Annotated in this window: 108 protein-coding genes and 4 pseudogenes (2 of these 112 cut by a window edge); 31 read left to right on the top strand and 81 right to left on the bottom strand. The window is 59.1% G+C overall.

Annotation, left to right across the window (positions count from 1 at the left end; all coding sequences use genetic code 11):
* From QP941_RS01125 to QP941_RS01105, 5 genes are all read right to left on the bottom strand, one after another.
* Positions 1-705: the 5' portion of a DUF4921 family protein gene (locus tag QP941_RS01125; RefSeq protein WP_284867699.1), read on the bottom strand. It extends 609 nt beyond the left edge of the window; 705 of the gene's 1,314 nt are visible here — the first part of the coding sequence; the start codon lies at positions 703-705; the stop codon falls past the left edge of the window.
* 27 nt (positions 706-732) lie between these two features.
* On the bottom strand, positions 733-1,485 hold the full coding sequence (locus QP941_RS01120) for an ABC transporter permease (RefSeq protein WP_284867698.1): 753 nt from the start codon (positions 1,483-1,485) through the stop codon (positions 733-735).
* Between the two features lie 32 nt (positions 1,486-1,517).
* The gene (locus QP941_RS01115) at positions 1,518-2,417 is read right to left on the bottom strand and encodes an ABC transporter ATP-binding protein (protein ID WP_284867697.1); all 900 of its coding nucleotides are present in this window, start codon (positions 2,415-2,417) and stop codon (positions 1,518-1,520) included.
* A 66-nt stretch (positions 2,418-2,483) separates the two neighbouring features.
* A complete protein-coding gene (locus QP941_RS01110) occupies positions 2,484-3,227 on the bottom strand; it encodes a response regulator (RefSeq protein ID WP_284867696.1) in 744 nt (247 codons plus the stop codon).
* Positions 3,220-4,404 carry a sensor histidine kinase gene (locus tag QP941_RS01105; RefSeq protein WP_284867695.1) on the bottom strand — a complete coding sequence of 395 codons (1,185 nt, stop codon included), beginning with the start codon at positions 4,402-4,404 and terminating at the stop codon, positions 3,220-3,222. The genes QP941_RS01110 and QP941_RS01105 overlap by 8 nt, the downstream gene beginning before the upstream one ends.
* A gap of 67 nt (positions 4,405-4,471) precedes the next feature.
* Between QP941_RS01105 and QP941_RS01100 the strand changes: the two genes are divergently transcribed.
* Complete coding sequence (locus QP941_RS01100; protein WP_284867694.1) at positions 4,472-5,293, top strand: PhzF family phenazine biosynthesis protein; 822 nt, start codon at positions 4,472-4,474, stop codon at positions 5,291-5,293.
* Positions 5,294-6,649: a protein adenylyltransferase SelO gene (locus tag QP941_RS01095; RefSeq protein WP_284867693.1), complete on the top strand. Its 1,356-nt coding sequence runs from the start codon at positions 5,294-5,296 to the stop codon at positions 6,647-6,649.
* 85 nt (positions 6,650-6,734) lie between these two features.
* Here the strand turns inward: QP941_RS01095 and mqo are convergent, their stop codons facing one another.
* The gene (gene mqo, locus QP941_RS01090) at positions 6,735-8,231 is read right to left on the bottom strand and encodes a malate dehydrogenase (quinone) (RefSeq protein ID WP_005325195.1); all 1,497 of its coding nucleotides are present in this window, start codon (positions 8,229-8,231) and stop codon (positions 6,735-6,737) included.
* A gap of 264 nt (positions 8,232-8,495) precedes the next feature.
* Between mqo and QP941_RS01085 the strand changes: the two genes are divergently transcribed.
* The 4 genes from QP941_RS01085 to QP941_RS01070 all read left to right on the top strand — a co-directional run bounded on the left by QP941_RS01085 (position 8,496) and on the right by QP941_RS01070 (position 12,081).
* Positions 8,496-9,524, top strand: a complete 1,029-nt coding sequence (locus QP941_RS01085; RefSeq protein ID WP_284867692.1) for an alpha/beta hydrolase — start codon at positions 8,496-8,498, stop codon at positions 9,522-9,524.
* A gap of 27 nt (positions 9,525-9,551) precedes the next feature.
* Positions 9,552-10,949: a mycothione reductase gene (mtr, locus tag QP941_RS01080; protein WP_284867691.1), complete on the top strand. Its 1,398-nt coding sequence runs from the start codon at positions 9,552-9,554 to the stop codon at positions 10,947-10,949.
* A 322-nt stretch (positions 10,950-11,271) separates the two neighbouring features.
* Entirely contained in the window at positions 11,272-11,631 is a 360-nt protein-coding gene (locus QP941_RS01075; RefSeq protein ID WP_005325199.1) for a hypothetical protein, read from the top strand.
* A 48-nt stretch (positions 11,632-11,679) separates the two neighbouring features.
* Positions 11,680-12,081 (top strand): hypothetical protein, encoded by a 402-nt coding sequence (locus tag QP941_RS01070; RefSeq protein WP_284867690.1) that lies wholly within the window; start codon positions 11,680-11,682, stop codon positions 12,079-12,081.
* 195 nt (positions 12,082-12,276) lie between these two features.
* Here the strand turns inward: QP941_RS01070 and map are convergent, their stop codons facing one another.
* The 5 genes from map to dxr all read right to left on the bottom strand — a co-directional run bounded on the left by map (position 12,277) and on the right by dxr (position 18,803).
* Positions 12,277-13,146, bottom strand: a complete 870-nt coding sequence (gene map / locus QP941_RS01065) for a type I methionyl aminopeptidase (RefSeq protein WP_005325202.1) — start codon at positions 13,144-13,146, stop codon at positions 12,277-12,279.
* Between the two features lie 66 nt (positions 13,147-13,212).
* Positions 13,213-15,066, bottom strand: coding sequence for a penicillin-binding transpeptidase domain-containing protein (locus QP941_RS01060; RefSeq protein WP_284867689.1), 1,854 nt, complete (start codon positions 15,064-15,066; stop codon positions 13,213-13,215).
* Positions 15,067-15,147: 81 nt separating this feature from the next.
* Positions 15,148-16,311, bottom strand: coding sequence for a flavodoxin-dependent (E)-4-hydroxy-3-methylbut-2-enyl-diphosphate synthase (gene ispG, locus QP941_RS01055; RefSeq protein ID WP_239277458.1), 1,164 nt, complete (start codon positions 16,309-16,311; stop codon positions 15,148-15,150).
* A 108-nt stretch (positions 16,312-16,419) separates the two neighbouring features.
* Positions 16,420-17,628, bottom strand: a complete 1,209-nt coding sequence (locus QP941_RS01050) for a M50 family metallopeptidase (protein WP_284867688.1) — start codon at positions 17,626-17,628, stop codon at positions 16,420-16,422.
* A 14-nt stretch (positions 17,629-17,642) separates the two neighbouring features.
* Positions 17,643-18,803, bottom strand: coding sequence for a 1-deoxy-D-xylulose-5-phosphate reductoisomerase (gene dxr / locus QP941_RS01045; protein WP_005325207.1), 1,161 nt, complete (start codon positions 18,801-18,803; stop codon positions 17,643-17,645).
* Between the two features lie 132 nt (positions 18,804-18,935).
* Here dxr and QP941_RS01040 point away from each other — a divergent pair, with 132 nt between their 5' ends.
* On the top strand, positions 18,936-19,442 hold the full coding sequence (locus QP941_RS01040; RefSeq protein ID WP_005325215.1) for a DUF2631 domain-containing protein: 507 nt from the start codon (positions 18,936-18,938) through the stop codon (positions 19,440-19,442).
* Between the two features lie 187 nt (positions 19,443-19,629).
* On the opposite strand, the gene QP941_RS01035 is transcribed toward QP941_RS01040, so the two are convergent.
* Genes QP941_RS01035 through rlmN form a run of 3 tightly spaced genes read right to left on the bottom strand, consistent with a single transcriptional unit; the run spans position 19,630 to position 23,189 of the window.
* Positions 19,630-21,222: a hypothetical protein gene (locus QP941_RS01035; protein ID WP_200435499.1), complete on the bottom strand. Its 1,593-nt coding sequence runs from the start codon at positions 21,220-21,222 to the stop codon at positions 19,630-19,632.
* Between the two features lie 5 nt (positions 21,223-21,227).
* Positions 21,228-22,058 (bottom strand): ABC transporter ATP-binding protein, encoded by an 831-nt coding sequence (locus QP941_RS01030; protein ID WP_005325217.1) that lies wholly within the window; start codon positions 22,056-22,058, stop codon positions 21,228-21,230.
* Positions 22,059-22,076: 18 nt separating this feature from the next.
* Positions 22,077-23,189, bottom strand: a complete 1,113-nt coding sequence (gene rlmN / locus QP941_RS01025; RefSeq protein WP_034668468.1) for a dual-specificity RNA methyltransferase RlmN — start codon at positions 23,187-23,189, stop codon at positions 22,077-22,079.
* Between the two features lie 94 nt (positions 23,190-23,283).
* Here rlmN and QP941_RS01020 point away from each other — a divergent pair, with 94 nt between their 5' ends.
* Positions 23,284-23,691 (top strand): LapA family protein, encoded by a 408-nt coding sequence (locus tag QP941_RS01020; protein WP_005325219.1) that lies wholly within the window; start codon positions 23,284-23,286, stop codon positions 23,689-23,691.
* 83 nt (positions 23,692-23,774) lie between these two features.
* Here QP941_RS01020 and QP941_RS01015 read toward each other — a convergent pair whose 3' ends face one another.
* From QP941_RS01015 to rpsB, 5 genes are all read right to left on the bottom strand, one after another.
* On the bottom strand, positions 23,775-24,653 hold the full coding sequence (locus tag QP941_RS01015) for a phosphatidate cytidylyltransferase (protein ID WP_005328723.1): 879 nt from the start codon (positions 24,651-24,653) through the stop codon (positions 23,775-23,777).
* A 148-nt stretch (positions 24,654-24,801) separates the two neighbouring features.
* Positions 24,802-25,359, bottom strand: a complete 558-nt coding sequence (gene frr / locus QP941_RS01010; protein ID WP_005325221.1) for a ribosome recycling factor — start codon at positions 25,357-25,359, stop codon at positions 24,802-24,804.
* Between the two features lie 71 nt (positions 25,360-25,430).
* Entirely contained in the window at positions 25,431-26,117 is a 687-nt protein-coding gene (gene pyrH / locus QP941_RS01005; protein WP_023027755.1) for a UMP kinase, read from the bottom strand.
* 263 nt (positions 26,118-26,380) lie between these two features.
* The gene (gene tsf, locus QP941_RS01000; RefSeq protein WP_005325225.1) at positions 26,381-27,193 is read right to left on the bottom strand and encodes a translation elongation factor Ts; all 813 of its coding nucleotides are present in this window, start codon (positions 27,191-27,193) and stop codon (positions 26,381-26,383) included.
* A 299-nt stretch (positions 27,194-27,492) separates the two neighbouring features.
* Complete coding sequence (rpsB, locus tag QP941_RS00995) at positions 27,493-28,326, bottom strand: 30S ribosomal protein S2 (protein ID WP_005325233.1); 834 nt, start codon at positions 28,324-28,326, stop codon at positions 27,493-27,495.
* A gap of 378 nt (positions 28,327-28,704) precedes the next feature.
* Here rpsB and QP941_RS00990 point away from each other — a divergent pair, with 378 nt between their 5' ends.
* On the top strand, positions 28,705-29,226 hold the full coding sequence (locus QP941_RS00990; RefSeq protein ID WP_005328726.1) for a M23 family metallopeptidase: 522 nt from the start codon (positions 28,705-28,707) through the stop codon (positions 29,224-29,226).
* Here the strand turns inward: QP941_RS00990 and QP941_RS00985 are convergent.
* The 14 genes from QP941_RS00985 to rimM all read right to left on the bottom strand — a co-directional run bounded on the left by QP941_RS00985 (position 29,223) and on the right by rimM (position 41,672).
* Entirely contained in the window at positions 29,223-30,140 is a 918-nt protein-coding gene (locus tag QP941_RS00985; protein WP_284867687.1) for a tyrosine recombinase XerC, read from the bottom strand. The genes QP941_RS00990 and QP941_RS00985 overlap by 4 nt on opposite strands.
* Before the next feature lie 35 nt (positions 30,141-30,175).
* Positions 30,176-31,357 (bottom strand): DNA-processing protein DprA, encoded by a 1,182-nt coding sequence (gene dprA, locus QP941_RS00980; protein ID WP_284867686.1) that lies wholly within the window; start codon positions 31,355-31,357, stop codon positions 30,176-30,178.
* On the bottom strand, positions 31,354-32,916 hold the full coding sequence (locus QP941_RS00975; protein ID WP_284867685.1) for a YifB family Mg chelatase-like AAA ATPase: 1,563 nt from the start codon (positions 32,914-32,916) through the stop codon (positions 31,354-31,356). Before QP941_RS00975 ends, dprA begins: the two co-directional genes overlap by 4 nt.
* The gene (locus QP941_RS00970) at positions 32,903-33,301 is read right to left on the bottom strand and encodes a YraN family protein (RefSeq protein WP_284867684.1); all 399 of its coding nucleotides are present in this window, start codon (positions 33,299-33,301) and stop codon (positions 32,903-32,905) included. Before QP941_RS00970 ends, QP941_RS00975 begins: the two co-directional genes overlap by 14 nt.
* 172 nt (positions 33,302-33,473) lie before the next feature.
* Positions 33,474-33,779 (bottom strand): DUF2469 domain-containing protein, encoded by a 306-nt coding sequence (locus QP941_RS00965; protein WP_005325239.1) that lies wholly within the window; start codon positions 33,777-33,779, stop codon positions 33,474-33,476.
* 62 nt (positions 33,780-33,841) lie between these two features.
* The gene (locus tag QP941_RS00960; protein WP_284867683.1) at positions 33,842-34,483 is read right to left on the bottom strand and encodes a ribonuclease HII; all 642 of its coding nucleotides are present in this window, start codon (positions 34,481-34,483) and stop codon (positions 33,842-33,844) included.
* Positions 34,470-35,207, bottom strand: coding sequence for a signal peptidase I (lepB, locus tag QP941_RS00955; protein ID WP_284867682.1), 738 nt, complete (start codon positions 35,205-35,207; stop codon positions 34,470-34,472). Before lepB (QP941_RS00955) ends, QP941_RS00960 begins: the two co-directional genes overlap by 14 nt.
* Complete coding sequence (gene lepB / locus QP941_RS00950; protein WP_005328737.1) at positions 35,185-35,988, bottom strand: signal peptidase I; 804 nt, start codon at positions 35,986-35,988, stop codon at positions 35,185-35,187. The genes lepB (QP941_RS00955) and lepB (QP941_RS00950) overlap by 23 nt, the downstream gene beginning before the upstream one ends.
* A gap of 187 nt (positions 35,989-36,175) precedes the next feature.
* On the bottom strand, positions 36,176-36,520 hold the full coding sequence (gene rplS, locus QP941_RS00945) for a 50S ribosomal protein L19 (protein WP_005325245.1): 345 nt from the start codon (positions 36,518-36,520) through the stop codon (positions 36,176-36,178).
* A 174-nt stretch (positions 36,521-36,694) separates the two neighbouring features.
* The gene (locus QP941_RS00940; protein WP_284867681.1) at positions 36,695-39,031 is read right to left on the bottom strand and encodes a Tex family protein; all 2,337 of its coding nucleotides are present in this window, start codon (positions 39,029-39,031) and stop codon (positions 36,695-36,697) included.
* Positions 39,032-39,177: 146 nt separating this feature from the next.
* Positions 39,178-39,810, bottom strand: coding sequence for a hypothetical protein (locus tag QP941_RS00935; RefSeq protein ID WP_284867680.1), 633 nt, complete (start codon positions 39,808-39,810; stop codon positions 39,178-39,180).
* 121 nt (positions 39,811-39,931) lie between these two features.
* Positions 39,932-40,306: a hypothetical protein gene (locus QP941_RS00930; protein ID WP_284867679.1), complete on the bottom strand. Its 375-nt coding sequence runs from the start codon at positions 40,304-40,306 to the stop codon at positions 39,932-39,934.
* Complete coding sequence (gene trmD / locus QP941_RS00925) at positions 40,306-41,178, bottom strand: tRNA (guanosine(37)-N1)-methyltransferase TrmD (RefSeq protein ID WP_284867678.1); 873 nt, start codon at positions 41,176-41,178, stop codon at positions 40,306-40,308. Before trmD ends, QP941_RS00930 begins: the two co-directional genes overlap by 1 nt.
* Positions 41,175-41,672, bottom strand: coding sequence for a ribosome maturation factor RimM (gene rimM, locus QP941_RS00920; RefSeq protein ID WP_005328749.1), 498 nt, complete (start codon positions 41,670-41,672; stop codon positions 41,175-41,177). Before rimM ends, trmD begins: the two co-directional genes overlap by 4 nt.
* Positions 41,673-41,778: 106 nt before the next feature.
* Here rimM and QP941_RS00915 point away from each other — a divergent pair, with 106 nt between their 5' ends.
* Entirely contained in the window at positions 41,779-42,183 is a 405-nt protein-coding gene (locus QP941_RS00915; protein ID WP_284867677.1) for a cupin domain-containing protein, read from the top strand.
* Positions 42,184-42,221: 38 nt separating this feature from the next.
* Positions 42,222-42,908, top strand: a complete 687-nt coding sequence (locus tag QP941_RS00910; RefSeq protein ID WP_284867676.1) for a TetR/AcrR family transcriptional regulator — start codon at positions 42,222-42,224, stop codon at positions 42,906-42,908.
* Between the two features lie 219 nt (positions 42,909-43,127).
* On the opposite strand, the gene rpsP is transcribed toward QP941_RS00910, so the two are convergent.
* Entirely contained in the window at positions 43,128-43,643 is a 516-nt protein-coding gene (gene rpsP, locus QP941_RS00905) for a 30S ribosomal protein S16 (protein WP_005328760.1), read from the bottom strand.
* Between the two features lie 352 nt (positions 43,644-43,995).
* Here rpsP and QP941_RS00900 point away from each other — a divergent pair, with 352 nt between their 5' ends.
* Positions 43,996-46,263 (top strand): acyltransferase family protein, encoded by a 2,268-nt coding sequence (locus QP941_RS00900; protein ID WP_284867675.1) that lies wholly within the window; start codon positions 43,996-43,998, stop codon positions 46,261-46,263.
* Positions 46,264-46,414: 151 nt separating this feature from the next.
* On the opposite strand, the gene ffh is transcribed toward QP941_RS00900, so the two are convergent.
* The 16 genes from ffh to QP941_RS00820 form a co-directional block, all read right to left on the bottom strand.
* Complete coding sequence (ffh, locus tag QP941_RS00895; RefSeq protein WP_198491641.1) at positions 46,415-48,067, bottom strand: signal recognition particle protein; 1,653 nt, start codon at positions 48,065-48,067, stop codon at positions 46,415-46,417.
* A gap of 51 nt (positions 48,068-48,118) precedes the next feature.
* On the bottom strand, positions 48,119-50,242 hold the full coding sequence (locus tag QP941_RS00890) for a [protein-PII] uridylyltransferase (RefSeq protein ID WP_284867674.1): 2,124 nt from the start codon (positions 50,240-50,242) through the stop codon (positions 48,119-48,121).
* A 6-nt stretch (positions 50,243-50,248) separates the two neighbouring features.
* Complete coding sequence (locus QP941_RS00885; RefSeq protein WP_284867673.1) at positions 50,249-50,587, bottom strand: P-II family nitrogen regulator; 339 nt, start codon at positions 50,585-50,587, stop codon at positions 50,249-50,251.
* Positions 50,588-50,815: 228 nt separating this feature from the next.
* A complete protein-coding gene (locus QP941_RS00880; protein WP_284867672.1) occupies positions 50,816-51,184 on the bottom strand; it encodes a Na+/H+ antiporter subunit G in 369 nt (122 codons plus the stop codon).
* 3 nt (positions 51,185-51,187) lie between these two features.
* Positions 51,188-51,478 carry a cation:proton antiporter gene (locus QP941_RS00875; protein WP_005328765.1) on the bottom strand — a complete coding sequence of 97 codons (291 nt, stop codon included), beginning with the start codon at positions 51,476-51,478 and terminating at the stop codon, positions 51,188-51,190.
* A complete protein-coding gene (locus QP941_RS00870; RefSeq protein WP_239277418.1) occupies positions 51,475-52,008 on the bottom strand; it encodes a monovalent cation/H+ antiporter subunit E in 534 nt (177 codons plus the stop codon). The genes QP941_RS00875 and QP941_RS00870 overlap by 4 nt, the downstream gene beginning before the upstream one ends.
* Positions 52,009-53,550: a monovalent cation/H+ antiporter subunit D family protein gene (locus QP941_RS00865; RefSeq protein ID WP_284867671.1), complete on the bottom strand. Its 1,542-nt coding sequence runs from the start codon at positions 53,548-53,550 to the stop codon at positions 52,009-52,011. It abuts the gene before it with no gap.
* On the bottom strand, positions 53,550-54,026 hold the full coding sequence (locus QP941_RS00860; protein ID WP_005325274.1) for a sodium:proton antiporter: 477 nt from the start codon (positions 54,024-54,026) through the stop codon (positions 53,550-53,552). Before QP941_RS00860 ends, QP941_RS00865 begins: the two co-directional genes overlap by 1 nt.
* The gene (locus tag QP941_RS00855) at positions 54,026-57,004 is read right to left on the bottom strand and encodes a DUF4040 family protein (protein WP_284867670.1); all 2,979 of its coding nucleotides are present in this window, start codon (positions 57,002-57,004) and stop codon (positions 54,026-54,028) included. The genes QP941_RS00860 and QP941_RS00855 overlap by 1 nt, the downstream gene beginning before the upstream one ends.
* A gap of 371 nt (positions 57,005-57,375) precedes the next feature.
* Positions 57,376-59,319 (bottom strand): signal recognition particle-docking protein FtsY, encoded by a 1,944-nt coding sequence (ftsY, locus tag QP941_RS00850; RefSeq protein WP_284867669.1) that lies wholly within the window; start codon positions 59,317-59,319, stop codon positions 57,376-57,378.
* Positions 59,320-59,408: 89 nt separating this feature from the next.
* Positions 59,409-62,930, bottom strand: coding sequence for a chromosome segregation protein SMC (gene smc, locus QP941_RS00845; RefSeq protein WP_284867668.1), 3,522 nt, complete (start codon positions 62,928-62,930; stop codon positions 59,409-59,411).
* Between the two features lie 78 nt (positions 62,931-63,008).
* Positions 63,009-63,293: an acylphosphatase gene (locus tag QP941_RS00840; protein ID WP_284597138.1), complete on the bottom strand. Its 285-nt coding sequence runs from the start codon at positions 63,291-63,293 to the stop codon at positions 63,009-63,011.
* 16 nt (positions 63,294-63,309) lie between these two features.
* Positions 63,310-64,809, bottom strand: a complete 1,500-nt coding sequence (locus QP941_RS00835; RefSeq protein WP_239234713.1) for an alanine/glycine:cation symporter family protein — start codon at positions 64,807-64,809, stop codon at positions 63,310-63,312.
* Positions 64,810-64,862: 53 nt separating this feature from the next.
* Entirely contained in the window at positions 64,863-65,678 is an 816-nt protein-coding gene (mutM, locus tag QP941_RS00830) for a bifunctional DNA-formamidopyrimidine glycosylase/DNA-(apurinic or apyrimidinic site) lyase (RefSeq protein ID WP_284867667.1), read from the bottom strand.
* A gap of 2 nt (positions 65,679-65,680) precedes the next feature.
* Complete coding sequence (gene rnc / locus QP941_RS00825; RefSeq protein WP_239228125.1) at positions 65,681-66,451, bottom strand: ribonuclease III; 771 nt, start codon at positions 66,449-66,451, stop codon at positions 65,681-65,683.
* Positions 66,448-66,993 (bottom strand): YceD family protein, encoded by a 546-nt coding sequence (locus QP941_RS00820; protein ID WP_284867666.1) that lies wholly within the window; start codon positions 66,991-66,993, stop codon positions 66,448-66,450. The genes rnc and QP941_RS00820 overlap by 4 nt, the downstream gene beginning before the upstream one ends.
* A gap of 150 nt (positions 66,994-67,143) precedes the next feature.
* On the opposite strand from QP941_RS00820, the gene QP941_RS00815 reads away from it, so the two are divergent.
* On the top strand, positions 67,144-67,791 hold the full coding sequence (locus tag QP941_RS00815) for a hypothetical protein (RefSeq protein ID WP_239277405.1): 648 nt from the start codon (positions 67,144-67,146) through the stop codon (positions 67,789-67,791).
* A 191-nt stretch (positions 67,792-67,982) separates the two neighbouring features.
* Here the strand turns inward: QP941_RS00815 and QP941_RS00810 are convergent, their stop codons facing one another.
* Both QP941_RS00810 and gdhA read right to left on the bottom strand, forming a co-directional pair.
* Positions 67,983-68,741 carry a DivIVA domain-containing protein gene (locus QP941_RS00810; RefSeq protein WP_284867665.1) on the bottom strand — a complete coding sequence of 253 codons (759 nt, stop codon included), beginning with the start codon at positions 68,739-68,741 and terminating at the stop codon, positions 67,983-67,985.
* A 200-nt stretch (positions 68,742-68,941) separates the two neighbouring features.
* On the bottom strand, positions 68,942-70,288 hold the full coding sequence (gene gdhA, locus QP941_RS00805; protein WP_284867664.1) for an NADP-specific glutamate dehydrogenase: 1,347 nt from the start codon (positions 70,286-70,288) through the stop codon (positions 68,942-68,944).
* Positions 70,289-70,486: 198 nt separating this feature from the next.
* On the opposite strand from gdhA, the gene QP941_RS00800 reads away from it, so the two are divergent.
* The gene (locus tag QP941_RS00800; protein WP_284867663.1) at positions 70,487-71,569 is read left to right on the top strand and encodes a glycerate kinase; all 1,083 of its coding nucleotides are present in this window, start codon (positions 70,487-70,489) and stop codon (positions 71,567-71,569) included.
* Here the strand turns inward: QP941_RS00800 and QP941_RS00795 are convergent.
* A complete protein-coding gene (locus QP941_RS00795; protein WP_239277400.1) occupies positions 71,566-71,964 on the bottom strand; it encodes a hypothetical protein in 399 nt (132 codons plus the stop codon). The two genes, QP941_RS00800 and QP941_RS00795, sit on opposite strands and share 4 nt — an antisense overlap.
* A gap of 36 nt (positions 71,965-72,000) precedes the next feature.
* Between QP941_RS00795 and QP941_RS00790 the strand changes: the two genes are divergently transcribed.
* From QP941_RS00790 to QP941_RS00780, 3 genes and pseudogenes are all read left to right on the top strand, one after another.
* Entirely contained in the window at positions 72,001-73,206 is a 1,206-nt protein-coding gene (locus QP941_RS00790; RefSeq protein WP_284867662.1) for an amidohydrolase, read from the top strand.
* Between the two features lie 237 nt (positions 73,207-73,443).
* A pseudogene (locus QP941_RS00785) lies at positions 73,444-74,052 on the top strand (transposase family protein); the annotation flags it as partial.
* Between the two features lie 7 nt (positions 74,053-74,059).
* Entirely contained in the window at positions 74,060-74,500 is a 441-nt protein-coding gene (locus QP941_RS00780) for a DUF1990 family protein (protein WP_250410009.1), read from the top strand.
* Positions 74,501-74,564: 64 nt separating this feature from the next.
* Here the strand turns inward: QP941_RS00780 and QP941_RS00775 are convergent, their stop codons facing one another.
* Positions 74,565-74,858 carry a hypothetical protein gene (locus QP941_RS00775; RefSeq protein ID WP_250408709.1) on the bottom strand — a complete coding sequence of 98 codons (294 nt, stop codon included), beginning with the start codon at positions 74,856-74,858 and terminating at the stop codon, positions 74,565-74,567.
* Positions 74,770-75,189 carry a hypothetical protein gene (locus tag QP941_RS00770; RefSeq protein ID WP_284867661.1) on the bottom strand — a complete coding sequence of 140 codons (420 nt, stop codon included), beginning with the start codon at positions 75,187-75,189 and terminating at the stop codon, positions 74,770-74,772. The genes QP941_RS00775 and QP941_RS00770 overlap by 89 nt, the downstream gene beginning before the upstream one ends.
* Positions 75,190-75,504: 315 nt before the next feature.
* Between QP941_RS00770 and QP941_RS00765 the strand changes: the two genes are divergently transcribed.
* Positions 75,505-75,948, top strand: coding sequence for a MarR family winged helix-turn-helix transcriptional regulator (locus tag QP941_RS00765; protein WP_158522254.1), 444 nt, complete (start codon positions 75,505-75,507; stop codon positions 75,946-75,948).
* Positions 75,949-76,028: 80 nt separating this feature from the next.
* Positions 76,029-77,390 (top strand): DHA2 family efflux MFS transporter permease subunit, encoded by a 1,362-nt coding sequence (locus QP941_RS00760; protein ID WP_284867660.1) that lies wholly within the window; start codon positions 76,029-76,031, stop codon positions 77,388-77,390.
* Positions 77,391-77,430: 40 nt separating this feature from the next.
* Here the strand turns inward: QP941_RS00760 and QP941_RS00755 are convergent, their stop codons facing one another.
* Both QP941_RS00755 and QP941_RS00750 read right to left on the bottom strand, forming a co-directional pair.
* Positions 77,431-79,230 (bottom strand): siderophore-interacting protein, encoded by a 1,800-nt coding sequence (locus QP941_RS00755; RefSeq protein ID WP_284867659.1) that lies wholly within the window; start codon positions 79,228-79,230, stop codon positions 77,431-77,433.
* A 372-nt stretch (positions 79,231-79,602) separates the two neighbouring features.
* Positions 79,603-80,094 carry a substrate-binding domain-containing protein gene (locus QP941_RS00750; RefSeq protein ID WP_250408703.1) on the bottom strand — a complete coding sequence of 164 codons (492 nt, stop codon included), beginning with the start codon at positions 80,092-80,094 and terminating at the stop codon, positions 79,603-79,605.
* Between the two features lie 6 nt (positions 80,095-80,100).
* Here QP941_RS00750 and QP941_RS00745 point away from each other — a divergent pair.
* Together QP941_RS00745 and QP941_RS00740 are read left to right on the top strand one after the other, a co-directional pair.
* Positions 80,101-81,308, top strand: a pseudogene (locus tag QP941_RS00745) (IS110 family RNA-guided transposase).
* Positions 81,309-81,529: 221 nt separating this feature from the next.
* A complete protein-coding gene (locus tag QP941_RS00740) occupies positions 81,530-83,920 on the top strand; it encodes a glycogen/starch/alpha-glucan phosphorylase (protein WP_284867658.1) in 2,391 nt (796 codons plus the stop codon).
* Between the two features lie 72 nt (positions 83,921-83,992).
* On the opposite strand, the gene QP941_RS00735 is transcribed toward QP941_RS00740, so the two are convergent.
* Both QP941_RS00735 and QP941_RS00730 read right to left on the bottom strand, forming a co-directional pair.
* Complete coding sequence (locus QP941_RS00735) at positions 83,993-84,784, bottom strand: alkaline phosphatase (RefSeq protein ID WP_284867657.1); 792 nt, start codon at positions 84,782-84,784, stop codon at positions 83,993-83,995.
* A 36-nt stretch (positions 84,785-84,820) separates the two neighbouring features.
* Positions 84,821-85,021, bottom strand: coding sequence for a hypothetical protein (locus QP941_RS00730; RefSeq protein ID WP_239234729.1), 201 nt, complete (start codon positions 85,019-85,021; stop codon positions 84,821-84,823).
* A gap of 132 nt (positions 85,022-85,153) precedes the next feature.
* Between QP941_RS00730 and QP941_RS00725 the strand changes: the two are divergent.
* Both QP941_RS00725 and QP941_RS00720 read left to right on the top strand, forming a co-directional pair.
* A pseudogene (locus QP941_RS00725) lies at positions 85,154-86,499 on the top strand (IS256 family transposase).
* Positions 86,500-86,535: 36 nt separating this feature from the next.
* A pseudogene (locus QP941_RS00720) lies at positions 86,536-87,263 on the top strand (IS1634 family transposase); the annotation flags it as partial.
* Between the two features lie 30 nt (positions 87,264-87,293).
* On the opposite strand, the gene QP941_RS00715 reads toward QP941_RS00720, so the two are convergent.
* The 15 genes from QP941_RS00715 to hisD form a co-directional block, all read right to left on the bottom strand.
* Positions 87,294-88,184, bottom strand: a complete 891-nt coding sequence (locus tag QP941_RS00715; RefSeq protein WP_225746763.1) for a cation diffusion facilitator family transporter — start codon at positions 88,182-88,184, stop codon at positions 87,294-87,296.
* A gap of 295 nt (positions 88,185-88,479) precedes the next feature.
* Positions 88,480-89,895: a pyruvate kinase gene (gene pyk / locus QP941_RS00710; protein ID WP_269953210.1), complete on the bottom strand. Its 1,416-nt coding sequence runs from the start codon at positions 89,893-89,895 to the stop codon at positions 88,480-88,482.
* 158 nt (positions 89,896-90,053) lie between these two features.
* Positions 90,054-91,007, bottom strand: coding sequence for a prolipoprotein diacylglyceryl transferase (gene lgt, locus QP941_RS00705; RefSeq protein ID WP_284765802.1), 954 nt, complete (start codon positions 91,005-91,007; stop codon positions 90,054-90,056).
* Between the two features lie 33 nt (positions 91,008-91,040).
* Positions 91,041-91,883 carry an indole-3-glycerol phosphate synthase TrpC gene (locus QP941_RS00700; protein WP_284765801.1) on the bottom strand — a complete coding sequence of 281 codons (843 nt, stop codon included), beginning with the start codon at positions 91,881-91,883 and terminating at the stop codon, positions 91,041-91,043.
* 84 nt (positions 91,884-91,967) lie between these two features.
* Entirely contained in the window at positions 91,968-92,606 is a 639-nt protein-coding gene (locus QP941_RS00695) for a TIGR02234 family membrane protein (protein WP_284765800.1), read from the bottom strand.
* On the bottom strand, positions 92,603-92,965 hold the full coding sequence (gene hisI / locus QP941_RS00690; RefSeq protein WP_150851219.1) for a phosphoribosyl-AMP cyclohydrolase: 363 nt from the start codon (positions 92,963-92,965) through the stop codon (positions 92,603-92,605). The genes QP941_RS00695 and hisI overlap by 4 nt, the downstream gene beginning before the upstream one ends.
* The gene (gene hisF, locus QP941_RS00685; protein ID WP_284867655.1) at positions 92,962-93,732 is read right to left on the bottom strand and encodes an imidazole glycerol phosphate synthase subunit HisF; all 771 of its coding nucleotides are present in this window, start codon (positions 93,730-93,732) and stop codon (positions 92,962-92,964) included. Before hisF ends, hisI begins: the two co-directional genes overlap by 4 nt.
* 30 nt (positions 93,733-93,762) lie before the next feature.
* Positions 93,763-94,545, bottom strand: a complete 783-nt coding sequence (locus QP941_RS00680) for an inositol monophosphatase family protein (RefSeq protein WP_284867654.1) — start codon at positions 94,543-94,545, stop codon at positions 93,763-93,765.
* A gap of 3 nt (positions 94,546-94,548) precedes the next feature.
* On the bottom strand, positions 94,549-95,337 hold the full coding sequence (gene priA, locus QP941_RS00675) for a bifunctional 1-(5-phosphoribosyl)-5-((5-phosphoribosylamino)methylideneamino)imidazole-4-carboxamide isomerase/phosphoribosylanthranilate isomerase PriA (RefSeq protein WP_284867653.1): 789 nt from the start codon (positions 95,335-95,337) through the stop codon (positions 94,549-94,551).
* A 14-nt stretch (positions 95,338-95,351) separates the two neighbouring features.
* Complete coding sequence (gene hisH, locus QP941_RS00670) at positions 95,352-95,984, bottom strand: imidazole glycerol phosphate synthase subunit HisH (protein ID WP_284867652.1); 633 nt, start codon at positions 95,982-95,984, stop codon at positions 95,352-95,354.
* Positions 95,985-95,987: 3 nt separating this feature from the next.
* Entirely contained in the window at positions 95,988-97,238 is a 1,251-nt protein-coding gene (locus QP941_RS00665; protein ID WP_284867651.1) for an MFS transporter, read from the bottom strand.
* Positions 97,235-97,402 carry a CG2302 family histidine operon protein gene (locus tag QP941_RS00660; RefSeq protein ID WP_005324605.1) on the bottom strand — a complete coding sequence of 56 codons (168 nt, stop codon included), beginning with the start codon at positions 97,400-97,402 and terminating at the stop codon, positions 97,235-97,237. Before QP941_RS00660 ends, QP941_RS00665 begins: the two co-directional genes overlap by 4 nt.
* A 5-nt stretch (positions 97,403-97,407) precedes the next feature.
* Positions 97,408-98,010, bottom strand: a complete 603-nt coding sequence (gene hisB / locus QP941_RS00655) for an imidazoleglycerol-phosphate dehydratase HisB (protein ID WP_284843791.1) — start codon at positions 98,008-98,010, stop codon at positions 97,408-97,410.
* Positions 98,007-99,137 carry a histidinol-phosphate transaminase gene (locus QP941_RS00650; protein ID WP_284867650.1) on the bottom strand — a complete coding sequence of 377 codons (1,131 nt, stop codon included), beginning with the start codon at positions 99,135-99,137 and terminating at the stop codon, positions 98,007-98,009. Before QP941_RS00650 ends, hisB begins: the two co-directional genes overlap by 4 nt.
* Positions 99,138-100,448: a histidinol dehydrogenase gene (gene hisD / locus QP941_RS00645; protein ID WP_284867649.1), complete on the bottom strand. Its 1,311-nt coding sequence runs from the start codon at positions 100,446-100,448 to the stop codon at positions 99,138-99,140.
* 126 nt (positions 100,449-100,574) lie between these two features.
* On the opposite strand from hisD, the gene QP941_RS00640 reads away from it, so the two are divergent.
* Positions 100,575-101,471 carry a type III secretion system chaperone family protein gene (locus tag QP941_RS00640; RefSeq protein WP_284867648.1) on the top strand — a complete coding sequence of 299 codons (897 nt, stop codon included), beginning with the start codon at positions 100,575-100,577 and terminating at the stop codon, positions 101,469-101,471.
* Positions 101,472-101,480: 9 nt separating this feature from the next.
* Here QP941_RS00640 and QP941_RS00635 read toward each other — a convergent pair whose 3' ends face one another.
* The gene (locus QP941_RS00635) at positions 101,481-101,873 is read right to left on the bottom strand and encodes a hypothetical protein (RefSeq protein ID WP_284867647.1); all 393 of its coding nucleotides are present in this window, start codon (positions 101,871-101,873) and stop codon (positions 101,481-101,483) included.
* 94 nt (positions 101,874-101,967) lie between these two features.
* Positions 101,968-102,756, bottom strand: a complete 789-nt coding sequence (locus tag QP941_RS00630; protein ID WP_239277379.1) for a hypothetical protein — start codon at positions 102,754-102,756, stop codon at positions 101,968-101,970.
* A 164-nt stretch (positions 102,757-102,920) separates the two neighbouring features.
* Here QP941_RS00630 and QP941_RS00625 point away from each other — a divergent pair, with 164 nt between their 5' ends.
* The 5 genes from QP941_RS00625 (at position 102,921) to QP941_RS00605 (ending at position 108,732) form a co-directional block, all read left to right on the top strand.
* Positions 102,921-103,460 (top strand): TetR family transcriptional regulator, encoded by a 540-nt coding sequence (locus QP941_RS00625; RefSeq protein WP_284867646.1) that lies wholly within the window; start codon positions 102,921-102,923, stop codon positions 103,458-103,460.
* 21 nt (positions 103,461-103,481) lie between these two features.
* Positions 103,482-105,680: a glycogen debranching protein GlgX gene (glgX, locus tag QP941_RS00620; protein ID WP_284867645.1), complete on the top strand. Its 2,199-nt coding sequence runs from the start codon at positions 103,482-103,484 to the stop codon at positions 105,678-105,680.
* A 13-nt stretch (positions 105,681-105,693) separates the two neighbouring features.
* Positions 105,694-107,025 (top strand): exonuclease domain-containing protein, encoded by a 1,332-nt coding sequence (locus tag QP941_RS00615; protein WP_284867644.1) that lies wholly within the window; start codon positions 105,694-105,696, stop codon positions 107,023-107,025.
* Positions 107,026-107,105: 80 nt separating this feature from the next.
* Positions 107,106-107,723, top strand: coding sequence for a hypothetical protein (locus QP941_RS00610; RefSeq protein WP_005328828.1), 618 nt, complete (start codon positions 107,106-107,108; stop codon positions 107,721-107,723).
* A gap of 10 nt (positions 107,724-107,733) precedes the next feature.
* Positions 107,734-108,732 carry a GTP pyrophosphokinase gene (locus QP941_RS00605; protein WP_250409992.1) on the top strand — a complete coding sequence of 333 codons (999 nt, stop codon included), beginning with the start codon at positions 107,734-107,736 and terminating at the stop codon, positions 108,730-108,732.
* A gap of 22 nt (positions 108,733-108,754) precedes the next feature.
* On the opposite strand, the gene QP941_RS00600 is transcribed toward QP941_RS00605, so the two are convergent.
* The 4 genes from QP941_RS00600 to ilvA are packed head-to-tail and all read right to left on the bottom strand — an operon-like array spanning position 108,755 to position 111,293.
* Positions 108,755-109,144 carry an RNA-binding S4 domain-containing protein gene (locus QP941_RS00600; RefSeq protein WP_023021235.1) on the bottom strand — a complete coding sequence of 130 codons (390 nt, stop codon included), beginning with the start codon at positions 109,142-109,144 and terminating at the stop codon, positions 108,755-108,757.
* Positions 109,145-109,384 carry a hypothetical protein gene (locus QP941_RS00595; protein ID WP_049377606.1) on the bottom strand — a complete coding sequence of 80 codons (240 nt, stop codon included), beginning with the start codon at positions 109,382-109,384 and terminating at the stop codon, positions 109,145-109,147. It lies immediately after the preceding gene.
* A gap of 2 nt (positions 109,385-109,386) precedes the next feature.
* Positions 109,387-110,025, bottom strand: a complete 639-nt coding sequence (locus tag QP941_RS00590) for a YigZ family protein (RefSeq protein ID WP_284867643.1) — start codon at positions 110,023-110,025, stop codon at positions 109,387-109,389.
* Complete coding sequence (gene ilvA, locus QP941_RS00585) at positions 110,025-111,293, bottom strand: threonine ammonia-lyase IlvA (RefSeq protein ID WP_284867642.1); 1,269 nt, start codon at positions 111,291-111,293, stop codon at positions 110,025-110,027. Before ilvA ends, QP941_RS00590 begins: the two co-directional genes overlap by 1 nt.
* 99 nt (positions 111,294-111,392) lie before the next feature.
* On the opposite strand from ilvA, the gene QP941_RS00580 reads away from it, so the two are divergent.
* Positions 111,393-113,258, top strand: coding sequence for a choice-of-anchor I family protein (locus QP941_RS00580; protein ID WP_284867641.1), 1,866 nt, complete (start codon positions 111,393-111,395; stop codon positions 113,256-113,258).
* A gap of 62 nt (positions 113,259-113,320) precedes the next feature.
* The gene (locus QP941_RS00575; protein WP_284867640.1) at positions 113,321-113,806 is read left to right on the top strand and encodes a hypothetical protein; all 486 of its coding nucleotides are present in this window, start codon (positions 113,321-113,323) and stop codon (positions 113,804-113,806) included.
* A gap of 49 nt (positions 113,807-113,855) precedes the next feature.
* Here QP941_RS00575 and QP941_RS00570 read toward each other — a convergent pair whose 3' ends face one another.
* Positions 113,856-114,803, bottom strand: the 3' portion of a protein-coding gene (locus QP941_RS00570) for a cobalamin-independent methionine synthase II family protein (protein ID WP_284867639.1). 243 nt of this gene lie beyond the right edge of the window; only the last 948 of its 1,191 coding nucleotides appear in the window; the start codon falls outside the window, past its right edge; the stop codon is at positions 113,856-113,858.

Genomic DNA, 114,803 nt, shown 5'->3' with positions numbered 1-114,803 from the left:
TTGGAAGGCCACCACATAGGGGGCGTAACGGTTGCGCTCGTAGAGGTCCCGCATGGCATCGATAGTCAGCTGCATAAAAAGCAGGTGCTCTTCAGCGCTGAGGCTGCCGGAAGATACCACATGCGAATCATCTTGCGCACCGCGTTCAAAATGGCGTCCGGCCACGATGACGTCGTGGCCTCCTGCGAAAAAGCCCGCCGCCTGTTCTAAAAGTTCCTCTTCGCTTGCCTCGGGCAGATGCGCTGCCTTCCGCTTCGTGCGCACGATACTGAGCACATGTTCCCGGCCGGCAGGATCGGCAAGGTAGTTGTCCATGCGCTGGCGGGTCTCAGCATCCATGTCGAAACCGTAGTTGGCGTGCCAATAGTCAAAGGAGACGATTTCAAACAGATTGGGGATGCGGCGAAAGGCCGGCACGGTGTGGCCGTATTCGCTCAAGGGCAATCCACGCACAATCCCGCCGGATGGCAGGATGCGGGCCTTTTCCGGCGGGGTATCAGTCATGCGCCCTGAGCAAAAGGCGCAGCGGTGGGTGAAGTCTTCTTCGTGCAGTGGCTGTGGGTTAGCCACTGGCGTGGACAGCGGGCGGTTGCCGCGGCCCGGCACGGTCCATACCTCGGTCCCGGAGAACGGGTTGACCTGCTTGACTGTGCCATCCCGCATGGTCTGGATGGGTTCTATGCGGGCAAAAAGTGCATCACTCATGCCCACCAGCGTAGCTAGTTCTGGGAGTTATTTGGCGACGGACCGACGGCGGGACACTGCGCACGCACCACCGACGCAGACTGCCAGCGTTACGCCCAGAATCAATGCAGACACACCACGGGAATGGTCCAAGGGACCTAAATCGCTACCCAAGACCAAGGTCTGCATATTGGCGAAGGGCAGGCAGCTCAACAACGCTTCTGCCCAGGAGGTATCAAATGCCATAAGCGCAGTTTCTAGGACAAAGAATTCCACCACGAGGATCATCGCGGCAAATGTGCCGCTACGCAAGAGATAAGCCAACCCCATAGCCAGCAGGCTAAAGCCGGCCCATTCCAGGTAAGCAAACACCACTCGGTTGCAGTCCGGCCACTGATAAAAGCTCGCGAAGTTAATATCACCGCCAAGTGCCGCAATCAGCAAGGTTCCCACAGCTATGCCCAGCGTGGCCGCGAACAAGAGTGATACCAGGATGACTACAAATTGGCTGAGCACTATGCCAACGCGGCGGTTGGAGGAAAGATAAGACCATGCAACGGTTCCCTTTCCTAGGTCATTGCCGACCATCATCGCGGATGCAAAGATCATCACCACCATGGCGAGTTCACTAGCTGATAAGACATCACTGGATTGAAACTTGCCGTCCGCGGTGCCGTTGAAGTCATAGCCCCAGGCCGTAAGCACACCGCCAGCGGCCATTCCGAGTGCCACGATGGCGAGGTAGACCCAGGTAGAGCGCAGGGAAAAGAGTTTGCGGGATTCTGAAACCACAGTATTCATAGAAATCTGTCCTTAAAGGTTGGGTTGTGCGTTTAGGCGGAGCGGTAGGCCACGTGGTCGGCGGTCGCGCCGAGGTAGGCCTCTTCCAGGGAGGGCTGTTTGCGTTCCAAGCTGGAGATAAGAATGCGGTTATCCAGGCAGATGCGGCCGATGTCGGAGCCTTCGAGGCCGCGCACGCGCAGGACCTCACCGTCAAAGGAGGTTTCCGCATCGGTGCCGTGCAATAGGCGCAGGAGTTCATCGGGCTGGTCAACGATGACTTCGAGGCTTGCGCCACCAGTTCCGTTGACGAATTCATCCATGGTGCCCTCGCCCAGCAGCTTGCCTTTGCCGATGACTACGAGGCGGTCGGCGGTGAGCTGCATTTCCGAAAGTAGGTGGGAGGAAACCAGCACGGAGCAACCGGCCTCAGCGAATTCACGGATACGGGCACGCATCCAGTGCACGCCTTCGGGGTCGAGGCCGTTGACGGGTTCGTCAAGAAGCAAGTGCTTCGGCTCGCCGATGAGCGCACAAGCAAGGCCCAGGCGCTGCTTCATGCCTAGCGAATAGCCGCCCACGCGCTTAGTGGCTACCTGGGTAAGGCCGACGCGGTCCAGGGTGTCATCCACGTGGTTCATGGACACGCCCTGCAACGCGGCCATGTAGCCCAGGTGAGCACGGGCGCTGCGGCCCGGGTGGAACCAATTGGCGTCCAACAAGGTGCCCACCGTGGTAGCGGGATTGGACAACCCGCGGAAGGGCGTGCCATCAAAGGTTACGGTGCCGGAAGTCGGATTCTCCAACCCCACGCACATGCGCATGGTGGTGGATTTGCCAGAACCATTCGGTCCGAGGAAGCCGGTGACTTGACCGTCTGGAACCTCAAAGGAGAGGTCATCTACTGCTTTAAAGGAACGGAAATTCTTGGAAAGGTGTGAAACTTTGAGCATGGTTTCCATCGTGCCGCCTGACCGGCACGAAGTAACCATCCTTGGGAGTGATTTGGCAGGTCATACCTAGGGATGAGACAGCAGCTCCTCCACCGAGACCACGCCATGAGTAAGGGCGTAGAGCACAGCATGCACGCGGTCGCGCGAGCCGGTTTTCGTCAAGATATGGCGTACGTGGGTCTTGACCGTGGCCATGGAGACAAACTCGCATTCCGCGATTTCGGTATTCGAATACCCCAGTGCCATCAGCTTGAGGACGTCCAGCTCGCGTGGCGTGAGATCTTCTGTCGGAGGGGCGGTAGCTGCTGCCGCAACGGGGGTGGCATGTGAATCAGGCTGTGACGCGGACTGCTCGCTGCGCAATTGCTGCAGCACCTGTGCGGTAATGCGCGGTGAAAGGACGGCCTCGCCGGAATGTACGGTGCGAATGGCGGCGAGGAGTTCCTCCGGTTCGACGTCTTTGAGCAGGAATCCGGAAGCCCCGGCGGAAATCGCGCCATGGACAAAGTTCTGGTCATCGAAGGTGGTAAGCATAATGACCTGGGTCTCCGGAAACTCTGGCAGCAGCCTTTCGGTGGCGGCGATGCCATTGACGCGGGCCATCTGGACATCCATGAGCACAATATCGGCAGGCTGCGCGCGGGCGAGGTCGAGGACTTCATCGCCATCGGATGCCTGCCAAGCAACCTCCAAATCCTCTTGGGAGCCAAGGAGCATGGCGAACCCGGCGCGCACGAGGGGCTGGTCATCAACCAGGCCTATACGGATGGGGCCGGCAGGCGCACCTGTTGGCTGCTCAGGGTTAGTCATTGGGTACCTCCACGGTAATAAAGAAGTGTCCATCCTCAGTACGGGTAGCAACGCTGCCGCCATAGGCCCTAACGCGCTCGCTCATCCCGATGAGCCCGTAACCGGGCTCGTGATTGTCCGGCGTGCGTGCGGCCGGGTTATCGGCGCTCAATACTAGGCCGCTTCCAGTAGAGCGAAAGCGCAGCACTCCCCTTTTATCGCGGGAATGCTTGAGCATATTGGTCAAAATTTCTTGCACCACGCGGTAGACGGTGAACTGATAGAGCTCGTCGCTTTCGGTCGGTAGGTCCTCCAGCCCGTGCACGGTGATATCGAAGCCGCTGCGGCGGGCTTCCGAGATAAGGCCGGCAATATCGCTCGCGCCAGGCGCCTTGGTATCGGCGCGGGAATCGCCATCTCGCAGCACAGAGAGCAATCCGCGCATCTGCTTGAGGGAATCGCGGGAGGTAGAAGCGATGGTTTCTAAGGCTTCTGTGGCCGCTGCGGGATTTTTGGCAGCGGCGAACCGGGCGCCGTCAGCAAGAGCGATAACGCCCGCCAAGTTATGCGCCACGATGTCATGCATCTCGCGGGCAATGCGGTTGCGCTCTACCGCGCCGGCCATTTCCGCGCGCTCTTTCAGCAGTTGCTGGTCTTCGCGCTTTTTGCGGTCATTGGTGCCTAGCAAGAAGAAAAAGCCCATAACGGGCCACGCGATGATGACGACGGAGGCGAAGGCAGGAAGCGGGCCAACAGTGGTGTCTTCGAGGCCAAAATCGATGCCGCTGATGATCCTCCGGCCGTATAGGTCCGCTGCGGTGGCCGCCAAGGAGCCTAAGGCAATCCACCCTATCCAGATTCGCTGTAGTCGTTTGGGTGAATGTGCGCCTATCAGAAATACGCAGTAAGCCAAAGGGAAAAAGTGAGCGTTGCCCATTGCAGCAAGCGGGGTAAAGATGCACACCGTTAGCGTGATAGCAGTGAACCCGATTGCGTATTCCCTGAGCTTGGGGTGTAGCCAGAGTGCTAGTGGAATACCGACTGCATAAACTACGAGAACCAGCTCCTGGAAAAGCGAGGTTCTATCAATAACACCTTCTGCCGCCGGCACCGAAGAACCCCAGAAAAACAGCGGAATGATAATTCTCCACGGTGGGCCTACCCACGAGCGAAGTGCATCGGGCCATAGCTTCTTCATGGCCTTCTAGGCTAGCGCAGGCTCTAGGCCATAGTCCTCATCCCTGGGGCTGACTAGACTGGCGAGCATGCAGCACGAGTTCTTTGAGGTTGATGTTTTTGCCACGGGTGCCTTTAACGGTAATGCCTTGGCGGTGGTTGCGGGCGCCGATGGCCTAAGTACCGAGCAGATGCAGGCGATCGCGAACTGGACCAACTTTTCTGAAACCACCTTCTTGCTCGAGCCTAGCGACGCCCGCGCGGACTACCGCGTGCGCATTTTCACCCCGTACGAAGAGTTTGATTTTGCCGGCCACCCCACCTTGGGCAGCGCTGCCGCGTGGCGGGCACTAGGCAATCAGCCACGGGAAGAGGGACGCATCGTCCAAGAATGCGGCGTGGGCTTGGTAACCGTCCGCCAAGAGGGCGAAGTCTTTTCCTTTGCTACCCCGCCGCTGCGCCGCGAAGAACCGCTGAGCCCGGCGGAGCTGAAGGAGACCTGCGCTGGGCTGGGGCTAGATAGCGCGGATATTGTGGACCATGGCTGGGTGGACAATGGCCCGGGCTGGCGCCTGCTGCAATTGCGCGATGCCGCGGCGGTGCGCGCGGTGAAGCCTCAGGCCGAGCGCCCCAAGGTCGGCGTTGTGGGTCTTAATCCCAACGCCGCAGAGAGCGAGCCGGCCTATGAGGTGCGGGCCTTTACCACCCAATTCGAAGACCCAGTCACCGGTTCTTTCAACGGCGGCGCCGCGCAGTTTATGCGCTCGCGCAACCTCGTGCCGGCGCGTTATACCGCAGCACAAGGCAGCCAAATTGGCCGGGCGGGCAAAGTATTTATCAACGATGACGGCACGGATATTTGGGTGGGCGGTCGCGCCCAGATTCGCGTGCGCGGAACACTGGAGGTTTAGATGCAGCTACACCACGATTTTGCCCAGAAGCTTCCCCACCTAGTCCGCCCTACCGAGGGCGAGGAGCAGCCGAACCCAGAGATGGTCATCCTGAACGAGGATCTCGCCACAGAGTTGGGCCTCGACCCGGACTGGCTGCGCTCCTCCGAAGGCATAGATTTCCTTACCGGCCGAGCAGGCGGCCACGCTATGGCCTATTCCGGCTTCCAGTTCGGTGCGTTTAACCCGCAGATGGGAGACGGCCGGGCCATGCTCTTGGGCGAGGTGGAAAAAGACGGGCGGCTATGGGATCTCCATGCCAAGGGAACTGGGCTTACTCCCTTTTCCCGCCTCGGGTCCGATGGCCGCGGAACGCTATCTTCCATGCTGCGCGAGTACCTAGTCTCTGAAGCTATGCATGCCTTGGGTGTTCCCACCACCCGGGCGCTGGCGGTTATCTCCACCGGCCGGCCCATTCAGCGCGGGCACGTGCAACCGGCCGGCATTGTGGTACGCGTGGCTGCCAGCCATATCCGCGTCGGCACTTTCCATCTTGCCGCGCAGACGGATTACACCCGACAGTTGGCCGACTATGCCATTGCGCGCCACTACCCTGGAGCGGACTACCAGGAGTTTTTCACCCAGGTGATGGATGCGCAGATCCGCACCGTGTCCCACTGGATGCGCTTGGGCTTTATTCACGGCGTGATGAATACGGATAACACCACCATCTCTGGCGAGACCATTGACTATGGCCCCTGCGCCTTTATGGAGGCCTATTCGCCATCAACGGTCTTTTCCAGCATCGATAGGCAGGGCCGCTATGCCTTTGGCAATCAGCCCTCCATTCTGGGATGGAACCTGGCCCGCTTGGCGGAATCCCTCCTGCCGCTTTTTGATATGGACATGAATAAGGCCATGGACTTTGCCCAAGAATCCATCAAAGGCTTTACCGACCGCTTTGAGCACCAGCACAGGGCAGATTTAGCACAGGCTTTGGATACCTCTCGAGAGGTCGCTTCTTCTTATGCGGCTGCCATGCAGCTCAATGGCCCAGATATCACGCTAGCTCACCGCGCTCTTGCCGACGCCGCCGCGGGCCACCCCACCCACGCCCGCGAGCTCTTTGCCAAGGGAGACTTCTTGGAAGGCTACCTTGCCTCTTCGCCCGATCCTTCCCGCGTCGATAACGCCATGCCGCGGGTGATCCCGCGCAACCTCGCCGTAGAATCCGCACTGGATGCTGCCGAACGCGGGGAGCTGGGCCCGTATCAGGAGCTCCTCCACGCGGTCACCCACCCGTGGGAGCCCAACCCAGCGTTCGAATCGCCGGATCCTAATGGTCTCGAGGGCTACCTCACCTACTGCGGCACCTAGGGCTGCCATTACCTGCCTAGGACGCACGAAACCCTCGCACCGTCACAAAGGCGGTGCGAGGGTTTATGAGGCCGAAAGCTAGCTCTTAGCGGTCCAGCTTCAGGGTCTTCTGGGTGTACTCCCACATCTCGTCGTACAGCTTCTCATCGTTGCGCAGCTTGATGCCATAAGACGGAACCATCTCGCGGATCTTGTCTGCCCAATCAATCATGTGCTCGCCAAAGCAACGCTCCAGCAGCTCCAGCATGACGGCCGGGGCAATGGATGCACCCGGGGAAGCGCCGAGCAGGCCGGCGATATTGCCCTCCTGGTTGTTCACCAAGGTGGTGCCGAACTCGAGGGAGCCGAACTGCGGCGCACCAGCAGGCTTAATCACCTGGACGCGCTGGCCAGCGATAACGGTCTCCCAGTCGCTTTCCTTTGCTTCCGGTACGTACTCGCGCAGGGCTTCCACGCGGTCCGAGAAGCTCTTGCGCACCTCATCCACCAGGTACTTGGTTAGGCCGAACTCCTGCACGGCAACGCCGAGGTAAGAGGTGATGTTGTCTGGGCGGATGGACTTAAACAGGTCCAGGTAGGTGCCCTTCTTCAGGAACTTCGGGCTCCAGCCACCGTAAGGACCGAAAAGCAGGCCCTTCTCGCCGTCGATAACGCGGGTATCCAGGTGCGGCACGGACATTGGCGGCGCGCCCACAGCAGCCTTGCCGTAGACCTTTGCCTGGTGCTGCTCGATAAGCTCCGGGTTCTTGGAGCGCAGCCACAGACCAGATACCGGGAAGCCTGCGTAACCGGCAACTTCCTTCACCTTTGCCTTGCGCAGCAGGTCCAGGGCGTAACCGCCGGCACCCACGAAGACGAACTTTGCCTTAACTACGGTGATGTCGCCGGTGTGCTTGTTCTTGGAGTACACCTTCCACGCGGAGCCATCACGCTTGATGTCGATGACCTCATGGCCGTAGCGGATCTCGGTGCCGGAGGCCTTAGCCGCGGTCAGGAACTGCTTGGTCAGCGCGCCAAAGTTGACGTCGGTACCAGCGTCGGTCCAAGAAATGGCCACCTTATTGGAGAAGTCACGGCCCTTCGCCATCAGCGGTAACTTCTCAGCAAAGTCGGAATCGTCTGCGGAGAACTGCATACCCGGGAACATGTGCTTCTCGCTCAGCACATCATAGCGGCGCTTGAGGTAATCCACCTGGATTTCGCCCTGTGCGAAGGACACGTGCGGAACCGGGTTAATGAATTCACTCGGGTCGGTGAGAATACCGTTGTTGAGCTGATGGGACCAGAACTGGCGAGACTTCTGGAATTTCTCGTTGATGCCCAGAGCCTTGGAGATATCAATGCGGCCATTCTTCTCCGGGGTGTAGTTCAGCTCGCACAGTGCGGAGTGGCCGGTACCGGCGTTATTCCACGGGGAGGAGGACTCCAATGCGGGGCCATCGAGGCGCTCAAAGACCATTTGGGTCCAGCTGGGCTCCAACTCGCGGAGCATAGCACCCAGGGTGGCGCTCATGATGCCAGCACCGATAAGTGCTACATCGACCTCGTCTACAACCTGTGCTGTCTTCTTAGCGGAGGACACTGTGTTATTACCTCTTCGAATTGAAAATAGATATCCATCGGCGCGGTCTACGCCTTGATTTTTAGCGCATAGCGCCCCGCGCCACCATCGCTGCACTATGACAACCTGGCAGTGCGTCACGCATTAAGGCCTTACTCTACGCTTTTCTCATCCAATTTGGGATTTCTCCCCCAGACCAGTGGCGAAAATGTGGGAATTTCCGCCCCCACTATTTACACCCCACCGGCAGCACCATAAATTCTTCGTTGCACCTAGAATCGAGGCATGGTTACACACTCCCCGGTATGGGGCCCAGACAAACTTGGCCCCGACTATGAAGCTGCCACCATTGACTTGGGTACAGACCCCGATGGCGAGGGCGACGTGGTCACCACCCTGGTGCACTACGCGCCGGAGCACGCGGGCGATACTGCACGTGAGTCAGCCACCCCGTCACGCCCGGCACTGGTGTGGCTACACGGCATGACCGATTATTTCTTCCACACCCACGTAGCCGAGCACTTTGCCGCCAAAGGTTATGACTTTTATGCCATCGATCTGCGCAAGTGCGGCCGCTCGCGCCGCTCGGGCCAGTCGTGGCACTATGCTTCGGACCTGGCGCTGTACTTTACAGACCTCACCGCCGCTCTTGATGCGATCCCCAATGATGAAGTCATCTTCATCGCCCACTCCACCGGTGGCTTGATCGCCCCGCTGTGGATGGATCATCTGCGCCGAACCGACCAAGAACGCCACCAACGCTTGGCGGGCCTCATCCTTAATAGTCCATGGCTGGACATGATGGGCGTGCCCGGCCAGGTCCTCACTCCCCTCAAGCCGCTGCTCTACACATTGGGCCGCATCGCCCCCATGACTCCCCTGCCTGGTGGCAACCTCACTGCTTACGGCGAGTCCGTGCATAAGGATTTCTACGGCGAATGGAATTTTGACCTCCGCTTTAAGCCACTGGCGGGCCATAAGAAATATGTCGGCTGGATAGCCGCGGTATTCCACGGCTTTGATGCTATTCACAGCGGCCGCGTTGATGCCGGCGTACCCATCTTGACGCTGCAGTCCACCCGCACCCAATTGGGTCAGCCTTACTCCGACAGCGTGAACCACGCAGATGTCATCATCGACGTTGCGCAAACGCGGCGCTGGGCAAAGGAACTTAGTGCCCACTACACCTTGCATCCCATCAAGGGGGCTAGGCACGATGTGTTCCTATCGCTTCCGGACCCGCTCCAAGAAGCTTTTGACGCCTGTGACAAGTGGCTTCCCACCGTCCTAGAAACCCCACAATCTACTCAGTAATTAAGCCCCTATATATAAGGAATAAACTTGACTACTTCACACCAGTCCCACACGCCCGCTGCCGAGGAACATTTCGACCTCATCATCATCGGCACTGGCTCCGGAAACTCCATCCCTAGCCCGGATTTTGATGACCAGAAAATCGCCATCATTGAAAAGGGCACCTTTGGCGGGACCTGCCTCAACGTAGGCTGCATTCCCACCAAGATGTATGTCTACGCCGCCGATATTGCCCTAGCGGCGCGCGAGGCCGGCCGGCTCGGCCTGGATGCTCAAGTCACTAGCGTGGATTGGGATTCCATCGTGGACCGGGTCTTTACCAACCGCATCGACCAGATTGCCCAGGGCGGCGAACAGTACCGTCGCGGCGAAGAAACCCCGAACATTACCGTGTTTGATGAGCACGCCCGTTTCGTCGGCCCGAAGACCATTCAGACCGGCGAGCATGTCATCAGCGGCGACCAGATCGTCATTGCCGCCGGCTCCCGTCCGGTCATTCCGGAGGTCTATGCCAACTCGGGCGTGAAGTACTACACCAATGAAGACATCATGCGCATGGACCACCAGCCAGAAAGCCTCATCGTGGTAGGCGGTGGCTATATCGCCATGGAGTTTGCTCATGTCTTTGACGGCCTCGGCACCAAGGTCACCGTGGTCAATCGCTCCGAGACCTTGCTACGCCACCTGGATGATGACCTATCTAGCCGCTTCAACCAGATTGCTCGCGATCGCTTCGACGTGCGCATAGCCAATGGCACCAAGCTCGAGGAAACTGACACGGGCGTGCGGTTGGAGCTCGACAATGGTGAGTCCGTGGAAGCAGAAGCGATTCTGGTTGCTACTGGGCGCACCCCAAACGGCGATCAGATGGATCTGGACAAGGCGGGCATTGAACTGCTTGCCGACGCCCGCGTGAGCACCGACGAGTTCGGCCGCACCACCGCCGAGGGTGTTTGGGCGCTCGGCGATGTCTCTTCTCCATATATGCTCAAGCACGTAGCCAATGCGGAGACACGCGCAGTGCAGCATAACCTGCTCCACCCAGAAGATCTCCGCCCACTGCCCCACGACAATGTCCCCGCCGCCATCTTTACCCACCCACAAATCGCCACAGTGGGCCTAACTGAGAAGCAGGCGCAACAGAAGGGCTTCGACGTCACCGTCAAGGTACAGAACTTTGGCGACGTTGCCTACGGCTGGGCTATGGAAGATCACACCGGAATCTGCAAGCTGGTAGCAGACCGCTCCACTGGGCAGCTTCTCGGCGCGCACCTGATGGGCCCGCAGGCCTCTACCTTGATCCAGCAATTGATTACCGCGATGGCCTACAAGTTGGACATGCGGGAGTTCACTCGCAACCAATATTGGATCCACCCTGCACTGCCAGAAGTGGTAGAAAATGCCCTTTTGGGACTGGAGTGGTAAAAGTAAATTGTTACGTGAGCTTTCTCACATTCTTCCAGTTTCTTTCCAGGTTTTAGGACGTTTTCCCACTTCACGCCAAGGAAGCCCCATTCACAATTTCAGGAAATTCACCACCATAAAGGGGCCCAAATTAAGTTAATCGCTGAAATTCCAGTCTTTGACGTGCAAAAGGACGGGAGTTTTACTAAATTCACTTGGGACACCGGCTCGAGCCGATACGAACACGGCTACCGCGTGTTTATGAATACCACCTGTGTATTCAATAACACTTTGGTTTCCCAGTGCGGAAGCCTTGCAAGTACGACTTTTAAGGAATTTTGATATGCGTATCCGCAATGCAGCAATCGCTGGCGCAACCGCTCTCGCCGTTGCCTTCGGCGGCACCACCGTTGCCGTAGCAGCTGAGGGCTCTTCCGACGCCGCTCAGACCGCTCCTGCCACCAACGAGGGCTCCCCCTCCAAGGGCCAGAGCTTCCCTAGCAAGGTAGACCAGAATCTGAAGCTCGAGGGCGAGAAGGAAGCTGACGGCACCAAGATCTTCGGTTCTTCCAAGGACTTCTCCGAGCAGCCGGTATGGGCTAAGGTTCTGTACTCCCTTACCATCCTGGGCGGCATCGGTGCTGTTCTGGGCGGCGTCATCGGCCCAGTCTACAACTTCATCAACCACGGCCCTTCCTTCTAAGCAACAGCCATACGGCTTCATCAAAACTTCCGAAAGGTAATTTTCACAATGCGTAACTTCCGCACTGCAGCCGTTGCTGCTGCTACCGCCGCTACCGTCGCTTTCAGCGGCGTCGCTGTCGCTTCCGCTGAGGACACCACCAACGAGCGTGCTTCCCTGGCCGAGAACCTCTCCTCCGTCATCAAGGACACCAAGGCTGACGACGGCGAGTACCCGACCCTGTCCTCCAAGATCGGTGCTAACGCTGACAAGGATCGGAAGGTAACCGGCCACGATCTCTTGGGCAAGGAGAAGGGCGAGAACAACCCTCGCTGGGGCGAGATCTGGCGCGACGGCACCGTTGCTCTGGGCATCACCTCCGCAATCGGCGCCCTGATCGGTGCTTACAACTACGCTGTTTACAACGGCATCCTCCCGCAGCACATCCTGGACCCAATCTTCCGCCGCTAATCATTAGCCGCAGATTGGCTCTAGATAGCTAGGGCTTGCTCGGGGCCTCGTTCTACTAAGAACGAGGCCCCTTTTGCTATGCGAAGTCACTCCAATATTGCCAACGGCTCCGTGGGACGTCGGCAAAACAAAGGCCGCCCCCACTCCCCTTCTCTGGAAATGGAGGCGACCTTCAGTTTGTTCTGAGACTAAGTACTAGTCCTCATCTGGAATGGTAAGGATTTCATTGCCGTCTTCGGTGATGACGAGGGTGTGCTCAAACTGGGCAGTGAACTTGCCGTCGGTGTTTTGGACGGTCCAGTCATCATCCCAGATCTCGTAATCCAAGGAGCCGAGGTTAATCATCGGCTCAACAGTTAGGGTCATGCCAGGCTCAAGGATGTCGCGGTACACGGTCGAGTCATGGTGTAGGACCACAAGACCGTTGTGGAAGGTTGGGCCGACGCCGTGGCCGGTGAAATCGCGCACGACGTTGTAGCCGAAGCGCTTGGCATAAGACTCAATAACGCGGCCAATGACGTTAATCTCACGGCCGGGCTTTGCGGCCTTGATACCGCGCATGGTGGCCTCCTTGGTGCGCTCTACCAGCAGGCGGTGTTCCTCGGAAACATTACCGGCAAGGAAGGTGGCGTTATTATCGCCGTGGACGCCATTCTTATAAGCGGTGATATCGATATTGACGATGTCGCCATCCTCAATCACGGTGGTATCCGGGATGCCGTGGCAGACAATCTCATTGAGGGAGACGCAGCTGGACTTGGGGAAGCCGCGGTAGCCCAGCGTGGACGGGTAAGCGCCGTGGTCGCACATGTACTCATGTGCCACGCGGTCCACATAATCAGTGGTTACGCCCGGCTGCACGGCCTTGCCGGCCTCCTTGAGGGCGTTGGCTGCGATCTTGCAGGCCTCACGCATCTTCTCAATGACCTCTGGGGACTGGACGTAGGGCTCGCCTACGGCCTCCTGCACCTCGTCTTTCCACACGTACTCGGGGCGCTCGATGCTCTCCGGCACGGTGAGGATCGGAGTGGGCTTGCCTGGCTTTAGCTTTCCTCGATTACTCATGGTTTCCCATGGTAGTCCTCTGCGCCCATAATGCAGCAGCCGGGGTCACGAGGGCAGGCGGGGTTTCTACCCTTCGGCCGGCGGAGCCGCACCCTCGTGCGGTCCGGACCGGTAGTCATCGACCTTCTGCAAGAAGTTGCTAGTGATATTGACCGAGACATCGGAGCCGCCGCCCAAAACCACGAGGGTGGCAAAGGCGATATCGTCTTCTTCCCGGTAACCGGTAAACCAGGCGTGCGAGCCCTCGTTAATCTCGGCCTCACCGGTCTTGCCGTAAATCGTGCCGCCCGCCGCCATGCTGCGTGCGGTACCGCTAGTAACCACTTGGCGCATCATGGCGCGGACGTTATCTAGCACAGGCTTCGAAATCTGCTGCGGCTTATCGGAGGCTTTGGTTTCGTGGCCTTCGATAAGCGTGGGCGTAGGCGTCTTGCCATTGGCAACCGTTGCGGAGACAAGCGCCATGCCGAAAGGGCTAGCCAAGTCGTAACCCTGTCCATAGCCAGCTTCAGTGCGCTCGAGTGGTTCTTTGCCCTCCGGAATGGAACCGGTAATGGTAGTAAGGCCTGGGATTTCGTATTCCACGCCGAAGCCAAACTTTTTGCCCATATCCTTCAACTCACCAGGCTTAAGCTTGGTGGAGATATCCGCGAAGGTAGTGTTGCACGATTGTGCAAAGGCTTGGCTGAGCGGAACGCTACCTAGGGCGAAGGCATTGTAGTTGGTCACCACGCGGCCAAAGATATCCATGGTGCCCGGGCACGGAACGATGGTATCGGTATTAAGCCCCTGCTTTTCTACGCCGGCCGCCGCGGTGAGAATCTTGAACACCGAGCCCGGCGGGTACTGGCCTTGGAGGGCTACGTCGCCGTCTTCATCGGCCTTCTCGGTTTGGGCGACGGCCAAGATATCGCCGTTGGAGGGACGGATGGCTACGAGCATGGCTTGGGAATCAGCACGCTCATTGACCGCCTCCTGCGCGGCCCGCTGCACGTCGTAGTCCAGACCTACCTTGATCGACGGCGCCGCATCAGGGTCGTGCTTTTCCACATCAGAGAGTGCTGCGCCATTCTCATTGACCACAGAAATGGACCAGCCGGTTTGGCCATCAACCTCATCCTGAACCGCGGAACGCACGCGCGACATCAGATCGGGTGCCAGGCCACGGTCGCGGGTGACCAGAGCCGGTTCTTCATTGAGGCGCACGCCGTCCATGCCTTCCACCTTGGGGCGCACAGCCTTGGCTTGATCCTCCGTAAACATGGTGACGGAAAAGGAGCCGTCTGCATCCTCCAACTCTTTGGCCAGATCCTTGGCATCCATCTCCGCAATGGAGTCATCCTGGCGGTGAGCGGCAGCTAGTGCGCCGCTGATCTTGGAAGCGGTGGGATGCACATCATCCAGCGAGCTGGTATCTACCACCAGCCGGTAGTTCAGCCCCGGGCTCATCAATTCCACCCCATTGGAAGAAACCACGCTGGCGCGCTCTGCTTCCAGTGCGCGCAGTTCCAGGTGCTGATTTGCTCCCAGGTCGGGGTGGATTAAGCTCGGCTTCCACCGCACCGTCCACTCATCCTCAGTCTTGGTCAGCGTCATCTGCGTGTCATAGCTCAAGGTACGTTCCTTGGGCAGGTCCCAGGTGACCTTGTAGTTGGCCGTGGCGAGGTTCTCATCTTGGTCCACGCCTTCAAGCTCAATGTCGAGCCCCTCGGCCTGCAGGCCGGAGTAGGTGGCATCGAGGGCGGAGGTGGCGTCGGAGGGGGCGTCGGTAAGCGCGGCTAAACCGTCATTATTGCGGGACTCCATCCCCTGGAGGAATTCTTCTGCGACCGGTTCCGCAGAGACCGGCTTCGGTGTACAGGCAACCACGCTGGTGGAGGCGAGCGCGATAGTTGCAACCAGCGCGACCAACTTCTTCATGTCTTGGCACTCTAGCAGCGCAAGCGTCAAAAAAGACTGCCCCACACCGAAGTGCGGGGCAGTCTGCTCAAAGTGGGCAAATTACTGGGTTACGCGAACCTCAGCCTTGGCGCCTTCTACGGCTTCCATACCCTGCTCATCGGCAATGCGCATGGCCTCTTCAATGAGGGTCTCCACGATCTTGTCTTCCGGCACGGTGCGAACGACCTCGCCCTTAACAAAGATCTGACCCTTGCCATTGCCGGAAGCAACGCCGAGGTCGGCATCGCGGGCCTCACCCGGACCGTTGACAACGCAACCCATCACGGCAACGCGCAGCGGGAACTCCATGCCGTCCAAGCCGGCGGTAACTTCCTCCGCCAGCTTATAAACGTCCACCTGGGCACGGCCGCAGGACGGGCAGGAGACGATCTCCAGTTTGCGGGGGCGCAGGTTGAGCGACTGCAGAATCTGGTCGCCCACCTTGATTTCCTCTACCGGCGGAGCGGACAGGGACACGCGAATGGTATCGCCAATGCCCTCTGCCAGCAGTGCGCCGAAAGCCACCGAAGACTTGATGGTGCCCATGAACTTCGGACCAGCCTCGGTCACGCCGAGGTGCAGCGGGTAATCAGTCTTTTCCGCCAGCTGGCGGTAGGCCTCCACCATCAAAACCGGATCGGAGTGCTTAACGGAAATAGCGATATCGCCATAACCGTGCTCCTCAAAGAGGCCAGCCTCCCAGATAGCGGACTCGACGAGTGCTTCCGGGGTGGCCTTGCCGTATTTTTCCAGCAGGCGCTTGTCCAAGGAGCCACCATTCACGCCGATGCGAATGGGAATGCCGGCATCGCCGGCTGCCTTAGCAACTTCCTTTACGCGACCGTCAAACTCGCGGATATTGCCCGGGTTCACGCGGATGGCGGCGCAGCCCGCGTCGATGGCCTGGAAGATGTACTTTGGCTGGAAGTGGATATCCGCAATCACCGGGATCGGGGACTTCTTGGCAATGGCCGGAAGTGCCTCCGCATCAACAGGCTTAGGGCAAGCCACGCGCACGATATCGCAGCCGGAAGCGGTCAGCTGCGCGATCTGCTGCAGCGTGCCGTTAATGTCGTGCGTCTTGGTATTGGTCATTGACTGCACCGAGATGGGTGAGTCAGAGCCGACGCCGACCGGGCCCACCTGCAGCTGACGAGTCTTGCGGCGCGGGTGCAGGACTGGTGGTGGGCCGTCTGGGATTCCTAGACCGATGGGGGTCGACATGAATTCTCCTTGTTGAAGCACAGTAAATACATACGGTGGGTGATTAACGCCCCCACTCTAGCACTGCTTGCTTTATGCCTGAAGCGCGCGCAGCGGGGGCTGCGGCGGCTAGCCAAATAGCCGTATGGGGTTGACCACATCGGCGACGATGACGATGGCGCCGACGCCCATCAGCAGCGCGGCCATGACATAGGTCACCGGCATCAACTTGGTGTAATCGGCCGGCCCCAGAGCTGGCTTGCCCGCCAGTTTGCGGATGCCATCGCGCAGCTTTTCATAGATGATGACGGCGATATGTCCGCCGTCGAAAGGCGGCAGCGGAATCAGGTTAAAGAGTGCGAGGAAGAAGTTCAGCGTGGCCAGCATCATAAAGAACATCGACCACAGGGAACGCTCCGCCAATTCGCCGCCCACGCGAGAAGCGCCGACGACGGACATCGGGCCATCGGCCTCGCGTTCGTGGCCGAAGATGGAGGCCACCACACCCGGAATTTTGCCCGGGAATTGCTTCAGCCCCTCGACCGTTGCGTCCAGCGAGTAGGTGCTAAAGCGCCAGGTTGCCGGTAGGGCGTCGACGGCGCCGTGCTTTTCGACGACATCGATAAGCTGATTGCTCAGCCCGATTGAGCCAGCATCCACCAGCTCGCCGTCTTGGTTCAACCGCTTGACCGTATCGAGGTGAACCGGGAAGTCCTTCTCTTCCCCACCGCGCTCCACCGTCAGCGTGATGGTCTCACCGGGGCGCTGCATTACCTCATCGCGCAGCTGGGTAAATGAATCCAGCTTCTGACCATCGAGGGCCACGATGATATCGCCCTCCTGCACGCCGGCCTTTCCAGCGGGGCCTTTACCCGTGCACGCCTCTAGCTCTTGGTTCGGCTTCTGACTGGCCGAGCAAGTCACCTCGCCCACACGGGGGCGCACGTCAGCATCCGGGTTGGGCAGGCCGGCCGTCATCGCCACAAAGTAGAGGATGACAAAGCCCAAAATCAGGTTGACACCGATGCCACCGGCCATCACGATTATGCGCTGCCACCACGGCTTTTTGTACATCGCATGGGGTTCTTCTTCCTCGGTGAGGAATTCATCCTGAGCCGTCATGCCAGCGATATCGCAAAACCCGCCCACAGGGAAGGCCGCAAGCCCATATTCGGTATGGCCCTTCCGGAAGGAAAATAGGCGCGGCCCAAAGCCAATAAAATAACGGCGCACGCGCATGCCAAAGGCGCGCGCGGTGAGCATATGGCCTGCTTCGTGCAGCGCTACGGTAAGCCCGATGCCAAGGGCGAAAAACACAATGCCCAGCAAGTTTGCCATGGTGTGAAAGCTTTCTAGTCAGCCAGCGAATCAATCAGCGCATTCGCGCGCCTGCGCGCCTCGCTTTCTACCGCGAGGATTTCATCGAGGCTAGAGACTACACCAGCAAACTCGGATGCGGAATCAAGGATCGTGCCCACGACGTCCACGATCTCCGGGAAATGGATGCGCCCGGACAAGAACGCGGCCGCTGCCTCCTCATTGGCGGCATTATAAATGACCCCTGTTCCCTCGGCCGCGGCCCGGCGGGCGAGGTTGACAGCGGGAAAGGCGGCATCGTCAAGCGGCTCAAAACGCCAGTCATGCGCCTGCGCAAAGTCCAAGGCCGGCTGGGCGCCTGGTACGCGGTGCGGCCAATTCATCGCCAGCGAAATGGGCAGCTTCATTGACGGCGGCGAGACCTGAGCGATAGTGCAGCCGTCTTTGAAGGTGGCCATGGAGTGAATGATGGACTGCGGGTGCACGGTGACGTCGATGCGCTCCGGGGCGATGTCAAAGAGCAGGGTGGCTTCAATCAGCTCCAGGCCCTTATTAATGAGGGTGGCAGAGTTGAGGGTATTCATCTGCCCCATGGACCAGGTAGGGTGCTGCGCTGCCTGCTCAGGGGTCACGTCCCACATCTCTTCGCGCGACCAACCGCGGAAGGGGCCACCAGAGGCGGTAAGGACAAGCTTATCCAGCTCCCCCTCCTCGCCGGCACGCAGACACTGCGCCATGGCGGAATGTTCCGAGTCAACAGGGATAATCTGGCCAGGGCGCGCCTTCTGCGTAACCAGCGTGCCACCCGCCACGAGGGATTCCTTATTGGCCAAGGCTAAATACTCGCCCATCTCCAGAGTGGCCAAGGTGGCCTTGAGCCCCAAAGACCCCACCAAGGCATTGAGTACCGTATCGGCCGGGGCCGAGCGCACTAGGTGCTCTGCAGCGTCGGCGCCACTCAAGACCGAACCGCCTAAAGCGGCCGACACCTCGGCGGCGGCGGCCTCGTTGGCCACGGCAACGTGGTCAAACGAAAGGTTGAGGCTACGGGCTTGTTCGATGATGAGCTGCGGGTTGGAGCCACCCGCAGCGATTCCCACGACGTCGAATTTATCGGGATTATCCGCAATGACTTCCAGAGCCTGCGTGCCGATTGAACCGGTGGAACCAAGAATGAGTATTCGCTGAGTAGTCACGCCTCCACCCTAGCGCCCACCACCATTGGGCGTGCGCGCCAGGTACGCCGCACTGCGACGGGGGTGTTTAATCGCCATCTCAGGTGCGATGTTTTAGAATGTGTAGCAGACAAATGGCATTGGTGTGCCCGCATGCCCATCGCACAGACGGACACACGCAGAAGCGAAGGAGAGCAAGTGTCTTCCCACAAGCCGGTACCGCAGGTATTTGACGGTGTTTCTACTGAGGACGTCCCATCCGCAGGATTCGGTTGGTCCCGCATCAGCCGCTCTGGCGTACAGATCGCCGGTTGGATCTCTGTCCTGTTCCTGCTTGCCTACAACTTTGGTAACCACAAGGGCCACGTTGAGACCATCTGGCTCATTGCCTTGGCTATCTTGATCGCCGTTGGCCTGCTCATCCACGCTTTCCAGCCTAAGTTGCACCAGGTCCGCACCGTGACCGCCCGCAACCAGCCGGTGGGCCACCAGGAGCCGGACTGGGTCTACGACCAGAAGACCAACACCGGCGTATACGCCGAGCTGACCGATTCCCAGCTGCGCGCGCTCAACATTGAGCCTTCCCGCGTTTCTCACCTGCGCGTTGAGCCAGGCACCAACAACGCCACCCCGGTTTCCTCCGGCAAGCACACGCTCTAAGCTTTTAGTACGCTTTAGCTACCGCCGCCCTTCCCCGCGAAGGTCGGTGGTTTCTTTATGCCTCCGCTTGGCGACGCCCCTCCTCCTCACCAACACATTCTGTCGTTTAGGACCCACTCCCAGCCCCACGGACCCAACCGCGCCCTGGGAGGGCAGCGATGCGGCCACTGTCGCGGGGGCCGGAGGATTAAGACACCCAGTGCCCCACCTTGGCGTAAATCTCAGGCAGGGAGTTGTCCACGCGTTTTCCGCTTACCCGGAGGGCAACGATATAACACGCAACTGGAACCACGATGACGAGGATAAACCCCAGCGCAACCAGTACCATATTCGAGCCGTAGCCGATGGCCATTGGAATGACGCCAGGGATAATCGGCGTCCAACCAATAAACAAATTCAAAATGGCGCTTAAGAAGGCACTGGCCGAGTAGCCGGATTTATCTGCCCACATACTGCCACCGGGCCGCGCGGTGGCAAAGGGATTAAAGGTGGATAGCAGCAATGACAATCCTGCAGAAGAAATGAAAATTCCCAGTGCGACCACCATCAAGCACCCGGTGAGCGCTTTGTCGGCGCTCACCGCGAAAAGCACCGCCGCCGAGAGGACGAAAGTTATGGCTGTGGGCGCCAAGTGCGCCCAGTGCCGCGCGTAGAGAAACGTGCGCGGACGAACTGGTGCGGCCATCTTTACCCACAGGCTTGGACCGTCATAGCCAAAATCATTTGTGGCTACAATTCCGCCGAAGAGTCCCAGAAATAGCACTCCTATAGACGGCATGACGGAATCAGTAGTAAAGCCTTGAATGATAAAGACGATTGCCAGAATCGGCTGCATGATGATGGTTCCGATAAGGCGGGAGTCACGGAAGATGTAGCGCAACGAGCGCGTAAATTCCATCGCAGCTGGTCCGCGATAGGAAAAGGAGCCCAAGGAAAAGCGGTTAATCCCTTTCGCCTTTTCGCGGCGTTGGTGCTTCGGAGACAAGAGTGCGCGGCGCTCGAATTGCAGGCGCAGCAACCGGTGCCACGCCCAGATGGCTGCGCCCAGCGACGCCGCGGCGATGAGAAACTGCAAGAAGGCTACTACTGGTTCGCCTTGGGCGAGCGCGAGCGCCCAGCCCACAGGTGCACCTACAGGCGTCCAAGCCAGACCCTCGCCCACAGTTCCCAATGGGAAGTCCGAGCCCGCGAGGGACGCAAGCCGATTCGAACCAAAGATGAGCAAGAACACCGCCAGCGCACCCAAAACTTTGAGGGTGGTCGAGCTTAGCTCCGCGACAGTAACCCCGACATAGACCGCGAGGTCCACTAAAACCAGCGTCAGTACTAGGGCAAAGAGCATGCCCAGGCAGAAGGGCACGATGAACAATGCCTTGCCATTGGCCGCCAAGATCACACTTCCCGCCACCGCATAAGCGATGGAGAGCAAGACTGATACTGGAGCGCGCAGATTGAGCACTGAGGCAATAGCAAGCGCCGGTGTGATGTCTTTTAACCGCACCGGCAACGCGGAAAGCTCACGGGCAGAAAGCTGATTCTCCCCGCTGGGCATGATGAGGGTAATAACGATAAAGGCCAGCGTGCCTACAGCAGGTGCCACGGCCAGCGCTTGCATTTTTCCAGTTCCGATGGAGATATCTGCCGCAGCAAGAGCTCCTAGCGACGCAAGGCCGATGAGACCATAGAGCAAGAGGCAGATAGGGATCATGACCGCCGCGGCATTCGCCTTGAGATTGCGCGCCCACAGTGTGCGGTGCAGCTTGAGGAGCGTCGAAGTCATTGCGCCTACGCCTCCCCTTCCCCGCGCTGCGGCTCGCCGCCTTCACGACGCAGCCAGTCGAAAGAGCCCGCATCAAAATCACTCCCACCGGCAAAGTGGATGAAGGCATCCGTCAGGCTACCGCCTTGGCGCACCTCTTCGACGTGGCCAGCAGATAGCACCTGTCCTCCCGCGATAATGGCTACATGATCACACAAGCCCTCCACCAGTTGCATAACGTGTGAAGACAGGATTACGGTGCCACCGCGGGCGGCATAGGCGCGCAAGAGCTCCTGAATGAGCTGGCCGGAGACTGGGTCCACCGCTTCCAAAGGCTCGTCGAGGATCACTACCTCTGGGTTATGCAGGAGCGCACCTGCCAAAAGGATCTTCTTAGTCATGCCGGCGGAATAGTCCGCGATGGGTTTATCGGCGGCGTCGGCAAGCTGCAGGGCATCCAGCAGCTGTGCGCTGCGGCGCTCCACCTCGGCTTGGTTCATGCTGCGCAAAGCGCCGAGATAAAACAGGTACTCCGGGCCAGACAAGCGGTCAAAGACGGGAGCACCATCAATGAGCAGGCCCATCGCCGCCTTAGCCGCAATCGGTTCCTGCCACGTATTGTGCCCAGCGATGAACGCCTCACCGCTATCGGGGCGCATCAGACCACACGCCATGGTCAGCATGGTGGTCTTGCCAGCGCCATTAGGGCCGACGATGCCATAAATAGAGCCCCGCGGAATGTCAAGACTCAAATTCGACACCGCGGGGCGTCCAGCGAAAGATTTATTCAGACCGCGCACGGCAAAGGCCTGCGCGGTGGGGTCATCTGCAAGCGGTGGATAATTCGGAATAATCATATCCGCCAATGTTATCAGTTAGGCGGACTTATCTTCCCGTTCATCCGCTGCGAGCTGACCACACGCTGCCGCAATCTCATCGCCCTTGGTATCGCGCACCGTGCAAGGAACGCCTTGGGCCTGTACGCGGCGCACGAACTCGTCCTGGCGGTCCTGCGGGGCCGCATCCCACTCCGAGCCCGGCGTGGGGTTCAGCGGAATGACATTGACGTGAACCTTGGAGCCCAGCTTCTGATGCAGCTTGCGGCCCAGCATATCCGCGCGGAAATCCTGGTCATTCTTATCGCGAATCAGGGCATACTCGATGGACACGCGGCGAGCAGACTTATCCGCGTAATAGCGCGCAGCATCGAGCACCTCATCGACGGACCAACGGTTATTGACCGGCACGAGGCCATCGCGCAGCTCATCATCCGGAGTGTGCAAGGAAACGGCGAGCGTGCAGGCCAAATCCTCGTCCGCCAGCTTACGAATTGCCGGAGCCAAGCCCACGGTAGACACGGTCACGTTGCGCTGAGAAAGACCAAAGCCGGCACCATCCTGGCCGGTAATCTGACGTACGGCCTGCACCACGCGCTTGTAGTTGGCCAGTGGCTCACCCATGCCCATGAAGACCACGTTGGACAGGCGACCGCCTTCTGCCGCCATTGCGGCCGCAGCATGGCGGAACTGCTCAACGATCTCGCCCGTAGACAAGTTACGGTCCAGACCGCCCTGGCCGGTAGCACAAAACGGGCAGGCCATACCGCAGCCGGCCTGGGAAGAAATACACAACGTAGCGCGTCCGGGGTAGCGCATCAGAACCGACTCTAGCAGCGTGCCGTCATGCAAACGCCACAGAGACTTGGTGGTCTCGCCATCATCCGTGGAAGTAGTCCGGATAGGCTGCATGAGCTCAGGGAAGAAGGCTTCCTTGACTGCTTCGCGCTTGCCGGCGGGGATATCGGTCATATCCTCCACATTGTCGGTATAGTGCTCGTAATAGTGCTTAGCCAGCTGCTTTGCGCGGAATTTAGGCAGGCCAATTTCTGCGAGCTTGTCAATTCGCTCGGTTTCGGTCAGGTCCGCGAAGTGCTTAGGGGGAAGTCCGCGGCGCGGGGCGGAGAAGTTAAGTTTCACTGGTTGAGCCATAGTGTTGCCCATCTTTCCACGGTCTGCGTGGGTTTTTCCAATTGAAAGCCATGCCAAGTGGCATAATCGACAGGTTTAAAGAAATAATGGATGCATGACAAATCCGAATTACCCCGCAGATGACTTTTCTTCTTCCGACGCAGACCTCTCCTCGACGGAGCTGAACACTTCTGCACCGGAGACCGATTCTAGCCTAGAGCCGACGGTCTCTGACTCTACTTCTCACTCCACCCAGCCTTCCGGCAAGGCGAAGGGATCTTTCGCAGCCAGCACTTGGATCGCGCTCATCGTAGATTTCCTGCTGCTGATTGTCCTCATTGTTTTCATCATGCAAAACCAGCACGAGGTTCCCATGAACTTCCTAGGCTGGTCCGGTGAGTTCCCTGCCGGAATTGCTTTCCTCATCTTCGCCATTGGCGGAGCACTCATCATGGCTCTGGTGGGTGGCTGGCGCATGTTTGAGTTGCGCCGCCAACTGCGCAAACAGGCTCAGCAGGTATAAGTCTCAACAAGCCGCCTCTCCCCCTTTCCTGCCTTCTTAAGAAGGACTCTTGGGAAGAGGCGACTTTTGCGTACCCGCTGCTTCTATGGCGTAAACGTTGCCAGGAAGCTAATGGCCACCCAGGTGACCATGGCGGAAGGCAGCATGCCATCCAGGCGGTCCATCAGTCCACCGTGGCCTGGCAGCAAGGCCGACATATCCTTGATTCCCAGCTCACGCTTAAACTGTGATTCCACTAAGTCGCCCAAGGTGGCACAAATGACAAGGCCAAGCCCCATTAGGCCGCCCACCCAGGCATCGTGATGGAGCAGGAACTTCACGGTAAGCGCGCCGGTGACCACGCCAAAAAGGATGGACCCGGCAAAGCCCTCCCACGATTTCTTGGGGCTCACCGCAGGGGCCATGGGATGCGAGCCAAACATCACGCCAGCGATATAGCCACCAGTATCGGAGGCCACCACGCACAACATGAAGACGACGATGGAAGCGGCACCACTGGCAAACGGGGTCGATACCAGCGACAGCATTGCTGCGAAGGTGGCAAAAAGCGGAATCCATGTCAGCACAAAAATGCCGACGGACATATCCCGCAGGTAGTTAATTGGCGGGCGATGGCGACCATTATGGAAGAGGCGACCAAACATGAGCGCCAGCACAGCGGTGACATAGACCGCAACAAGGCCGGGCGCGCCCAGTGGCCACGAGACCCACACCATGGCTTGGCCCAAAATAATGAGCAGCGTGCGCGGAATATAGTAGGAATGCTCCCGCAGGCGGCTGAGCACCTCCCACATGGCAACGCCAACTGCAAGGGCCACGACCGCGTACCACGCGAGTGGTCCAGCCCATACGGCGAGCACGACAAGTGCGCCAAGGCCTACGCCAACGCCGATAGCGGCCGGCAAATCGCGGCCTGCACCATTCTTCGGCTGAGGCAATCGGCGGTTAATGGCGTCACTCACCGTGACCGGCTCCTTTCACTACTTCTTTCGCGCCCCTCGCTGACTTCTACTGCTCGACCTCCCCTACTCCTAACTTCGGAGATGTAGGCCGCGGAACAGAAAAAGCGCCGCCGGCCGGGGACGGGCACGGCGGCAATGACGGGAGGTCTTAGACCTCCATCAGCTCGTTTTCCTTATTTTCTACCAGCTTGTCCACCTGCTCGATGTAGCCGGAAGTAATCTTTTCCATTTCCTTTTCCGCAGCGATGACCTCATCCTCGCCGGCGTCGCCGTCCTTCTGCAGCTTCTTCAACTGCTCCATGGCCTTGCGGCGAATATTACGGATAGCAATCTTGCCGTCCTCGCCCTTGCTCTTGGCCAGCTTCACCATTTCCTTACGACGCTCCTCCGTGAGCTGCGGAACGGTCACGCGCAGAACCTGACCATCGTTGGTGGGATTCACGCCCAAATCCGAGTTGCGGATGGAGTTTTCAATCTCATGAATCATGGACTGCTCATAAGGCTTGATGAGCAGCATGCGCGGCTCCGGTACGGAAATGGTAGCCATCTGGGTAATCGGAGTAGGTACACCGTAGTATTCGGCTACCAAGCCGTTGAACATGGTGGGGTTCGCGCGGCCGGTACGAATGGTCACCAGCTGCTCGCGGGTGTGCTCGACGGAAGCGGTCATGTGCTCTTCTGCTTCGAGCTGAATCTCATCGATCATGAGGTTAAATCATCCTTAAACGAATAGGGGTGGCTGTATAAAAAGGTAGCAGGTTCGCGGCCCTTACAGTATTAGGACTGCACCAGCGTGCCGATAACTTCGCCGCCTGCGGCGCGGGCGATATTGCCCTCCTCCAGCAGGTTAAAGACCAAAATTGGCATATCATTGTCCATGCACAGGCTAAAGGCCGTGGCATCTGCAACCTTGAGGCCCTTTTCAATGACCTCACGCGGAGTGATTTCAGAGTACAGTTCCGCATCCGGGTTGGTGCGTGGGTCATCGGAGTAGACGCCATCGACCGCCTTGGCCAAGAAAAGAACCTCAGCGCCAATTTCCAGGGCTCGCTGCGCGGCAGTGGTATCCGTGGAGAAGTACGGCATGCCCATGCCGGCGCCAAAGATAACCACGCGACCCTTTTCCAGGTGGCGGTCAGCGCGCAGCGGCAGGTAAGGCTCGGCAATCTGCGCCATGTTAATGGAGGTCTGCACGCGGCAGTCCACGCCTTGCTGCTTGAGGAAGTCCTGCAATGCGAGGGAATTCATTACCGTGCCCAGCATGCCCATGTAGTCCGAGCGAGCACGATCCATGCCGCGCTGGGAAAGCTCGGCGCCGCGGAAGAAGTTTCCGCCACCGATAACCACTGCAATCTCGATTCCCTGGCGGGAAACCTCGGCGATTTGGCGGGCTACGTTTTCAACCACATCTGGGTCGATGCCGACCTTGCCGCCGCCGAACATCTCACCGCCCAGCTTCAGCATTACTCGCTTGTATCCGGTTCGCTTAATATCTGCAGCAGTCACGCCTACTTCGTCTCCTTAACGCGGGGCAGTTTCAATCTCCGCCCTATCTTACCCATATATCTTTCGCTTCCTCACACCGCCCGCCGGTGCAGGCCACTAGGCAATTGCTACGTGCCGGGCCCACCTAGGGACAGTCAAGCCGCACTAATCGTCACGGTGAGCGCACAACAAAACCCACGAAGGGTCATCCTTCGTGGGCTAAGTGTTAAAGCGGGGTAGGCTTAAGCGCCAACCTCGTAGCGAACGAAGCCGGTGATGGTGGTGCCAGCTTCTTCAGCAACCTGCTTTACGGTCTTCTTGTTATCAGACAGGGAAGCCTGCTCCAGCAGAACGATGGACTTGAAGAAGCCGTTCAGGCGGCCTTCCACGATCTTCGGCAGGGCTGCCTCTGGCTTGCCCTCCTCACGAGTGGTGGCCTCAGCGATCTCGCGTTCCTTCTCGACGATCTCTGCAGGAACGTCCTCGCGGGTGAGGTACTCAGCGTTCATTGCAGCAATCTGCAGGGCTGCAGCGTGAGCGCCTTCCTCGCTGCCCTCGTAGGAAACCAGAACGCCCACTGCCGGCGGCAGGTCAGCGGAACGCTGGTGCAGGTAAACGGCAACGTTGTCGCCCTCTACGGTAACTGCACGGCGTGCCTGCAGCTTCTCACCGGTCTTTGCAGACTCCTCGTCCACGACCTCGGAGACCTTCTTGCCGTCGATTTCAATGTTGTTGAGCTCGTCAGCGGAGTTTGCCTTGGCCTCAGCAGCAGCGTCAGCAATCTTGGCTGCGAAGGTCTTGAAAGCCTCGTTCTTAGCAACGAAGTCGGTCTCACAGTTGATCTCGACCATGGTGTTGCCGGAAACTGCGATGAGGCCCTCGGTAGCCTCACGGTCAGCGCGCTTGGAGACGTTCTTAGCGCCCTTAATGCGCAGGTACTCAACAGCCTTGTCGTAGTCGCCGTTGGACTCTTCCAGAGCCTTCTTGCAATCGAGCATGCCGGAGCCGGTAGCTTCGCGCAGTGCCTTGACGTCTGCAGCAGTGTAGTTCGCCATAGTTGGGGCGATCCTCCTTGAAAATCAAACAGTGTTCGTTCAAACAGCGTAGTCGACGCGGTGAAATCGCGCCGCTTTAGGGTGGCAGAAACCACCCCTTTCCCACCTATGCATGAAAGTGGAGCTGGTTTCAGCAGCCCCCAGCATAGATAAAACCAACCCCCGCCGCCGTTAAAGCACGGTGGCGGGGGTTGGTAAACAGCCTTGGGCAGGAATTACTCCCTTGCTGCCCCACACCAAAAGTGCGTGGGGTATTCAGTTAAACGCAGGTAAGGAAGATTCCTAGCGAGAAGTTAAGACTACTTCTCGGCCTTGTCTGCGGATGCTTCCTCAGACTTTTCCGCGGAGGCCGGGTCGGAAGCTGCGGCAGCTGCCTCAGCGTCACGCTTTTCCTTCTCAGCGGAGTCGCCGGCAGCTTCCTTAGCTGCAGCCAGCTGACGCTCCTCACGAGCCTTCTTGCCTTCCTCAACAGCGGAGGCAACGATGCCGGAGAGCAGCTTGGTGGAGCGGATGGCGTCGTCGTTGCCCGGGATCGGGAAATCAACGTCGTCCGGGTCGCAGTTGGTGTCCAGGATGGCAACAACCGGGATGTTCAGCTTGTGAGCTTCCTTGACCGCGATGTGCTCCTTGTTGGTGTCAACAATCCACAGTGCGGACGGGGTCTTGGCCATATCGGAGATGCCACCCAGAACGCGCTCAAGCTTGGCGCGCTCACGGTTGAGCATGAGAACTTCCTTCTTGGTGCGGCCCTTGTAGCCGTCCTCACGCTCATCCATTGCCTGAAGCTCCTTCATGCGCTTCAGACGCTTGGAAACGGTCTGGAAGTTGGTGAGCATGCCGCCCAACCAGCGGTGGTTGACGTAAGGCATACCGACGCGGGTTGCTTCCTCAGCAACTGCTTCCTGAGCCTGCTTCTTGGTACCAACGAACAGGATGGTGCCGCCGTGTGCAACGGTTTCCTTGACGAACTCGTAAGCCTCGTCAATGTAGGTCAGCGTCTGCTGCAGGTCGATGATGTAGATGCCGTTACGGTCAGTGAAGATGAAACGACGCATCTTCGGATTCCAGCGACGGGTCTGGTGGCCAAAGTGCACACCAGCGTCGAGGAGCTCGCGCATGGTTACAACTGCCATGATTCGCTCGCTTTCTTTTATCTTGTCTTTCGGTTTTCCAATTGTGCGGTGTTTTATTCCGCACCCTAGCAACGAAGGCCCCGCTGACACCTTGTTTCCAAGGACCACGTCAACCGTCAGGCTGTCTCTTCCTTCCAGCAGGAAGCGACAACTTCGCCGCGCGTAGTCAATGCCTCCACGAGGTGGACACACTGCTGCCACAAAGAATAATCCCCTTACGCTGGTTTTTCCAAACCGAAGTCAGCTTATCCACAACTTCGCCGCAGCCACTTTGCCTCAATCGTCACAATCGACTCAATCACATCATGCAACCCAAGTTGTCCACAACTAAAGGAGAACGCACTTCCCAACCGCTTGCCTCCGGCGGACACTGTGCCCATGAATCAGTTTCTTTCCTCCTCCACATTTCCCGCTTGCCGACGCCCCACCTTCCTCCCCGCCGCTTTCCTCACCCTTCTTTCGCTTCTTATTCTGTGTTGCCCACCGGCCACAGCCTATGTCGACCCCGCCTCCGGCAAACCTAGCCCAGCGCGGGTACTGCGTGGATTCGATGCCCCCGAACAAAAGTGGAGCCCTGGCCACCGCGGCGTCGACATGGCCCTATCGGTGGGCTCGCCGGTGGTAGCCGCCGAAGACGGCAAGGTCGCCTTTGTGGGCACGGTTGCTGGCAAACCAGTTGTCTCCATAGCCCACGCGGATGGAGTGAGAACGACGTATCAGCCCGTACACGGCTCCGTAAAGCAGGGCCAAGAAGTCCGCGAGGGCCAAGTTATTGGCCGTTTAGGCAATCCCGTCGATGGCTATCCCGGACTGCACTGGGGCGCACTTATCGCAAAAGATTCCTACATCGATCCTTTAACCCTGCTGGACATGCCGGTGATTCGACTCAAACCGCTTTAGGCTCGGGGATGGGCTTGATCGTATACGCGCTGCAAGCGCTGCGCGGACACGTGGGTATAAATCTGCGTGGTATTAAGCGAGGAGTGCCCCAGCAGTTCTTGCACTACGCGCAAATCCGCCCCGCCTTCCAATAGGTGGGTCGCGGCAGAGTGGCGCACCCCGTGCGGGGTAAGCCCCTGTGTACCAGTGACTTTGGCGGCCTTTTCTACAATGCGGCGCACCTGGCGTTGATCGATGCGCCCTCCCCTGCTGCCAACAAAAACCGCTTCATTATCGGCCGCAGCGATTTCTCCACGGCCTTTGTCAATCCACTGCTTTAAGGCGTCTTCCGCTGCGTGCCCGAAAGGCACTACGCGCTGCTTATTGCCCTTACCGGTGACGTGCAAGGTACCACGTTGAAAATCAATATCGCCTAGGTCCAGCCGGACCAACTCCGCCACGCGCATACCGGAGGCATAGAGCAACTCCAAGATGGCGCTATCGCGAAGGAAGTGGACTTCATCTGCAGAGACCGCATTGCCCATAAGCTCGCCGGCCTGCTCCGGAGCGAGAACCGTGGGAAGATGACGACCCACTTTAGGAGTTACCAGGCGGGCAGCAACATCTCGCTTCAGGTGCCCTTCGCGCACTGCCCAAGTAGAAAAACCCTTCGCTGCCGCGGTGCGCCGTGCCAGGGTGGAACGCGACTTTCCTTCCGCAACAGCTTCTGCCAACCATTGGCGCAAGCTGTTGAGGTCAAACTCCGCGAAGGTAGGCACGCTGCGTGCAAGGTCGCGCAAGTCGGAGCGATACCCGCGCACCGTCGCTTCTGCGCGGCCTTTGACATGTAGTTGGAAATCCGCGAAGTCCTCAATGGCCTCAGCCATCTGCCCCTCAACTTTCGGAGACTTCGCGGACTTTCCATCTTCACTCATGCCACAGCAGTGTACTCGCCCTACGCAGGTGCCATTTATTCTGTTTCCCGGCGCGCCCAGGTATTGCCATGCCGGACGACAACGCACATCTTCTCCAGCGCCAGTAGTAAGTGAACTGTCAGCGGTAAACGGAATCCCGCTTCGCGCGCAATGTCTTCTGCCGTTGCTTTCTCCTGTCCTAGCGGTGGCGTCGCGTCAAACACGCGCAACTCATTGCGGGAGAGGCGTTGGGTCATGGTTGCCGCAAAATTGATTTCGTACTGTGCGCCTGGGTCCACTTCCCCGGCGCGACTTACTAGAGCGCGAATTTCATCAGCACTGGTAACCAACTGTGCGCGGCCTTCTTGAATGCGCTGGTGGCAGCCCAACGAACCGCTAGTAGTTATCGGCCCGGGCACCGCCATCGCAACGCGCCCAAGCGCTTCTGCCCAATTGAGGGTGTTCAATGCGCCCGATCGAAATGCCGCCTCCATGACGACGGTGCCGTGGCTCAATGCTGCCACTAAGCGATTGCGTGTTAAGAACCTGTGGCGCTTCGGCGCGGTTTCCGGCGCGAATTCAGAGATGATGCAACCATTGTCCGCAATCTTGGCAAATAAGTTGGCATTGCGGGCTGGGTAATCCCTATCGATGCCACACGCTGCTATAGCTACCGTGCGCCCGTTGTTGTGCAACGCTGTTTCGTGCGCGACGGTATCCACGCCCAGAGCTCCGCCAGATATTGGAGTCCATTCATGCTGAACCAATCCGGACACGACGTTTTGGGTGGCCTGCCAGCCATAGCGAGAAATAGCACGAGTTCCGACGATGGCTACAGCTTGAGCAACCTCTGCCTGCAATGGCGCACCGCGCACCCACAGGCTATGCGGTGGCAATGCTTGGTCATCAAAAGTAGCTGGAGCCTCCCCGCTGTGCTGATAGAAGCCGAATGCAGAGTCAAACTCCTCTGTGGGCCACTCTGGGCTTTCTGCCGTAATGAGCCGAGCCCCGACCCTTTCGGCTGCCGCCATGTCTTCGGCTTGCCGCAACCAGTCATAGCGAGAGGCCGTGCGCGCCAAAAGCGGACCAATCCAGTCAGCACGGTGATAGATTCCGTGGGCGATTTCCTCAGCTGGATACTGCGTAAGCAGGGCCTGCAACGCCGCAGAGGGACCTTCCACCACTCGGTTGAGGTATACCCAGGTGGCATAAGGAGTAGAGAGATCAAGTTCGCTCATGCTGCGAGCCTCCCGACGTTAATTGAGCCGCGCAGATCGAGCGCGCGTCCCACTTCGTCCAGGTCCGGCTGCGCCTTTCCTGCTAGATCCGCCAGGGTCCAGGAGAGCTTCAATACGCGGTCCACTCCGCGCTGGGATATTTCGCCATCTGCCAAATAAGCGGACAGCATGACCATCGCGGCTTCGGCGGCTGGCCTCTTTCGGCGCAGATAGGACGAGGGAACTTCCCCATTGGTGCGCGCGGTGATGCCATCCGCCCACCAGCGCGCGGCGGCACGTTCACGGGCAGCGGCGACGCGCTCGGCGATGACTGCGGATTCCTCTTCGCCCTCCGCGTTAATAGTTGCCGCCTGCCCCGTTAGCGTGACCACCATATCCAGGCGGTCTCGCAGCGGACCGGAGAGGTTGGATAGATAGTTCATGCGCTCGTGCGGATTGCACCTGCACTTGGACGGGTCTTCGGCCGCACACCTGCACGGGTTTGCCGCCATGACCAATTGGAAGCGAGCAGGATAGGTAACCTCGCGGCGCGAGCGCGCCAATCGCACGTGTCCTTCCTCCAGCGGTGCACGCAATCCATCGAGTACCGGCGCGGCTACTTCACTGGCCTCGTCGAGAAAGAGCACACCATTGTGAGCCAAGCTCACCGCACCAGGGCGGGGATGACCGGAACCGCCACCAAGGAGTGCAGCCCGAGTTACCGATGCATGCGGGGCGATGAACGGGGCGCGCTCGATGACCTCACCTGGGGTTCCAGTTAGCGAATGAATCGCAGTGGTTTCTACCTGCTGATCTGGGGTAAGCGTAGGAAGGATAGTGGGCAGGCGCGAGGCGATCATGGACTTTCCAGACCCAGGCGGCCCGATCATCATCAGGTGGTGGCCGCCGGCGGCCGCAACCTCGGCAGCCCATTTCGCATTGGATTGACCAGCGATATCGCTAAAGTCGAGTCGCGACGCCGCCGCAGGCGCGGGGCTGAGCGACCCCGAAAAGCTTCCAGCTTGCGGCAGCCCACGATTACCGCAAGCCCAGCTGAAGGCCTCCTTCAAAGACGACGCAACGAGTACGTCCATGTCCGGCACCAATGTGGCCTCTGCGGCATTGCCAGGCGGAACAATAAGAGTTGTTATTCCTTGTTCCCGTGCGGCGAGAAGAGCGGGGATGATGCCTGCTACAGACCGAACGGAGCCGTCGAGACCAAGCTCGCCCAATACCAAGGTGCGCTGGAGACGTTGGGCGGGCGAGGGAGTGCTGCCATAAGACGGAAAGTCGGCCTCCGACTGTGCCGCGAGGATCGCAAGCGCTATGGGTAGGTCAAAGTGGGACCCGGATTTGGGAAGCGAAGCCGGGGACATGGAGACCACCACTTTGGTCTTCGGCCAGGGCAGATGGGAATTAAAGGCTGCGGTCTTGATTCGGTCCCGGGATTCGGAGATTGCGGTATCCGTCTGGCCTACAACGTGAATTCCCGGCAGTCCGTGACCGACGTTCGCTTCCACGTCAACCAACTGGGCTAGAACTCCGTTGAGGGACATGGTCAAACAATTACCTAGAGCCATCTTCGACCCCCTTGAAGTGCTCCAGCGCAAACCCCTGCCCCCGCGCGACCAAGGCAATAACGTCGAATCGCACCTCAGACAGTGGCCTTCCGTCGAGCCACTGCGCCGCGGCTTTGCGCAGGCGCGCGAGCTTCTGCGGGGTTACGGCCTCAGCTACCCCGTAGTTGGAATTGGCGCGAGTCTTAACTTCAACGAAGACGATGGTTCCGTCCGACTCTCGGGCGATGAGGTCGATTTCTCCCACTCGATAGGAGACGTTGGCAGCGATGATTTCCGCCCCACGTTCGCGCAGATAGCGCGCTGCGAAGGCTTCTCCCCTTTTTCCTAAGACTTGTTTATGACGAGGCTTCTTCGTGGCCAAGCGGTGTTCTGAATTAAAGTGCATTGCGGTTTATCCTTGTGCTTCGGGAAATTCATTGGCCAGCACAGAACACCGCAGCTGGTAAGGCTTACACAAGGGACGCAGTAACAAAAAGGCCCTAGCTGTGGATAACTAGGCTCTGCAACTCTGTTATCCACAGCTAGGGCGCGGCGCCGTGTGCGCCGGCTTGACAAAACTATTCCGGCATCATGAATTCCGGCTTATCCAGCTCCTCGATATTGACGTCCTTGTAGGTGATAACGCGGACGTAGCGCACAAAGCGCGCGGAGCGGTACATATCCCATACCCAAGCATCAGACATGCGCACCTCGTAGTAGACATCGGGCCCAGAGGTATGGGGAATAAGCTCTACCGCATTAGCCAGATAAAAGCGCCGCTCAGTTTCAACGACATAGGAAAACTGGCTGACAACGTCCCGGTACTCGCGGTAGAGGGACAGCTCTACCTCAGCCTCGTAGTTATCGAGTTCCTCTGCACTCACGGTGGACCTCCAGGTTGTGGGTTAGCTCGCTATAGCTTAGCGCGAGAAAGGCTAGATTTTAGCTAGGCACGCGCGGCAAACTCCGCATGAGCGCGACGGACATTCTCGTAGCTCATCCGGTGCTCCGGGCACGCTCCTAGCGCCGCAATTGCGGCCTCATGCGCCTTGGTCCCATACCCCTTATGGCTGGCCAACCCGTAGCCGGGGTACCGCGCATCCAGCTCGTGCATCAGGTGGTCCCGGCTGACTTTTGCCAATACACTCGCCGCGGCAATGCACCGCGCGGCCGCATCGCCGCCGATAATGGGCAGGTGGGGTTGGGTAAGACCGGGGATAAAGAGGGCGTCGGTAAGCACATAGCCCGGACGTGTTTCCAGGCGCGCAACCGCCCTGCGCATGCCGGAAATATTGGCGTGTTGGATGCCGCGCTTATCGATGTCCCCCGCACCAATATGCACTACAGACCAGTCCACAGCCTTGTCCTTAATGAGTGGAAAGAGCCTCTCGCGCTGTTTGGGGGTGAGCTTCTTGGAGTCAGTAAGCTCTGCCAACTCCTTGATTGGCCGATCAGGCATCACACAAGCCGCGATGGTAATTGGTCCACAGCAGGCGCCGCGCCCAGCCTCATCCACGCCGGCCACCGGGCCTAAACCGGCCTTGCTCAATGCGACCTCGTAGGTGCGTCGCTGTTTAAGCCGCCGCATGCGAAATTTCCGGGTGCTCCACCCCGCCCCAACGCGAAAGCGGCAAAATGACGGCCTCAACGCGCCCGCGGACGTTGTCTACCGGCACGGTGCCCTGCAGGTGGTCGCCCAAGTGTGCACGGGAATCGAGGGAGTTGGTGCGATTATCACCCATCACCCAAAGGTTTCCCTCGGGGACGGTGACTGGGCCAAAATACTCGCCGCCGCACTCTTGCGAGCCCACGCTGGGGTCAACGGGAATCTCCGGCGGATCGAGGACGAAGGATTGGTCAATGGGCGTTCCGTTCACCATGACCGCAGGGTCGCCAGCCTGACAACTCACCGTCTGTCCTCCGGTAGCAATGACGCGCTTTACCAGGATATTTTCCCCATTAGGAAGCAGCCCTACGGCCGCCAAAGCGTTCTGCGCGCCGCGCACAAAAATATTGGACGAGCGATTGACCTCAAACTCGTTATTCCACGACTCGGGCCCTTCAAAAACCACCACCTCCCCGGGCTTAGGATCCGTGAAGTAGTAGCTGACCTTTTGCACGGCAATGCGATCATTTTTGCAGCCGGCACACCCGTGCAGGGTCGGTTCCATCGAAGCAGAAGGAATGACATACATCCGCCCCACCAGCGCCTGCAGGAGCACCAGCAGGACAAAGCCTGCCACCACGGGGATGAGAAAATCCCGGGTGCGCAGGCGTTGGGAGGAAGGCTTATTCCTGAATGTCCGGGTCATCGACCCCACCAATGCGGGTAAACGGCCAGAATACGAATTTCACCTTGCCGCGGACGTTTTCTACTGGAACCGTGCCATGGAACTTGTCGGTCATGTGGTAACGAGAATCGGCCGAAGCAGTACGGTTATCGCCCATCACCCAGATATTGCCCTCCGGTACCTCGACGGGACCAAAGTACGGACCACCGCAGGCCTCCGAGCCGGTCGACTCATCTACCGGGTACGTAGGCGGGTCTTGCACATAGTCTTGCTCGATGGGTTTGCCATCTACCATGACGGCAGAATCGCCCTCCTGGCAGGACACCGTCTGTCCGCCGGTAGCAACCACACGCTTGACCAGGGTGTTTTCGTCTGGCGGTGCCAAGGATACGAAGCTCAACGCATCCTGCACGCCATGAATGATCGGATTAGACGAACGCGGTGAGACGTAGCTAGAATTCCAGTCCTCGGTGCCCTTGAATACCACGACATCGCCCGGCTCTGGCTCGCCGTCACCGTAGTAAGAGATCTTTTCCGTAAAGATACGGTCATTCGTGCAGCCCTCGCAGCCGTGGAGAGTCGGCTCCATCGAACCCGACGGGATCACATACTGCCGGCCGATAAAGTTCTGGAATAGTCCGACGATCACGAGAACCGTCGCCACTACCAGAAGAGTTTCCAGCAGCCACGGCATTTCCTTCTTCTTAGTCGCCTCTTTGCCTTGCTGGGTGGCCTCGCCCTGCACCGGGTGGGCCCCCTCGCCTTCTGACGGCTGTTCCTGCGAGATGCTGTCTTTATTCACGCGCTAGATCCTAGCAACCCCACGCCCGACTTCCGCTCTTATCCCCCTCGCGGCAGGGGGATTCACAGCCAACTTTTCGCTTGCCCCCCTTCCCTCTCGGCATAAGGATGAAGGGAATTGGACATAGAAAAATTCCCCTGCACCCACAGTGGGGTGCAAGGGGAAGCTGGCGCGCAGCGCGCTAGTACTAGCGACGCTCCTTGATGCGAGCCTTCTTGCCGCGCAGATCGCGCAGGTAGTAGAGCTTCGCACGACGGACGCGGCCACGGCGGGAGACCTTGATGGACTCCAGGTTCGGGGAGTGAACCGGGAAGGTACGCTCAACGCCGATACCGAAGGAGACCTTACGGACGGTGAAGGTCTCGCGGATGCCGGAGCCCTGGCGACGGATGCAGATGCCCTTGAAGAGCTGTGCACGCTCGTTGTTGCCCTCGATAACCTTTACGTTAACGTCGAGGGTATCGCCTGGGCGGAAGGACGGGATATCGTCGCGCAGCTGTGCTGCATCGACCTTGTCAATAATGTTGGACATGCCAATATTCCTTTTCAGTTTGGGACAGAGGACCCTAGCGGCGTACTGCCTAACCGGTTCGTGCCCGTTACATAGAACGGTGCACTATTTTTCCACATACGCCAGCCGGAACCAAATCCTCATATTGCAAATTTCCTCGCCCCACCCAAGGTTCCTCACCGCAGCGTAAGGAACCTAGAAACCTGCCTTCTTCAGGGCATCGGCCATGGCTCCACCACCACCGGCGCCATTTTGTCCACCCGTGCGGCCGCGCGAGCCACCCCGAGATCCGCGCCCGGATTTGTGGCCGGAGCGCTTTCCGCCTCCTCCGCCGCCGGACTTAGCGGAACCGCGTGGGGAATCACCGCGGCGTTTGGGAGCCGGCTGACCCGGTTCATCATCCAAACGGAAGGAGAGACCGATGCGCTGGCGCTCCACATCAACCTCCATGACCTTCACCTTGACCACCTGGCCAGAGCGCACGACCTCGTGCGGATCGGAAACAAACTTGTGGCTCATGGCAGAAACGTGGACGAGGCCATCTTGATGGACTCCGACATCCACGAAGGCGCCAAATGCCGCCACGTTGGTCACCGTGCCCTCAAGAATCATGCCCGGGGTGAGATCGGAGACCTTATGTACGCCTTCTTTAAAGGTGGCGGTCTTGAACTCAGGGCGCGGGTCGCGGCCGGGTTTATCCAGCTCGGCGATGATATCGGTCACCGTAGGAATGCCGAAAGTCTCGTCTGCAAAGTCTGCTGGCGCCAGCGTGCTGAGTACGCGGGTATTGCCAATAAGTTCAGAAATACCCAGGCCCGTCTTCTCCGCGATGCGGGAGACGACAGGATAGGCCTCTGGGTGTACGGCAGAGGAATCCAGTGGATCGGTACCGCCGTTGATACGGAGGAAGCCTGCAGACTGCTCAAAGGCCTTAGGTCCAAGACGCGGTACCTTCTTCAGTTCCTTGCGGGAAGCGAAAGAACCGTGTTCATTGCGGTAGGAAACGATATTGGCGGCGATGGTGGAATTGACACCCGCTACGCGTTCAAGCAGCGGGACGGAAGCGGTATTGAGATCAACACCCACGCCGTTTACCGCACTTTCCACCACGCCATCAAGAGTGCGGGCGAGCGCCGTCTGGTTAACGTCGTGCTGGTACTGCCCCACACCAATGGCCTTCGGATCGATCTTGACCAACTCAGCCAAAGGATCCTGCAAGCGGCGAGCGATGGAAACCGCACCGCGCAGCGAGACATCCATGTCAGGGAATTCTTCTGCCGCAAGCGGCGAGGCGGAGTAGACCGAGGCGCCGGACTCGGAAACCACGACGGGCGTGGGTCGCTGGCCGCCGGCCTGTTTAATTAGGTCCGCAATTTCTTGAGCAAGCTTCTCGGTCTCGCGGGAGGCGGTGCCGTTGCCGATGGCCATAAGGTCTACAGAATGCTTGGCGCACAGGGTCGACAGCGTCTGAACTGCTTGACTCCACTGATTTTGCGGCTGATGCGGGTAGACAATGGCGGTGTCGAGCACCTTGCCGGTTTTGTCCACTACCGCGCACTTCACACCATTGCGGTAACCCGGATCCAAGCCGATGGTGGCACGCTGGCCAGCAGGTGCCGCGAGCAGCACGTCGCGCAAATTGGTGGCAAAGATCTTCAGCGCGCCTTCCTCCGCGATCTCTTTTAGCCGCATGCGAACGTCCAGGCTAGAGGAAATATAGAGCTTGGTGCGCCAGCCCCAATGGACGGCGTCGGCAAGCCACTTGGAGGAGCGATCCAGCTCGAAGCGGGAGGCGATTGCGTCCTCGTAGTCGGCGTCATCGCCGGCATCTAGCTGCAGCTGCAGCACGCCCTCATTCTCGCCACGCAGCAGCGCCAAAATGCGGTGCGAAGGCAGCTTGTGGAAAGGCTCGTTGAAATCGAAGTAATCCTTAAACTTCGCGCCCTCAGCTTCCTTGCCCTCAACAACGTGCGCGCCCATGGAGCCCTCAGTGAACATACGCTCGCGTACTTCACCCACCAGATCCGCGTCGAGCGCGAAGCGATCCACCAAGATGGCGCGGGCACCGTCGAGGGCCTTCTTGGTGTCCTCAAAGCCCTCGGTGATAAAGGCCTGTGCCAACTCTTCCGGAGCGGCGTTGGGATCCGCAATGAGCTTATCGGTCAGCTCCTCCAGGCCAGCTTCGCGCGCAATATCGGCCTTGGTTTTGCGGCGCTTCTTATACGGCAGATACAAATCTTCTAGGCGCGCTTTGGTGTCGCAGGCAAAGATTTGCTCCTTGAGGGCGTCGCTAAGCTTGCCCTGCTCTTCAATCGCCGCAAGGATGGTCTCCTTGCGCTCCTGTAGCTCCTTTAAATAATTCGCACGCTCTTCAATGGTGCGCAGCTGGGAATCATCCAGCCCGCCGGTGGCCTCCTTGCGGTAGCGGGCAATAAACGGGACGGTATTACCCTCCGCAAGCAGCTGCAACGCGGTAGAAACCTGCGATTCCTTGACGTTGAGCTCGGCGGCGATAGTGGCCGCAATATTCACGTGGTCTCCTCACTCTTTCTCGAGGTTTGGGATTAGACCCACCCAATTTACCGCACGGCTCCTCTGCTACCTTCGCTTGCCGACGCCCCCTAGACGCACAAAACCTCCTTTCCCAGTAAGGGAAAGGAGGTTGCTGCGGCGCGCTCTTAGTAGATAACCACGCGGGCGTTATCGCCGCCGGAGCAGGAAACGCGCGAAGAGCTACCGGAGCAGTACATGGTGTAGGTACCACCGGTGGCCGGCGAGTAGACGCTCAAGGTAGCGCCGGTGCCGCCGCCGGCGACCCAGTTATTCATAAACGCGGTATAGACGTTGCTGGCAAAACCGCTGGAGGTTTTGCTGGTAGCTGGATAGTAGCTAGTGAAGTCACTCCAAGAGTGCCCATTGCTGCTGCCAGAAGACGCTGCCTGTGCAGGCGCTGGAGCTGGAGCATCCTTGGTCTTAGTCACCGTGACCGGGCTGGAGTCTTCATCCTTATCGTCCGCATCGTCCTTGGACGAGGAACCGGAGTGCTTGCTGGAGCCGGAGCCGCTATTGGCATCAGCTTGTTTGAATTGACTATCGGCAGCAGCGCTGGTCGATGCATCATCCTTGTTATTGGTCACGAACATGATAACCATGGCGGCCACCGCGATGACCGCCACAATTGCTGCGATAATTGCGGCGATGGTGGCGCCGCCTACGCCACCGCTTTGCTGCGGCTGGGAATAATACTGCTGATTGTACTGAGGCGGCTGCTGGTTATATCCACCGTAGTTATTGCCATTGGGAGCCGTCATAATTCAGGGACCACCTTGGGAATAGGAATCTAGAGGGAATGTCCCCTTCACTATAACCTTAGAAGGCATATGCGCTGCAGTTTAGGCATGAAAAAGCGCTAAATAATTGTCCAGATTCCGCTTATAACCCAGAATCCGCCCGCCACACCGCCGGGGCACCAAGCCCCATCTCCGTAAAACCGATTTCCACACTGCCTACCCACGAGACTGCCGGCGGCAAGCAGTCTGCTACTAAGGAAGCTACTGCAGCCAGGGGCTGTGTGGTCTCTCCGTTAACGATGAGCCGCCACACCGGAATTCCTTGTGGCCACTGGCCGAATCTGAAGCGATATTCCTGCGCTAGCGGGCTGCTTTCCGAGCTTTCCTCCGCTACCTGGAGAGCGAAAATGCTTAGCGGCTCAAAGCCCCGTGCCCGCAGCGCCTCTGGCAATGCTTCGAGGCTTTTCTCCCACTTCTTGGGCTCTATGAGCACGGAAAGATCGGCGCTTACCTCCATTAGCCTTCACCCTGTGCGTAAGCTTCTTGTTCCAACTGCGCGATGAAAGCCCTGTCTTGTTTATCGAGCTCAGCCGCCTCCAAAAGTTCGGGACGGCGTTGCCACGTGCGCAGCAATGCCTGTTCCCTCCGCCATTTGTCAACCAAACCGTGGTTTCCCGAGGTGAGCACGTCCGGCACGGCTAGACCACGCCACTCTCGCGGCTTGGTATAGCTCGGGCCTTCCAATAGACCATCAGAAAAAGAATCTTCCTCATGAGAGCGCTTATTTCCCAACACCCCGGGGATGAGTCGCACTACGGCCTCTGCAATCACCAACGTTGCCACTTCCCCACCGATCAACACATAATCGCCGATGGAAACCTCGCGCACACGGTAGCGCCGAGCGGCGTCATCCACCACGCGCTGATCGATGCCCTCATAACGCCCGCAGGCAAAAACAATGTGCTCCTCATTGGACCACGCCCGCGCATCTGCTTGGCTAAACGGTTTTCCCGTCGGCGTCGGCACGATAAGCAGTGGAAGGTCGCTATCCTCATCGGCCGTGGCATCAACCGCATAGGCTTGTGCCTCTACCCCTTCTAATTCGTCATGGCGCGGACGGTTCAGGTGTGGCAGCGCAGACTCTAGATTGGGCGCACTTTCCCGCGCGGCGACGCTATCGAGCGCCGGCCCCCAAACTTCTGGCTTCATAACCATGCCGGGGCCACCACCGAACGGCGAGTCATCGACAGACTTATGCGCATCCGTAGCCCACTGCCGCAGATCGTGCACACCTACTTCAAGGCGACCTTGTTCAATGGCCTTCCCCAAAAGCGCATGCCGCAACGGGTCCAGGTACTCCGGAAAAATGGTGATGACGTCAAGCCTCATAGGTCAAGCAATCCTTCCGGCGGATCGATGGTGCACGTTCCAGCCTCTAGGTTCACCTCAGGAACAATGGCATGCACGAAGGGAATGAGCGCCTCCTTGCTGTTGTCGAGTTCTACCTCCAACAAATCCTGGCTTCCGCCGTGGATGACCGATGTGACCTCACCGATCTCCTCGCCTTCCAGAAGTACGCGGAGCCCTTCCAGCTCATGGTCGTAAAAGCCATCATCATCACTGTCAAGCGGCGCGGCAAAGAACTTGGTACCGCGGAGGCTATCCGCCACGGTACGGTCTTTGATCTCTTCGAAGGTAACGAGCAGCCTTCCCTTATGGCTGCGGACCGCCTTGATAGTTAGAGTGTGCTCCTTCTTGCCCTGCGTGCCATGAAGCACTTCCCCCACAGCAAAGCGCACTTCCGGTTCATCAGTAGTGGCCTCGACTACGACTTCACCTTTCACGCCGTGCGATTTAATCACGCGACCAATCATCAATTCCATAGCGGAAAGTCTACAACACAGACCTCTTTGCCCTTGTCAGTCATGAATTTTGGCGCTTTGGAAAGCAAACCCAGATTTTGAGTATTGTTGCCGTTAAAGTGGGCTTATGAGCGATCTACCGACCAACTCCCCGGACACGTTTGGCGCGGCTTCTCATTCAGGTGAGGATTCCGTCATGTCCGCACTAAACCTGCTGGACATCGCGCCTGATACCGATCCGCACCGCCCGCGCCCGGGCGTACAGCGCGTCCTGAGCGCCGATGGTGCCAACCTCATTCTCTTTAGCTTTGCACCAGGACAGTCCCTGCCCGATCACAAGGCCGCACATCCGATCACCGTGCAGGCGCTGCGCGGTGAGCTTGACTTCAGCTACGGCAGTGAAACCATCACGCTCACCCCCGGCTCTATCGTGCACCTTCCTGCATATGAGGTACATAAAGTCGAGGCTACAAGCGAGAGCGGCGACCCTTCTACCCCCGCAGTTTTGCTGCTCACCATGCTGACTAAATAATTTATACGTACATAGGTTTTGTTGATAAAATGAGTTTTATGGAAACGCACAATAAGCCCTACCATCATGGAAACCTCCACGATGAGCTGCTCCGTATCGCTGTTCAACTAGGCAAAAGAAGCGGCCCCGACGCAATTACCGTTCGTGCGGTAACCCGCGAAGCGGGAGTGTCCCCTACCTCCGCATACCGCCACTTCAAGGACCAAGAAGAACTGCACGATAAGGTCGCTGAGCTTGCCACCGATGAGTTGGTCCGGCGTTTACACGAGACTACCGAGACTGCAGAGGGCCTAGATTTTCCAGAGCACCTGATGCAGATTGGTTACGCTTACCTCGAGTTTGCCTTGGATGAGACCAATTTCTTCCGCTGCATGCTGGAGTGGAAGGCGCTGCGTTTCATGCTTGGTGTAGATCCCAATACGGAAGATGATCCGAAGATGGATCACCTACAGCAGATTCGCGATTTCTTCGCCCTGTTGTCCCGCCACGCGGAAGCGTTGGACAATACCACTGACGCTACATATTTCATGCAGAATGCTCTGCTGGCCTGGTCGGCCATTCACGGTTTTACCGTACTTGCCATCAACGGCCCTATGTCCCGGCTTCCACGCGAGCAGATCCTCGAGCTTTTCACACCGGTTGTTACAGGCGCTCTGCGCGGCATGGACTTTAAGGATCCCTCTAACGTCTACAGCCGCTACTCCAACTACAAGCCACAGAACTAAGGGCGAACCAGCCATCCCCGAGAGAGATGCCGCACGTTTCCTAGCGCATCACTTTCAATTGCGACCGCGCACGCAGCCCCGCCACGGACTAGCGTGTGCGGTCGTTTTCGTGTGCCGGCATTAGCACCCAAAAACTACAAAGGCCCCGCTACTACGACCAGTGATCGTAGCGGCGGGGCCCGAAGCTAGAAGCGCTATGCGCTTAGCAAGGGAGGCAGATTACTCTGCGGACTCCTCGGAAGCTTCCTCAGCCTTCTCCTCGGCCTCAGCGTCAGCTTCGCCGGCGGCAGCAGCGGCAGCCTCTGCAGCAGCAGCTTCCTCAGCGGCCTTCTTCTCAGCCTCTTCCTTGGCCTTCTTCTTCTTTTCGGTGATGGCCTCGATGGTCGGGCCGTTGTTAGCCTCAGCCAGTGCCTCGTTGAAGATCTCCAGCTTGGACTTCTTCTCCTCAGCAACCTTCAGGGTGCCCTCTGCGCCCGGCAGACCCTTGTGCTTCTGCCAGTCACCGGTGATCTTCAGCAGCGCGAGAACCGGCTCGGTTGGCTGTGCGCCAACGGACAGCCAGTGCTGTGCACGCTCGGAATCGATCTGGATGAGGGAAGGCTCTTCCTTCGGGTGGTAGATACCGATGTTCTCGATGACCTTGCCGTTACGACGGGTGCGGGCATCTGCAATAACAACGCGGTACTCAGCAGCGCGGACCTTGCCCAGGCGCTGCAGCTTGATCTTGACAGCCATGTTGGCTCCTTTACTAGTCACTGGGCAGTACAGACGCGCACGAGATTGTGCGCCGGTTCAACCCTTGGATTTTATCTGCGCGTGACATACCGGCCGACCGTAGACGGAAACGGTGCTACGCAGAATATTACGTTCTTCAGTTTATCTAGCTCAGAAATACGAGCAGACAACCTGGAATATTTTAGCGCGAGCAGCTGCATTTTCAAAAATTACTACGCCACGCACGCAGGTTCGTTATGCCTGCGATACTGAAGCAGAGTACCCTTAAGGGCCGAATATAGACATTTCGTTTCATATGTATGGCGCGCCTTCCGCCCCACCATCCAGGCATAGGCGCACGAAAAGACAGTTTATGACTAAAGAATCACCGCGAAATTTCCGGTACCGCTATGACCTTGATGGTCTGCGCGGTATTGCCATCGGCCTAGTAGTTATCTACCACGTATTCGTCGGACGCGTATCCGGCGGCGTCGACGTATTCCTGCTGCTATCCGGCTACTTCTTCTTGGGCTCCCAGCTGCGCTACGCAAACAAGCCCAACGCCTCCCTGAACCCATGGTGGCCTATCTGGCGAACCTTGCGGCGCCTGGTACCAAGCTTGGTTTTGGTCATCGGCGTGACCTACATTCTGGTGCGCGTTTTCACCCCGCAGCTCATGCGCACCGAGCTCACCCAGCAGATTACAGCCACCATGCTGTACTACCAGAACTGGGAACTAGCGGAACAAAACGCCGACTACACGGCGGCCGCGGCTGATACCTCACCGCTGCAGCACATGTGGTCCATGGCCGTGCAGGGTCAGTTCTACATCATGGGCATTGCCTTCGCGCTCATCTTGGCTGCCATCATGAAGTTCCGGCCGAAGCAGCAGCCTTTGGGCAAGCGCAGCTTCCCCACGGTCAACCAGATTGCTGGCCCGATCCTCATCGTGGTCACCATCGCCTCCTTCGCCTATGCTTCGCGCCACGGCCTCTACGGAACTCCGGAGAACTACTATTCCACCTGGTCACGCGCTTGGGAGTTGACCTTGGGCGCGGTCTTGGCCATCTACGGTTCCTCCTGGAAGATTCCAGCCCGCCTCTATGACCTCTTTACCGGCCTGGGCCTTCTGATGCTCATCTTTACTGGTGCCATCATCGCGGATACCACTGCGTATCCTGGCCCGCTTTCCCTCTTGCCACTAGGCGGCGCCGTGCTCATTATCTTGGGCGGCGGTGGCAAGATTTCCAAGGCCATGGCCTCCAAGCAGGCGCGCTGGCTGGGCGATGTAGCCTACCCGCTCTACCTGTGGCACTGGCCATTGCTCATTTTGTCCACCTCCTACCTGGGTCAAGAAACCCCGTCGTGGTGGTTGGGCGTCATCATTATCGTCATTTCGCTAGTGTTGGCGGACCTCACGCACCGCTTTTTGGAAAAGCCCCTGCGCCAGCATCGCAAGCGCCCCACGGCCGAGGATCTGCCGGTACGTAAGGGCCTTTCGACCTTGCAGAAACCCGCCGGTGCCGCCCGCGGTGTGGGCGGCGTCGTAGTCGCTGCGGCTGTTGTCGGCCTCTTGGCTATCCAGCCACTGTGGATGCGCACCCTTGATGATGCTGATGCGGAGCTTTTGGATCCTGCCCTCTACCCCGGCGCAACGACGTTCATCAACGACATCACCCCGCCGGATAACGTGGAGGTCAAGCCTGATCCGATTCTGGCCGGCGGAATCCAGCCACCAGTAGCGACAAATTGGTGCTTCGTGCCAGATAGCCAGCCCGCTGACTTCTTCTTCGAGACCCGCAAGGACGGCAAGACCCCCTGCATTTTCGGTGACCCCAACGCAGAGAAGGAAGTCTATTTGGTCGGCGGTTCCCACGCGGAGCAGTATTCTGCCCCGCTGGACCGCTTAGGCAAGGAAATGGGCTTTAAGCTGGTACCGCTGCTGCGCCAGGGCTGCCCGATTGAATTGGGCGACGATGTCACCGTGACGCCAGAGTGTGCCGAGTGGGGCAAGCTGGTCATGGATCGCATCGAAGAGGCGAACCCGGCCTTAGTCATCTCGAATACCACTCGCCCGCAAAATGAATTTGGCACCGGCCCCGATGCCGTGCCCGCCGGCTACCAAGCATTCTGGGAGGAATTGGCCGAACGCGATATTCCCTTCTTGGGCTTCCGCGATAACCCGTGGGGCTTTGATGAAGAAGGCCGTCCACGCGAGTTTGATGAGTGCTACGTCGCTACCGAAGATGCCTACGGCTGCGGCATGCGCTTTGAGCAGGTCTACCAGCCTTATGACCCCGGTGCGGTCGTGCTGTCGAAGTACCAGAATATGCTATCGATCGATACCGCTCCGTGGTTCTGCGATGCCAATGGTGACTGCCCCGTCATCATCGGCAATACGATGGTCTACCGCGACATGCACCACATCACCAATGCTTTTGCGGAATCGGCAATGCCAATGATCCGCGAGGCCCTAAAGCCCTTCCTCAACGGGGAAAAAGTCCAGCAGGAAGCCCCTGATATTCCACCGGAGCAGGCTGCAGGAGCCGTGGAGCAAGCGCCCGCAGCACCTACCGACGCCGGAAAGCAACATGCCAACCCAGTCCCTTACCCCAACGCCGCACGAGACGATGCGGTCTAGGCCATAGCTCGGTCGCGCACAAGCTCCGAGAGCGAAGGCGCCTCATGCGAAGGCGCGCTGGGGCTTAGGGCGGCGTCGGCAAGCCGCACAAAAAGGAGGCTCCCGCAGCAACGCGGAAGCCTCCTTCTTTATGCTTTAAGGCTGGGGAACGCTACTTTTTACCCTTGCCAAAGTCCAGGTTGTCAAGATCGATATTTTCCATTCCCTTCGGCATCTTTGGCATGCCGGGCATACCTGGCATGCCACCGCCGCCGCCCATTTGCTGCTGGAGCTTTTGCAGCTCCTCCATGGACGGCATGCCGCCGCCACCGGGCATTCCTGGCATTCCGCCCATGCCCGGCATACCGCCCGGCATCTTCGGGCCGCGGTTGCCACCGCCGCCCTTGCCCTTCTTGCGCTTGCCATTCTTGCCCTTGCGACCCTTGGGCTTCTTCTTGGTAGCGGAGCGACCACCCATGCCGCCCATGCCGAATTGGCCGGCCATCTTGGACATCATCTTCTTAGCCTGGTTGAAGCGCTCAATAAGCTGGTTGACCTCGGAAACGCTCACACCAGAACCATTAGCAATGCGCTTGCGGCGCGAAGCATTGAGAATCTTCGGATCCTCGCGCTCCTGCGGCGTCATACCGCGAATGATCGCCTGGATGCGGTCCAGCTGCTTTTCATCCACCATGGCGGCCATTTCATTCATCTGCTTGCCGCCAGGCATCATCTTCAGCAGGTTGCCGATGGGGCCCATCTTGCGGATCATCAGCATCTGCTCAAGGAAGTCATTGAGCGTCAGCTCGCCAGAGCCGAGCTTAGAGGCTGCCTCCTCAGCTTTCTGGTGGTCCAGGGTTGCTTCAGCCTGCTCGATAAGGGAGAGCAAATCACCCATGCCCAGAATGCGGCTGGACATGCGCTCTGGGTGGAAGACATCGAAATCATCGAGCTTCTCACCGGTAGAGGCGTACATGATGGGCTTGCCCGTAACCTCGCGGATAGACAAGGCCGCACCACCGCGGGCGTCACCGTCCAGCTTGGTGAGAACAACGCCGGTAAAGTCCACGCCATCGCGGAAGGCCTCGGCCGTCTGCACGGCATCCTGGCCGATCATGGAGTCGATGACAAAGAGGACTTCGTCCGGGTTGACGGCATCGCGGATATTGCGCGCCTGCGTCATCAGAGTCTCATCGATGCCCAAGCGGCCAGCGGTATCGATGATGACCACATCGTGCTGCTTCTGCTTAGCCTCAGCAATGCCCTGCTTGGCGACGTCCACCGGGTCACCGTGCGAGGTACCCATTTCATGCTCATTGGAGTCCAGGGAGGTTCCCGGATCCGGTGCGAAGGTCGGCACCTCAGCGCGCTCGCCGACGATTTGTAGCTGCTGCACCGCGCCTGGGCGCTGCAAGTCACAGGCCACCAGCATCGGGGTATGGCCCTGCTTAGCCAGGTGCTTGGCCAACTTACCGGCCAGGGTGGTTTTACCAGCACCCTGCAGGCCGGCAAGCATGATCACCGTCGGCGGGTTCTTAGCCAGGTTCAGGCGGCGAGTTTCGCCACCCAGGATCTCAATGAGCTCCTCATTGACGATCTTGACTACCTGCTGCGCCGGGTTGAGCGCCTCAGAGACTTCCGCGCCACGGGCGCGTTCCTTGATGCGCTTGATAAAGCCACGGACGACGGTCAAAGACACGTCGGCTTCCAGCAGCGCGAGGCGGATCTCGCGGGCGGTGGCATTGATATCAGCCTCGGTCAGTTTGCCCTTACCGCGCAGGCCCGCCAGGGCTGACTGTAGGCGGTCTGATAGTGAGTCAAACACTACGGATGCGCTCCCTTAATTTAGATCGATCTAAAGTTCAACTATTCAATCTTAGTCCCTAGCCAGGGCCCTGGTCACATTCCCCACCACGGTAGCGCGAGAAACCTGCCCGGCAAGGTACACATTGACGATCATCGTCGCGCCCATAATCTCATGGCGCAGCCACACAAAGTCCGGCAATGCCTCAACCAAGTGCCCTAAAGCGCCGATGCGCTCGACTGTCCGGATGACCAAAATGCCACCCACATCGAATGCCGCAGTGGTCACCTCTCCAGTAATGGCCGGCAGCTCCGTATAAGTTCGTGAGTTATAGGACTGGATAAACCTTATCTCCTGCGCTGCCTCCTTTAGGGTCTGTTGCACCGTGCGGATGAAAAACTCCGCCTTATAGGCACCGTCCTCCTCGCGAACGATTTTCGCCCGCACGATGGTCCACCCCAGAGCCGATAACAAGGCAAAGATGCGCTTTAACTCTTCTTGCGAGGAACCGCACCACGACACACTAACTTCTTGGTCTTCCCAATCCACTTTGAGCGCAACGCCTTCGCTAGATAGCGGTACATGCACAGCAGGGCGGTCGAGAACACGTGGTTTGAGCGCCTCAAGTGCCCGCGCGACGATCAGCTTCTGTGCTTGCTCCACCCGCGGTGTCCACACGCCCGGCCCAGTCGATTGGGCATCCGCCTCAGCCAACACCGCTAACAGGGATATAGTCAGCTGATCATAATGCGCGGCAGCCAAGAGGGCGTCGCGAGCGGCATCGGAAGCTGGGTCCATCGTCGCTGCTAACCGCGCCAAGGTGGTATGTTCTGCCACCAGGGTTTGGGCGCGCGACCTATCGGCGACGCTCAGCCGCATACGGGCTGCCTGGCGGGTAATCATCTCCGCACCGACTTGGGCGTGGGGGCGCCCGTAGCCCTTGCCTATGTCATGGTAAAGCGCGGCCAACAGCAATAAGTCCGGACGAGCCACTGACGTACGCATCTGCGCGCACCGCGTTACCGTTGCGATGAGATGATGGTCCACTGCATTGACGTGGCTGCGCTCGCGGGGCAACAAGCCGCGCACATGCCCCCATTCTGGGACTAAACGTTCCCACAGGCCATAGCGGTCCAAGTCCTGTATGACGCGCGGCGTGCATCGCGGGGAGGACAAAATAGCGAAGAAGTCATCCACCGCTGCCCGCGGCCAGCGTGGCGGCAGCTCAGGCAAGTCTTGGAGCTGGTGCCAGGTGGTCTCGGCGATGATATATCCCGTGCGCGCCGCGGCAGCTGCCACGCGGGTGAGCAGCCACGGGTCTTCCACATTTGGATTGCGCGAAAGGAAAATGTTGCCGCCCTCGGACACCACGTCCACATCGAGCGGACGGCGCCGGCCCCGGCCGGTCACTGAAGCATTACGGCCTAGCACCCCACGGGCGGTAGCAAGGCCGCGCTCCACCGCCTTATTGACCGTGGCCGCAGCGCTGACCAAAGCTGCTGTCAGGGCATAACGGCTTTCAAACCCCAGATCCGCAGCGACATCCGCGGCGAACTCGGGATCCAAGATATCCCGGTGGCGCCGAGCTGTGACGTGCAGGAGCGTGCGGGCGTCGAGAAGCAGCCGCTGCTCAATGTCTAAATCTGGAAAGTCGCACAGGTTGCCCAAAGCCATCGCGCGCAAGAGCTGAATATCGCGCAGTCCCCCGCGCCCGTTCTTCAGGTCTGGGTTCGTCATCGCTGCCACCGCGCCCGAGCGCTTCCACCGAGTAATCGCGGTATCCAAGAAATCATCAAAGCCGCGTTGCAGCTGGCGCCGCCACGCCGCGAGCAATTGCGCCCGCGCCTCATCCACCAGAACCTTGCGCCCTGCTACAAAGGCCAAATCCAACTGGGCAAAGCCGGCCGAGGCATCTTCGGCAGCAATCGCCCCGCACTCTTGTGGGGTGCGCAGGGCATAATCCAGGCGGTACTTGGCATCCCACACGGGGTACCACAGCTGCTCCACCAGCGCCGGATCTGGCTCGTGACCTTCCGGATAGATGAGGATGACATCAATATCCGAGTGCGGGGTCATCTCATTGCGCGCAAAGGATCCGGTGGCAGCCAGCGCTGTTCCAGGTGGAAGCTCGAGACTGCGCAATACACGAAGCGCCGAGGCATGGGCCTCGGCGCGAATCTGTGTGGCGGTATGCATGCGGGTTTAGAGTGCCGCCTCGCCGCGCTCGCCAGTACGCACACGAATGGCTTCTTCAACTGGGGTTACCCACAGCTTGCCGTCGCCGATCTTGCCCGTGTAAGCAGCATCCACGATGGCGTTGATGATGTCTTCGACGTGGTCATCCGCCGCAACAACTTCCAGCTTGACCTTAGGCACGAAGTCAGTGGCGTATTCTGCCCCTCGGTATACCTCGCTGTGCCCACGTTGCTGCCCGAAGCCCTGGCTTTCTGTAACAGTGAGGCCGCGTACTTCCTGCTGCTCCAAAGCCTGGCGGATTTCCGGCAGGGTGAAAGGCTTAACGATGGCCGTGATGAGTTTCAATGTTACTCCTTGCTAACTCTTCGGGGCGGGTCTAGCGGCACCGAATAACGTGCATCCATTCTAGCCCGAGCACAGCAATTGCTGTGCAATATTTTCAAATTGTGAATCTAGGGCGCTGGTGAATTCCGAAGTCCCGCTGTGCAACCAGAAAAGCGACGAGCTCCTCTCCTCCCCCGCAGCTACGCGCAGGAGCAGAAAAGGCTCGCCGCCAGAAGGAGCTGGAGAAGACTAGATGTCGTTTTCCTCTGCTTGCACGGTCTGAATTTTCTTATGGTTGTGTTTGGCGTGCTTGACGTCGGTGACGGTTACGCCATAGATGGAACGGCCCAGATAAAAGGAACCTACCGAGCCGATGATCCATACACCGAAGCAGGCAATCAGTGCCTGGATGAGCAGCCACAGCGAAAAGCCATCGCGGCCAAAATCTATGACCAACTTGGCCACGATAATCAGCGGTACTGCAAGTCCCACAGTGGGGCCCAGCAGGTTGGCACGGGTCAAGGCATCGGGCGCTCTCCACAGAGACACCACCGTAGCGACCACCAAGAGCGTAGCGATGATAAGCAGGACCGAAGCGATAATTTCAGAAATGGCCATGGTTTATCGCCTGCCCTTCGAAATGATGCGGGCCATCGATAGCGTCGGTAGCACACCAGCGGCAATGGCTCCGAGGAGTGCAATGTAATACGCCATCGGGGCATTATTGGTCATCGACCACGCCAAATACATGCAGATCATGCCGTAGAAAACGATATCCGAGGTAATGGCGCGGGTGAGCTCATCGCGCGTGCGAAGCGCCAACAGAACGCCGCACCACGTGGCGATGCCCATGATGAATACGCATACAAATACGACCCAGCCGAACGGGGACAATGTGGCAAAGTCAATCATCGCTCGGTCTCCTTTCTGCGTTGTACGTTGCGGGCGCGGCGCTTTGGCTTTTCGACGTCCGCTTCGCTTTCTGAAAGCGGAGTGTCCTCCGCCCGTGCCAAGTCAGGCGAGCGCATATAGCGTCCCACGGACTCGAGCGGGTACTCGTAGAACGCCTCATCCAATTCTGTAGTCTCCCCTTGACCCGGGACGCCGTAGTCGATGTCCTTAACCCGCGGGGCGAGGCGCTGTTCCATATCAGCCAGATCAGCGACGATTCCCGCTGGATCGGATCCTTGGACGGCCTGTACCAGCACGATGCGCGGCAGCCCCTTGCGGGGCGGTTCGCGCAAACCGAGCGAGAGCGTGCCCGGGGTTGCGGTAATGGAAGACGTAAACCAGAAGATCTCCCAGGCGCTAGTCACGCGCAGTGGGTAGCGAATGATAACCGGGTTGTATTCGGTATCGGGTTTGAAAGCCGCCAATGCCAAGCTAATGCCGGCGACGAAAATCTCCTTGATGAGCCACAATGCATACACAATTGCGTTCATTTAACGGCCCTCCTGGATGTCATCGATATTGGGAACGGCAATCGGCTCATCTCCCAAGACGGTTTCAGTATATGCGTTAGTGTCCAGCAGCTGCTCCGCTGCGGCATCCACAACATCGAGGACGATGCCGGAGAAGATGAACATGCACAGCGAACCAAGGATGAGAGCCGCGGATGGGGCCATGAGCTTTTTGCGGATGACCAATTCATCCGGGACCTTGTCCTCCGGCAGACCCTTGCCCCAGAAGACCTTGCGCCATACGCGCAGCATAGCCAAGAAGGCAGCGAAGGAAGCGATGATGATGGCCGCGATGGCAATCCAGGCCCAAGCACCGCCCACGCGGGCAATCTCGAAGACAATCATCAGCTTGCCCCACATGCCCGAGAACGGTGGGAAGCCCACGACGGAGAATGCACCGGCAGCGAAAATCCACGCGATGATGGGGTCGCGGCGAGCAAGGCCGGAAAGCTTGCTGAGCAAGCCTGTGCCGTAGGTCTCCTCAATGGCACCAGAGGCCAAAATCAGCGAACCAACGGTCACCATGTGGTGAATCGTGTACATGATGCCAGCTGCCAGGGCGCGACGTGGGTCATCAGAGGTAAACGCAAGCATGACCAAAATGAAAGGCATGCCGTTGAGCATCTGGTAGCCGAGGACGCGGCGGATGGAATTTTCCGCTAGGCCACCAAAGGCGCCGATCATCATGGAAATAATCATGATGACGATGATCAACACATTCCAGCGCTGTTCCAGATCGAATAGCTGCACGTAGAGCCGGTAGAGCATGTAGACGGCCACTTTGGTGTGTAAGCCGGAAAACAGGCCCATCACCGCGGCGGAGGTCCCTGGGTAGGTGCGTGGCAGCCACGACTGCACGGGGAACACGCCGGCCTTGGCGGTGATTGCAATGAGGATCAAGCCTGCTGCCACAGTCACCGGCCCATTGCCTGCCGCTGCACCTTTCAGCGCGCCCAGGTTGACCGCACCGGTAACCGAATACATATAACCTACGCCAACAACCAACAAGGTGGAGGCGAAAAGGTTAACCAAGACGAAGGCACGGCCGGCTGCCAAGCGCGACCACGTACCAGACATGGTGATAAGGCCATAGGACGGCAGAAGCATGACCTCAATAAAGACGAAGAAGTTAAAGAGGTCGGCGGTGAGCAATGCACCGCACACACCGGTGATCAAAATCAGGGTGAGCGAAGGATAGTAGCGAGACTTTGTCTCCCCGCCCACAATGGCAAACCAGTTGGCACCAAACGCGACGATCATCGTAGTAACGATCATCAACGCGGAGAAGGCATCCGCCGCAAACGGAATACCCACATTGCCTTGGTAAAGGCCAACAGTATGGGCTACTACCCCATTGTTCATGGTGTAGATGAGCAGGCCCAGGCCGGCGAAAATTCCAACACCCGGGATGATAAGCATGATGGAATCGCGTACCGCACGCCACGGTGCCAGCAGTGCGAAGGCCGCTGCAATCAGCGGGACCGCTGGAAATAGCGGAAGGAGTTGAGCTACAGCATCAGCCATTATTTGTCATCCTCCTTCTGTTGAGTTGCCCCGCGTTCTGCAACGGGAGTGTTGTGGTCCACCTGACCGATTCGGTCCAGCTGATTGGTGGACTCTTCCAAAATTTGGCGATTTTGGGCGTCTCGACCCAAGGTAGAAAAGGCATGGTCGATGGTGTTGTCATCAACTGGTTCCACCACATCGGTGTCGTCGTTCTTGCCCATGGCCGCCATCGTCAACAAGATGGTCGAGGTTGCCATGGAAATAACAACGGCGGTCAGCACGAAGGCCTGCGGCAGCGGGTCGGCCATCTGATCGTGCGGAACCTGGGATGGGAAGGACTCTCCGCGGTAGGAATACACACCCGTAGCCAGCAGCATCAGGTTGGCACCGTGACCAAAGGCCATCATGCCCAACACGATGCGTACCAGGCCGCGCTGCTGGATGAGATAGACAGCACTGCCGATGAGTAAAGCAATAGTCAGTGCAAGGATCATTACTTCTCCCCTCCCCGGTTAGCCGCGGAGCGCTTATTCTTCCTCTTCGTCTTTGCTTCCGAAGGCGTCAGCAAGGCCAACGGATCGGTCGAAGGGTTGATCGGGTCTGGGTACGGATCGTCGACATCCTCAAGCGAAATTCGTGGAGTCGTCGGCAGCGCGGAATCATCATCATGAACCCATGGCAAGAATTCACGCTCCGTTCCTGGGCGCAGGTAGCCGCCCAATGCGTTAATCGCCATAGTCAACATACCCAGCACCGCTAAGTAGATGCCCAAGTCGAAGATGAGAGAGGTGGTCCAGTGTTGGCCAAAGGCTTCGGCATGGATTGCAGCCAGGAAGCCACCATTGCCAATGCCGTGGTGCAAGTAGCCTACAAAGCCGGCGATCAAGGCGGTGATGATGCCGATACCGGTCAGGCGAATCGGAGTCATGCGGCCGAAAACAATTTCATCAGAGCCACGGGACAGATAGATAAGCCCGATTGCTGCACCCATGATCAGCGCCGCGGGGAAGCCGCCGCCGGAGGCATTGTGCCCGCGGAAGAAAACGATGACGGACATAATGACCAACAGCGGGATGACAACGTGAAGGCCCTTGCGCAATGGCACGGAGTTCAGTTGGGACTGACCAAATGGCGCTGGGCGTGTACCCGACTTGAACGGGAATCGCGGCAACGTCGTTGTGATGGCTGCAATAACCACCGCAGCCATACCCAGAACGGAAAGCTCGCCCAAGGTATCGAGTGCACGGAACTCCACGATGATGGTAGCGACAACATTGTCGCCGCCGGTGATATCCGGAGCATTGTCCAGGTACCACATGGCCAAATCGGAGCGCTCGTGACGGCCCATGAGGCCCCACACGCCCAGGAACGCAGCCACACCGGCCAAGACCGCAATGACAATGGAGCCGGTCTTGCGGGACTTGTTCTTCACCGGGTGGAAGGTTTCTGGCAGGTAGCGCAGCACCATCATCATGACGATGACGGACAGGGCTTCCACCATAAATTGCGTCAGCGCCACGTCAGGTGCGCCTAGCAGGAACATCTGCAGCGTCACGCCCGAGCCGGCAATGCCAATCATGATGGCACCGGTCAAGCGGTTCTGGGTGCGCACCAGCCCAAACATCGCTAGGGCGATGATGCCCAGTGGCAGAAGGTCCCATGGGTTATCCAGACCATCCACCCGTGGCTGCAGTGCTACCCCGTCGACGCCATCGCGGATAAGGGTGGTAGCAGCCAGCACGATGATCAAAATGACAATCGGCAGCATGTGACGGGATGGATTATGCGAGTCGGACATCTTGCCCAAGACACGCCCCAACTGGGAGCAGCCCTTCATCAAGGAATACAGCAAATCATTGCCGCTGCGCGGCATGAACTCGTGAGCTTCAAAGCTTGCCCACATCTTCTTGCGGACAAAGATACCGGCAATACCGAGGATGAGGACCACTAGCGAGATAAGGAAAGGAACATTGAGCCCGTGCCAGAGGGCAAGGTGCGAATGATGCTCCAGTCCCACGGCAGCCACTGCATCATCGAGCGGGGCATCAAAGAGCCCGAGCACAAACACCAGCGGCAGGGACATAAAGCCCGGCAAAGCGGCCGGCAGCCACAGGGAAACCGGAGCCTCATGGACATCTCCCATGTCGCGAGGTCCGTCAAAGAAGGCGCCGAAGACAATCTTTGCGGAGTAAGTAAAGGTAAAGAAAGCACCGATACCGGCAACGATGAGAAGGATTACCTGGCCGGCGCCGCCAATCGGAGCGTCTTCAAACGCGGTGAGCATTCCTTCCTTGGACACAAAGCCCAAAAGCGGTGGCACCGCAGCCATCGAGGCTGCACCGATTACTACGGAACCAAAAGTCCACGGCATCTTATTCCACAGTGGTCCAAGGCGACGAATATCGCGCGACCCGGCCTCATGGTCGATGACGCCAATGAGCATAAACAGCGAGGACTTAAACAGCGCGTGGGCCAGAGTATGGACCAACGCTGCGGCGATAGCGAACGGGGTGCCCACACCGATGGTGGCAACGATCCAACCCAGATGGGAGACGGTGGAATAGGCCGTAAGCTTCTTCAAATCCGTCTTCTGCACTGCAAATACCGCGGACATCACCGCAGTGCCCATGCCTACGACGATGAGCAACCAATTCCACACCGCCACATCGTGGAAGATGGTGGAAAAACGAATAAGCAGGTACACACCGGCCTTGACCACTGCTGCTGCGTGAAGGAAGGCCGATACCGGGGTGGCGGCGGCCATAGCCTCTGGCAACCAGAAATGGAATGGGAACTGTGCCGCCTTAGTAAAGGCGGACGCCGCAATCAACACTGCTACGGCTGCCGTTATCCCTGGGCGTTCCGTCCATACAGGGGACGCCAAGATATCAGAAACGGTAGTCGATCCGGTCACCGTCGCAGCAATACCCAAGCCGGTCAGCAGGGTCAATCCGCCAATAAAGGTCAGGATCAGTGTGCGCTGCGAACCAGCCTCGCCGCCTGAACCGGAGCGAGCAATCAACATAAACGAAGCCAAGGAGACTAGCTCCCAGGCAAGGAACAAAACCACCACATCGTTGGCCAGAACCAGCAACAAGATGGACAGCGTGAACGCTGTCATCAAGGTATAAAAGCTGGTGTTGCCCTCATTCTTGGGCAGATAGGCCGCCGAATACGTGAAAACGACGGCGCCAATGACCAGCGCCAACATAGCGAAGAAAATGCTCAACGCGTCCCCGCGGAGAGCAAAACTTACGTCGACGCCTGGTGCGATGAAATCACGCACCCAAGTGGCGTGGAAACTTAATTCCTCCCCGGCTGCAATGGCAGGAAATTCCTTGGCGATAAGGACCGCTGCAATAAGAAAAAGGCCAGCTAGTGGATAGCCTGCCTTTCGGTCAATAACCTTTACGGTTACCGGTGCCAAGATCACTGCCAGCGCCGCGAGGAGGACTGCATAAAGTAGCGTCACGAAATACTTGCCTCACGAACCTTGATCTAGGTTTAATGCGAATTTCGCATTAAATACAGCCCTTTCAGGCTACCATCCCCGCCAAGGTCAAACCACATTGCAGCGCTCCCCTACACTTCATAAAAGGCGAGCACAACCGCCACAATTACGCTCGCAGGCAGAGAATTCACAGGCGTTCAGCAGGACTTATTCCCGCGCCAATTGCATAGGCTTTTGCATAGTCTGTGAAAAGACGGGGAGATGAAAGCGAAAAGAACTCCCGAGACTGCTGCACGCTGCACCGAGACTATGAAAACGACAAGCTCCCCCCAGCACACCGTGGTGCACGTACGTGGCACCCGGTATGCAGGGGGGAGTTGCAAGGTTAGCTGCTACTTCTCACCCAACAGGGCGTCGACGAAGCCTTCAACCTCGAATGGCGCGAGATCATCGGCGCCTTCGCCCAAGCCCACAAGCTTGACTGGAACACCCAATTCTTCTTGTACCTGGAAGACGATTCCGCCCTTGGCGGTGCCGTCCAGCTTGGTGAGAACCACACCGGTGATATCTACTACCTCGCGGAAGATTCGTGCCTGCGTAAGGCCGTTCTGCCCCACCGTGGCATCCAATACCAGCAGGACCTCGTCCACATCGGTCTTCTTTTCTACCACGCGCTTGACCTTGCCCAGCTGGTCCATCAAGTCCGTGGAGGTGTGGAGGCGGCCTGCGGTGTCGACCAAGACCACATCTACTTGCTGTTCCACGCCGGTTGCTACCGCATCGAAGGCTACCGATGCTGGGTCAGCGCCTTCCTTGCCGCGCACGGTATCGGCGCCAACGCGGCGGCCCCACGTCTCAAGCTGATCTGCGGCCGCAGCTCGGAAAGTATCGGCCGCACCCAAAAGGACCTTATGGCCCATGGCTACCAGCACGCGAGCAAGCTTGCCGGTGGTTGTGGTCTTGCCGGTGCCATTGACACCGACGACCATTACGATTGCTGGCTTGCCCTCATTCGGCATGGCCTTAATGGAGCGATCCATCTCTGGGTGGCCTGCTTCAATCAGGCATTCGCGCAGCATGGCACGGGCTTCATCCTCGCTGGAGACGCCGCGCTCTGCAATCTTCTCGCGCAGGGAATCAGTCACCTTCATCGTGGACTTGGTGCCCAAATCCGCCATGATGAGCGTATCTTCGACTTCCTCCCAGGCCTCTTCATCCAGATCGCCTGCGGACAAAATTCCCATGAGCCCCTGGCCGATGGCATTTTGCGAGCGCGAAAGGCGCCCACGCAAACGGCCAAGACGTCCACCGGCGGGTGCAATATCATCCTGCGGAGCTGGCGCTGGAGCAGGTTCTCCCTCTGGAGCCTCGGTCTGTTCCTTGGCAGCTTCAGCTGCACCGGTTTGCGCCTCGGCAGCGGCTGCGGCTTCTTCGGCTTCCTCGCGGTCGTCCACCCGCTCCTCGATGTCTTCGGCATCATTGTCTTCAACAACCTCGTCGAAGACTGGGGACTCCTCTTCTACCTCAGCATTCTCCACGGAGACGACGTCTTCTGGATTTTCTGCCTTTTCAGCAGCTGCCGGCTCTTCTGTCTTGGGCGCAGCTTCTGGCTGCTCAGCTGCTTCTGGGGCACGGTCCACGTGCGATTCTTCGCTTTCCGACGCCGCAGCTGCCGCACCCGCTACGCCTGCCGCGCCGGCAGTCGCCGCCGCGGCCGCAGCGCCAGTTCCCTTGGACTGTGGTTTGTCTTCCTTATCAGCGAAAGATTCTGCCGCTTGCTTCTTCTCCTCCGCTGGCGCTTGGGCCTGGGCCTGCTTAGAAGGTTCTGCCGGTTTGTCGGTCTTCGCCGGCTTCTCCTGCTGAGGTGCCGGCTTGGTTTCTGATTCCTCTGCCACAGGCTTGTCGGCCACGGGCTTGTTTGCCGCGGCATCGGCCGTGGGCCGAGCAGACTGTGGCTTATCAGCCTGCGGCTGCGGCTTGGCCTGTGCCTGCGGCTTTTCCTTCGACTGTGAGGTCTTGCCGCTGAGCTGCTCGTTCGCGATGTCGGTAGCATTCGGCTCTGCCTTAGCGGCCTGCTGCGGCTGAGCTGGCTTGTCCGCCTGAACCGGGGCTTTCTGCGCTTCCTTAGAGCCGCCAGCAGGAGCGAAGTTAAAGCCGGACTTGGCTTGATAGTTGCCGGACTTTTGCTCCTGAGTCAGCTGCTTCGGTTCTTCCTCAGCGGGCTTATCAAAGGACACCTTCTTGGCGTCGCCGCGCTTTTTGCCGATTACCACGAGAAGAATAATCAGCACGATGACGACGATCGCAATGCCGATCCATAACCATAAAGAATTCATGCCTCTATAGTGCCAGTCTTCTCAACTTGCGGCACGCCAAACCCCCTCCTATAGCGGAAGGGGTCCTGCGGGAAGTCGGCGGACCCAGGCTACTTCCCCGCCTCGTCACCGCGAGGAGCATCTACGCCCAAACGAGTGGCATCCTCGCTGGCTTGCTCCGTTCCAGGAGCGCTGCCTGCGGGATTCATGCGCTGCGAAATCACGCGAGTAACACCATCGCCGCGCATGGTTACGCCATAGAGGACGTTGGCGACATCCATCGTCGGCTTTTGGTGCGTAATGACGATTAGCTGCGAGTCTTTACGCAGCTCCTCAAAGAGGGCAATGAGGCGGCGCAGGTTGACGTCATCAAGCGCTGCCTCAACCTCGTCCATAACATAGAACGGGCTGGGGCGGGCGCGGAAGATAGCTACCAGCATCGCAAGCGCAGTAAGCGACTTCTCGCCACCAGATAGCAAGGAGAGTCGCTTGACCTTCTTGCCCGGTGGTCGCGCTTCCACCTCGATGCCGGTGGTGAGCATGTCGTCCGGCTCAGTGAGGATGAGGCGCCCCTCGCCTCCGGGGAATAGGGTCTGGAAAACCTTGGGAAATTCTGCTTCGACGTCGTGCCACGCATCGGTAAACAGCTGCAAGATCTGCGCGTCCACATCCTCGATAACGCCCGCAAGATCCTTGCGGGCTTGAATGACATCCTCCAACTGGGTGGAAAGGAAGGAATAGCGTTCCTCCAAAGCCTTGTATTCCTCCAGTGCGAGCGGATTGACCTTGCCTAGTGAATTGAGGTCCTTTTCTGCTTGCTTCAAGCGCGCGCTTTCCGCCCCGCGGTCGAAATCTTCGCCTGGAGTGTAGTCCTGCAAGAGATCCGAAATCGCAATGCCCAGCTGTTCCACAATCTTGGCTTCTGCTTCGTCCACACGCACCTGCGCCTGGGAGCGAGCAATTTCCGAGTCATGGGCGCGATTGGTCAGCCGGTCCAGCTGCTGCCGCGCGGCCGAGACGTGTTGCTTGACCTGCTGCAGCTGCGAGTTGAGGGAGGTGCGCTGCGCAAAGTAGTCATCGCGCTCAGAGGTAGCGCGCTCAAGCAGCTGCGTGGCGCGCGCGGCCAGATCGCGTGAATGCTTGGCTACCGCACCGGCCAACTCTCCCTGGGCCTTGCGGCGCGCCATGGCTTGCTCATGGCGGGCTTTGGCTTGGCGTTCATGCTGCGCTTGGCGACGCAACGCCTCCCCCTTCCCTGCTACCTGACCCACGTGGTCTTGGGCCGAGCGGGCTGCCACCTGCGCCTCCATTTCCATGGACTTGACCTGCTCTAATGCTGCGGAGGCCTCGTCGCGCTCTACCGAAGAGGGCTCGTCGGGCTGCTCGTCCGCATCGACGCGGGCGAGCCTATCGCGGGCGTCGGCAAGCTGCGTGCGGGCCTCGGTGAGCTTTACCTCGATCTCGGTAGCCCGCGCCGCGGCCTTCTCGTGCTCATTCTTATTGGCCTCGTACTGCTTGAGCAGGCGCTGGTGATCGCGTTTCCACGCATCAACTTCAGTATCATGCTCGCGCAAGGCAGCCTTCGCCGAGGCTGCAGTCACCCGGGCATCCTCCGCAGCGATCTTCGCGCCCTCAAGCGTGCCGGAGAGTTCTTCCAGCTCCTGCGTGGCAGATTCCAGCTGCTCCTCTGCCTCCGCGATGCGGGCGGAAACCTCGACGGTGGATGAGGCACCGGTGCCTACTTCTACCCAACCTTCACCCAGCACCACGCCGGATTCGGTGACGGCACGCAGGCGGGGGTCCTCGGCCACCAACTTTTTCGCCTCCGCGACATCGGAGACGAGCACTACATCCGCAAGGAGGCGGTGCAGCGCTGCGGAAACTTCCGGGGCCACCACAATGTGGTCGAGCAACCACGAGGTTCCTGCGGGCAAAGTCGCATCCACGCGCCAGGAAGTGGCGGGGGCGGCCGCGGAGACGTCGATAAGCGCGGAGCGCGTGCCCTTTTCTAAGTCCGCAATCAGCTGGGCAGAAATCTCGCCGGCCTGGGCCTCTGCAAAAGCACCCAACGCGGCAGCTACCGCGGTCTCGTACTTGGTGGTAATGAAATCGGCCAACGGTTGGAAATGCTCGCCTACCTCAACCTTTTCCGGCGCAGTCTGGGCCAAGGTATCGATGCGGGAACGCAAGGTATAGACAGCGCGCTCACGCTCGCGCTGCTCATCGCGGAGCTGCTCCAAACGCTTATCGGCCGCACCCGATTCACTGGCCGCCCGCACATGGGCTTCCTCCAGCGGCTCACGCTCGCCGGCCAAAGACTGCAACTTATCCGCTACCTCATCGGCCTCCACCTGGGCAGCTTGGGTGCGCTGCTTGGTAGAAGTCAGGGTTTCCTCTTGGCGCGCCAACTCCTCTTCTGCCGAAGTAACCTGGCCTGCCGCCTTTTCCTCTGCAGCGATGAGGCGGACGACACCCTCGCGCCTATCCGCAATGGCACGCAGCTGGGCCATGTGCTCGCGCTCAGCGGCCTCGAATGCTTCGCGGCGCTCTGCTACCTCTTCACGAATCGCTTCCAAGCGCTCCGCAGCTTCCTCCGCCGCGGCGAGAAGCTCTGCATGTTCTTCGTCCGCGCGGGCAGCCCGTGCCTCTAGGTCATCCGGGTCCTGGCCAGAATAGGCCACCTGTGCACCGGCATTGGACGCTCGTTCCTCCGCGATGCGCTGGGTTGCGGAAATGCGCTCAGAAAGCGTGGACAGGTCGAACCACAGCTTTTGAGCCGACTCCGCCTTGGGGTTTACCTCTTCCAGCTGGGCTTCCACTTCTAACTGAGAACCCGTCGCTTCTTCCAGCTGCGCGGTAACTTCTTCTACTTGCTCGGCCAAAACCTCCGCCGCGCGCTCGGCCTCCTGAAACTTGCTGCGCAGGCGCACCACCCTATCTCCTGCCAGCCGCAGGCGGGCGTCGCGCAAATCAGCCTGCACAGTAGCGGCGCGCTGCGCGGCCTCCGCTTGGCGGGCCAAAGGCTTGAGCTGCTTACCCAACTCATCAGTAAGGTCCTGCAGGCGATCCAAATTGGCCTGCATGCCGGTGAGCTTGCGCTGCGCTTTTTCCTTGCGGCGGCGGTGCTTGAGCACACCCGCGGCCTCTTCGATATACGAGCGCCGATCCTCGGGCCGCGATTCTAGGATCTCAGAAAGCTTGCCCTGGCCGACGATAATGTGCATCTCGCGGCCAATACCGGAATCAGAAAGCAGCTCCTGAATATCCATCAGGCGCGCTTTGGAGCCATTGATTTCGTATTCGCTGGCGCCATCGCGGAACATGCGGCGGGTGACCGATACTTCCGAGTATTCGATCGGCAGCGCGCCGTCCGCATTATCGATGGTGAGGGTGACCTCGGCGCGCCCCAAAGCCTTGCGGTCGCCGGCGCCGGCGAAGATGACGTCCTGCATCTTTCCGCCGCGCAGCGTCTTGGCGCTTCCCTCACCCATTACCCAGGCCAGGGCGTCCACCACATTGGACTTGCCGGAGCCATTCGGTCCGACGACGGCGCAAATTCCGGGCTCGAATTTCAGAGACGTCGCCGACGCGAATGATTTGAAGCCTTTCAGCGTCAGCGATTTCAGGTGCATTTGGGTAAGTTTAGCAAGCCTCGAACGCAGCTGCCCAGCCGAGCCTCGGGGTTCGCTCGAGTGGGCTTGTGCTGCGAGTTAACGTTCGATGAAACCAGATTCGCCCTTAGGGGCAGCCCACTGTTCGACAACCAGATCCACCGTTCCCGGGCGGCGGGTCGTGCTCGGCTGCTCATTGAGGAGTCCCAGCAATTCTTCGCACTTCTCCCGCGGGCCTTCTGCTACCACCTGCACCCGGCCATCGCTCAGATTGGTGGCATGCCCGCTCAAACCGAGCTCCAAGGCACGGGAGCGCGTCCACCAACGAAAGCCCACGCCTTGGACGTTCCCGTGGACAAAAGCGGTCATTCTTTCCAGTGCCATGCTGCCTTTCTAATTTCTAATAGCGGTCGTGGTGTCCCTTATCGCGCAACACGCGGCGATCCTCTTCGCTGCGGCGAGTGACAGGATCCGATCCGTCCCAGCACTCTACGCCCTTCAGCTCCGGCATCATATCGCGGTGGAATACTGGGTCAATGCCGTGGCTGCGCTGCTCGTTGTAATTCTTGAGCAACTTAATCGCCACACCGGATAGTGGCACGATGGCGATGATATTGAGGATCACCATGGTTGCCGCACCGGTATCGGCCAAAGCAAAGACCAGCGGCAGAGAGCCCACTGCGCCGAACCAGACAAAGAAAAGCACGACGAGGCGGAAAATTACCAGCGCAGGCTTGCTCTGGGTGAGGTACTCCAGGTTAGATTCCGCCAAGTAATAATTGCCCAGGATAGAGGAGAAAGCCAGGAAGAAGAGGATGAAGCTGACGAAGTGGATTCCCCACTCGCCCACCTCAGAAGACAAAGCCGCCTGGGTCAAGGAGACGCCTTCTGCTTCGGCACCGTAGGCAATCTCCGGCCCCAGCAAGATGATGAAGGCGGTGATGGTACACACCACCAAGGTGTCGAAGTACACGCCAAGGGTTTGCACCAGGCCCTGCTTGACCGGGTGCGAGACTGCCGCGGTAGCCGCTGCATTCGGAGCAGAGCCCTCACCAGCTTCGTTGGAGAACAGTCCGCGCTGAATACCCTTCATCATGGCCGCACCGAGACCGGCGCCTGCGATTTCCTTAATGCCCAGTGCGTGGCCGACAATATCGCCAATCATTCCCGGCACCTTGTCAAAGTTGGTGATGACTACAAAGCCGCCGATAAGCAGGTAGGCCACCGCCATAAAAGGCACGATGATCTGGGTGATATTGGCGATGCGGTTCACGCCCCCAAAGATGATGAGGCCCGCAACCACGGCGATAACAACACCGATAATGGAGCGGAACATGGTGTCATCGCGGTCAAAGGAAAAGGACACCGCATCCGCAATGGCGTTGGTCTGAAAGGCGTTGTAGACCAAACCAAAGGTAAAGGCGATAGCGATGGAGAAAAGAGCGCCAAGCGGGCCCCAGCCCAAGCCGCGCTTCATGTAGTACGCCGGGCCACCGCGGTACCCGTCGCCATCGCGCACCTTCCACAGCTGCGCCAAGGTGGATTCGATGAATGCAGTTGCACCACCAAGGATAGCGATGAGCCACATCCAAAAGACAGCACCTGGGCCGCCCACGGAAATGGCCACGGCCACGCCGGCCACGTTACCGGTGCCAACGCGGGAAGCGGCCGAGATAGTGAAGGCCTTGAAAGCAGAGATGCCGCCATAGTCCTCGTCCTCATCGCGGCCCTCCCCCTTGGGTCGCTCGACGACGGCGCGGAACATATCCGGCACCATGCGCACCTGCACCAACGCGGTACGGATGCCGAAGAATAGGCCCGCAGCGATGAGCAGCCAGGGCAGAATCCACGACCAGACGCCGTCATTAAATGTCGTTACGACATTTTCAAGAAAATCCATGCAGAATAATTTACTGCCTTGAGGTTCACAACGTGAACCCCATGCGCCATAACTTATTGGCAATGGGGGCAGAAATGGGTGGAACGCCCTGAAATTACGCAGCGCTCCAAGGGCGTTCCGCAGCGCTGACAGGGCTGGCCAGCCCGCCCATACGCGGCCAAGGACCGCGAGAAGTATCCCGATTCACCATTCACGTTGACGTACAAGGAATCGAAGCTCGTGCCACCCACTTTTAGGGCGGCGGCCATGACCTCCTGGGCCGCTTCGAGCAGGGCAACGGCATCCTTTTGGCGCAACGTCGATGCCCTTTTGCGGGGCGGAATCTGTGCCGCCCACAGGGATTCATCGGCATAGATATTGCCGATTCCAGAAGCCAAGGTTTGATCCAACAGTGCGGTCTTTACTGCAGTCTTCTTTGTCCGCAGGCGCCGGGCGGTTGCCACAATGTCGAAATCTGGTTCCAACGGGTCAATGCCAATGTGCGAGATCTTCGCCCACGGTGCATAGAGCCAATATCCAAAGGTGCGCTGGTCGACAAAGCTAAGCTCTACCCCACCGCTTAGATGAGCGCTAATGCGCAGATGTGGCAAATCGGTCGAGCCGATTCGAACCTGGCCTGACATGCCTAAGTGGATGAAGAGTACGTCGCGGTAGGGATCCATGGAATCTTCGCCCACAAATTCCAGCCACATAAACTTTCCCCGCCGAGCCACAGCGGCGATCTCTTTACCGACAAGAAGACCGGGAAGTGGCTCATCTTGGCCACGGTTGGCACGCGGGTGCAGGACGTGTACAGACTGAAAAGTCCGCCCCACCACGTGGGGCTCAAGACCCCGGCGGACGGACTCGACTTCCGGCAGTTCCGGCATGCTTAGCCTTCTTTATGCGCGGTGCCCTGCACCAAAAGTGGGGTTTCGCGGAGGGTCTGGCAGGCCTCCTGAGCCGCTTGCTGCTCGGCTAGCTTCTTATTGTGTCCCACTCCATTGCCCACGGTTAGACCAGCGACGGTAGCTACCGCGTTAAAGGTCTGATCATGTTCTGGGCCTGTGGAGGTAGCCGAGTAGACCGGCATCGGTGCCTTAAGCTCGGCGCACAGCTCCTGCAAAGTGGTCTTCCAATCCAAGTGGCGGCCACTCACGGTCGCATTGTCGATCTTTTCTGCAAATAGGCGCAGAATGACATCTCGCGCAGTTTCGAATCCATGCTCGCGGTAGATAGCACCAAAGATTGCCTCGGTGGTATCGGCAAGAATGGAATCCTTATCGCGGCCACCGGTCGACTGCTCGCCCTTGCCCAGCAAAATGTGCGGGCCGAGGTTTATCTCACGGGCGATATCCGATAGCCCGTAACGCGAGACGATCGAGGCACGCATCTTGGAAATATCCGATTCCGGACGAGAAGGATAAGTGATGTAGAGCTGAGAGGCCACCGACAGGCCCAGCACCGCATCGCCCAGAAACTCCAAGCGCTCGTTATTAGGCAAATGCCCATTTTCATTGGCAAACGATCGGTGAGTAAGCGCCAAACGCAGGTGCTCCGGCTGCAATTCCACGCCGAGCGATTCCAGCAATGGGGTGTGGTCTACTGCAGCAAATTCAGCTGCCAGTGCCTCTTCCCCGGTTAGCTTCTTTTTGCGGCTCATAGGAACTTCTCCAAACCAGCCCAGCGGGGATCGACCTTATCTTCCTCTTCTTCACCAGAAATACCGGTGGTCACCCCGTCAGGCGTGTCAATCTCACAGCCATCTTCACACACCGGCGCGAAGGGAAGGTTGAGGCCTGCCTCATCGATCACGGCCTGCAAAAGGTCCAGCTCATCATCCTCGATCTCCGGAATCTCATCTCCGGAACCTTCATCATCGGCTGCAGGATCATCGCCAGAGACGAAGGATTCATCGGCAGCAAAAACCTGCGTGACGTGCAAGTCCAGCTCTGGGTGCAGTTCCTTCAAGCACCGGGAGCATTCCCCTGTCAGCCGTCCAGATACGTTGGCATCCACCAAGACACCTGCACCTAGAGGGGTCAAGGTGGCGTCTACGGTGAGCTCCTCGCCCTTCGGAATAGCGATCATCTCGACGCCGATCCTCTCAGGTGCGGGGCCGGTCTGGGTGCGTTGCTCCGGCAGTGCGTCAGCGCCTTGGGCGTTCAACAATTCGCCCACATCGAACTTCAATGGTGATGTCATAACACTAGGTAGTCTACCTTGCCCCGCAAACTCCGCCTAGCGGCCAGCACAGGCAAACTTTCTGTCAAGAGTCTGTCGTTTAAAGTAAAAGGGCCTATGCCTTTCCGGAGTAGCCTTTTCCCAAGCCAAAGCCGTCTTTAGTGTGGAGACATGACTTACCACTTGGCGCTAGCCTCCCCGGATCCACGCAGCATCGCACTCGGATTCGTCATGTTCAGCTGCCTTCCTGCCGCGGTATTAACCATTTCCGGCACGCTCGTACACGCCACTCCACAGCCGGACCGTTCAGGCATCTATGGCGCTAGTGGGATTCGCCTATTTACTGCACTCATCTGCAGCATCGTTGCTGGTTTAATTGCTGGCACCATCCTGGTATTGCCCACTGGCATGGATCTTTCGGTGCTTACCGGCGCACTCATCTTTTCCCTAAGCGCAGGCGCCATCACCTGGTTCTCACGTGAGACCATTCCTACCGCGCTTATTTCTGTAGGCACCATGCTAGTTGCCACAGGTGCGCTAGTGAGTATGTGCGCGGTGTGCTTTCCGCAGAACTTTAGTGATAGTTCTTTGACGTCACTGTCTTCCTATTTCTTTACCGCACTCGTTGCATTCCTTTTCCCTGGCTTAGTGACCGCAGTCATTGCAGCATGTATGGCCGTCCAATCCGCCGCGCCTGCGCAACTCACCTCGGGGAAGGAAGGCGGCGCCATGTCCGCACACACGCCGTTAACAGCTGCTTCCTATGCAACGAATACGGCAGTGCCCACCGCACAGCCTCGCTCCCGCGCAACTTCCTGAACTGCCCGCACTGGTAGGAAAACATAAAGACCCTGGTGGGTGGGCAGACGGTGTACGACAAACCGTCTGCCCACCCACCAGGGTCTTTGGCCGTGCCTGATGTATGGGACTAAACCATCCCTCACCCCTTAAGTTCCCCAGCCCGGGTACCTCCGGGAAATGAAACTTGAGGGCAGAAAGAATTTAAAGGCTTAGCGCTCGTTATAGCGACGCTCGTAGGCCTCGCCTTCTGCGTAACGGGAGCCGCCCGCAACGCCACCGGCACGACCCGAGGACTGGTAGTCGCCGCCACGGGAACGGACTCCGGCACCGCCGCGCAGTGCAGAGCGGTCGGAGCTTACGGTGCGCAGTAGTCCATTGAGAGTGGTTTCAAATTCGCTTAGCTTGCCGTCTACAAACTCATCGCATTCACTACGCAGACGGTTGGACTCGGTGTGGGCGGACTCCACGATGCGGTGTGCTTCCTCATCAGCGCGGCGCACAACTTCAGATTCCGAAACCATACGCTCTTGCTCGGCACGGCCTTCTGCCACGGAACGCTCATATTCATCATTGGCCTGAGCGATGGTGCGGTCTGCTTCCGCGCGGGCCTGTTCCACCATGGACCGAGCGCGAGCTTCAGCATCAGCCACTAGCTTGGCGGCATGCTGTTCTGCGTGGGACACCGTGGCATCCGCCTCCTCGCGAGCATGGCCCACGATGTCGTCGGCCTGCGCATTAGCATCATTGATGGTCTGGTCCGCGCGCTCTTCGGCGCCGTGGAGGATTTCATCCTGCTTATCCAAGACATCCTGCGCGTCATCAATTTCAACGGGCAGGGCGTTTCGGAGGTCGTCGAGAAGCGCGAGCATTTCATGGCGCGGAACCATGCAATTAGAGGTCATGGGGAGGCTATGGGCCTCTTCCAAGTGCTGGACTAGTTCATCTAGGGACTCAAAGACACGGTACATGCTGCGAATTTTACATGCCCTCACGCGCCAGACGTGGAGGCCACGCACCGAGTGTGTACTGCGGATTTACCCTCCAGTGCCGACAATCGCCTTGCAACCGCCCACTCACGCAATCTATGGCGCGTATTTACAGCACAAGCTCCCCTTCTCCACTACACAAAGGCAGCACAGAAGGGGGACTTGAAAGAAGAAGTGAGCAGCTAGATAACGCCCTGTGCCAGCATGGCGTCCGCTACCTTCTTGAAGCCAGCAATATTTGCACCGGCAACGTAATCGCCTTCACGGTCATATTCCTTAGCCGTGCTATCGATGTTTTTAAAGATATTGGACATGATCGCATGGAGGCGATCATCGGTGTACTCAAAGGACCAGGAGTCACGGGATGCGTTTTGCTGCATTTCTAGCGCGGAGGTAGCAACGCCACCAGCGTTGGCGGCCTTGCCCGGCGCGAAATTGATCTTAGATTCTTGGAAGATGTGGACCGCCTCTGGGGTAGACGGCATATTGGCACCTTCGGCTACGTAGCGCACGCCGCCGTCAACGAGCTTCTTTGCGGAATCGCCATCGAGCTCATTTTGGGTGGCACACGGCAGAGCCACGTCTGCCTGTACTTCCCAGATATTTCCGCCTTTGTGGAATTCCACTCCGTTTCCAGCCTCTTCGGCGTAGGTGGAAATACGTTCACGGCGGGTTTCCTTTACATCCTTGAGCAGTTCAATGTCCACGCCATGCGGGGTGGTGATGTAGCCGGAGGAATCAGACATCGCAACGACGGTGGCGCCAAGCTCTTGGGCCTTGGCTGCGGCGTAGATGGCCACATTGCCAGAACCGGAGACGATAACCTTGGCGCCGTCGAAAGACTCGCCGTGCGTCTTCATCATCTCATTGGTGAGGTAGACCGTGCCAAAGCCCGTGGCTTCAGTACGGACCAGGGAGCCACCCCAGGTCAGCCCCTTGCCAGTGAGGATGCCGGATTCATGCTGGGTGGTCAGGCGGCGGTACTGGCCAAAGAGAAAACCGATCTCACGGCCGCCGACGCCAATGTCACCGGCCGGCACGTCGCGGTACTCGCCGATGTGGCGGTGCAACTCCGTCATAAAGGACTGGCAAAAGCGCATGACCTCTACCTCGGACTTGCCCTTAGGATCAAAGTCAGAACCGCCCTTGCCACCGCCAATGGGCAGACCGGTCAGGGAGTTTTTGAAGATCTGTTCAAAGCCGAGGAACTTGATGATGCCCAGGTTGACCGAGGGGTGGAATCGCAGGCCACCCTTGTAGGGGCCGAGCGCGGAGTTGAACTGAACGCGGAAGCCGCGGTTGACCTGAATTTCGCCCTTATCGTCGATCCATGGCACGCGGAAGATGAGCTGGCGCTCAGGCTCGCACAGGCGCTCCACCAGGCCGTAGTCCGCGTACTGCGGGTCTTTTTCTAGGACAATTTTCAGCGAATCCAGGACCTCAGAAACCGCTTGGTGGAATTCTGGTTCTCCCGCATTGCGCTTGAGCAATTTGTCGTAGTACTCAGAGATTTGGCTATCTACTGACATGGTGTGCATTCCATTCTGTGGACTTGTAAGAACAGATACCAGCTTCCTATCAAACTACCGATAATGCAAGCAGGTTCGAGGGTTTAGGTAGATACATACCCCCTTTACCAGCCACGTTAAAGATGGATATTTTCTGTAGTCCGTTCGAATCCTAAGCCGCGCCGTGCCCCAGCGCGGGCGGGCTTTATAATCACGGGCATGCATATTGTTGTCGCCCCAGACTCGTTTAAAGGCACCGCCTCCGCGCCCGAGGCCGCAGCCAGCATTGCTATGGGAGTGCGCCAGGCGCTTCCCGACGCCACGGTGACCACCCTGCCCATGGCTGATGGCGGCGAGGGCACCGCCGCTGTCCTTGCACAGGCGGCAGCGGCCGGTGGACAATCCGCCGAGACCATCACCCTGCCCACTACCGACGCCAATGGCCGCTTGACTCAGGCGAGCTATGTTCTCGCCGGAACCACGGCATTCATTGACGCCGCCTCTGCCACCGGGTTGCCCGCTGTGCAGGACAGCCTGGATCCGCTCCACGCCGATTCCTATGGCACCGGGGTGCTGATCGCGGACGCAGAAACACGTGGCGCTACCTCGATCGTGCTGGGATTAGGCGGCACCGCCAGCATTGACGCCGGGATGGGCATCCTCACCGCACTCGGCGCCGCCGCACACGACGCCCGCGGCTATGCCCTGCCCAAGGGCGGCGCTCCCCTAGTTCAGCTGGACCACATCGATACCGCGCAGCTCAATATCAAGGCGGGCATGCTCGACTTCACACTGCTGGCAGATACCCGCGCTACCCCAGTGCAGGCGGCAACCATGTACGGCCCCCAAAAGGGAGCTCAAGGCGAACAAGTAGCGCTGCTGGCCGGCGCCATGCTCCGAGCCTGCGAGGTTACCGGCACCGATGCAGATTCTGCCTACTATGGCGCCGCGGGTGGCCTTCCCATTGGCCTGTCCTGGCTCTCGCGCACACTCTGGGGCTCAGACGAACACGTGCGCGTCCTGTCCGGCGGCACCCATGTGGCCGCAGCATTGGGGCTTCCGGAAAAGATCGCTTCGGCCGATCTCGTCATTACCGGCGAGGGCCGCTTTGATGAACAGTCTCTGACCGGCAAGGCAGTCGGAACCATCACGGATCTCGCTCGGCAAGCCGGAACACCGGTGGGCATTGTCGCCGGCTCCTTCGAGCATGACACCGACGCCTACTGCGCTCCCCTTAGCCAAGAAGGCTCGTTGGCCCAGCAGCTAGCGGCGGCCGCCGGGGACATCGTCAAGCAGCTCTAAGGCCGAATGGATAGCGACCACGGGAAGATGGCGGGCCGCTCATGTGCCAGCTCATCTTCTAGCAATACGTGGTCCTTGGGCAGCACTGCATGCGGGGTTAGAAGGCGCGAGAGCACCATGCCCAGCTGGTTGACCGAGCCACTCACGCCCGCCACCGCAATGTCATAGCGGTGCACGCTCGCGTCCGCAAGGTCACGGTCCTCATGCTCGTCGCGATAATTTTTCCGCAGCTGCTCCTCCAGCCCCTCTGGAAACTGCGGTGCCTTGGGGTGAGTAACGTCAGCGGAAGAAAGCGAACCGCTCTCCACCAGCTTGTCGGTGGCGGTGGTAAAGATTTCCGCGACGCGCTCTGCTTGCCCGTTGGGAACCAAAACATCAAATTGAATAACCGGCATAGCGCCAACCCTACCCAATCCCTAAGGTGTGAAACCATGTCTGATTCTGCCCGCATCGCCCAGCTCGTCACGTCCCAGGAAGCCGACCTGGGGTGGCAGCAGGACTTTTACGAAGACCTGCACCGCCACCCCGAGCTTTCGCATGAAGAAGAGCGCACCGCCGGTCGTATCCGCGCCAAGCTCGCCGATTTTGACTGCGAGGTAGTAGAAAGCATCGGCGGCTTTGGTATGGTCGCTATCTTCCGCAACGGCGATGGGCCTACCGCCCTGCTGCGCGCAGACTTCGATGGGTTGCCTGTCGAGGAAGCCACCGGCGTGTCCTATGCCGCCACTAATGGAAAGATGCACGCCTGCGGGCACGATATGCACACCACGGCGCTGCTGGGCGCTTGCGCGCTTCTCGACGCCTCTCGGAGCTCTTGGTCCGGCACCTTCCTCGCCCTTTTCCAACCGGCCGAAGAATCCTCCGTGGGGGCTAAGGACATGTTGGCCGATAACCTCATCGAGCGCGTGCCGCGTCCCGATATTTGCCTTGGCCAACACATCATGCCCGGCCGAGCTGGCACTGTGCGCCACACCGCAGGCCCCATCATGGCCGGCTGCGATTCCCTGCGCATTCGCGTCTTTGGAAAATCGGCCCACGCCTCCATGCCCCATAACTCCATCGACCCCACCTATATCGCGGCCATGATCGTCACCCGCCTCCAAGCTATCGTGGGCCGCGAAGTTGCCCCACACGAGTTCTTTGTCATCTCTGTAGGCGAGCTACACTCCGGCGATAAAAACAACATCATTCCCGAATCCGCCGAGCTCGTACTCAATACGCGCTACTACGATCCCGCACTCGCGGAAAAGATTTATGCCTCCCTCGAGCGCATGGTCAAGGCCGAATGTGTGGCGTCCGGAAGCGAGCAAGACCCGACCTTTGAGTACTACGCTCACGGCGAGGTCACTGATAACGACGCCACGGCCCACGCCCCAGTGGCCGAGGTTTTCGATGCCGCCTTCGGCTCCGATTCGGTCATCGCCGCCCCTTCTACCGCCTCTGAGGACTTTTGCTACCTGCCACAAGCATGGGGCGTGCCTTATGTCTTTTGGCACATCGGCTGCACCCCGGAAAATGAGTTAGAAGATCCGCCTGTCAACCACCAGGCGACCTTCCTTCCGGACTACGCCCCGACCGTCTATGCCTCCACCCGGGCAGCATATGGTGCGGCATTGACCTACTTGGCAAAGCCCTAGGTACCCGGCGCGCCTTTCCCTATCCCCATTACGTTGTTAGCAGTTCCACCTCAGGGCGCCGAAGATTCATGGTCTGTCCCCCGATTGGGCGGGTTATGTTTATTTCCGTTCCCTCCGTCTGAAAGGACAGTGAAACTAGTCGTGTGATGTCTAGCGACTTTTTGGACAGGGAGTCCAGGATGTTTTTGGACGGGATGTCTAGTGGCTTTTGGACGTTTGCGGCGGTGGAATAGCTGGATGGCTATTCCATTGCATAAGCGTAGAAAGGTCGCAGATTTCGATCCCGTTCGTGACGGCAAGACGGTCACACAGTTTTGCAAAGAATTAGGAATCTCGCGGCAGACGTACCACAACATCAAAAGCCGGATAGCGCAGAAGGGTCGCGCAGGTATTGTGCCTGATTCGACTGCCCCGAAGAATCCGATTAAGAAATTTGACGAGGCCGATAAAATCGCAGTCGTCCACGCCAGGCAGGAGTTGATGGAGCAAGGCTTGGATTATGGGCCTTGGTCGATCTACTACTTCTTGGTTGACACTGTAGGCCCAGATTCCACACCGTCGCGTTCTACAATCGCCTCGTGGCTTCATGAGCTGGGATTTGTTGATGCCAATGCCCGCAAACGGCCACGCAGCTCCTATAAGCGCTTCGCCCGTGATCTCGTCGGTGAACTCTGGCAAATCGATGGACTGGTCTACCGCCTCTTTGACCATGCCCACACACATATCACGATTTACCAGATTATCGATGATGCCAGCAGATTCGATGTCGGAACCACAGCGTTCGCTCTGCCAGAAAACGGTACTGATGCCCGCGCCGCACTGGCCGCAGCGTTCGCCGCCTACGGCACTTAAGATGCCAGAGCCGCTTTCTTATTCCGACACCGCCGGATTTCCGCAGCTGCACATGAGCAGGGTCATCGACGCCGATTTCGATACCGCAGCCCACCGGCTCTTTCGCTGGGGCATCCAGCGCAGCGGCCTATTCCGCGTGAGCCCCACCCACCCAGTCGTACAAGAAGGCGCCGAGGTCACCATGGGCCTTGGCCCGTTCGATTTCCACTGCCGCGTGGTCGAGACCTTCACCGACGATGGCCGCTGCGGCTTTACCTACGGCACCTTGACCGGCCACGTCGAGCGCGGCGAGGAAACCTTCACCTTAGAGCGCCTGCGGGATGGGCGGACGCTGCTGCTTATCGATGCCGCCTCCAAGCCCTTCCTGCCCTTCTTGCGCCCGCTTGTCGATATCCCCCGCCGCATCCTTATCCGCCGGTTCTACCTGCACGCGCTGGACTAGCGCGGCAGCACAAAGGCCGCTGCCTCTCCCCCTACGGGAAAGGCAGCAGCCCAGACGTAGTTAACTACTTGCGCTTCTCGTCGAGGTTATCGCGAGCCTCGCGCACAACGTCTTTCACGCGGTTAAAGAAACCGCCCTTCTTGCCGGATCCGTCCTGGTATTCCTGCACCTTGTCTTCCAAGAAGTCCTCAGCGCGGTTGATGGCTTCTTCAACGACATTGCCGGCCTCGGTGACCTTGTCCTTCAGGTCATCGAATTCATCGCGTTCATCATCTGCCGCATCCTCTTCCGGCTGCTCCGGGGCGGTGCCGATGGTGTTCTTCTTCGGCCTCGCCCACGACGTGCTCTGAGGGCTCATAGTCCGCGTTGTCCTCATCCAGCTTTTCCTGCAGATCCGGCTGCTCGGACGCGGCGGCGACGTGTTCTTCCTCAGCACCAGCAACGACGTGGTTCTTCGGCTCGTAATCACTCTGGGTCACGGAATCATTCTGCCCATCCGCGTTCGCCGTTGCAGCGGCACCGGCAGCTACGGTTCCGGCTGCACCGGCCCCCGTTCCACCAGCTCCCGCTGCAGCAACCTTGCCGGATTCAATCTTGTTGCCCTCGGCATCAGTCGATGCCAGGTAAGTAAACTTCTCGCGGTCCACGTCTACTTCGTACCCAAGGGCGCGTGCAGTTTCTTCAGCCATTGCTTTGTACTCCTTAACTAGATCTATTCTTTCTCATCCTGGCGTTCCAGAAAGTTAAAGTGCGTGCACGGGGAACCGGAATTGGAAAACCGGAAGGCTCATTTGTGATTTCGGTGCTCCTCCCTTCAGTAAGAGATACGGCTGAGCCTCAGGCTGTCCAAAACAACCGCGTTTCGCCAAAAATCGGGCCAGAAAATGGACAAACGCGGTTACTTATACGCTTTCCGCTCTTTACCACGAACATCTCGCCAAAATTAGCGTGCAATAAACACGCGTGCACTAGACACGCGTGCACTCCGCATGTATTCTGCCGGCATGGACACTCCAAGCAAACAAGTCGCCGACGCACTGGGACTACTTTCCCAGCGCAGCCTCCGCCGACGCATGTACGCCCACCTCACCCAGGGGCTCGGTGAAGAAATCAATGAATCCACGTATTTAGTACTCAGCGGCCTAGACCGCTGCGGTCCCTCCACTCCGAAAGAGCTCGCCACCGTTATCGGCCTGGACCGCTCGGTGGTATCCCGCCACGCCTCGGCCTTAGAAAAAGCCGGGCTCATCGCGCGCGCTACCGATCCCCGCGACGCGCGGTGGATACAACTGTCGCTAACCCCACTGGGCCAAGACAACGTCGCCGTGATGCGCTCGCGCCTGACCCAAAAATTGGAAGAGTTCCTCGCCCGCTGGCCGGAGCCCGCACAACAACAATTCGCGGAAATGCTCACCGACCTCACCAACGACGGACCGTTCGCCCACTAAACCACACACCACTATCACTCTCTCCATCATGACCACACCTCACCACGCCTTGTGAGCACACACTTCGAAGGGAACCCCTCATGCAGGAAGAAGAAAAACTCGACCCCCAGACTAGGCGGGTCGTCATCGCCCTAGTCTTCGGCTCAATTTTGCCGCTGCTAGATATCAGCATCGTCAACGTCGCCATTCATTCCATTGGCGAGGCTTTCAACGCACCGATAGTTCTCGCCCAATGGGTCATTACCGGCTACGGGTTGGCCTCCACTATGGCCATTCCTCTCAGCGGCTGGGCAACGCGCCGCTTCGGCGCCAAAAATCTCTGGATTACCGCGCTGGCAGTCTTCACCATCGCTTCAATCCTGTGCGCGGTCTCTACACATATAGACATGCTCATCGCCTTCCGCATCCTGCAGGGATTCGCGGCAGGCTTCTCGGTAGCGGTGATGCAGACCCTCATCGTCACCAACGCTGGGAAGGATCAGGCCACGCGCGCCATTACCGCAATCGGCCTCCCTGCGGTCATTGCACCCGCGATTGCCCCATTACTGGGCGGGCTGCTTGTCGATGCCATCGGCTGGCGCGCCATCTTCCTCATCAACGTTCCCATCGGCATCGCAGCGATTGCGCTGGCTACCCACTACCTAGAACGGACTCCAGCAGACACAGCAGCCCAGCTGGACCGCACGGGATACCTCCTGCTCGCCCCGGGTTTGCTCGCAGTGGTCTATGGCTTTACCACCATCGGACATATGAACTCTTGGACAAGCATAATTGTCCTCGCCGCCGGAGCAGGGCTGATTGGCTACTTTGTCCTGCATGCGCTCCGGGCGCCGTCGCCGCTTATCGATGTCCGCCTATTCGCCCACCCCTCTTTTGCCTCAGCGTGGGCAACGCTGGCCATTGCGAGCACCGTGTTTTATGGCGGACTATTCCTCATTCCGCTGCATTATCAGGGCAACTACGCCTACACCGCATTGCATGCGGGACTTCTGCTGGCCCTACAAAGTGTGGGTGCGTATTTCAGCCGCTCGGCGTCGAAAAAGTTTATCGCTCGATGGGGTACGCGTAAGACCGTCTACATGTGCATTGCCGCCACTATTATCGGAACGCTACCTTTCGCCTTTCCCATCGGCCAGGCGACATGCTGGCTCATCCTTCAAGGCTGCGGGCTATTCGTGCGCGGCGGCGGCATCGGAGCCCTTACTGTGCTCACGATGTCCGCGACCTACCACGGCTTAACCAAAGATGAAGTCGTCCATGCCAGTGCTGCAGGCCGCATAGCGACCCAACTTGGCAGCGCACTCGGCGTATCCGTCTGCACGGTGCTGATGACCCTTACCCACGGGGTCGGATGGTCGACCTTCGCCTACTTCACCGTGTTCACCACGCTTATGGCGGCCACGGCCACCCGGCTCCCGCGCGGGACCGTGGTCCGGAAATAAATGGTAAAGCTCGAGGCGTTTGGCCCACCGAGGCTCCTCTTTAGGAATTCGCTTCTGCCTCCAGAACGAAAAGATGTTTACCCCAGCCAACAGCCGTGGCAGAAGAAATAAGACCGCCGCTATCAGCGACAACAGCGTTGACATCTTCCTGTGTCGGCACCTTGGTGCCGAACATGGAAAGCCTCACCAAGTCCTCTTCATAGGAATGCTCATCGCCGCCGGTTTCCTCCAGAACCTCGGAAAGGATATAAGCCCGATGGAACGCATCCCCGTGAGTGGCGCGGTCTAATTGGGCAGTCACCTCTGCGTTGCCAAAGATACTCCAGGGATCAATGAAGACTACATCAGTTGCCCACGCATAGTCCGCATCAGTGGGATTAAAGCCAGTTCCATCGCCACTCGTTTCGCACCGTTCACGAGAAGCTCCTGCGATTTCCCGTAGCACTGCTTCCGAGGAAGCATCGGTGATAACCCTGCTCTGGGCATGCTCACATCGCCGGAGAATTTCATCTGCATATACTGCACCTCCCTGGCCAATGATCAGAACGCTAGCGGTGTCATCCAGGTGCTGCTGCATCGTCTGTGCTGCGGACGGAGCAGTCCAGCCAGCGCTCATATTCTTTTGCTCAATGCGTTCGGCCGCGAGTTGCGGGTCACGGCATACATATTCTGACCACGGCAATCCCCTCTCGCCTTGAGGAGCCGCCTCACCGGTACGAAGGCTGTGTTCAAGACGCATCAGTGCCATCGCCTCAAGATGCGCAGGCCCGCTTAGCCAACGCACCACATTGGAGTCCGGGTCCGCCAGTTCCAGTCCCATTGCGGTCAGCGCGAGGGTGCGCTCGCGTACTTCGACGAGTTGAAGAGCCGCCAGGTAACGGATAAACCTCCGGAGCGCCTCCTCGTGCAGTTCTGTCGCAGCAGCAAGAGCAGGGACTGTAGTGGCACCCGCATCGATTTCTTGGAAGAGCCCTAAACGCACGGCAGTGCGGAGCGCAAAGGCTGAATTCAACTCAGCCAGATCATGGATATTGTGCAAAACACTATTGCTGCTGCTCGATGCGCTTTCTTTAGCGTCGCTCTGGCTGGTACGCCGCCAGTAGCCTGTGATTTCCCTATGCTCAGGGGAATTTCCGGAAGCTTTGAACAATCGCCGCAGTGTTTTCAGCCGGGACGACTCCCCCGCCGCCCATACGTATGCTTCTCCAGTAGGCAATTGTGAATCAGCAGTCTCTTCAAAGAGCACACTAGTTTTTGCTACGAAGTCGTCGCCTTGGTCACGTATCGCCCAGTGGACGTGAACTGAATCTGGAATGTCTAAGTCTTGAATATCAGCACTCATCGGAACCTCTATCACCGCAATCGCATCATGCCCAGACGGGAGCGACTCGAGGCAGCGGCCGATTGCTGGGAGCGCAGTCTCGTCTCCGGCCAAGAAAAGCCAATCGGTATGCGTGGGTAACTGTGTACACGACTTTGGACCTGCCACAAAAATAGCGTCACCGATCCGGACATTCTGTGACCAGTTTTCGGCCAAGCCCTCGCCATGGCGAGCGAAATCAATTGCTAACCGCCCGTTAACAGCGTCAAAGTAGCGAACCGTGTATGTGCGGAAGAGATTTTTAACAGTTTCTGGCCACAGGAGGTTGCCATCTTTTTGGGCGATTGGGTGCGGCCGTTCCCCAGTTTCCGGATCCGGGAAGATGAGCCGAACGTCGTCGTCAAAACCATGGCTTATCAGCGAAGGAACGGAAATACCATCGTGTTCGTGCTCCTGGAGCTGCTCCCCGCTAAGCGTAATACGCCGCACGGATGGCGATATATCTTCGATATCTTCCACGTATAATTCCCGGTAAGAAATTGGATAGATTTCCCTGCTCCGACTGTTCCTTGGCATATTTGAGACCATTCCCCTCTCGGTCTAGATGGCTTTTAATTCACTTTGTTCGATGGCCTATTTTCTTATTAAGTTTTGCCGATACTGTGCACGCCTCTCCCAGCCCTAAGCATTTTCCGGCCCACCTACGCACCTTTTAGTGCAGTCATCGTGCTGCGCCGGTGAGCGAAGATGCGGAAAGACTGACGCTGGTTTTCCGTGCCGGAAAGGCAAGAACGGACGCACCACTACCTTTGATGCAGTCCATTGAAGAGAACGCCTTCCGATAAATCGGAAGGCGTTCATGACAACCTGCTGCAAAGGAGCGGGCCCTATCTAGCAAGTATCGGAGCCGTGCGGACCTTGACTACTTTCCAACTTTTCCAGCGTCGGCATTGTCTTGTCCAGCACCCAAGCTCGGCTCAGGCTCGTCGGGTTGTTGAGTCCAGCGACGACCGCCTCGTCACCAGCGAGAGTCGCACCGGAATTCACCTGCGGCAAATCTTTGTATCCCGGAGTATTTTCAACTTCTTCGATTGAGCCGGTGCGGTTATAAATAACCATAAAATCAGCGGCCAGGTAGGATACGTTTTCCGGAGAAAGCGTGACGCGGCCTTTATCAACTGGAACCGTACCGTCAGTCAGCTTATCCGGGAACTTCATGCCCAAATCGTAGATGAAGGATGCACCCGGATCCTCAGGGTCTGCAACGGCACCAAAGGATCCCTGGGCGAATTGAGAAACAATGCCGATTTTACCCGCGAGGTTCGGCAATTTTTCCTTCACGTCAGCGAAACGCTTCTGATCCTCATCATCGCTAGGAGGCATACACCCATGGCCTATGACTTCGTCATTGGCGTGGACGTCGGCAGATACTTCCACCACGCCTGCGTCCTCGATCCCCAAGGCAGACAAGTCCTGTCCAAACGTATCGACCAGCATGAAGGCGCGCTACGCAAGCTCTTCGGCCAATTCCTCGCCGACAATGCCTCGGTCCTTGTCATTGTCGATCAACCCAATAACATCGGCCGGTTGACCGTCGCGGTCGCCCAAGACATGGGGGCAGACGTTCGCTATCTACCGGGGCTTGCGATGCGACAGCTCTCTCGCATCCACGTCGGCAACTCCAAGACCGATGTACGCGACGCCTACGTCATCGCCCATGCCGGTCTTAACCTTCCGGACGCCCTGCGCAGTGTCGACCGCGTTGAGGAAGTCTTTATCCAGTTGAAAGTTCTCAACGGTATCGACGAAGACCTCGCCCGGGCCTACACACGCCTGATTAACCAGATGCGATCCGCGCTCGTAGGAACCTATCCTGCCTTCGAACATGTCCTGCGCGGACAAATGATTCACCGAAAGTGGATCCTCCACCTACGTGCAAAATACGGTGGCCCCACCAAGATTCGACGCATCGGCAGAACACGCCTGGCAGCCTTTGCACGCAGCCACAAAGCGCGCAATCCTGAGCCTGTCATCGATGCCATGCTTGCCGCCATCCACGCCCAGACCGTGTCCATTGCCGGCGCAGAATACGCCGAACTAGGCGTAGCAATGTCCGCCAAAGACGCGCTAGCCAAACTAGAGCATCGCAAGCAAATCGAAGCGCAGGTACTCAAGCTCATTAAGGACATTCCTCAAACCGAGATTCTTTTATCGATGCCCGGCATCGGCCCGCGTAGTGCTGCGCAGATCCTCATGACTGTTGGCGATATGTCCGACTTCCCCGATGCAGCGCACCTAGCGTCCTATGCAGGCCTATCACCGCGGACGAATCAGTCGGGAACGTCCATTATGTCGAATTCGCCCAACCGGGCTGGCAACAAAAACTAAAGAACGCCCTATGGCAATCGTCTTTTGCATCGATCAGATTCCACGAGCGTTCCCGGCAATTCTATGAACGAAAACGCAAAGAAGGCAAAAGACACAACGCCGCAGTCGTCGCACTCGCACGCCGACGCTTCAACGTTCTCTTCGCCATGATGCGCAGCGGCGAGCTCTACCGAGACATCCCCACAGCGCAGGAGGCCACAGCAGCCTAAAACCACCAGAACCGCTCCTCAAGCCGATTGAGCAGCAAGCCCAATCGGCTCCTCAACGGGCCCGAAAACAACATCGCCGAAGTGAAGCAGAAGCCCTCCACACCCCCAACAACCTCACCCATGAAGTTGACAACCTATATAGGAACACCCCCCTGCAAGGCTGCGCCAATCCTATTAAGCTGGCAGACGTTTCGTGACTTCCCACTAACTTAAGGTTTCACATGAGCCAGCCACGGCACTCTGTTTTCGAATCCACCGTTCCCTCCCATGTTCGTGCGGCCTCCGGTGTGAGCCCGCACAGCGCTTCCTACCGCAAGTTCTGGTCGGGCCTATCCGGCGCCGTCATGGAGCAGATTGCCGATAACTGGGAGCGCACCCGTTCCGCCTATGCCGCGACCCGCCAGCAGCATTACTTCTCTGCGGAGTTCCTGCAGGGCCGCGCGCTGCTCAATAACCTCACCAACCTGGGCTTGGTCGACGATGCCAAGGCAGCGGCCACCGCTGCCGACCACGAGCTGAGCGATGTCCTCGAAGCTGAGCACGATGCCGCGCTCGGCAACGGTGGCCTCGGCCGTCTTGCCGCTTGCTTCCTCGATTCCGCTGTCACCCAGGACTACCCCGTCACCGGTTATGGCCTGCTTTACCGTTACGGCCTTTTCCGCCAGTCCTTTGAGAATGGCTTCCAGAAGGAACAGCCTGATGCGTGGATGGAAAACGGCTATGACTTCATCATCCGGCGCGCCTCCGAACAGCGCCGCGTCCACTTTGATGACATGGACGTGCGCGCCATTCCCTATGACATGCCTATCACCGGCTACGGAACCGATAACGTAGGCACGCTACGCCTGTGGAAGTCCGAGCCCATCGATGAATTCGATTACGATGCCTTCAATTCCCAGCGCTTTACGGAGGCCATTGTCGATCGCGAGCGCGTCATGGATATCTGCCGCGTGCTCTACCCCAATGACACTACTTACGAGGGCAAGGTGCTGCGCGTTCGCCAGCAATACTTCTTTGTCTCCGCATCCCTGCAGACCATGGTGGATAACTACATTGCCCAGCACGGCGAGGACCTCACCGGTTTTGCGCAGTACAACTCCATCCAGCTCAATGACACCCACCCAGTGCTCGCCATCCCAGAGCTCCTGCGCATTTTGCTCGATGACCATGGACTGAGCTGGGATGCGGCGTGGAAGATCGTCACCGAGACCTTCGCCTACACCAACCACACCGTGCTCGCAGAGGCCCTGGAGAGCTGGGAAGTGTCCATCTTCCAAAAGCTGTTCTGGCGCATCTGGCAGTTGGTAGAAGAAATCGACCGCCGCTTCCGCGAAGATATGGCCCACCGCGGCCTGGATCAGGACCGCATTGACTACATGGCGCCGGTATCCAACGGACAGGTTCACATGGCCTGGATCGCCTGCTACGCCGCCTACTCCATTAACGGTGTCGCCGCCCTGCATACCGAGATCATCAAGGCCGATACGCTGTCCGAATGGCATGAGCTCTGGCCAGAAAAATTCAACAATAAGACCAACGGCGTCACCCCGCGCCGCTGGCTGAAGATGTGCAACCCCCGCCTGGCAGAACTGCTCACCCAGCAGGCTGGTTCCGATGCGTGGGTTACTGACCTCACCCAGCTGGCCAAACTCGCCGATAAGGCCGACGATACTGACCTGCTACGAGAGCTGATCGCCATCAAGCAGGCCAATAAGCGCGACTTTGCGCAATGGGTAAACGACCACCAAGGCGCCGAAATCGACCCTGATTCCATCTTTGACGTGCAGATTAAGCGCCTGCACGAGTACAAACGCCAGCTGATGAATGCCCTCTACGTCCTCGACCTCTACTTCCGCATCAAGGACGAGGGCGAAACCGTGCCGAAGCGCACTTTCATCTTTGGTGCCAAGGCCGCGCCGGGCTACGACCGCGCCAAGGCGATTATCAAGCTCATCAACACCATCGCAGACCTGGTCAATAACGACCCGGCCACCAAGGACATCATCCGCGTCGTCTTCGTGGAAAATTACAACGTCTCCCCCGCCGAGCACATCATCCCGGCCGCTGATATCTCCGAGCAGATTTCCGTGGCTGGCAAAGAAGCTTCCGGCACGTCCAATATGAAGTTCATGATGAATGGCGCGCTGACCTTAGGCACCATGGATGGAGCAAACGTAGAAATCGTCGAGGCGGTTGGCGAGGACAACGCTTATATCTTCGGCGCCCGCAATGAGGAGTTGCCGCAGCTGCGCGCCGAGTACAACCCGGGCGAGCTTTACCAGAGCGTGCCAGGCTTGGCCCGCGTACTGGATGCGCTTGTCGACGGCACCCTGGGCGCAGACAATGCCGGTATCTTCGGCGATCTGCGCGCCTCGCTTCTCGACGGCTTCGGGGAGCACGCCCAAGACCAGTACTACGTCCTAGGTGACTTCGCCGACTACCGCGAAACCCGTGACCGCATGGCTGCCGAATACGAGGCAGACCAACTTGCCTGGGCCAAGAAGGCGTGGCTCAATATTTGCTACTCTGGCCGCTTTTCTTCCGACCGGACCATCGCGGACTATGCCAACGAGGTCTGGAAGATCCAACCAACTCCGATTTCCCAGAGCTAAGAAAAGTCCTGCCCTCCGCTTCTGCAGCTGAGGGCAGGACTTTAACGTGGCGTTAGGCCTACTTCCGTTTGTTTAGCGCAGGCCGACGCGCTTTAGCTGCTCATAGATGGGCTTTAGGTCAATATTGAGCACACCCATCTGCGTGGCTAGGAAACCGAGTCCGCCAACGACAGCGCCCAAGATTCCTAGGCCTGTAGCTAGACCTGCGGCAAAGCCCTTGCTGCTGCCCTTCTTTCCTGCATCATCCGCCGGATTAGTAGTACTTCCCGGCTGCTCTGGCTCGTCGGCAGAGCCGGCGTCACCATTCCACCACTCATCAAAGACCAAGTTGGCCACCAAGGTGTTATCGATGAAATCGCCGCGCACCGAATCCGTACCGGAGGTATTAGCCATGATGTCCTCAGAGCCTGCACCCTTGAAGAAGAATGGCACCAATTGGTTGGTGTGCTGCCCGGAGTACCAACCGTGCCGAGCGACCTTGCCCTTTTCGCCTTCCATGGCGTTAAAGCGGTCTTCCGCATCAGGGTTATCCTCAGTCGGTGTCTCGTTCGCACCGGAGAGATAGCCGGTCTCGTGGTCCGCGGTAACAACCAGGAGGGTCTCCTCCCCCGAAGAGTTCTCCTCTACCCACTTGATGGCGGCGTCAACCGACTTGTTGAAGTCCTGGGTCTCTTCGATGTCGCGCACCGGGTTATTGCCGTGTCCGGCCCAGTCGATGGCACCGCCCTCAATCATGATGGAAAAGCCATCCTCGTCCTGTCCCAGCGCATTGAGGGCGCCAGTCGTCATGGTGGGGAGATCGACGACGTCGTTAAGCTCGTCCGAGTATGGAGCCTTTGCCTCGCCCGAGCGGGAGTTCTGCAACGTGGAACCTACCTGCGCGATACCCCAATACTTCTGCTACGGCTTGACGTCACCTTGCGCCATCTTCTTGAAGTCATCGTTGGACTCGAAGTAATTCCAGTCGGTCTCGCCTCCGGAAAGCTTGGCGTAGTCGTCCTCGTACATGAAGCTATAGTCGGGAGTATCGACCTTCTGGTGGTCATTATCGTAGAACGGGTGGCCAGCGGCCATGACCAAGTCGAGGGCGCTGCCGAGCATCTCACGGCTAATGTCCTGCAGCTTATCGCGGTCCTTGTTGTGCGCGGCCCACGCCGCCGGAGTGGCTTCGGAATAGAGAGTGTCTGATGGTTTGTGTGTGGGTACCTAACCTGCATGAGGAGATGGACCAGAATGACTACTGTGGCGAGACGAGATCCGGCTGATAAGGCCAAGATTGATGCGATTGAAAAGAAGCTTCTTGCTAACCCTGACATCGCGAAGCTGATTGATGACCTAGGCACGTCTACAACGGATGCCAACGACCTGGTTCGCGGCATGTTGCAAGCCTCGATTACCAGGGGGGACTCAACGCTGAAATGGATGCCCACCTGGGCTACGAGTCTGGCGACAGGAGCGCTAAAGCTGCAGCTAGAACAGACAATCACCGCAACGGGTCGTATCCAAAGACTGTGGATTCTAACTACGGGCCAGTTACCGTTGATGTGCCGAGGGATAGGGCTGGCACATTCTTGCTGACTATGGTCCCTAAAGGCTCGAGGAGATTGACCGATGTCGATGACATGACCGTTAGCTTGTACGCCGGTGGGATGACAATTAGGGACATCCAGCATCATATGGCAACGGCGATGCGTGTTGATATTTCCCATGAGACGATTTCTGCGGTTACTGATGCCGTCTCGGATGAGGTCATGGTCTGGCAAAACCGCCAGCTAGACGAGTTCTACCCGGTCATTTTCCTGGACGCGCTGCGCATTAAAATCCGCGATGGCGGCCTAGTGGTCAATAAGTCCGCGTACATGGCAATCGGCGTGGCTCTCGACGGTATCAAGCACTTTTTGGAATCGTGGATTGCCAAAGAAGAAAGCGCTTCATCCTGGGCGCAAGTATGCGTCAATCTTTCTAACCGTGGGGTTAAAGACGTCTTTATCGTTTGCTGTAACGGGTTCAAAGGCTTGCCGGAAGAAGTAAAGGCAACCTGGCCGAACTCTATGGTGCAAACCTGTATCGTGCACCTGATTCGTGCCGCTAACCGATGGGTAGCCTACAGGGATCGCCGGGGCGTATCGGCCGCGTTGAAAAAGATTTACACCGCCACGGACGAGTCCACAGCTAAGGCTGCCTTAGACGAATTTGAAGCCTCTGAATTGGCAGAAAAGTATCCACGCTCAGTCAAAGTCTGGCGAGATGCATGGGCGCGTTTCGTACTGTTTCTCCAGTTCCCACCAGCAGCCAGCAAGGTCATTTACACGAAGAATTCGATTGAATCATTCAACAATGAACTGCGGAAAGCTACCCGCAACAGGGTGCAGTTCACTAACAATGAATCAGCGCTCAAGACGCTATGGTTGATGATCTGCAATATCGAAGACAGACGAGCTGCCAAGAGAGCGAAGCAGGGCAAACGAGTCTCAGCGACAACCGGCAGACTCATGGAAGGGACCCGAGTTTCCGGCTGGAAACAAGCCATTAACCAAATGGCCGTGGCCTACCCCGACAGCTTCGACAAATACCTATAAACCTAGCCCCACACACAAACAACTTGACACCCTCCGAACAAGCAAGCATTGATAGATGCAGGTCTGCACTACATTTTGTCGGTGAAACCCCACCGTGCCTGAGGTGATTGAAACCTGGCGGCGGGAAATCCCTGGTGAAGCCTACGCCCACGGCCGGATCTGGACACAAGCCTCGGCAAGCGATGCGCGCAAACACACAACCCCGAATACGGTGACCCACTTCCAGTACTCCTATGATCGAGCCAGACACGGCCTGCGCGGAATCAAAGCGCAAGTCACAAAAGCCAAACGCGCTGTTGACGGCGAAATCGCCATTAAGCGCAACCGCTATTTCGATCTTTCCACCCCGAACAAGAAGGTCAACTACGCTCTTGCTGCCAAACACCGAGTCCTAGCCGGAATTAAAGGCTATGAAACCGACCTGACCGCTCTTCCCGCCCAGGAGGTTATCGGGCATTACCGCAGGCTATTCCACATTGAAAATGTCGTATCAGATGTCGAAATCAGACCTGAAAGCACGCCCAATCTATGCGAGGAAACAAAACTCGATCACAGCACATCTCAATATTGTGATGGCAGCACTAGCCGTGACCCACCTGATGGAGACCCGCAGTGGTCACTTCATCAAACGCCTCGTGAGAACACTCAAGAAATACCGCAGCTTTCAACTCGTCGTTGGCGGCGAAACCATTCACGCCGCGGTACCATTCCCGCCCGACCTCACTGCCACCATCCAAGTAATCACCGGCCGCGAACTTCCGCACAAAATTGGCCTAAGTCAGGTTAGAAGGGAATCAGCACACCGTCTCGTGGGATTCGTGCTCTGGGTGCTCAATCTGGATGGTGGAGTGCTCGATACCGTGTTCGCGCAGGGCCTGCTGAGCGGCATCCAACAGCGGGCCGGTGCCGACGGTGCCGTCGCGCACGATATGCACGGTCGTGAGCACGTTCACGCCGTCCAGGCTCCACAGGTGCAGGTCGTGGATGTCAGCAACGCCCTCGACCTGCCGCAGCGCGGGCTCGATCGCACTGGCGTCGAAGTCCGCCGGGACTTGCTCGAGCAGCACGCTCGCCGAAAGCCGCATGAGCTGCCAGGCGCGCGGCAGCACCATCGCCGCGATCGCTAGGGAGGCGATCACGTCCGCCGCCACAAACCCCGTGGTCAGTACCACGATGCCGGCCACGATTACTGCGACCGAGCCGAGCATATCCACTAACACGTGCAAGAACGCGCCCTCCACGTTGATCGAGGATTTGCGGTGCCGGTGCAGAACCCACGCCGATAGCGCATTCGCCACCAGGCCGATCACCGCGATGATCAGCATCGTTTTTCCCTGCACTTCGGCCGGGCTCTGCAGGCGGCGCACCGCCTCGACGACAATCCACACCGAGATCGCCAGCACCATCACTGCGTTCGCCAGTGCAGCAAGCACCTCCACTCGTCGGTAGCCGTACGTGGCCTGAGCCGATGCTTGTCGGCGCCCAACCAACACCGCTAACACCGCGATGATCAACCCCGCAGCGTCGGAAAGCATGTGCATCGCATCCGCCATCAGCGCCATCGAACCCGCCAACCAGCCGCCGATCAACTCCGCGAAGAAGACGGTGCCGGTAATTCCTAGCGCAATCAAGAGTGCGCGCAGCGGCATGCTGGAGTGATCGTGGTCGTGGTGCTCGTGTGCCATGCACTCAGCCTACCCCCGTCGACGCTTATTGACAATTAAATGAAAACGGATGGCGGTGGGCGCAGCCACTGAGACCAAATCGGCCTGACTTAGGTCATTGTGCAGTTGTCCTTCGAATCTGTAGAGAAGCTGAAACAAGCACAACCAAAAAGTACTGCAGCCGCATGTCAGGAAAGCTACCGCTGCGTGTACGCAAGGTAAATATAAATCTACATTTGTATAAATGCATATAGAAAAGCGCCGCGACCCGTGGAACGTGTTAAAGGATGGGTCGCGGCGCTTGCGCCAAAAGAAATTACTTCTTGGTCTCACCCAACAGGTGGCACTGGATCATGTTGGTGTTACCAGCAATTCCTGGAGGGGTACCAGCAATGACGACAATCATGTCGCCTTCCTCGTACCTGTCCATCTCCAGCAATGCGTCATCGATGGCTTCCATCATGTCATCGGTGGACTTAACGTGCGGGCTCAAGAAGGTCTCAGCACCCCACGTGAGAGCCAGCTGGGAACGAACCGCTGGGTCCGGAGTAAATGCCAACAGTGGCAGGTGGGAGTGCAGGCGTGCCACTCGCTTAGCGGTATCACCGGAGGTAGTAAAGGCTACGATGGCCTTTGCATTGAGGCGCTCGGCAATATCGCGGGCGGAATAGGACACCACACCACGCTTGGTGCGCGGAACGTGGGACAGCGGTGGAACCTTGCCACCATCTTCAGCATTAGCCACGATCTTGGACATGGTGCGCACCACATTCTGCGGGTCAATGCCCACTGAAGTCTCACCAGAGAGCATGACGGCGTCGGCGCCATCGAGAACGGCGTTGGCCACGTCGGAAGCCTCTGCACGGGTCGGGCGCAGGTTGGAAATCATGGAATCCAGCATCTGGGTAGCCACGATGACCGGCTTAGCGTTCTCGCGAGCAATCTGGATAGCGCGCTTCTGGAACAGCGGCACGCGCTCCAGCGGCACCTCAACACCGAGGTCGCCACGGGCAATCATGATGGCATCGAATGCCAGCACAATAGACTCGAGCGCGTCTACTGCCTCAGGCTTTTCCAGCTTGGCGATGACCGGAACGCGGCGGCCCTCTTCGTCCATAATCTCGTGGACTTTATCTACATCTGCTGGAGAGCGGACGAAGGACAATGCCACGAGGTCAACGCCGAGCTTCAAAGCGAAGCGCAGATCAGCGATATCCTTTTCCGACAAAGCCGGCACGGAGATATCCATACCAGGGAGGGAAACGCCCTTGTTATTGGAAACCGGGCCACCTTCGGTGACCTCACAGACGACGTCGTTGCCGTCGACTTCCTTGCAGACAACGGCAACCTTGCCGTCGTCGATCAGCAGGCGGTCACCTGGCTTGGCGTCCTTGGCCAGGCCCTTGTAGGTGGTGGAGACGCGGTCATGGGTGCCTTCGATATCGTCCACGGTAATGCGGACGATCTGGCCGTTATCCCATTGCTCCTCGCCGTTGATAAAGCGGCCAAGGCGAATCTTGGGGCCCTGGAGGTCCGCCAAGATACCTACGGCGCGGCCGGTCTTATCGGTAGCCTGGCGCACCCAGTTGTAATTCGCCTCATGGTCTGCATGCTCGCCGTGAGACATATTCAGGCGGGCAACGTCCATGCCATCCTGTACGAGGCGCAAGATGCCATCCTCGCTAGCAACGGCAGGGCCGAGAGTACAAACAATCTTCGTTCTTCTATCCAGCATTATTGGCCTATTCCGTCGGGGAAACTGAACACTCCCCAACCTACTCCTTCGAAAGGATTGGGGCCACAATTTCTCGGTTTCATTTTCCGAACGGGCACCCCAAAATGCACCGTTTCCCACCCAAGCAAAACCAACCGGACATATTTGGGCGGTGTTTACGTCGATAAAGAACCCGGTTGCTGTCCATCAGATACCGGGTGCTCATCACTATGCTCATCAGCATCCCGGCGCTCCGCCCAATATTTAGGATCCACCTCTTCGGGGGACTCTGGACCCTGCCGGTGCCTATCAAGCACAAAGAAGACAATCGCGGCGATGATAAAAATCACAAGGGAGACGATGATATTTACACGCACCCCAAAGATATGGGTTGCTTCATCGGAACGCATCCCTTCAATAAAGAAGCGCCCCAATGTATAGCCCATGACATAGAGGGCAAAGACGCGCCCGTGCCCCAGCTTCCAGGCCTTATGAGCCCACAAGAGGAAAAGGCAAACCAGGACATTCCACACGAGTTCATACAGGAAAGTCGGGTGTACCGAGGTCATAACCTCACCCGTGGAGTGTCCGGAAACGGGAGCATAGCCACCATTTTCATTGACGCGGTAGTAAATATCTAAGGCCCACGGAACGTCGGTCGGGCGCCCATAGAGCTCTTGGTTAAACCAGTTACCTAGGCGTCCAATCGCCTGTGCGAGGACGAGGCCGGGTGCCACCGCGTCAGCAAAGGGGCCGAGCGGCACCTTCTTCACTTTGAAAAGCACCCACAAAGCTAGTGCGCCCAAGGCTACGGCCCCCCAAATGCCCAGGCCGCCATTGGTAATCTTCAGCGCGTCAGCGGGATTACAGCTATCGCAGAAGTACTTCTGGTTATCGGTAATGACGTGGTAGAGCCGCCCGCCAATGATGCCGGCTGGGATGACCACGATGGCGGCATCCCATACGGTGTCTGGGTTACCGCCGCGTGCGGTGTAGCGGCGTAACGTCATTCGCAGGGCGACGATAATTCCTACGATGATGCACAGGGCATAGGCACGAATGGGAATGGGTCCCAACTGCCACACGCCCTGCGGCGGAGACGGAATATTTGCAAGAATTTCTGTGTGCACGTAGCCAGTGTGCCTTATCCCCCACCCCACCAGCTAGTTGGGGCCTTGATCTATCTTGCGCGCGGGGCACGCTGGATGCTGCCCGGCAGCCACCAAAGAGCGCGCCAGCGCCGTTGGATCCTGGGCAGCCATGACTGATTCGCCCACCAACACTGCATCGGCGCCGCGTGAAGCATAGTGAAACAGGTTGCGCGCGTTGTTTACCCCGCCTACTGCGATGCGCAGGATGGATTCTGGCAGGCCTGGGGCGATATCGTTAAACGCCTCGCGGTTAATGGCATCCGAAGCCAACGACCACGCATTGATGGCGATGACGCTACTTCCTGCTTTGATTGCGCGGTCGACCTCGGCGCAGTTGCGTACCTCGACAATGGCGGTCATACCGAGCGATTCCACGCGGTCTAAAAGCGCCTCCAGGCGAGCTTGCTCTAAGAGCTCTACCTGCAGCGGAATAGCATCGGCCCCAAAGCACCTGGCTTCATGAATTTGATAGGGGTCCACGATGAGATCGCGCGACATCATGGGAATATCAATCGCAGCACGGGCAGCTGCCATGTCTTCTAAAGAACCGTGGAAGCGGCGGAAATCAGTCTGGCATGCCATGAGATGTACGCCGCAGTGTTCAAAGGTGCGGGCCCATTCCGCCATCTGTTCCGCAGAGCCAACATGAGCGATTTCACCGCCGTAGGGTACGGCGCGCTTGAGCTCCGTGATGACCGAGCAGCCTGTGCGTAGCAACGCGGCGCGGGCATCCCGGGGAGGTTCCATGTCCCGCGAGCGCGCCTTTACCTCTTTAAAGGACACACGGGCTTCCCGCGCAGCAACGTCCTCCAAGACTCCTGCAACAAGGTGGTCAACGGCAATGGGCGTAGGCATCAGCACCTCCCTCCACGGGCGATTAAAATCACACTTAGGTTAACCCGCTAGCATGCCGTTCCGGAAATTACACAGGAAACGGGGCTATTTTTTGTCCATATCGGTGGGATCGATATCACTATCAAGTGCGTCCCACATCACGCGTCCAGAGTCGGAAGAGGTTTCCAAATCCTCCTCCAACTTTGCCTGCCGTGCCGCTGGGGTTTCGTATTTGCTAGATGCCTTCGCCTTATCTACGCCCGGACTGCGTGCAAGCATGACTGCACCGAAGAGGGCTGTTGCCGCACCTATTAGGGCCAGAATTGGCCCCAGGGAATGCACCTCGGTGGACACGACTGTGGCCCAGTCAGAGATCTGGGCAGAGTCAACGGCGTTTTCATTGGCCGAGGCCCCCTGCAGGATTTTCTGCGCGCGCTCGGCGTCCGCGCCCGCAGTCAGCAGGCTCACCGGGGTCCATGCAACGACCGCGGCCGCGAGGGCGCACACTACGCCCACCACTCGCCTACCGACGCGCCGCAGCGCCATCCCCGCGACGGCACCGGCTACGAGAACTAGGGTCAGGGCCATGATCTCCAGCGACCAGGCCGAGCCGATGATGTCATTGGCTGCGGAGCCGGCCTTGTCGTCCTCGCTGGCGGCTACCACCCACGTAGCACGGGAGGACAGCCACACTACGATGGCTCCTACAGCGATAAGTAGTGGTCCAAGGCGTCTAGCCTTCACGGTTGCCCTCCTAGGAGATCGGTGGCGTCAAAGCACGTGCGGTCACCGGTATGGCAGGCGCCGCCGCGCTGCCGCACGGTCAGCAGAATAGTATCTCCATCGCAGTCAAGGCGAACGCCCAGCACCTCTTGGGTATTTCCAGAAGTTTCTCCCTTGACCCAATATTCATTGCGCGAGCGCGAAAAATACGTTGCCTTGCGGGTAGCGAGAGTATGGGCCAAAGCGTGGTCATCCATCCAAGCCATCATCAGCACCTCACCAGACTCAGCTTGGGCAATGGCCGGCACCAAGCCTTGGTCATTGCGCTTGAGCTGCTTGGCGATGTCCCCGTTAAGTTCATAGTTGCCCGGGGTACTCATCGGCGCACCTCGTAGCCCGCAGCATCAAGGGCGTATTTCACGTCGCTGATTTCTACCTCACCGAAGTGAAAAATGCTTGCTGCCAAGACGGCATCGGCGCCGGCAGCGACGGCCGGTGGAAAATCTGCGGCGTTTCCCGCGCCGCCAGAGGCGATAACGGGAATGGTCACCGCTGCGCGCACGGCGCGCAGCAATTCAAGGTCAAATCCTTCCTTTGTGCCATCGCCATCCATCGAGTTGAGGAGGATCTCCCCTACGCCCAGTTCTTCGCCGCGGCGTGCCCATTCGGTGGCGTCGGTCCCTGCCGATTCCGTACCACCGTGCGTCGTGACCTCAAAGCCGGATGGCGCATACTCTTCGCGGCACCGGCGGGCATCAACAGACAGCACGATGCATTGGGCTCCGAAAATCTCAGCCATGTCGCGCAGCAGTTCCGGATTCTTAATGGCCGCGGTGTTTACTGAGACCTTATCCGCCCCGGCGCGCAATAATTCTCGGACGTCATCAACGCTGCGAACTCCGCCGCCCACCGTCAATGGAATAAATACCTGGTCTGCAGTGCGGCGCACGACCTCGAGCATGGTGGAGCGCCCTTGTGTAGAAGCAGAGACATCCAAGAAGGTAAGTTCATCGGCTCCTAGGTGGTCATAACGCGCGGCCAGCTCCACTGGGTCGCCGGCATCGCGCAGGTTGTCAAAGTTAATGCCCTTGACCACGCGGCCTTGGTCCACGTCTAGGCAGGGGATCACGCGTACGGCTACAGCCATGGCGGCCGCCTCCTTTTCGGGTGTTTAATCTTAGCGGTGAAATGAACCGGTGTGACGAGACAAGATATCCACGATGGTGGCATGAACTTGCGGGGTACCTGCCACCATGCCGCGCGACTGCGCGGTCCACGGATTTCCTTCCGGATCGGTGACAACGCCACCAGCTGCCTGAATCTGCAGTGCTCCCGCGGCGTTATCCCATGGGTGCGGAGAGAAGTTAATCGCACCATCGAACACACCCTGCGCGACGAAGGCATTATCAAGCCCCACAGAACCGGTCATCCGCGGGCGCAGTCCGGTCTCGCGCAGCTCGTGGAAAATGTCGGTGGGCAGGTGGGAAGAGCAGCCCACGTGACCGCGTGCTTCATCAAACCCCATTGCTTCGTCCCCTCCACCAAAACCAGTGGCAGGCCCACCTACTGAGCGCAGCGGGGAGCCATCGCAGGTGACCAGACGGCGCCCCAGAAGCGGGAAGTCAGATACCGCGGCAACGGGCCTGCCCTCATGAATGAGCGCCACCAGGATGCCGGCCATGGGGTTTCCGGCAGAGTAGTTTGCGGTGCCATCGATCGGATCTACCACCCACACGGTATCGAGCACGCTGCCGCCTGATTCTTCTCCATAGACCGGGATGCCGGTCATCTGGGTCAAGATATCGCGCAGCTGTTGCTCGATGACGAGATCTACCTCGGTGGCGAAATCTCCCTGCCCCTTAAAACGGGCGGGCGCAGCTCCGAGGCCGGAGCGAAAAATGGGTTCTACTTGGTCTACGGCCGCCTCCGCGAAGGCCACCAACTCGCGGGGTTCCATCATGACTTAGTTGTCCTCAGGGTCGAAAGGGTCAATGGTTTCTTCCGCCGGCAGCGGCTCTACCTCGGCCACCGCAGCGAGAGCTTCGTCGAGGGTGAAATTCCCCTCGTACAGGGCCTTGCCAATAATGGCGGAATCGATGCCCTCATTTGCATAAAGCGCGAGCTCGCGCAGGTCTTCCAGGCTAGAAATGCCACCAGAGGCGGTGATTTTTGCCTCCGTTGCCATCGCCACCTCGCGCAGGATCTCAATATTAGGTCCGGTGAGCGTGCCGTCTTTAGATACGTCTGTCACCACAAAGCGCTGGCATCCGGCGGCATCGAGGCGCTCGAGTACCTCCCACAGATCGCCGCCATCGGAGACCCAGCCATTGCCGGCGGTACGCCATTCGCCGCCATCTTCGCGAACGGCAAGGTCCACGGCGACCTTATCTCCGTAGCGAGCGAGGATGTCCTCGATCCATTCCGGCTGCTCTAGAGCAGCCGTGCCGATACTAATGCGCTGCGCACCGGTAGCCAGCGCGCGCTCTACCGCGGCATCATCCCGGATGCCTCCGCTAAGCTCCACATTTACACCCAGCTCGCGGGTAATCATCGCCATTTCTTCGTGGTTGGAGCCCCGACCAAATGCCGCATCCAAATCCACAAAGTGCAGCCAGTGCGCGCCTTGGGACTGCCACTTTTGCGCGGCATCGCGCGGGGAACCATACGAGGTTTCGGTGCCTGCTTCGCCTTTATCCAAGCGCACGGCTTGGCCTTGAGATACATCGACTGCGGGCAAAAGCGTAAAAGTCATATCCATCATCCTACCTAGAGCGTGCGCATCCAGTTTTCCAAAAGCTGTGCACCGGCGTCCCCGGATTTTTCAGGGTGGAATTGGGTCGCCCACAGCGCGCCGTTTTCTACCGCCGCGACGAACCTATCGTCCGCGTGCTCGGCCCAACTGACCAAGGGCGGGCGAGTAATCTCCGTTTCCAGCTCCCAGTGGCGAACGCCATAGGAATGCACAAAATAAAAGCGCTCGTCTTCGGCCACTCCGGCAAACATATCGCTGCCGACGGGTACCTCTACGGTATTCCACCCCATATGCGGCAGCACCGTAGAGTGCAGCTTTTCGACGGTACCGGGCCACTCGCCGCAACCGGTGGAGTTGATGTTGTGTTCCACTCCGGCGTCGAAAAGCACCTGCATGCCTACGCAAATGCCCAACACCGGACGCTCCCCCGCCAAGCGCTGGCCGATGACCCTCGGGCCTTGCACCGCGTGCAACCCGCGCATGCAGGCAGCAAAGGCACCCACGCCGGGGACAAGCAGACCGTCCGCTTCCACCGCTTCCTTGGGGTCCGCGGTAACTGTGACGTCCGCGCCCACTCGCTCTAGTGCGCGCTGTGCCGAGCGCACGTTGCCCGCGCCATAATCCAATAATGCGACCGTCTTTGCCATGGGCTACACCTTACGCATACGGCGCAGACGCGTCCGGATATCGTTGGTTTCGCTCACTCGGGTGCGCCCGAGTACGAAGTCTGCCACCGTCATAAGCAAGCCAACAACGAGGATGGCCACGCCGGCGCCAAACGCCCCCGCGTAGCCATAGCCAGCGACCAAGGCGCCCAAAAGGGTCGAGCCCAAACCGGTGCCGCCGTCATAGAAGATATTCCAGATGGCCGAAGCCTCCGAAACTCGTTCACGCGGCAGGCGATCAAACATCGACAGCAAGGCCTCATTTTGCGCAATACCAAAGGCACCGCCGAAGAGGAAGGCGCCCAACACGAGCCACCATACAGAGCCGTCGAAATAAAGAGGAACGGCGATGGCAAGCACACCCACGATGGCCATGATCTGGCTGGGGATGTAGAGCCGGCCAGGAGTGCCCACGCGGTCTGCCACCATGCCGGCAAAGTAGCGGAAAATCATGGCGGCGCCGCCCACGATGGATAACATGATGCCGGCCAGGCTGGCGCCGCGCTCGGCATCAAGTTCTTGCACCGCCGGCGGCAGGAAGGATGATACGGCGCCATAGCTCATAGAAAACGTCGTCAGCGCCAACGCAGGGACGAGCACCAGCTTCCACGTAGGAACGCGGATAAGGTTCGGCTCCTCTTCGGTATCGGAGGCGAGCGTGACCTTGATCTTGGGAATGCGCAAACACATGCCAAAACCCACGAAACCAATGATGCCGGCGGTGATATACGTCGAGGCATAACCCAGCTTTTCCGCCATGATCAATCCCAAGGGCAAAAAGACCATCTGGCCCAGGCCAGTAAAGACACCAATCATGCCGGTAGCCTTACCCAGCAGGCGTACGGGCGCTAGTTCCGCAATGAGCGCGGACTCAGAAACGGTCAGCGCACCAAAGCCCACGCCGCGCAGAGCGGAAAAGAGCAGGACAACCCAAGCATCGGTCCCCAAGAGGTGGCCGAAGGCAGGTACACCCAAGGTAAAGGCAGAAAGCGCCATCACGCGGCGGTAGCCCCACCGGCGCAAGAGCCACGGGGAAATGATCTGGGTCAGCACGGTAAAGGCCATGAAGATGCCCGTGGATGATCCCGCCAAGGTAGCTGAACCGCCGGAGTCAATGACAGCTAGCGGCACTACGGGAAGGAGGATGGACCAAGCGCCGAAGGCCGCGGCAATGGCCACCATGGTGGCGGTGTAGCCCGGGATCTTCCAGATATTGGTTTCTTGGGTTGTACTCATTTACCAAACGCTCCTACCATCCACGAGATAGCTGCTACCACAGTGATTGCGGCCAAAAGTGAGGCTACGACTGTCATCGCCTTCGACCCCTGTTGGTAGGCAGACCATGCGCCTCCTACCAACATGCCGGCTACGAGGAAGAGGACCAAGATCATAAAGTGCATGCGTTCTAGAGTGCTCCCTTCGTCGATGGAATGCCAGTTTGGCGTGGGTCTAATTCCACCGCACCGCGCAGCGCACGCGCTACGGCTTTATACTCCGCCTCCGTAATGTGGTGCGGATCGCGCCCATAGCGCACGTTGAGGTGGAGCGTTACCGCAGCGTGGGTAGCGAGCGTCTCAAAAAAGTGGCGATTGATCACCGTGGCGTAATGCCCACCGATGTTCTGCCACTGCAGGTGCTCCGGTTCGCCGTTCATCACGAAATAGGCACGCCCAGAAAAATCCACCACCGCTTCCACTAAGGCCTCGTCCATGGGCAAAAGCTGGGAGCCAAAGCGGCGAATGCCGGCCTTATCCCCCACCGCCTCACGCAGCGCGGTGCCGAGCACGATGGCGGTATCTTCCACAGTGTGATGGGCATCTACCTCCACATCGCCCTCAGCCTGCACGGTGAGATCCAAGCTGCCATGAGTAGCGAAGGCCGTGAGCATGTGATCGAAAAAAGGCAGTCCGGTAGAAATATCGCTGTGTCCCGTGCCATCGAGGTCAATGTCCACAGAAATCTGCGATTCCGACGTTGCCCGGTGGGCGCGTCCTACGCGGTTGCTCATGCTTCGCTCCTTTCTCCTGCGAGCGGGGAATCCGCCACTACTGTATCCGCAAGGTCCTCAGCTACGGCCAAAAAGGCAGAGTTTTCTTCTGGCAGCCCCACCGTCATGCGCAGGTGGCCTGCGATGCCAACATCGCGAATAAGCACTTCCTTATCCAAGAACTGTTGCCACACGCGGTGTTGGTCAGCAAAGCGGCCGAAGAAGAGAAAATTAGATTCGCTTGGCAGGACGGTATAGCCTAGTTCGCGCAAGCGAGCGGCCACCCGCTCGCGCTCGGCGGCGATCTTTTCCACGGTGGCGAGCGTATCCGCACTATGGCGCAGCGCCACCGTCGCCGCTGCTTGGGAAAGCACGGACAGATGATACGGCAAGCGCACCAACATCACGGCCTCCACAAAGGCCGGGTCCGCCACAAAGTATCCGAGACGGCCGCCGGCAAAATCGAAAGCCTTAGACATGGTGCGCGAGACCACCAGCTTCGTGGGGTATTTATCCAGCAGCGTCACCGCAGAAGGCGAGGAGGAAAATTCGCCATAGGCTTCATCGACGATGAGGATGCCCGGGGCGGCGTCGGCAAGCGCGGCAATATCGTCCACGCTGGTCACCCCGCCAGTGGGGTTATTCGGCGTAGTCACAAAGATGATATCCGGCTGGTGCTGCACCACGGCTGCCAGCGCCCGATCCATATCAATGCGGAAATTCTCATCGCGCGGGCACTCCACAAACTGCGTATGGGTCCCATCCGCGAGGATAGGGTGCATGGAATAAGACGGGGTGAAACCGAGCACGCTGCGGCCTGGACCGCCGAATGCCTGCAACAGCTGCTGCAAAATCTCATTCGAGCCATTCGCCGCCCACACCTGCGCATATCCCACGCGCACCCCGGTTTGTTCAGAAACGTAGTCCGCCAAGGCCTGGCGCAGCTCCACCGCATCGCGCTCCGGATAGCGATTGAGCGTGGTGGCAAGGCGCCGGGTCTCCGCCACCAAGTCATCCACTAGCGCCTGCGAGGGAGGATAAGGATTTTCGTTGGTATTGAGCTGGTAGGCCACGTGGAGCTGCGGCGCCCCATAGGCAAACTTGCCGCGCAGCTCCTCGCGCAGGGGAAGATCATTCAAGTGCGTCATTTAATTCTCCTCGAATCGGGCGCGGATAGCCTCGCCGTGAGCGGGCAGCCCCTCGGCCTCCGCAAAAGTGATAACGTGCGGGGCAATCTCTTCCAACGCAGCTCGGTCATATTCAATGAGGTTGACCGGCCGCATAAAGGTATGGGTAGAAAGACCGGCAGAAAAGCGCGCCGTACCGGAGGTGGGCAATACGTGATTGGAACCAGCCGCGTAATCTCCGAGCGGCACTGGAGCAAAGTCCCCTACAAAGATGGCACCGGCGTGCTTAATCCGCTCGGCCACCGCGCCGGGCTCTGCGGTGTGGATCTCCAGGTGCTCAGCAGCGTAGGCATTGGCCACCGCCACCGCTGCATCCAGGGAATCGACCAACACAATTCCGGATTGCTCGCCGCCTAGAGCTTCGGCCGCTCGCTCCGCATTAGCGGTGGCACCGTAGCGCGCCTCTACCTCCGCCTTCACACGCTGAGCCAGGCTTGGCGATGCCGTAATGAGCACGCTCGCGGCCATCGGATCATGCTCGGCCTGGGAGATAAGGTCATAGGCCACATACACCGGATTCGCGGTGTCATCAGCGATAATGGCGATTTCGGTCGGCCCAGCCTCGGCATCCGTGCCCACCACGCCGCGCACCAGCCGTTTGGCCGCGGTGACGAAGATATTTCCAGGGCCGGTAATCATGTCCACAGGGGCTAGTTCGGCGTCATCATCGCCGTAGGCCATCAGCGCGATGGCCTGGCCGCCTCCTACCGCCCAGACCTCATCCACGCCCAGCATCTGGCACACGGCCAACACCGTGGGGTGAGGCAGGCCACCGCACTCTTTTTGTGGCGGCGAGGCTACCACCAGGCTTTCCGCGCCGGCCGCCTGCGCTGGCACGGCGTTCATGATTACCGAGGACGGATAGACCGCCTTGCCTCCCGGCACGTATAGCCCAACGCGCTCGATGGGGCGAAAGACCTCGGTCACCGTGGCACCTGGCGCCAGCTCAGTGGTGTGCGCGGCCGGTTTCTGCTCGGCGTGAACCTTGCGGACCCTCTCGATGGAGGCCTCAATCGCTCGGCGCACCTGCGGGTCTAGGCCGGAAGCGGCCTTCTCCAACTCCACTTGGGGCACCCGCAGGTGGGTTGGGCGCACGTCATCGAATTGCTCGCCATAGTCCAAGGCGGCCGCAGCGCCTTCTTGACGTACTCGATGAACCAGCGGCGCCACCTTGTCCACCACGGCGGCCACGTCGGTGCCACCGCGCGGCAAAACTCGCCGCAGCTGGGCGGGGCGCAGCTCTTGGCCGCGCAGATCGATGGTGCGAAGCATTCCCGACTCCTCTTCTCCCTATCGGATTTCTGTTATTAAACCAATATCCTAATGGTCAAACGCCAGCGAGGGGGCCGGTTTGGGCTATAGACTCGGTGTCAACACAGCTTTAAGGTGGTGGCAGCGATGAGCGAGATTGAGCCCTCTCTTCTGCTCGCGCATGCTCACACCATTGCCCGCGATAATGACGTGCCCTGCTGGGCTCTGCCTACTGGCGAGCTTCTCGTTCCGCATGCAGCAGGCGGCTCCACCTTCATCTTTATAGACCAGCTGGAAGAACCGGTGCTCCACCTGCACACCAGCCCTCGCGGCGGAGTCGATCTCAGCGAGATCTCCGAGCTCGCACACCTAGCCAACGAGTGGAACCACGATTGCCTCTCCCCGGCCGTCGTGGTTGATTATGACCAGCCTGACTGCGTGAGCGTTTCCGGTCATAGCTATCTGCCGGCCGATACCTCCCCCAGCCGCGAACAGCTCGCGGCATTCCTCCTACCGGCGCTGCGCAATGCGGAGGTCCTCATGGATCTGCTCGCCCAATCCCATCCCGGCCTCGTGCGCGAAGCCTCACCGGAGCTTGCCCCGCTTGCCGACGCCCCCTTGGAACCCTTCACCCTCGATAGCTTGGCCGAGATCCTGCCGCTTATTGGCATCCAGCGCTTCCAAAGCGACGGCGCCACCGCCATCTACGCCTGGGTCAATGATGTCCTTTTCGCCTTCGCACTGGACAATGGGCCCAGCCTCATTATCAAGGGGCACTGGGACCCAAGCCTGGACGAGGCGGAATTTACCCGGCTCTTCCTCATTTGCAATGACTGGAATCGCGCCCACCATGGCGCCGTAGCATTTTGCCACCACACCGCCGAGGGCCTGCAAGTGCGGATGGATGCCGCCACCATTACCGCCGCGGGACTTACCCGGCCGCAACTTTTTAGCGCCATCGGCCGCGGGCTCAAGCACATCCTGCACGGCATCGATGACATCGCACACGAAGTAACCGGTGCCTCCCCCGTCGAATGGCCCTAGACGCGCACATCACCAATCTTCATCGGCGCTCACAAAGGCCGTGGACCAATAAGCAAACATCGCCATAAAGGGGGCCACCGCCCACGAGATGGCTGGGGAAAACTTCGGGGCGAACTCTACGACTTCCCCTGGGTTTTCTGGCGGATGCGTGGCGGTGACCCCGCCAAAGACATAAAAGGACGCTGCCCCAGCCAGGGCACACACGCCGACCCACAGGAGCATCGACAAGCCCCGCCCTTGCCGGCGCAGGTACGCGCCCAACCCCAAGAACAAACCAAGCAGGCCGGTAATGAGGGCAAAGGTAATAAAGGCGATGAACTGAACGCTTCCCATCGCATCGATGGCATAGCCACCATCGTCTACCTCATGGCCGGTAAGCGTCGGGCGGAAAAACCCCCACAACGCGCCGGCCACGCCATAAACCAGGAGCGCACACGCGAGTAACCCCGCACCAAAACCTAGGGTGCGGGGTAACCGGCGCTTTAACAGAGACAACTTAGTTACAGAAGGTCCAGTTGCCATTCTCGCGGCGGAAGCGGACCGTGGAGGTCTCAGTGCCCTCAGAGTTGGACACGCTCACGGTTGCAGAAGCATCGTCGCCGTTGACCACAACGTCATTGACGGACTGCAGCTTGGTCGACTGCGGGATGGACTCCAACTGGCTAGCGAACTTCTCTACCTCGGCGTTGCCACCGCCCTGCTGGCGCATGGTGTTGGCGTACTCGGCAAAGGACTGGTTCGGCAGGCTATCGACGTACTGCTGGTACTGGCCAAACTCCTGGGACTGCTCATCGCGGACTGCCTGGCAGGCGTGCTGCGGCATGTAGTTGAAGTATTCCTTCACATTATCGATCTCGTGCTGGCCGCGAACCAGCTGCTCGATGGCCTGCTTATCGGCATCATTAGCGTTCTGGCCGCCTTCAATCGGCTTGATGTCCTTCGCGCCAGCGAAAGGATCCTCACCATTGTTCAGCGGGTTAGCCAGCTGATCTGGCCCCTCGCCAGCGCCGTCCTCGCCCTCCTGGCCTTTTGCACCTGCAGCGGCGTCCTTCTTTTCGCCGTCCTTATTCTGATCCTTTTCTTTATCCTTGTCCTTGTCCTTGGACTTATCGGCGTCCTTGTCCTCGGACTTATCTGCAGACTTATCCTCAGAAGACTTGGATGCCGTGGTGGCGGAAGCCTTCTTGGAGTCGTCATTGTCATCCGAACCACACGCAGCCAAAGCCAGCGGGGTGACCAGCGCAACTGCGATGAGGGACTTCTTTGCAGGGGTCAAAAAGGACAAGGGAAAGCTCCTGAATCAATCTTGCGAATGTGAAGCCACCCCAAGAGCGGCCTCTTATTTGTCTTCGCAATACTAACAACCCGACGATGGAAATGACATTGAGACTCCGTTAAAAGAACCTGTGAACTACCGTCCCGCCCGGCCAAGTCCGTACAATTGCCAAGGTGCACATAAATCGCGAGAGTATTATCGGCGCCGCGCTTTCCCTGCTTGATTCCTATGGGCTTGGGGACGTCACCATGCGCCGCGTTGCTTCCTCCCTCGGCGTTGCCCCCGGCGCACTCTACTGGCACATTGCCAATAAGCAAGCGCTCATTGCAGCCCTAGCAGAGGAGATTATCTCCCCCGTTTCTGGGGAGTCTCTCGAAGACATCAGCCTCAACCTCCGTGATTTGCTGCTCGCCCGCCGCGACGGCGCCGAGGTAGTCATTGCCGGCCTCTCCCTCCCGCAGGCCCCTGCCTGGGACCGCCTCTTGACGGCCTTCACCGCTGCCGCCACGCGCAGCACCCTTGCTGCCGACAGCGCCCACCGCGCCGCCGCGCTCTCCGCCATTCACCTCGTGCTCGGCGCCACCTTAATGGAACAGTCCCAACGCCAGCTTGCAGAAACCACCGGTGAGTCTCCGGTCACAGATTATCGCGCAGACCTTATACGCGGCGTACGCATTATTAACGCTGGACTTACGCACGGCGCCGACGCCTAGAAAGTGGTTATGCTCGTGGGCATGAACACTCCCGCCATGGACGCAGTCCCCACGCCCACCGAGCGCTACGGCCGCCAAATCTGGCCCGGCAAACCCACCCCACTGGGATCCACCTTTGATGGATCCGGCACCAACTTCGCCCTTTTTTCGGAAGTAGCGGACAAGGTCGAGCTCTGCCTCATTGATAAGGAAGGCAACGAAGACCGCATCGAAATGTCGGAGGTCACCGCCCATGTGTGGCATATTTACCTCCCCAATGTCACCCCTGGCCAGCGCTACGGCTACCGCGTCTATGGCCCCTATGAACCAGAAAACGGCCTGCGCTGCGACCCTTCCAAGCTCCTTGTCGATCCTTATGCCCGCGCCTTCGACGGCGAATTCGACGGCGATGCCTCCCTCTACTCCTATGACATCCACGCCGAGGAACCCGGCACCGGCCGCAACGAAGAAGACTCGCTGGGCCACACCATGTTGTCTGTGGTGATTAACCCCTTCTTTGACTGGCGCAGCGACCACCGCCCCCATATTCCCGATAACGAAAAGGTCATCTACGAAACCCACGTTAAGGGCATGACCATGACCCACCCCGACGTGCCGGAAGAGCTCCGCGGTACCTACGCGGGCATGGCACACCCGGCCGTCATTAACTACTTCAAAGAGCTTGGCGTTACCACCGTTGAGCTCATGCCCGTCCACCAATTCCTGCAGGACGATCGCCTGCGCAACCTAGGCCTGCGTAACTACTGGGGCTATAACACCTTCGGCTTTTTCGCCCCACACCATGACTATGCCTTTGCTAAGAAGCCAGGCGAGGTGGTCTCCGAGTTCAAGACCATGGTCCGCGCCTTCCACGAGGCCGGCATCGAGGTCATCCTCGATGTGGTTTATAACCACACCGCCGAGGGCAACCACATGGGCCCGACCATTGCCTTTCGCGGCATCGATAATGGCGCCTACTATCGCCTCGTCGAGGGCGATGAGGCCCATTACATGGATTACACCGGAACCGGCAATTCCCTCAATGTCCGCCACCCGCACTCGCTGCAGCTGATTATGGACTCACTGCGCTACTGGGTTACGGAGATGCGCGTCGATGGCTTCCGCTTCGACCTGGCGGCGACCTTGGCGCGGGAGCTTGACGACGTCGACAAGCTCGCCACCTTCTTCGACCTAGTCCAGCAAGACCCCATTGTCAGCCAGGTCAAGCTCATCGCCGAACCCTGGGACATCGGCCACGATGGCTACCAAGTGGGCAACTTCCCGCCCATTTGGAGCGAATGGAATGGCAAGTACCGCGATACCGTGCGCGACTTCTGGCGCGGCGAGCCCGCCACCCTGGGTGAATTCGCCTCCCGTCTGACCGGCTCTTCGGATCTCTATGCCGATAATGACCGCCGCCCCACCGCCTCCATCAACTTCATCACCGCCCACGATGGCTTTACCCTGCGCGACCTTGTTTCCTATAACGACAAGCACAACGAGGCCAATGGCGAGGACAACCGCGACGGCGAATCCTTCAACCGCTCCTGGAACTGTGGCGAGGAAGGCCCCACCGATAACGACGATATCCGCAAGCTGCGCCGCCGCCAGACCCGCAACTTCCTGACCACTCTCCTGCTTTCCCAAGGCACTCCCATGCTCTCGCATGGCGATGAATTTGGCCGCACGCAAAACGGCAATAACAACGTCTATTGCCAGGACAACGAGCTGTCATGGATGGACTGGTCCATGCTGGAGGAGGAAAAATCCGCCGCGATGCTGGGCTTTACCAAGCGCGTCCTGGCCATCCGCAACCACCACCCCGTCTTCCGCCGCAAGCGCTTCCTCGCCGGCGGCCCGCTCGGCGCGGATGTGAAGGAACGCGATATCGCCTGGCTGGTTCCTTCGGGCCGCCTGATGACCCAGGACGACTGGGACCACGACTTCGGCCGCGCCCTTATGGTCTACCTCAATGGCAATGCCATCACGGAAACGACCGCCCGCGGCGAGCGCATCACCGATGATTCCTTCATCATGATTTTCAACTCCCACGACGGCGAAATCGAGTTCACCCTGCCCACCAAGGATCTCGGCGCTACGTGGCGGCTGATGGTCGATACCGCCGATTCCGGCGGTTACCCCGCGGAGGAAACCCTCATTGAGGCAGAGGGTACGATCACGGTGCAGCCGCGTTCAACGCTGATTCTGCGTCAGGTTGAACCGCCCATCTTCGATTCCTAGAGAAAGGCCCCTCGTGTCATTTCCCGCGCACGGCGCACTCATCGATGTCACAGCGGATAAACTCGTGCTCCACCGCACCCTGCTGGCTACCAGCCTCGGCGCCCCCGCCACGCAGGATATCCCGCTTGAGTCCATCGACACCGTGCGCGTGAGTGAACCGACCCCCACCGGCTTCGGCGCCCTCGACTTAGGCGCCGCCGGCACGATCGCCTTCGCCCCGCACCAAGACCCGCAGTCCGTCGCCCGCGCCATTTCCGCCGCACAGCGCGGCGAAGCGCCCTCCGCCGCCGCCACCGTCCCCGGCCTTGATTTCACCGCCGTGGACGTGGAAACGGCCAACGACAACTGGGGCTCTATCTGCCAAATTGGTGCGGTACGCTTCCGCGATGGCCAGGAGACCGCCTCCCGGTCCTGGCTGTGCACCCCTCCACCAGGCCTAGAGCACTTCGCAGATATCAACGTCTCCATCCACGGCATTACCGCGGACGATGTGAAAGGAGCGCCGGCTTTTGCCGACGTCGCCAAGGAGCTCTTCGATTTCCTCGGCAGCGACGTGCTTGTCGCGCACAACGCCCAGTTCGATTCCACCGCACTGCGCTCCGGCCTGCTTACTGCCGGTGCGGAGGTGCCCACCGTGCCGCTGGCCTGTTCCCTCGCGCTGTCCCGCGATGCCTCCAAGGCCAAGGTTATTTCGGTGCGCAACCACAAGCTGCCCACCGTCGCCGCCCACCTGTCTGCGCCGGACTTCAGCCACCACGACGCCACCGAGGATGCCCGTGCGGCCGGCGAAATCATCGCCCGTCTGGCCGAGCGCTTCGGGCACACCGGCAGCATCCGCGACCTCTTCACCGCACGCGAATTCACCTTGGGCCGCCTCGATTCCGAGGACATCCTGCCTGTCCTACGTGCCCACACCGCCCCCACCTCCGCCGCGGATCTCGGCGCTGGGACCGACTTCCGCAACCAGACCCGCGCAGCCGGTGCCAAGAAAAAGAAGCCCAGCGGCCCTGCCCCCTGGCAGGCCGTCGCCACGCCGGACACAATCCCGGAGCCCAACCCCGACGCCGACCCGGAAGGCGCACTCTACGGCCAGCACGTCACCCTCACCGGCGATTTCGAGCCCTTTGATAAGGGCGTGCTGTGGCAGGGCATCGCCGAGCGTGGCGGCCAAGTGGCAAAGAACGTCACCAAAAAGTCCACCCTGCTTATCGTGGGCGAATGGGCAAAGAAGACCTCCAAGGAAAAGCGCGCGGAGGAGCTGCAGGCCAAGGGCCAAGAAATCGACATCTGGCCGGCCGATAAGCTCTTTGCCGAGCTGCAACTCGACGCCGAGCCGCCCTTCTAGGCCCACCCCGGGAACCAAACGGCGGTTTCTCCAGTCCAATAAAGGCGACCGCACCCTACCGCCACACTGGAGGAACCGCCGTGACCGTCGCCCTGCGCCCGCCTCGTCCCACCACCGCAAACCTGCTGCCTGCGCTCTTTGCCCGCTCGTGGCTGAAAGAACAGCGGCTTTCTGACGACGGCTTCTGCGACTCCCTCGCCACCATCCAGCTCTCCCCGAGCTTATCCATGGCTCTGGTCTTTCCTGGCAAGCAGACCTTTCGCCGGCTCAGCCACCGTGGCCTCGCGGACATGGATATCTCCGCGCGCCGAGCATGGAACCACGCCTCCCATAACCTGCAGCGCGCCGCACTCGATTCGCAAGGGCTGCGCTTTTGGACCCGCCCCGCCGCCTGCGAGCTTCCTTCCGCCGCCCGTTTCGGTGGCTTGCAGGTCCGCTCCCACGGCGCACCGATTTCCTCCTGGATTGCCCACCCAGAGACCTTTACCGTGCTGGACAAGCACATGCGCCGCCTCCTGCGATCGCACTCCCTGACCTACCTGGTGCCGGACTCCGCCACGCTCTTTGCCTTTGCCCACCTGCCGGACACCTATGCCCGCCAGCTGGCCGCCGATGCCGTCGCGCGCGTGCCCCGCCATCGCACCGTGCTCCACCCACGCCCGCTAGTATGGTCTAACGGATTCCCGCGGGAGTTATGAAAGGAGCACCATGCCGGAAAGTAGGATGTCGCGGCTGAGCAATCAGTACCACGACTGGGCGCGCAGCCACCCCACCGCCGCGGTGGACTTCCGCACCGCCATCGAGGACCTCCTCAATGACGCCGGCATCATCTTTGACCGCGTCTCTACCCGCGTCAAAACCTGGCCCTCACTGAAGGCGAAGGCCAAAAAGCGCCGCGAGAACGGCGATTTTGTCTATCCCCAGCCCTGGCAAGAGATCCACGACGTCATGGGAGTGCGCGTCACCCTGTATCACTCCACCGCTATTCCAGAAGCGCTAGGCGTTTTTGGTGAATCCTTTAAGGTTGAACGCTCCGTTGACAAAGCGGCCGAGACTCGCATTTCCGGCGGCTTTGGCTACGGCTCGCACCACCTGGTGCTTACCGTGACCGAAGATAGCGCGGCTGCGATGGAAGAGCTCGCCGCCTACGTGGGATGGACCTTTGAGGTGCAGATTCGCACCGTCCTGCAGCACGCGTGGGCGGAGTTCGAGCACGATATCCGCTATAAGCAGGGGCCGAACCCGCCCTCGCCGGAGGTAGACCGTCTCTTTACCTTGGCCGCGGGGCTTATCGAGCTTGCAGACCAGCAATTCGATGAGATCGCCGCCCTCAAGGCCCCCGATACAGAAACCGACAAGGACGTCGAGCTTACCGCCGAAACCTTGCCGGGCGTGCTCGCCATCATTTTGGGTAACCGCTTCCCGCTCTCACGCTCGGAGCACTACCGCTTCTTGGCGGAGCTCTTGGAGCAAAACGGCGTTCGCCACTTGGGCCAGCTTGAGCAGCTGCTGGATGACACCGCCATTGCCCACGTCCACGACGCCATGCGCTACCGCTTCCGCCCCGGCCAGGTGCGGCTTATCGACGACCTCCTGCTCAACAAATTTGGCAAGCAACACATCGAGGCCACCGCCGAATCCGGCGACCGCCCGGGCCGCAAGCGGCGACTTACTGCGCGCCTGAAAGCGCTACGCGCTGCCCACTAGCCGCGCGGTAATTTTCAATAACTTACCGGAAACCGCCGCGGAATTTCTCCATGTCGCGGCGTTCCTTCTTCGTCGGCCGGCCAGCACCGCGCGGGCGCACGGGAACCGACGGCATAAACTCCTTGGGCGGCGGCGGTGGCGCATGGTCCGTATAGCAGGTGCGCGCGACGGGCGCGCCGACGCGCTTGGCGACGGTCGCTAAAACCTCGAGGTCATGCTCGTGGTGGTTGCGCCATACGCGCACGCGGTCGCCCGGCACCACCTGTTGGGAAGGCTTGACGGCCTCGCCGTTGATCTTTACGTGCCCGGCGCGCACGGCGGTCGCGGCCGCAGACCGGGTTTTAAACATGCGAACGGCCCACACCCAGGCATCGATCCTGACGGGGCGGCCGCTAGGTTGCGGTGCCGGCATCTAGTACTGGTTGTGGTTCTCGTTGACGATTTTCTGGATCTTTAGCCAGTTATAGCCGCCACCTGCGACGGCGACGATGGCACCAATTAGCATCCAGGCCCAGAAGTTAACCGAAAGCACGCCGAGCACTACGCCCACACCGAGGCCGCCGGCCACGCATACGACGGCGTTGCGGGAGTGCTTGCGCACCTGCTGCTTGCGCTGCGCAATGGGGTTATTCGGTCGTTGCTGCATACTCATGGTCAGGATCCTACCTCAACCCACGCGCTGCCGGCCTCTGCCGCTTCGAGCTGGCCCTGCGAGATCGCTGCCAGCGTTGCTTCCAGCTCGTCCAGCCCGCCTGGGCGCACGGCCACGGTAAAGGTGACCGCGGCCGCATAGGCGGTATCGGTTATCTCATAACCGCGCCCGCGCAGGTCCGCCTCTACTCGCCCGGCCGTCGCGTGTGGGCACTCCACCGCATAAAGCTCCCGGCGCGCCCTGGTTACCGCGCGCACCTTCTCCATGGCCTCGCTCACCGCACCACCATAGGCATGCACCAACCCGCCGGCCCCCAACTTGATGCCGCCGAAGTAGCGCACGACTACCGCGCACACATCGAGTATGCCGGAGCCCTTCACCACGTCCAGCATCGGCTTTCCGGCCGTGCCGGAGGGCTCACCATCATCGGAGGATCGCTCCACCGGGTTTGCGCCATCGACGTGGTAGACGTAGGCAGAGCAATGGTGACGGGCGTCGGGAAAGCGGCTGCGGGCGGCGTCGATAAACGCGCGAGCTTCTTCCTCGTTGGTCACGCGGCCGATCAAGGTAATGAACCGGGATCGCTTAATTTCAATTTCGTGTTCCACCTGACCCACTGGGCGACGATAAGAATCCTGCATTAGGCCACGAGGAATTCGTACTCGGGGGTGCCGGGCTTGAGGTACTGCACCGAAATCTTGGATTCTCCCATGCGCTCTAGCAGGCCCTCGAGATCCTCGGCACGGCTAAGCTGCAGGCCCACCAGCGCAGCGCCTGTCTCGCGGTTATTGCGCTTGAGGTACTCAAAGAGCGTGATGTCATCGGTAGGCCCCAAAATCTCGTGCAAGAAATGGCGCAACTGGCCCGGCTCCTGCGGGAAATTCACCAAGAAATAATGCTTCAGGCCGCGGTGGACCAGGGAGCGTTCCATGATTTCGGCGTAGCGCAGCACATCGTTATTGCCGCCGGAAATTACGCACACCACCGTTGAGCCTGGTTTCAGGTCCAATTGGTGCAAGCCCGCCACCGACAGTGCGCCGGCTGGCTCCGCAATGATGCCCTCATTTTGATACAGGTTGAGCAGGTCCGTGCACACCGCGCCCTCGGACACGGTGTCGAAGATCAGGCGCTCGCGATTGGCTTCCAAAATCTCATAGGGCAGCGCGCCAAGGCGCTTGACGGCCGCGCCATCCACGAAGGGATCGACCTCCTCCAGCGTGACCGGTCCGCCGTGGTCAAACGCCGCTCTTAGCGACGCCGCCCCTTCCGGCTCCATACCCACCACCCGGGTCTGCGGCGCCATATCTGCCACGTAGGAGGTGATGCCAGAAATCAGGCCGCCGCCTCCCACCGGAACGACGATGGTATCGAGCGACTTGCCCTTGGCCGAAAGCTGCGCCAGAACTTCCGCCGCAACCGTGCCTTGTCCGGTGATGGTGTCGCGGGCGTCGAAGGGCTCAATGAAGGTGGCGTCGCGCTCGGCGGCGTCGGCATGCGCGGCGGCAGCTGCCTCATCGAAGTTGGCGCCGACCACCACCAGTTCCACCTGGTCGCCTCCATGGACCAGGATGCGGTCGCGCTTTTGCATCGGCGTGGGCTCCGGCACGAAAATCTTGCCGGCAATGCCCATCGTGCGGCAGGCATAGGCCACGCCCTGCGCATGATTGCCGGCCGACGCCGTAACAATTCCCCGGCCGCGCTCTTCCTGGGGAACATTCGACATACCGTTTAATGCGCCGCGAATCTTATAGGAGCGCACGTCCTGCAGATCCTCCCGCTTGAGATAGACCTCGCAGCCCGTCTCGGCCGACAGCCGGGCGCAGTACTGCAGCGGAGTCGGGGCGATTTCCGAGCTAATCCGCGCCTGCGCCTGCTGGATATCGGATGCATGGATGGTCGAATCAGTCATGTCTTGACAGTCTACCCATTCACTGGAAATTCACTGTCCTTTAGTTGCACCGTTACCTCGATCAGCAATAGTGGACATAACCACAAGAAAGGAAAATTTATGCTCAAGCGCATCTCTCTCTGCGTTACCTCCTCGCTCGTCCTCGCCTGTGCCCCGGCCGCACACGCCCACATCGTGGATAACGTGCTGGAACACTCCGCCCCCAACGCCGCACTACAGCTGACCCCCATCGGTTCCCATGAATCCGGCGTCCTGGGCAAATCCGCCGCCGAAATCGTCGCCTACCACGCTGCGTCCCAGCGCATCCTCACCGTCAATGCGCGCTCCGGCGAGGTCGATATCCTCGACGCCTCCGATCCCACCCAGCCGCGCAAGATCGGCGCCATCTCCGCCGGCGGGGACAAGGAAATCAACTCCGTAGCCGTGCGCCCCGATGGCCTGGCCGTTGCCGCGGTGCAGCAGGCGGACAAAACCGACAACGGCGAGGCGCTGTTCTTCAATGCCGAAACCGGCGAGGAGCTTGGGCGCGTAGGCGTTGGCGCCCTGCCCGATAACGTGCACCTCACCGCCGACGGCCGCCACGCGCTGGTAGCCAACGAGGGCGAGCCTTCCGACGCCCTCAACGCCGAGGGCACCGCCTACCTCAAGGACCCAGAGGGCTCCATTTCCGTCATCAGCCTGCCCGAGGACGTCGCGGCGCCCGCGCTTGGCGACGTCCACACGGCCGACTTCACCGCCTTTGACACCGCCCACCTCGACCCCTCGATCCGTGTCTTCGGCCCTTCCGCGCACCATAACCTGCCTTCGCGGGACTTCGAGCCGGAGTACATCTCCTCCGCGGGCAGCAAGGCCTATGCCACGCTGCAGGAAAACAACGCCATCGCGGTCATCGATATCGAGTCCGCCACCGTAGAAAAGGTAATCCCCGCCTATATCGCAGACCACTCCCAGGTGCCGCTGGATCCGTCCAATAAGGATGACGCCGCGGAGCTGCGCACCATTCCGGTCAAGGGCCTGTCCATGCCGGACTCCATCGGCGCCTTCGAGACTGAAGGCCAGACCTATTTCGCCACCGCCAACGAAGGCGATGCTCGCGAGTGGGGAGGCTATACCGACGAAGTAGAGCTCAAGGACCTGGTAAAGGACGGCAAAGTCTGCGACGGCATCGAGCTTCCCGAGGGCATCGAGGATAAGAAGTTTGCCGGCAACCTCAAGCTCACCAACGCTTCTGGCTGGAACGAAGAAAAGGAATGCTTCGACGGCCTGTATTCCTATGGCTCGCGCTCCTTTAGCATCTACGACGCCGAGGGAAACGTCGTCTTCGATTCCGGTGCGGACTTCGAGAACATCACCAAGGATATGCCCGGCCTTAACTTCAACGCCGATAACGAGGATCCGGATTTCGATGACCGCTCCGATAACAAGGGACCAGAGCCGGAAGCCTTGACCATCGGCAAGGTTGGCGATCGCACCTACGCCTTCATCGGCGCAGAGCGCGTGGGCGGCATCTTTGTCTACGACGTAACCACCCCCGCCGAGGCACAGTTTGTCACCTACGTCAATAATCGCGATTTCTCCATTGGCTACGACGAGGACGATGTTGCCGCCACCACCCAGGCCGGCGATCTCGGACCAGAGGGCCTGGCCTTCGTTCCCGCTGCAGATTCCCCTACCGATGACGCGCTCCTCATTGCCGGCAACGAGGTATCCGGCACCACCACCGTGTTCTCCGTCAAGGACTTGCTTGCCGACGCCTCCGATGACACCGATTCCCCCTCCACGTCTGCGGGTTCCACTGAAACCAGCAAAGGCAGCAGCGGCAGCAGCGTCGCTGCCGGCGTGGGCATCGTGGCTGGTTTGGTAGGTCTTGGCGCTCTGATCGGCGGGGCGCTGGGCTTCCTACCGAAGACCGTCGACGAGTTCTATGCGCTGTTGCCGGCGCAGGTGCGCAAGCTTTTGCCATAGACCTTCCAGGATTTACCTGCTAAATTATTTGAGGCTAATACCTCTCACTCTAAAGGAGAACCATGCGCAACCGTCTCAGCACCTCGCTCGTCGCCGCCACCGCCGTGGCAGCGGGCCTCGTTGCACCAGCTACCGCTTCTGCCGCAGAAGATAAGGCGAAGGAGATTTCGGCTGAATGCCAGGCCGAGGTCGATAAGGCGAAGGAAGAACACCTCAAGAAGATCGAGAGCGGCGAGCTCGGATCTTCCGCCCGCACCCCGCAGGAGCTCATGCAGGGCCTGGCCAACGGCTACGGCTCTTCCGGCATGCCGAAGGAGCCGGACTGCGTAGCCCAGGAAGCAGAGGAGCACCAGATCGAGGCACTCAAGCGCCTGCCTATCTGGGGTTCTTCCTCCCCAGAGAAGTTCCTCGAGGTCATGAGCTGGGTTACCGTGGCTGCCAGCCTCGTTGCCGCGCTGCTGCAGGCCTTCACCATGGTTGCCAAGGTGAACCCGGCTGTGCTGGAGCCAATGAAGAACGCCCTCAAGCAGCTGGGCGTGCGCTTCTAAGCACTGAATAATTGAGCCGCTCCGGAGCTCCGGAGCGGCTTTATGCGTTTTAGAAGAGTTCTCGGGTAGCAATCTCCGCGCCCTCGACCAAGGACTGCAGCTTCGCCCAAGCAATCTGGGGGTGCAGGCGGCCGCCCAGGCCGCAGTCGGTCGACGCGATGACGTTTTCTGGGCCGACTACTTCAGCGAATTGGATGATGCGATCGGCCACGAGGCGCGGATGCTCTACCGCGTTGGTGGAGTGCGAGACCACGCCCGGGTAAATCACGGTGCCTTCCGGCAGCGCGTGGTCCTGCCACACGCGCCACTCATGCGCGTGGCGCGGCGAAGCGGCCTCGAAGGAGAATCCGCCGACCTCGGCACGCAGGATTTCCTCGACGATATCCGCAAAGGGCACGTCGGTAACGTGCGGACCGTGCCACGAGCCCCAGCAGATATGCAGGCGCGTTTGTTCCTTGGGCAGGCCAGCGATGGAATCATTGAGGACGTCGATGCGCTCGCGAATAAAACCGCGGAAGTCCTCGACCGACGGCTCCGGGTTGATTTGGTCCCAAGCCTCGGCCAGGTCGGGTGCGTCGAATTGCACAATAAGCCCAGCATCGGTGATGGCCTGGTATTCGGTGCGCATGGCACGGCCGACGTCGGCAAGCAGCTCATGCTCATCGTCGTAGTAGCGGTTGGTCAGGCGCGCTGCCGAGCCGGGCGAAAGGGCGGCGATGAAGCCGGGGGTGCCGGTTGGGAGGGCGTCGGCAAGCAGGCGAACATCGGCGGCAACCTCGTCCTGGCCGATGTAGGTTACAGGGCCGGTGAACTCTGGGTTCGCCACCTTGGCGCGGCCGGTGAAGATGCCAGAATCCGGATCATTATAGGCCTCCGAGAACAACGCGCGGTCGCGGCGATCAATAAACGACGTCAGCCGCGGCTCACCCGGCTTAGATCGCACCACCTCGGCCGATTCCCAGCGGTCGGTATCCGTCATCGTCAGCCCGCCCAGGCG

Source organism: Corynebacterium sp. MSK150, from assembly GCF_030229215.1.
Classification (GTDB): domain Bacteria; phylum Actinomycetota; class Actinomycetes; order Mycobacteriales; family Mycobacteriaceae; genus Corynebacterium.
This window is presented reverse-complemented; position numbering and strand designations above follow the sequence as displayed.

Bases quoted from the DNA above. Each gene is read 5' to 3' on its own strand.
- QP941_RS00880 (WP_284867672.1), bottom strand. From the start codon at position 51,184: ATGGCCATTTCTGAAATTATCGCTTCGGTCCTGCTTATCATCGCTACG.
- QP941_RS00780 (WP_250410009.1), top strand. From the start codon at position 74,060: ATGCCAGAGCCGCTTTCTTATTCCGACACCGCCGGATTTCCGCAGCTG.
- QP941_RS01115 (WP_284867697.1), bottom strand. From the start codon at position 2,417: ATGCTCAAAGTTTCACACCTTTCCAAGAATTTCCGTTCCTTTAAAGCA.
- QP941_RS00750 (WP_250408703.1), bottom strand. From the start codon at position 80,094: ATGCCTCCTAGCGATGATGAGGATCAGAAGCGTTTCGCTGACGTGAAG.
- QP941_RS01075 (WP_005325199.1), top strand. From the start codon at position 11,272: ATGCGTATCCGCAATGCAGCAATCGCTGGCGCAACCGCTCTCGCCGTT.
- QP941_RS00820 (WP_284867666.1), bottom strand. From the start codon at position 66,993: ATGACATCACCATTGAAGTTCGATGTGGGCGAATTGTTGAACGCCCAA.
- QP941_RS00605 (WP_250409992.1), top strand. From the start codon at position 107,734: ATGCCGGAAAGTAGGATGTCGCGGCTGAGCAATCAGTACCACGACTGG.
- trmD (WP_284867678.1), bottom strand. From the start codon at position 41,178: ATGAGGCTTGACGTCATCACCATTTTTCCGGAGTACCTGGACCCGTTG.
- QP941_RS00860 (WP_005325274.1), bottom strand. From the start codon at position 54,026: ATGATCCTTGCACTGACTATTGCTTTACTCATCGGCAGTGCTGTCTAT.
- QP941_RS00930 (WP_284867679.1), bottom strand. From the start codon at position 40,306: ATGGAGGTAAGCGCCGATCTTTCCGTGCTCATAGAGCCCAAGAAGTGG.
- QP941_RS00840 (WP_284597138.1), bottom strand. From the start codon at position 63,293: ATGGCACTGGAAAGAATGACCGCTTTTGTCCACGGGAACGTCCAAGGC.
- QP941_RS01070 (WP_284867690.1), top strand. From the start codon at position 11,680: ATGCGTAACTTCCGCACTGCAGCCGTTGCTGCTGCTACCGCCGCTACC.
- QP941_RS00970 (WP_284867684.1), bottom strand. From the start codon at position 33,301: ATGCACTTTAATTCAGAACACCGCTTGGCCACGAAGAAGCCTCGTCAT.
- hisB (WP_284843791.1), bottom strand. From the start codon at position 98,010: ATGAGCAACCGCGTAGGACGCGCCCACCGGGCAACGTCGGAATCGCAG.
- QP941_RS00730 (WP_239234729.1), bottom strand. From the start codon at position 85,021: ATGCTCGGCAGCGCCCTCGACTTGGTCATGGCCGCTGGCCACCCGTTC.
- QP941_RS01110 (WP_284867696.1), bottom strand. From the start codon at position 3,227: ATGACTAACCCTGAGCAGCCAACAGGTGCGCCTGCCGGCCCCATCCGT.
- QP941_RS00875 (WP_005328765.1), bottom strand. From the start codon at position 51,478: ATGATTGACTTTGCCACATTGTCCCCGTTCGGCTGGGTCGTATTTGTA.
- ftsY (WP_284867669.1), bottom strand. From the start codon at position 59,319: ATGAATTCTTTATGGTTATGGATCGGCATTGCGATCGTCGTCATCGTG.
- QP941_RS01040 (WP_005325215.1), top strand. From the start codon at position 18,936: ATGCCCATCGCACAGACGGACACACGCAGAAGCGAAGGAGAGCAAGTG.
- QP941_RS00870 (WP_239277418.1), bottom strand. From the start codon at position 52,008: ATGAACGCAATTGTGTATGCATTGTGGCTCATCAAGGAGATTTTCGTC.
- QP941_RS00580 (WP_284867641.1), top strand. From the start codon at position 111,393: ATGCTCAAGCGCATCTCTCTCTGCGTTACCTCCTCGCTCGTCCTCGCC.
- QP941_RS00775 (WP_250408709.1), bottom strand. From the start codon at position 74,858: ATGAGCCCTCAGAGCACGTCGTGGGCGAGGCCGAAGAAGAACACCATC.
- QP941_RS00910 (WP_284867676.1), top strand. From the start codon at position 42,222: ATGGAAACGCACAATAAGCCCTACCATCATGGAAACCTCCACGATGAG.
- hisF (WP_284867655.1), bottom strand. From the start codon at position 93,732: ATGGCTGTAGCCGTACGCGTGATCCCCTGCCTAGACGTGGACCAAGGC.
- QP941_RS01050 (WP_284867688.1), bottom strand. From the start codon at position 17,628: ATGGCAAACTTGCTGGGCATTGTGTTTTTCGCCCTTGGCATCGGGCTT.
- gdhA (WP_284867664.1), bottom strand. From the start codon at position 70,288: ATGTCAGTAGATAGCCAAATCTCTGAGTACTACGACAAATTGCTCAAG.
- QP941_RS00700 (WP_284765801.1), bottom strand. From the start codon at position 91,883: ATGCCTACGCCCATTGCCGTTGACCACCTTGTTGCAGGAGTCTTGGAG.
- QP941_RS00990 (WP_005328726.1), top strand. From the start codon at position 28,705: ATGAATCAGTTTCTTTCCTCCTCCACATTTCCCGCTTGCCGACGCCCC.
- QP941_RS01020 (WP_005325219.1), top strand. From the start codon at position 23,284: ATGACAAATCCGAATTACCCCGCAGATGACTTTTCTTCTTCCGACGCA.
- QP941_RS01105 (WP_284867695.1), bottom strand. From the start codon at position 4,404: ATGAAGAAGCTATGGCCCGATGCACTTCGCTCGTGGGTAGGCCCACCG.
- QP941_RS00715 (WP_225746763.1), bottom strand. From the start codon at position 88,184: ATGGCACACGAGCACCACGACCACGATCACTCCAGCATGCCGCTGCGC.
- QP941_RS00960 (WP_284867683.1), bottom strand. From the start codon at position 34,483: ATGCGGCGGCTTAAACAGCGACGCACCTACGAGGTCGCATTGAGCAAG.
- QP941_RS00835 (WP_239234713.1), bottom strand. From the start codon at position 64,809: ATGGATTTTCTTGAAAATGTCGTAACGACATTTAATGACGGCGTCTGG.
- hisD (WP_284867649.1), bottom strand. From the start codon at position 100,448: ATGCTTCGCACCATCGATCTGCGCGGCCAAGAGCTGCGCCCCGCCCAG.
- QP941_RS01120 (WP_284867698.1), bottom strand. From the start codon at position 1,485: ATGAATACTGTGGTTTCAGAATCCCGCAAACTCTTTTCCCTGCGCTCT.
- rpsB (WP_005325233.1), bottom strand. From the start codon at position 28,326: ATGGCAGTTGTAACCATGCGCGAGCTCCTCGACGCTGGTGTGCACTTT.
- tsf (WP_005325225.1), bottom strand. From the start codon at position 27,193: ATGGCGAACTACACTGCTGCAGACGTCAAGGCACTGCGCGAAGCTACC.
- QP941_RS00795 (WP_239277400.1), bottom strand. From the start codon at position 71,964: ATGCCGGTTATTCAATTTGATGTTTTGGTTCCCAACGGGCAAGCAGAG.
- QP941_RS01100 (WP_284867694.1), top strand. From the start codon at position 4,472: ATGCAGCACGAGTTCTTTGAGGTTGATGTTTTTGCCACGGGTGCCTTT.
- priA (WP_284867653.1), bottom strand. From the start codon at position 95,337: ATGACTTTTACGCTTTTGCCCGCAGTCGATGTATCTCAAGGCCAAGCC.
- rnc (WP_239228125.1), bottom strand. From the start codon at position 66,451: ATGAGCCGCAAAAAGAAGCTAACCGGGGAAGAGGCACTGGCAGCTGAA.
- rimM (WP_005328749.1), bottom strand. From the start codon at position 41,672: ATGGAATTGATGATTGGTCGCGTGATTAAATCGCACGGCGTGAAAGGT.
- glgX (WP_284867645.1), top strand. From the start codon at position 103,482: ATGAACACTCCCGCCATGGACGCAGTCCCCACGCCCACCGAGCGCTAC.
- QP941_RS00665 (WP_284867651.1), bottom strand. From the start codon at position 97,238: ATGAGTACAACCCAAGAAACCAATATCTGGAAGATCCCGGGCTACACC.
- QP941_RS00865 (WP_284867671.1), bottom strand. From the start codon at position 53,550: ATGGCTGATGCTGTAGCTCAACTCCTTCCGCTATTTCCAGCGGTCCCG.
- QP941_RS00915 (WP_284867677.1), top strand. From the start codon at position 41,779: ATGAGCGATCTACCGACCAACTCCCCGGACACGTTTGGCGCGGCTTCT.
- QP941_RS00975 (WP_284867685.1), bottom strand. From the start codon at position 32,916: ATGGCTCTAGGTAATTGTTTGACCATGTCCCTCAACGGAGTTCTAGCC.
- ilvA (WP_284867642.1), bottom strand. From the start codon at position 111,293: ATGACTGATTCGACCATCCATGCATCCGATATCCAGCAGGCGCAGGCG.
- pyrH (WP_023027755.1), bottom strand. From the start codon at position 26,117: ATGCTGAAGCTGGGCGGTGAGATGTTCGGCGGCGGCAAGGTCGGCATC.
- QP941_RS00935 (WP_284867680.1), bottom strand. From the start codon at position 39,810: ATGACGGCTCCCAATGGCAATAACTACGGTGGATATAACCAGCAGCCG.
- frr (WP_005325221.1), bottom strand. From the start codon at position 25,359: ATGATCGATGAGATTCAGCTCGAAGCAGAAGAGCACATGACCGCTTCC.
- hisI (WP_150851219.1), bottom strand. From the start codon at position 92,965: ATGAGTACCCCGGGCAACTATGAACTTAACGGGGACATCGCCAAGCAG.
- QP941_RS00660 (WP_005324605.1), bottom strand. From the start codon at position 97,402: ATGCACTTTATGATCTTGGTCCTCTTCCTCGTAGCCGGCATGTTGGTA.
- dprA (WP_284867686.1), bottom strand. From the start codon at position 31,357: ATGAGCGAACTTGATCTCTCTACTCCTTATGCCACCTGGGTATACCTC.
- QP941_RS00765 (WP_158522254.1), top strand. From the start codon at position 75,505: ATGGACACTCCAAGCAAACAAGTCGCCGACGCACTGGGACTACTTTCC.
- ispG (WP_239277458.1), bottom strand. From the start codon at position 16,311: ATGTCGACCCCCATCGGTCTAGGAATCCCAGACGGCCCACCACCAGTC.
- QP941_RS00760 (WP_284867660.1), top strand. From the start codon at position 76,029: ATGCAGGAAGAAGAAAAACTCGACCCCCAGACTAGGCGGGTCGTCATC.
- QP941_RS00985 (WP_284867687.1), bottom strand. From the start codon at position 30,140: ATGAGTGAAGATGGAAAGTCCGCGAAGTCTCCGAAAGTTGAGGGGCAG.
- QP941_RS00590 (WP_284867643.1), bottom strand. From the start codon at position 110,025: ATGCAGGATTCTTATCGTCGCCCAGTGGGTCAGGTGGAACACGAAATT.
- QP941_RS00595 (WP_049377606.1), bottom strand. From the start codon at position 109,384: ATGAGTATGCAGCAACGACCGAATAACCCCATTGCGCAGCGCAAGCAG.
- lepB (WP_284867682.1), bottom strand. From the start codon at position 35,207: ATGACCCGGACATTCAGGAATAAGCCTTCCTCCCAACGCCTGCGCACC.
- mutM (WP_284867667.1), bottom strand. From the start codon at position 65,678: ATGCCGGAACTGCCGGAAGTCGAGTCCGTCCGCCGGGGTCTTGAGCCC.
- smc (WP_284867668.1), bottom strand. From the start codon at position 62,930: ATGCACCTGAAATCGCTGACGCTGAAAGGCTTCAAATCATTCGCGTCG.
- QP941_RS00890 (WP_284867674.1), bottom strand. From the start codon at position 50,242: ATGCATACCGCCACACAGATTCGCGCCGAGGCCCATGCCTCGGCGCTT.
- QP941_RS00680 (WP_284867654.1), bottom strand. From the start codon at position 94,545: ATGATGGAACCCCGCGAGTTGGTGGCCTTCGCGGAGGCGGCCGTAGAC.
- QP941_RS00600 (WP_023021235.1), bottom strand. From the start codon at position 109,144: ATGCCGGCACCGCAACCTAGCGGCCGCCCCGTCAGGATCGATGCCTGG.
- QP941_RS00650 (WP_284867650.1), bottom strand. From the start codon at position 99,137: ATGACGCACTTGAATGATCTTCCCCTGCGCGAGGAGCTGCGCGGCAAG.
- map (WP_005325202.1), bottom strand. From the start codon at position 13,146: ATGAGTAATCGAGGAAAGCTAAAGCCAGGCAAGCCCACTCCGATCCTC.
- QP941_RS01085 (WP_284867692.1), top strand. From the start codon at position 8,496: ATGGTTACACACTCCCCGGTATGGGGCCCAGACAAACTTGGCCCCGAC.
- rlmN (WP_034668468.1), bottom strand. From the start codon at position 23,189: ATGGCTCAACCAGTGAAACTTAACTTCTCCGCCCCGCGCCGCGGACTT.
- hisH (WP_284867652.1), bottom strand. From the start codon at position 95,984: ATGGCAAAGACGGTCGCATTATTGGATTATGGCGCGGGCAACGTGCGC.
- QP941_RS00810 (WP_284867665.1), bottom strand. From the start codon at position 68,741: ATGTACCGTGTCTTTGAGTCCCTAGATGAACTAGTCCAGCACTTGGAA.
- QP941_RS01060 (WP_284867689.1), bottom strand. From the start codon at position 15,066: ATGAAGAAGTTGGTCGCGCTGGTTGCAACTATCGCGCTCGCCTCCACC.
- QP941_RS01095 (WP_284867693.1), top strand. From the start codon at position 5,294: ATGCAGCTACACCACGATTTTGCCCAGAAGCTTCCCCACCTAGTCCGC.
- QP941_RS00770 (WP_284867661.1), bottom strand. From the start codon at position 75,189: ATGGCTGAAGAAACTGCACGCGCCCTTGGGTACGAAGTAGACGTGGAC.
- QP941_RS00790 (WP_284867662.1), top strand. From the start codon at position 72,001: ATGTCTGATTCTGCCCGCATCGCCCAGCTCGTCACGTCCCAGGAAGCC.
- QP941_RS01035 (WP_200435499.1), bottom strand. From the start codon at position 21,222: ATGACTTCGACGCTCCTCAAGCTGCACCGCACACTGTGGGCGCGCAAT.
- QP941_RS00800 (WP_284867663.1), top strand. From the start codon at position 70,487: ATGCATATTGTTGTCGCCCCAGACTCGTTTAAAGGCACCGCCTCCGCG.
- QP941_RS00900 (WP_284867675.1), top strand. From the start codon at position 43,996: ATGACTAAAGAATCACCGCGAAATTTCCGGTACCGCTATGACCTTGAT.
- QP941_RS00575 (WP_284867640.1), top strand. From the start codon at position 113,321: ATGCGCAACCGTCTCAGCACCTCGCTCGTCGCCGCCACCGCCGTGGCA.
- rplS (WP_005325245.1), bottom strand. From the start codon at position 36,520: ATGTCCAACATTATTGACAAGGTCGATGCAGCACAGCTGCGCGACGAT.
- QP941_RS00815 (WP_239277405.1), top strand. From the start codon at position 67,144: ATGACTTACCACTTGGCGCTAGCCTCCCCGGATCCACGCAGCATCGCA.
- QP941_RS01030 (WP_005325217.1), bottom strand. From the start codon at position 22,058: ATGATTATTCCGAATTATCCACCGCTTGCAGATGACCCCACCGCGCAG.
- QP941_RS00740 (WP_284867658.1), top strand. From the start codon at position 81,530: ATGAGCCAGCCACGGCACTCTGTTTTCGAATCCACCGTTCCCTCCCAT.
- rpsP (WP_005328760.1), bottom strand. From the start codon at position 43,643: ATGGCTGTCAAGATCAAGCTGCAGCGCCTGGGCAAGGTCCGCGCTGCT.
- QP941_RS00640 (WP_284867648.1), top strand. From the start codon at position 100,575: ATGAGCGAGATTGAGCCCTCTCTTCTGCTCGCGCATGCTCACACCATT.